The following is a 113,485-nucleotide window of genomic DNA, read 5'->3' as shown; positions in this document are numbered from 1 at the left end:
GAACACTGGGCAATGCAGGTAGCGCACACCCATGGCGTTGAGCCGCTGCGCGCGTTCTGCGGTCTGCCGGGGCAGGGTGGTGCTGTGGTCCAGCACGATGGCGTCCGCCGCCAGCCCGGCGCGTGCCTGCGCCAGCACGTCTTCCACCACCGCGTCGTCCTTCAACACCAGGTGCACGCGCTGTGCGCCTTGCACCGCCTCGGCCGGCGTGGCGGCGGCCCGGATGCCGAACTGTGCCAGCGCCTGTGCCTTGTCGGGCGAGCGGTTCCAGGCGGTCACGCTGTCGCCGCGCTTGGCGGCGGCCTCGGCCAGCGCGGCGCCCAGCAGGCCGGTACCCAGGTATGCAATGTTTGCCATGTTGCGTATTCCTTGAAAAGTTGGGAAGAGGAGGGGGCTGAATCGGCGCTCATTCAACCACAGGCGCGCGGCCTTTGCAGGCGGGTTGCGCCCAAGGCCCCAGGACGCATCTCGTTACCAGCTTCACAAGCGGGCAGTGAGCAGGGGCGCGGCGGGGCGCGTTGTACAGGCGTGCGGCGGTCGTCGCTGCACATTGACAAGCTCACACATCAAGGAGTCCGCCATGTTGAACATCAAGCATATCGCCCGCCAGACGCTGGCCGTTTTGGGTGTGGTGGGGGTGCTGGCTTTTGCCGCCGGCAATGCCTCGGCCGCGCGGCAGCCGGTCACCGGTGGCCCCGCCGTGACGGCGCCAGCCCATGCGCAGCATGTGCGCCAGCACCGCCACGCGCACCGCGCAGCCGTGCGCCATGCCCGCCATGGACGGCACCACCATCGCCACCACCACGCGCACCGGGCACATCGCGCCGTCACGCGCTGAAGGCCCAGGGCGCACGCGTAAAGTTTTGTTTCAACGTGGGTGCCGTGGTTGTGCGGCGCCAGGGGCCGGCCTATCATTTTGAAAGTGCCAGAGCTCCTGCTGCGGCACCTCAGGTCTTTCACTCTAACCGGGCACACCATGAAACCCACCACCCGCCTGACGCGCCGCCAGACCTTGCTGCTGGCAGCCGGTGCTGCCGCGTCCGCGCCGGCCTTCAGCCTGGCCGCCAGCCCGGCCAGCCCGACCAGCAGCCAGGCGCAGGCGCTGCATGTGTTGAACCGCCTGGGCTACGGCCCGGTGGCGGGCGATGTGGAACGGGTGGTGCAGATGGGCGTGGACCGCTACATCGCCCAGCAACTGCAGCCCGAGAGCCTGGCGCAGCCCGAAGCGCTGACGCGCCAATTGGCTGCCCTGCAGGTCAGCAAGACCTCGCAGCGCGACCTGGTGGTGGGCTACCGCGAGATCGTGCGCGACGCGGCCCGCGACCAGAGCGAAGAAGCCAAGGCCCGGCGCCGCCAGATGGTGCAGGGCATCAACCTGGAGAGCGGCCAGGCCCGCCTGTGGCAGGCCACGCAGAGCCCGCGCCAGCTGAACGAGGTGATGGTGGACTTCTGGTTCAACCATTTCAACGTCTTCAGCGGCAAAGGTCTGGACCGCGTGCTGGTGGAAAGCTACGAACGCCAGGCCATACGCCCGCACGCCATGGGGCGCTTTCGCGACCTGCTGGTGGCCACTGCACACCACCCGGCCATGCTGTTCTACCTGGACAACTGGCTATCGACCGCGCCCGGCTTCGTGCCGCGCCCAGGTGCGGACGGTGCCGCCGGCCGTGCCACCGGTCTGAACGAGAACTATGCCCGTGAGCTGATGGAGCTGCACACCCTGGGTGTGGATGGCGGCTATACCCAGGCCGATGTGACCCAGCTGGCGCGCATGCTGACCGGCTGGACGCTGAATCCGCGCGCCCGCGGCGGCAGCGATTCGTTGTTTTACTTCGACGCCCGCCGCCACGACACGGGCGACAAGCAGTGGCTGGGCCACAAGGTGGCGCCGGCCGGCCAGGCCGAGGGTGAGTGGGCGTTGGAGGTGCTGGCGGCGCACCCGTCCACGGCCAGGCATGTCAGCTACAAGCTGGCGCAGTATTTCGTCAGCGACCAGCCGCCGCCGGCGCTGGTGGCCAAGCTGGCGCGCCGCTACCAGGACAGTGGCGGTGACGTCCGCGCGGTGCTGGCCACGCTGTTTGACAGCGCCGAATTCCGCGACCCTGCCGTGCACAGTGCCAAGTTCAAGACGCCCTACCACTACCTGGTGTCGGCGGTGCGCGCCTGCGGCGTGCCCGTGACCAATGTGCGTCCTTTGCTGGGCACGGTGGCGCAACTGGGCATGCCGCTGTATGGCTGCCAGACGCCCGACGGTTACAAAAACACCGAGGAAGCCTGGTTGAACCCCGACGCCATCACCCGGCGCATCAACTTCGCCACCGCCTTGGGCACCGGCAAGCTGGCGCTGAATGAGCCGGCGTCCACCGAGGGGGCCGGTGCGCCCATGAACGCCCAAACCCTGCTGGCCACGCTGGGCAGCAGCATCTCGCCCCGAACGCGTGAGGCCGTGCTGCAGTCCGATGAACGGTTGCAGGTGGCGCTGCTGCTGGGCAGCCCGGATTTCATGCGCCGCTGAAAGCAACCCAACCCCAGTTGACCCAAGGAGAGCCGCCATGTTGCGCAGAGACATCTTGAAGACCCTGTCGCTGGCCACCGGTGCCAGCCTGTTGCTGCCACTGGGCAGCAGTGGCTGGGCGGCCGTGGGCGCGCAGCCTGCCAGCGCCACGCCGCCGCGCCGTTTGGTGGTGGTTTTCTTGCGTGGTGCGGTGGACGGCCTGAGTGTGGTGGTGCCCTACGGCGACGCCGCCTACTACCAGGCGCGCGGCAGCATCGCGCTGGCCCGCCCCGGGTTGGAGGGCGGTGTGCTGGATCTGGACGGCCATTTCGGTCTGCACCCGGCGCTTGCCGCCCTGCTGCCGCTGTGGCAGGCCGGCAAACTGGGTTTCGTGCAGGCTTCGGGTTCGCCCGATGTCACCCGTTCGCACTTCGACGCCCAGGACTACATGGAGTCGGCCACGCCCGGGCGCAAGAGCACGCCCGATGGCTGGCTGAACCGCACGCTGGGCGCCTTGCCCGAGCTGGCCCGCGCCACGCCGGCGCGCGCCGTCAGCATAGGCGCGGTGTTGCCGCGCATCTATGCCGGCCGCAACCCGGTGGCCAACATCGCCTCCGGCGCCGCCGCCACCCGACCCACCGTGCTGGACCGCCCGGCGGTGAAGACCGCTTTCGACAAGCTGTATGCCGACGATGACAAGACCGCGCGCGCCTACCACGCCTCGCAGCAGGCGCACCAGGACGTGATGACGGCGCTGGACAGCGGCAATGCCGACAACGGCATGAGCCGCGAGATGATGGCCGCCAACAATGGCGCGCCGCTGCCCAACGGCTTTCCCGACGACGCCGCGCGCCTGGCCAGGTTGATGCGCAACGACGCCCGCGTGCAGATGGCCTTCCTGGCGCTGGGGGGTTGGGACACGCACGCCAACCAGGGGGCGGCCCGCGGCCAGTTGGCCAACCGTCTGGCGCCGCTGGGCCAGGGACTGGCCACGCTGGCCGACGGCCTGGGCCCGGTGTTCAAGGACACCGTGGTGGTGGTGATGTCCGAGTTCGGCCGCACGGTGCGGCAAAACGGCAACGGCGGCACCGACCACGGGCATGGCAATGTGATGTGGGTGCTGGGCGGGCAAGTGGCCGGCGGCAAGGTGCATGGCGCCTGGCCCGGGCTGGACAGCTCCGCGCTGTACGAAGGTCGCGACTTGGCCATCACCACGGACTTCCGGCAGGTGCTGGCGGGGGTCCTCGAACGTCACATGATGCTGACCGATACGCAGCTTTCTGATGTTCTGCCGCAGTTCAGCGGTTCTGCGTCTGCTGGGCTGTTCCGGTTCTGACTGCCCTTCGCGCTGCCGACGCCGCTGGTGCGCGTGGCTACGCGGATGTCCCCCGGCCCTTCGGGCCTCCTCCTTGATTCCGCTCCGCCACACGCCCCAGCGACATCGGGGCCGCTGGTGCGCGTGGCGCCGGTTAAGCCGGCGTACTGGCTGGCACTACCGTCAGCAGTGTCTCACCTGTAGCCACCAGCGTTTCCTTGCCAGCGGCAATGGCAAACAGTTCGCATGCCGTGAACACCTGCGTCTTGCCGGACTTCACCACGCGGGCGCGGGCGATGAAACTGTCACCGACCGCAGGCCGCAGGCAGTTCACTGAGAAGTGCGCTGCCAGCACCCGGCCCACCATGGTGACGGCGGCGAAGCCGCAGGCAGTGTCAATCATCGTGGCCACCAGGCCGGCGTGCAGGAAGCCCGAGTACTGACCCAGTTCCGGGCGCCAGGGCAGGCTGAGCTGAACTGTGCCGGGCTCGGCCTTGTCCACCTGCAGGCCGCACCAGCGGTTGAAGGCGCCAGTATCGTTGATGCCGCGCACGAAGGCCAGCGGGTCGTTGGCGGGGGTGGTGCTCATGCGGCCTCCAGTTGCGGCGCAGCGGTTTGCAGCGCGCGCAGGTTCGCCAGCGTCTTCAGGCAGGCGATGGCCACCTCGCGGCCCTTCTTGACGAAGTGCTCGCTGAAGAAGCGCTGGTGTTCCTCGTGCTCGTGGAAGTTGTGCGGCGTCAACACCGCTGACAGCACCGGCACGCCGTTGTCGAGCTGCACGCGCATCAGGCCGTCGATGACGGCAGCGGCCACGAACTCGTGGCGGTACATGCCGCCGTTGACCACCAGCGCGCAGCAGATGATGGCGTCGTGTTTGCCTGCGGCGGCGAGCTTTTGTGCCAGCAGCGGCAGTTCGAAGGCCCCGGGTACTTCGAACTGCTCGACGCGGATGGGTGGCGAACTTCGCTTGCGCTTGAGTTCGGCCAGCGCGGCGTCGCGCGCCTGGCGCACGATGTCCTCGTGCCAGGTGGAGGAGATGATGGCAATGCGGTTGTAGGTAGTCTGATTCATAGCATGTCCTTGAAAAGGAGGGTTACCAAGAATCAGGGCGCGCGAACGCGTACGCCAGCCAGGGTGCAGGCAGCAGTCCGGTCGCGGTGAGGCGCACAGGCAGCTGCCAGCCCACGGGCTAGCGTGACCAGATCGCGATCTCTTTCATCCGGACTGTGACCGTCGGCCCTGGCATCTCACCAGGTCTGCTGACCCTCGGCAGTCGCCGCTCTCAAAAAGAGAGCATGGATTGCCAAGGCGCTCGCGGGCTCCCGCAGCTTGCGCCACGGATACCGCCGGTGGGGAATTTCGCCCCGCCCTGAGAACGCGCCAGCTCTTTCGAACTGGCCCACAAATTCTATGCAGGGCAGGGTATCGCCGCTGTCACGCCGGCTACATGCGCATGCAAAAGGCCCGCACGAGGCGGGCCTTTTGTTCGCTGCATGGTGGCGTCACATGCCCGCGTAGTTCGGCCCGCCGCCGCCTTCAGGCGTGACCCAGACAATGTTTTGCGTCGGGTCCTTGATGTCGCAGGTCTTGCAGTGCACGCAGTTCTGCGCGTTGATCTGCAGGCGATCGCTGTTGTCTTCGTTCTTGACGAATTCGTACACACCGGCGGGGCAGTAGCGCGCCTCCGGGCCGGCGAACTTGGACAGGTTGACGTTGACCGGGATCGTGTTGTCCTTCAGCGTCAGGTGCGCGGGCTGGTTTTCCTCGTGGTTGGTGTTGCTGATGAACACGCTGCTCAGGCGGTCGAAGGTCAGCTTGCCGTCCGGCTTGGGGTAGACGATGGGCTGGCACTCGGCGGCCGGCTTCAGGTACACGTGGTCGGGCTTCTCGCGGTGGATGGTCCACGGCATCTTGCCCTTCAACAGGAACTGCTCGATGCCGGTCATGAAGGTGGCCACGGTGAAGCCCTTCTTGAACCACTGCTTGAAGTTGCGCGCCTTGTTCAGCTCGGTGAAGAGCCAGCTCTTCTCGAAGGCCTCGGGGTAGGCGCTCAACTCGTCGTGCTGGCGCCCGGCGGTGATGGCGGCAAACGTGGCCTCGGCCGCCAGCATGCCGGTCTTGATGGCGGCGTGGCTGCCCTTGATGCGGCTGGCGTTCAGGTAGCCGGCATCGCAGCCCACCAGTGCGCCACCGGGGAACACCGTCTTGGGCAGCGACAGCAGGCCGCCAGCGGTGATGGCACGCGCGCCATAAGAGATGCGCTTGGCCGGCTTGGCACCGTCCTTGCCCTCAAAGTACCAGCGGATGTTGGGGTGCGTCTTGAAGCGCTGGAATTCCTCGAACGGGCTCAGGTAGGGGTTGCTGTAGTCCAGCCCCACCACGAAGCCGATGACCACCTTGTTATCCGCCATGTGGTACATGAAGGCGCCGCCGTAAGTGGCGTTGTCCAGCGGCCAGCCGGCGCTGTGCAGCGCCAGGCCCGGGGTGTGGCGGGCCGGGTCGATTTCCCACAGCTCCTTGATGCCTATGCCGTAGCTTTGTGGGTCTTTGCCGGCATCGAGCTTGAACTTGGCGATCAACTGCTTGCCCAGGTGGCCACGCGCGCCCTCGGCGAAGACGGTGTACTTGCCGTGCAGCTCCATGCCGAGTTGGAAGTGGTCGGTGGGCTCACCGTCCTTGCCCACACCCATGTTGCCGGTGGCCACGCCCTTGACCGAGCCGTCGGCGTTGTACAGCACCTCGGCGGCGGCAAAGCCGGGGAAGATTTCCACGCCCAGGTTTTCCGCCTGCTGCGCCAGCCAGCGCGTGAAGTCGCCCAGGCTGATGATGTAGTTGCCGTGGTTGTCAAAGCATTGCGGCAGCAGGAAATTGGGCGTGCGCACCGCGCTGGTCTCGCCCAGGAACAGGAAGATGTCGTCCGTCACCGGCTGGTTCAGGGGCGCACCCAGTGCCTTCCAGTTGGGGAACAGTTCGTTGAGTGCCGTCGGGTCCATGATGGCGCCGGACAGGATGTGCGCGCCGGGCTCGGAGCCTTTTTCCAGCACCACCACCGAGACTTCCTTGCCTTGCTCGGCTGCAAGCTGCTTCAGGCGGATCGCCGTGGACAGGCCACCCGGCCCACCGCCGACGACCACCACGTCGTATTCCATGGATTCGCGGGGACCGAACTGGGCCAGAATTTCCTCGTGGGTCATGTTGTTCTCGCTGGATAATGCCTTGAGGATTTTATGCCGTGAAATGCTGCGGGCTGTCGCATGCGTTCCGGGTTTTGTGGAGACTCTCTAAATGGCATACAGCATTGATTTGTCCGGCCGCGTGGCCTTCATCACCGGCGCCTCCAGCGGCCTGGGCGCGCAATTCGCGCTGACGCTGTCGCGCGCGGGTGCTGCCGTGGTGCTGGCCAGCCGCCGGGTGGAAAAGCTCAAAGAGCTGCGCGCCCGCATCGAAGGCGAGGGCGGCGACGCCCATGTGGCTGAGCTGGACGTGACCGATCTGGGTTCCATCCAGTCGGCGGTGGCGCACGCCGAGACCGAGGTGGGCTCGATCGACATCCTGATCAACAACTCCGGCGTCAGCACCACCCAGCGCCTGCAGGACGTGACAGAGGAAGACTACAACTTCATCTTCGACACCAACACCAAGGGCGCCTTCTTCGTCGCCCAAGAGGTGGGCAAGCGCATGCTTGCGCGCGCGCAAGGGTCGGCGCCCGGCACCTTCCTGGGCGGGCGCATCATCAACATCGCCTCCATGGCCGGATTGAAGGTGCTACCGCAGATCGGCGTCTACTGCATGAGCAAGGCCGCCGTGGTGCAGATGACCAAGGCCATGGCGATGGAGTGGGGCCGCTTTGGCATCAACGTCAATGCCATCTGCCCCGGCTACATCGACACCGAGATCAACCACCACCACTGGAAGACCGAGCAGGGGCAGAAACTGATCAGCATGCTGCCGCGCCGCCGCGTCGGCAGCCCGAAGGACCTGGACGCGGTGCTGGTGATGCTGTGCGCCAACGAGAGCCATTTCGTCAATGGGGCGGTGATCGCCGCCGACGACGGATTCGGGGTCTGATCGGCCCATGAAGATTGCGATCCCTGAGCGGAAGAAACTCGTCTTCGAGCTCCGCATGCCCATACGCTGGGGCGACATGGACGCCATGGGCCATGTCAACAACACCAGCTATTTCCGCTACCTGGAGACCACCCGCATCGACTGGCTGTACGCCATCGACTGCGTGCCCGGCCCGCAGGGTGTGGGACCGGTCATCGCCAACGCTTTTTGCAACTTCTACAGGCAGTTGGAGTACCCGGGTGACATCCTGGTGAAGATGTATGCCAGCGATCCGGCGCGCACCACCTTCGAGACCTGGGGCACGATAGAGCGGTTGGATCAGCCCGGTGTGATCTACGCCGCCGGCGGCGCCACCACCATCTGGGTGGATTTCCCGTCGCAGAAGGCGGTGGATTTGCCGGCTTGGGTGCGCGAACTGGTCAGTGCTTGATCACCACCAGCACCGTCACGACCACCGCACTGAGCAGCATCACCAGGTACAGCAGGCGGTGCACGTCGTCCGGTGGCTTGGGCACCGACCAGGCTTCGATGAATGGGCGGCCGAAGTAGATGCGCACGCGTTCCAGCCGGCGCCGGCCGGCGACGATGGAGAACTGCAGCCTTTTCACCGCCACCAGCCCGCTGATGCACACCGCCCACGACAGCACCAGCGGCAACCAGCCCTGCCAGCTGTTGGTCGGGTCCATGCTGGGCTGGTACGAGATGTACAGCAGCGCCGCGTAGATGGCCAGCGCGTACGAGGTGGTGGACCATTGCTGGTGGGTGAACATCGCGATGTCGGAGATGCTGGTCTGGTACAGCATGCGCAGCTCATCGCGGTCAGCGGGGGTCAGTTCTGGGGGGAGTGTCGAGTCCGTGGCCATGGTGTGGAGCGAAGCGTTGAGCGATCCCTGGAGTATTAGGCTTTTTTAGGCTTCGGCACCCGACCCAGCAGATAAAACTCGGGGTTGGGCTGCATGTTGGAGAAGCTGGCCATGCGGTTGGACAAGCCGAAAAAGGCGGTGATGGCGGCGATGTCCCAGATGTCCTCGTCGCTGAATCCGTGCGCGTGCAGCGGCGCGAAGTCGTCGTCACCGATTTCATCCGAGCGCAGGCAGACCTTCATGGCGAAATCCAGCATGGCGCGCTGGCGCGGCGGGATGTCGGCTTTGCGGTAGTTCACCGCCACCTGGTCGGCCACCAGCGGCTTTTTCTCATGGATGCGCAGAATGGCGCCGTGCGCCACCACGCAATACAGGCATTTGTTGGCCGCGCTGGTGGTGGTGACGATCATCTCGCGCTCGCCCTTGGTCAGGCCCGAGTCCTCCTTCAGCATCAGCGCATCGTGGTAAGCGAAGAAGGCACGCCACTCAGCCGGCCGGCGCGCCAACGCCAGGAACACATTGGGCACGAAGCCGGACTTCTCCTGCACCTCCAGGATGCGCAGGCGAATGTCCTCTGGAACTTCGTCCAAGGTGGGGGCAGGGTAGCGCTCGGCCATGTTCAGTCGGCGCGGACGGCCTCGACCTGGATCTTCAGCTTCACCTGGTCACCGATGCCGGGCAGGCCGTACTTCATGCCGTAATCGCTGCGCAGCAGCGTGGTCTCGAAGTCGCCACCGCACACCTCCTTCTTGCTGGCAGGGTGCTCGCGGCAGCCGAACAGGTTGGCCTTCAGCGTCACCGGGCGGGTCTGGCCGAGCAGCGTCAGGGTGCCGGAAACGGATGCCACCTTGGCGCCGTCATAGGTGAACTTGTCGCCGACGAACTTGATGGTGGGGAATTCGGCCGCGTTGAAGAAGTCCTTGCTCTTCAGATGGGTGTCCAGCGGCGCCACGCCGGTGTCTATGGAGGTGGCGTCCACCGTGATCTCCACGCTGCCAGTTTTGGCCGCGCGGTCCCAGGTGATCTTGCCTTCCTTCTTGTTCCAGCGGCCGTGGCTGCTGCTGGTGCCCAGGTGGCCGACCTCGAAGTAGATCTGGGTATGGGAGGGGTCCAGGTTCATGGACACGCTTTGGGCCTGGGCCGTCATGCCCACGGCGGCCAGCGCCGCGCACAGCAGGAGTTGCTTCATTGTGGATTCAGATCTTGGGGGTTGAAGGTTTGGAGACTACCGGGCGCAATGTACCACTCCTGTGTGGCCCCTGCACATCCGGCGCCCGGATGGCTGCCGTTCAGCCCGCCATCAGCTTGTGCACCAGGTCGCCGGTGTTGGAGGCCTTGTACTTGTGCATCAGCCGGGCCCGGTACACCTCCACCGTGCGGTGGCTGATGGCCAGCGCCTTGCCGATCTCCTTCGAGGTCAGCCCTTCCATCAGGTAGGCCGCCACCTCGCGTTCGCGCGCCGTCAGCTCGGCCTTCACCGGCCGGCGCGAGGACAGGTCTTCGAAGGTCCAGATGCCCGCCGCATGGGGTGACTGCGGGTCGAACGACTTGCCGGTCACATGGCACCAGAAGGTTTCGCCGCTGGCGCGCTTCATGATGCGGTTGTCGGCGTAGCTGCCGTCGCGGTTCATGATGGGGGTGATGCGCGCGCCGGTGCGCTCGTACTCGGCCACGCTGGGGTACAGCACCAAAAATGAGGCGCCCACCAGCACTTCCTTGGAGGTGCCGAACATCTCGCACAAATACTGATTGCAGGCCACAATATTGCGGTTGCGCGACACCACCAGGCCCACCGGGGCGAGGTCGAAGACGGCGTGGTAATCCAGTTCCATGGGGTTGACTTAGGGTTAGGCTTTACGGAGAACTACGTAATAGGATACGTAGTATCGTACGACACCTGGTTTTCAAGGAGTTCAGCATGAACAAGGTGTATCCCAATGCCACCGCGGCGCTGGCCGGCGTGGCGAAGGACGGCCAGTTGCTGGCGGTCGGCGGTTTTGGCTTGTGCGGCATCCCCGAGGCCTTGATTGACGCGCTGCGTGACAGCGGCGCCAAGGGCCTGACGGTGATCTCCAACAATGCCGGGGTCGACGGTTTTGGTCTGGGCAAGCTGCTGGAGACGCGGCAGATCCAGAAAATGATCTCCAGCTACGTGGGCGAGAACAAGGAGTTCGAGCGCCAATACCTGGCCGGCGAGCTGGAACTTGAATTCACCCCCCAGGGCACGCTGGCTGAGAAGCTGCGCGCCGGTGGTGCTGGCATCCCGGCCTTCTTTACCAAGACCGGCGTCGGCACCATCGTGGCCGATGGCAAGGAGTTGCGCGATTTCGACGGCGAAACCTATGTGATGGAGCGCGCGCTGGTGCCCGACGTGTCGCTGGTCAAGGCCGCCGTGGCCGACAAGTCCGGCAACCTGCGTTTCAACCTGACGGCGCGCAATTTCAACCCGGCCGCCGCCATGGCCGGCAAGGTCTGCATCGCCGAGGTGGAGCAGATCGTCGAGGTTGGCGAACTGGCGCCTGACGACATCCACCTGCCGGGCATCTACGTGCACCGGATCGTGCTCAATGCAACGCCGGAAAAGCGCATTGAGAAGAGAACCATCACTGAAAAGACGGGGGCTTGACCATGGCCTGGACACAAGACCAGATGGCGGCGCGCGCCGCCCAGGAGCTGGAAGACGGTTTCTACGTCAACCTCGGCATCGGCATTCCCACGCTGGTGGCCAACCACGTGCCATCGACCAAGGAAGTGTGGCTGCAGTCGGAAAACGGCATGCTGGGCATTGGCCCGTTCCCCACCGAGGACGAGGTGGACGCCGATCTGATCAATGCTGGCAAGCAGACCGTCACCACCATTCCCGGCTCGTCCATTTTCGGCAGCCACGACAGCTTTGCGATGATTCGCGGCGGCAAGATCAACCTCAGCATCCTGGGCGCCATGCAGGTCAGCGAAAAGGGCGACCTGGCCAACTGGATGATCCCCGGCAAGATGGTCAAGGGCATGGGCGGCGCCATGGACCTGGTGGCCGGCGTCAAGCGCGTCATCGTGCTGATGGAGCATGTGGCCAAGAAGAAGGATGGCACGGTGGACCTGAAGGTGTTGCCTACCTGCACGCTGCCGTTGACCGGCGTGGGCGTGGTGGACCGCATCATCACCGACCTGGGCGTGATGGACGTGACACCAGCCGGCCTGAAGCTGGTTGAATTGGCCGATGGCGTCAGCCGGGAGGACATCCAGTCCAAGACCGGCGTGACGCTGATCTGACCCTTGACCGCATGACCGGTCCTGGCCCATGGGTTTTTCCGCATAGGCCAGGGTCCGGTTTGCCTACACCATCCATACCATGAGCAGCGACACCATTCTCGAGACACGCGAGCTGACCAAGGAGTTCAAGGGCTTCGTCGCGGTGGACCGCGTCAACCTGAAGGTGCGCCGCGGTTCTATCCACGCCCTGATCGGCCCCAACGGCGCCGGCAAGACCACCTGCTTCAACCTGCTGACCAAGTTTCTCAGTCCCACCAGCGGCAGCATCCTGTTCAATGGCGAGGACATCACGGCCGAGGCGCCGGCCCATATCGCGCGCCGGGGCATCATCCGCTCGTTCCAGATTTCGGCGGTGTTCCCGCACCTCTCCGTGCTGGAAAACGTGCGCGTGGCGCTGCAGCGCAAGCTGGGTACCTCGTTCCACTTCTGGCGGCCGGAGAAAAGCCTGAACATCCTCAACGATCGGGCCATGGAGCTGCTGCACGCGGTGGACCTGGAGCCCTATGCCGGCACGCCGACGGTGGAGCTGAGCTACGGCCGCAAGCGCGCGCTGGAGATTGCCACCACGCTGGCGATGGAGCCCGAGTTGATGCTGCTGGACGAGCCCACGCAGGGCATGGGCCTGGAGGACGTGGACCGCATACGCCAGCTGATCAAGAAGGTGGCTGCCAACCGCACCGTGCTGATGGTGGAGCACAACATGAGCGTGGTCTCCAGCATTGCCGACTTCATCACCGTGCTGGCGCGCGGCGCCACGCTGGCCGAGGGGCCGTACGAGCAGGTGTCGAAGAACCCGGCGGTGATCGAGGCCTACATGGGCACGGCCGAAACTGAACTGGTGGGGGCGCACTGACATGGCACAGGCATTTCTCGAAGTGCGCGACCTGCATGGCTGGTATGGCGAATCGCATGTCCTGCACGGCGTGAACTTCAGCGTGCAGGAGGGCGAGGTGGTGACGCTGCTGGGGCGCAATGGTGCCGGGCGCACCAGCACCATGCGCGCCATCATGGGCTTGATCGGCAGCCGCAAGGGCTCCATCAAGATCCACGGCAGCGAAACCATCAACCTGGCCACGCACAGGATCGCGCGGCTCGGTGTGGGCTATTGCCCGGAGGAGCGCGGCATTTTCTCCAGCCTGTCGGCGCAGGAAAACCTGATGCTGCCGCCGGTGCTGAAGGATGGCGGCATGGGTGTGGACGAAATCTACGGCATGTTCCCCAACCTGAAGGAACGCGCCAACAGCCAGGGCACGCGCCTGTCCGGCGGCGAGCAGCAGATGCTGGCGGTGGCGCGCATCCTGCGCACCGGCGCGCGCCTGCTGCTGCTGGACGAAATCTCGGAAGGCCTGGCGCCGGTGATCGTGCAGAAGCTGGCCGAGATGGTCAAGCTGCTGCGTGCCAAGGGCTACACGATTGTGATGGTGGAGCAGAATTTCCGCTTTGCCGCGCCGCTGGCCGACCGCTTTTTCGTCATGGAGCACGGGGAGATCCTGCAGGAGTTCACGCAGGCCGAACTGCCCGGGCGTCAGGCCAAGTTGCATGAGTATTTGGGCGTGTAAGTGAGTTGAGCGCGCCCCGCTTTTTTTCTGTGTTTGACAGCAACCTGAAGGAGACAACGATGAAATTGAAGAAACTCGCCAGCGCCTGCGCCCTGGCATTCACCGGCGCCATGTTGGCCCACGCCCCGGCCCAGGCCCAGGTGTCCGGCGACGTGATCCGTATCGGCATCATCACCGACATGTCGGGCGTGTACTCCGACATCGACGGTCCTGCCGGCGCCGAAGCCATCAAGATGGCCATCGCCGACATGGGCGGCGCCATTAACGGCAAGAAGATCGAGCTGGTGGTGGCCGACCACCAGAACAAACCCGATGTGGCCGCCGCCAAGGCGCGCGAGTGGTTCGACACCCAGGGCTTGGACATGCTGGTGGGCGGCACCAACTCCGGCACCGGCCTGGCCATGGCCAAGGTCGCCGCCGAGAAGAAGAAGCTGTTCATCTCGGTGGGTGCCGCCACCGCCGCGCTGACCAACGACCAGTGCAACCCCTACACCATCCACTGGGCCTATGACACCGTGGCACTCGCCAAGGGCACCGGCAACGCCGTGGTCAAGGCCGGCGGCAAGAGCTGGTATTTCCTCACCGCTGACTATGCCTTTGGTGCCCAGCTGCAAAACGACACCTCCAACATCGTCAAGGCCGCTGGTGGCACGGTGGTCGGCTCGGTCAAGCACCCGCTGGCAGCCAGCGATTTCTCGTCTTTCCTGTTGCAGGCGCAGTCCAGCAAGGCGCAGATCCTGGGCCTGGCCAATGCCGGTGGCGACACCATCAACTCCATCAAGGCGGCCAACGAGTTCGGCATCACCAAGACCATGAAGCTGGCTGGGCTGCTGATGTTCATCAACGACATCCACTCGCTGGGTCTGAAGGCCACCGAGGGCATGTACCTGACCGACAGCTGGTACTGGAACAAGGACGCCGAGGCACGCGCCTGGAGCCGCAAGTTCTTCGAGAAGATCAAGCGCATGCCGTCCTCGCTGCAGGCCGCCGACTACTCTGCTGCCCTGCAGTACCTGAACGCCGTCAAGGCGGCCGGTACGGACGACGCCGACAAGGTGATGGCCCAGCTCAAGAAGATGAAGTTCAACGACGTCTTCGTCAAGGGCGGCTGGCTGCGCGCCGATGGCAGCATGATCCATGACATGTACCTGATGCAGGTGAAGTCACCGGCCCAGTCCAACGAGCCGTGGGATTACTACACCGTGGCCCACACCTTCAAGGGCGAAGAGGCCTGGACCACCAAGGCCGAAACCAAGTGCGCGCTGTGGAAGTAAGCCAGCGTTGAACAGACCACGTGCCCCGGTGGGCGACTGCCGGGGCACGCGGACGTAAGCAGGAACCCCCATGACTGAAATCTTCGGCATACCGATACAGGCCTTCCTGGGCCAGCTGTTGCTGGGCCTGGTGAACGGCTCTTTCTATGCCATCCTCAGCCTGGGCCTGGCTGTGATCTTCGGCCTGCTGGGCATCGTCAATTTCGCCCACGGCGCGTTGTACATGGTCGGCGCCTACGTGGCCTGGATCGCGCTGGACCAGTTCGGCATCAACTACTGGGTCGCGCTGGTGCTGGCGCCGCTGGTGGTGGGGCTGCTTGGCGTGCTCATAGAGCGCGCCTTCCTGCGCCACTTGTACAAGCTGGACCCGTTGTACGGCCTGTTGCTGACCTTCGGCCTGGCGCAGATCGCCGAAGGGCTGTTCCGCTGGAAATTTGATGTCTCGGGCCAGTCCTACGCGGTGCCCGAGCTGCTGCAGGGCGCCACCAACCTGGGCTTCATGGTGCTGCCCAACTACCGCGCCTGGGTGGTGGTGGCTTCGCTGACGATCTGCCTGGCCACCTGGTTCACGATCGAGAAAACCACGCTGGGCGCCAAGCTGCGCGCCGGCACCGAGAACCCGCGCCTGGTGCAGGCCTTCGGCATCAATGTGCCCATGATGGTCACGCTGACCTATGCTGGCGGCGCCGCGTTGGCGGCCATCGCCGGCGTGCTGGCCGCGCCGGTGATCCAGGTGACGCCGCTGATGGGCTCCAACCTGATCATCGTGGTGTTTGCCGTGGTGGTGATTGGCGGCATGGGCTCCATCCTGGGCTCCATCCTCACCGGTGTGCTGCTGGGCCTGGTGGAGGGGCTGACCAAGGTGTTCTACCCCGAGGCGTCCAACATCGTGGTGTTCGTCATCATGGTGATCGTGCTGATGGTGCGCCCGGCCGGCCTGTTCGGCAAGGAGAAATGATTTGACCACCCCGTCTTCCGTACCTTCCACGCAGCGTGCCGGGCACATCGCCTGGGCGGTGGTCCTGCTGCTGCTGCTGCTGGCGCCCTTTGTGGGCATGTACCCGGTGTTCCTGATGAACGCCTTGTGCTTTGCCATCTTCGCCTGTGCCTTCAACCTGTTGCTGGGGTATACCGGGCTGCTGTCCTTCGGCCACGCCGCGTTCATGGGCTCGGCCGCCTATGCCACCGGTTGGCTGGTGCGCAGCGCGGGCTGGCCGCCCGAGCTGGGCGTGTTGGCCGGCACCGTGGTGGCGGCTGTGATGGGGCTGCTGGTGGGCCTGGTGGCGATACGTCGCGAGGGCATCTACTTCGCCATGGTGACGTTGGCAATGGCGCAGATGATCTACTTCATCTGCCTGCAGGCCCCCTTCACCGGCGGTGAGGATGGCATGCAAGGCGTGCCGCGCGGCAAGCTGTTCGGCGTGCTGCCCATGGACAACGACCTGGTGATGTACTTCATCGTGTTGGCAGTGTTCGTGGCGGTGTTCCTGGGCATCATGCGCATCGTGCACTCGCCGTATGGCCAGGTGCTCAAGGCCATCCGCGAGAACGAGCCGCGCGCCATTTCGCTGGGCTACGACGTGAACCGCTACAAGCTGCTGGCCTTCGTGCTGTCCACGGCCATCGCCGGCCTGGCCGGCTCACTGAAGGCCATGGTGCTGGGTTTTGCCACGCTGTCGGACGTGCACTGGTCGCTGTCTGGCGAGGTCATCCTGATGACGCTGCTGGGCGGCCTGGGCACCTTCGCCGGCCCGGTGGTCGGTGCCTTCACCATCATCGGCCTGCAGAACTTCCTGGCTGACCGCGTGGGCTCCTGGGTCACCGTCATCATCGGCGCCATTTTCGTCGTCTGCGTGCTGGTGTTTCGCCGCGGCTTTATCGGCGAGTTGCTGGCCTGGCGGCAAAAGCGCCATACTGGCTGAGTAGGCTATTGCCCGTGCAGCCGGCCCAGCTGGCTGCACGGTTCTACACTGCGGCCCATGCAAGCTGCTGACGTGTTGGATGGGTTGTGGCGCCTGGGTGGTATGCCGCCCATTGCCTTGTCGGAAATCACATTGACCGGGGTTGACCCGGTGCTGCCTTCCTCCTTTGCTGTCGGCACCGCCGCACAGACCAGCATTGCCGCCGCTGCGCTGGCAGCCTGCGAACTGGGCCACGCGCGCGGCCAGTCGCGCCAACAGGTGGCGGTGGACATGCGCGAGGCCTCGCTGGAATGCTCCGCCTGGTTTAGCCTGGACGGCCAGGTGCCCGATGTGTGGGACAAGTTCTCCGGCCTGTACGCCTGTGCCGACGGCTGGGTGCGCGTGCACGCCAATTTTGCCCACCACCGTGACGGTGCGCTCAAGCTGATGGGGCTGGACCCGGCCACCGCCACGCGCGAGCAGGCGCAAGAGGTGATGAAATCCTGGCGCGCCCAGGACTTCGAGCAGGCCGCCGCCGAGCGCGGCCTGGTGGTGGCCGCACTGCGCAGTTTCGCCGAGTGGGACGCCCACCCGCAGTCCCAGGCGGTGGCGGCCCAGCCGCTGCTGTGCTTCGAGCGCCTGGGTGATGCACCGCCCATGTCGCTGCCGGCATTGGCGGCCGACCAACGCCCGTTGAGCGGTCTGCGCGTGCTGGATTTGACCCGCATCCTGGCCGGCCCGGTGGCCGGCCGCACGCTGGCCGCCTACGGGGCGGACGTGATGCTGGTCAATGGCCCGCACCTGCCCAACATCGCCTCCATCGCCGACACCAGCCGGGGCAAGCTGTCAGCGTTGGTGGATTTGCGCGAACCTGCCCAGCAGGCGCAGTTTGACCGCCTGGTGGCCGGTGCCCAAGTGTTGGTGCAGGGCTACCGCCCCGGTGGGCTGGCGGCGCTGGGCTACGGGCCGCAGGCGCTGGCTGAAAAACACCCCGGCATCGTGGTGGTGTCGCTGTCGGCCTATGGCTCGCAGGGGCCGTGGGCTGGCCGGCGGGGCTTTGACTCGCTGGTGCAGACTGCCACAGGCTTCAACCACGCGGAAGCCGAGGCTGCAAGCGCCCCCTTGCCCAAGGCCATGCCCATGCAGATCCTGGACTACGCCACCGGCTTCCTGATGGCCTACGCCGCCAGCGCCGCCTTGTTGCGCCAGCAGCGCGAGGGCGGCAGCTGGTTGGTGGAACTGTCGCTGGCGCGCACCGCGCACTGGCTGCGCGGCCTGGGCCGGGTGCCGGGAGGCCTGGCCGCCAAGGCGCCGTCGCACGACGACTGCCTGGAAAGCGCCGACAGCGGTTACGGCAAGCTGGTGGCGCTGCGCCACAGCGCCCGGCTGGCGCGCACACCGGCCGGTCATGTGCGCCCGTCCATGCCGCCGGGCAGCCACCCGCCGGTGTGGCCGGCCTGACCCACTTGGCTGCAGCTTGACACGGCGTTTACCGAAGCTACACGGTTGGCGCGTAAGGTGTGGCCCATGAAGAAGACCACTTTTATCCAATGCCTGATCGTTGTGACGCTGACCGTGCTGGGCACGCAAGCCTGCTGGGCCCAGATGGGCGGTGGCGGCATGGGGGGAGGGGGCATGGGCGGCGGCGGCATGGGTGGTGGCCGGCGCGGCCACGACAGCAACCCCCGTGACGCCAAGCCCAAGGACGCCGCGCCCGCCGAAACACGGCTGGAGCAGGTCAATGACCGGCTGGCCGAGCTGAAAAATCGCCTGGGCCTGGCGCCTGAGCAGCAGCCGCAGTTCGACCGGCTGGAAACCAAGGTGATGGCCTATTTCCTGGACTTTTCGCGCCCGCAACCCGCCGTCAGCGCGCAGCAGACCGCCGTGCAGTTTGTGCAACAGCGCCTCACCGTGGTGCAGAACCGCTACACGCTGATGGAAGACATCGTCGACGCCGTGCAGACGCTGTACAAGGGCTTGACGCCAGCGCAACAGAAAATTGCTGACCAGCTGTTGCCGGGCACGATACCGCAGGGCGACCTGCGCCCGCTGGACGGCCCGCGCCCCGGCGACGGCGGCGACGCCGGCCGCAAACGCCAGCCCTGAGCGGGGCGATCGGCGCCGGAATTTGGCGCAAAGGCAACGCCGCCTGATCTTCATCGGTTTTGAGTAGTGCCTGCGCGCGCGAATGGGTTAAAAACCGGCTGCTCTGCGGGTAAGATACCGCGGATAACAAGGAGCGCCCCATGTCCCGGTCATTGAAGTTGCTGATATCCGCCTACGCGCTTGTCTTCGTGCTGACCGGCGTGATGCTGCTGCTGATCAACAACGCCGACGACAGCTCGCCGCTGTGGCTGACCCTGCTGGCGCGCAACCATGGCCTGGTGTTTGTCTGGCACCTGTGCTGCTGGATGGTCACCGGCATGCTGGCCAACTACTACTGGGACCTGGTCAACCAGGGCAAATCGGCATCCAGCATGCAGATGGAGCGCGTGGCGCTGCCGCTGCTGGTCTCGCCCATCGTGTTCTACCCCACCTACATGCTGTGGCTCTCAAGCAGCTCGCAGAGCTACGTGCTGTTCGAGGTCATCGCGTTCCAGAACGGTTTCTTCTGGCAGGCGCTGTTTGCCAAGGCCCGGCCCATGGAAACCTCGCATGGCATCCCCTGGACGGTGAAGAGCGCCAATGGCTCCTTGCTGGCCAGCACCAACCCCAACCCGGCCACCAGCGTGGAGTCGTCCGGCAAGTAAACGGCCAGCCGGCGCTGCGCTACACTACGCGTCGCACCAAGCGGGTGTAGTTCAATGGTAGAACGGCAGCTTCCCAAGCTTCATACGAGGGTTCGATTCCCTTCACCCGCTCCATTTCTTGCGCCTCTGGTCTTGAGCCTGTTGGCGCTTTGCGGCAGCAGCGCGCTGGCCGCAGACCCCGCACCCGCCACGGATCCGGCGCCTGCCCAGGCGCATGAACTGTTCGGCGCTGGCTTCCTCGATTTCAAACGCAACAGCGGCAAGGTCGTGGGCGTGTACGTGTTCAACGAGCGGCCGGCGAAGCTGGTGGACAGCATCCCGGGTGGCGCTGTCACCCACGTGCTGTATGCCTTCCTGCACATTTGCGGGCCGGGCACGCTGCCGAAGAACGCGGCCAATTGCGCCGGCAAGCAGGACTTCCAACTGGCCACCGGGCCGCTGGATGCCGAGTTCAACGACGCCTTTGCCCGCCTGAAGCAGCGTGCGCCGCACGTCAAGGTGCTCGCCTCGGTGGGCGGCTGGGGTGGCTCCGACCCGTTCTTCCACCTGGCCAACGACGCGGCGCGGCGCGCGGTGTTCGCCGCCTCGGCGGCGGAGTTCCTGCGTGCCTACCCGGCGTTCGATGGCATCGACATCGACTGGGAACACCCTACCAGCAACGGCTCGGCCAACGGCGTGGCGCTGGGCGCGCCGCAGGACGGCCAGGGCTATGCCGACCTGATGACGGCGCTGCGCCAGGCGCTGGACGCCCAGGGCACGGCAGGCTCGCGCAGCTACCTGCTGACCTCGGCCATCAACACCACGCGCGGCCTGGTGGACAAGATCAACTACCGCGACGCCGCCAAGTTACTGGACCTGGTGTTCCTGATGAGCTACGACTTCTACGGCCCCTGGTCCACCACCATAGGCCACCACAGCACGCTGAACAGCAGCAGCCCGGAGGCGGATGACAGTCTGGCTGGTGCCGTGCGCAACCTGACGGCGGCCGGCGTGCCAGTGGCGAAGTTGGTCGGCGGTGTGGCCATGTACGGGCGCGGCTTCACCGGCGTGGCGGCACCTACGATGGGGCAGGGCGTCACCGGCGCGGCCAAGCAGGGCAGCTTCCCCGAGCCCGAGGGCGCCGCGCTGTACCGAGACATCGCCGCCAAGGACCTGGATGCCAAGGGCCGGGGCAAGGGCGGTTACCGGGTGATGTACGACCAGCGCACGGCCGGCTGGTTTTTGTACGACGCCAAGACCCAGCGTTACATCGGCTACGACGACCCGCGCGCCGTCATCGCCAAAGGCCAGTACGCGCGCCAGCAAGGGCTGGCCGGCCTGTTCGCCTGGGAGCTGTCGCAGGACAACGGCGACCTGCTGAACGCCATGAACGCGGGCCTGGGCAACCAGGCTCTTGGAACGGGCAAGGCGGCGAAGGCGCGCTGAGCTTCTACGCTGAGTTTGTTTGCGGGATCAGGCCGCCACGGCACTCCGCTTTCGGCATTTTAGATGTCAGCACGCCACGACCCCGATGTCGCTGGGGCGCGTGACGCAGCGAAATCAAGGGGGAGGCCCGCAGGGCCGGAGGACATTCGCGGAGTCACGCGCACCAGCGGCGTCGGCAGCAAGCGAACGAGGCAACGCGGCACTGTTACTTCTGGATATCGCCCAGACACAGGTACTTGATCTCGATGTAGTCGTCCATGCCGTGGTGCGAGCCCTCGCGCCCCAGGCCGGACTGCTTGACGCCGCCGAAGGGCACGTGCTCGGTGGCGAGTATCCCCACGTTGATGCCCACCATGCCGTACTCCAGCGCCTCTGCCACGCGGTAGATGCGGCCGACGTCTCGGCTGTAGAAGTAGCTGGCCAGGCCAAACTCGGTGTTGTTGGCGGCGTCAATCGCCTCCTGCTCGGTCTTAAAGCGGAACACCGGTGCGAAGGGGCCGAAGGTTTCCTCCTTGGCGCACAGCATGTCGCCGGTGGCATCGGCCACCAGCGTGGGCTCGAAGAACTGGCCGTCCAGCTTGTGGCCACCGGTCAGCAGCCTGCCCCCCTTGGCCAGCGCGTCGGCCACATGGCGGCTGACCTTGTCCACCGCCGCCGGCTCGATCAGCGGGCCCTGCGTCACGCCGTCCTCAAAGCCGTTGCCGACCTTCAGCGTCTTCACCTTGGCGGCGAACTTGGCGACGAAGGCGTCGTAAATGCCGTCCTGCACATAAAAGCGGTTGGCGCAGACGCAGGTCTGGCCGGCGTTGCGGTACTTGCTGGCGATGGCGCCTTCCACGGCCGAATCCACATCGGCGTCGTCGAACACGATGAAGGGTGCGTTGCCGCCCAGCTCCAGGGACAGCTTCTTCACTGTCGGTGCGCTTTGTGCCATCAGGATGCGGCCAACCTCGGTGGAGCCGGTGAAGCTCAGGTGGCGCACCACGTCGCTGGCACAGATCACCTTGCCGACCGCAATCGAATTGGCGCTGTCGGCGGTCAGCAGGTTCAGCACGCCTGGCGGGATGCCGGCACGCAAGGCCAGCTCGGCAGCGGCCAGCGCAGTCAGCGGCGTCAGCTCGGCCGGTTTGATCACCACCGTGCAGCCGGCCGCCAGGGCAGGGGCCACCTTGCGGGTGATCATGGCCAGTGGGAAGTTCCACGGCGTGATGGCCGCGCACACACCGATGGGTTGCTTCAGCACCATCAGGCGGCGGTTGTTGTCGAACTGCGGTAGCGTCTCGCCGTTGACGCGCTTGGCTTCTTCGGCAAACCATTCGACGAAGCTGGCGCCATAGGCCACCTCGCCCTTGGCCTCGGCAAAAGGCTTGCCCTGCTCGGCGGTCATGATGCGGCCCAGATCCTCCTGGTTGACCATCAGCAGGTCGTACCACTTGCGCATGAGGTTGCTGCGCTCCTTGGCGGTCTTGCCGCGCCACAGCGGCCAGGCGGCATTGGCGGCGGCAATGGCCTCATTGGCCTCTTGTGGGCCCAGGTTGGCCACATCGGCCAGTTTCAGACCGTTGGACGGATCGTTGACGTCAAAACGGCTGTTGCCCTTGACCCACTGGCCGTTGATCAGGCCGTCGGTCTTCAGCAGGCTGGGGTCCTTCAGCAGGGCGAGGGGGGAGGTCTTCATGTCCATGGGGCGGGCCTTGTTGCAGCAGTGATCGGGGGAAAGGCGATCTTAGCGTGGCATGGCGAGGCCAGTGTCACGCCGGGCGCAGGCCCTGGCGGCGGCATGGATGTGGGGCTGGCGGGCGTACTGTCGCGCCGTGAGGGCATGGCTTGATCAGCCAAAGCTGGCGGGGTGGCCCTCTTATAATCAAAAGTTCAGCCAAATCAAGCAGTTACCGCCTTAAAAGCGTCTTTCGCCCCAACATGACCACGCCCAACATCTCCGTTGCCGACATCCGCAAGACCTTTCTGGACTTTTTTGCCGCGAAAGGCCACACCGTGGTGCCCAGCAGCTCGCTGGTGCCGGCGAACGACCCGACGCTGATGTTCGCCAACTCGGGCATGGTGCAGTTCAAGGACGTGTTCCTGGGCACCGACAAGCGCTCCTACGTGCGCGCCACCTCGGTGCAGGCCTGCCTGCGCGCTGGCGGCAAGCACAACGACCTGGAGAACGTGGGCTACACCGCGCGCCACCACACCTTCTTTGAGATGCTGGGCAACTGGAGCTTTGGCGACTACTTCAAGCGCGAGTCGCTGAGCTGGGCCTGGGAGCTGCTGACGCAGGTCTACAAGCTGCCGGCGGACAAGCTGTGGGCGACGGTGTACCAGGAGGACGACGAGGCCTACGACATCTGGACCAAGGTGATCGGGCTTCCCCCGGAACGTGTTGTCCGCATCGGCGACAACAAGGGCGCCCGCTACGCTTCCGACAATTTCTGGATGATGGCCGACACCGGCCCCTGCGGCCCCTGCTCGGAAATCTTCTTTGACCACGGCCCGGACGTGGCCGGCGGCCCGCCTGGCTCGCCGGACGCCGATGGCGACCGCTACATCGAAATCTGGAACAACGTGTTCATGCAGTTCGACATGCAGCCCGACGGCTCGGTCAAGCCCTTGCCGGCGCCCTGCGTGGACACCGGCATGGGCCTGGAGCGCCTAGCCGCCGTGCTGCAGCACGTGCACAGCAACTACGAGATTGACCTGTTCGACACGCTGGTCAAGGCGGCTTCGCGCGAAACCGGCGAGAAGGATCTGGCGAACAAGAGCCTGCGCGTGATTGCCGATCACATCCGCGCCACCTCCTTCCTGGTCAGCGATGGCGTGATCCCCGGCAACGAAGGGCGCGGCTACGTGCAGCGCCGCATCATCCGCCGCGCCATACGCCACGGCTACAAGCTGGGCAAGAAGACGCCGTTCTTCCATAAGCTGGTGAAGGACCTGGTGGGCCTGATGGGCACCGCCTACCCCAACCTGGCCGCGAATGAGCAGCGCATCACCGACGTGCTGAAGGCTGAGGAAGAACGCTTCTTCGAAACGCTGGAAATGGGCATGGAGATTCTGGACGCCGCGCTGGCCGGTGGCGTGAAGGTGCTGCCGGGTGATGTGGCCTTCAAGCTGCACGACACCTATGGCTTCCCGTTGGACCTGTCGGCCGACGTGTGCCGCGAGCGCGGCTTGAGCGTGGACGAGGCCGGCTTCAACGTCGCCATGGACAAGCAAAAGGCGCAAGCCCGCGCGGCAGGCAAGTTCAAGATGGACCGCGCGCTGGAATACACCGGCGCCGGCAATGCCTTCGTCGGCTACGACAGCCTGCGCCAGGACGCCAAGGTGTTGGCGCTGTACGCCGAAGGCGTGGCGGTGAACGAGCTGAAGGCCGGCCAGTCCGGCGTGGTGGTGTTGGACAGCACACCGTTTTACGCCGAGAGCGGTGGCCAGGTGGGCGACCAGGGCGTCATCCGCACGTCCGCCGCGCAGTTTGATGTGGAAGACACGCTGAAGATCAAGGCCGATGTGTTCGGCCACCACGGCGTGGTGAAGAACGGCGCGCTGAAGCTGGGCGACGCCGTGCAGGCGCAGGTGGACACCGGTGTGCGCGCCGCCACCATGCGCAACCACAGCGTGACCCATTTGATGCACAAGGCCTTGCGCGAAGTGCTGGGGGGCCACGTACAGCAAAAGGGCAGCCTGGTGAATGCCGATGCCACGCGCTTCGACTTTGCGCACAACGCGCCGGTGACGGAAAGCCAGATCGCCGAGATCGAAAAGCGTGTCAACGCCGAAATCTTGGCCAACGCGCCCACGCAGGCGCGCGTGATGGATATCGACAGCGCGCAGAAGACCGGCGCGGTGATGCTGTTTGGCGAGAAGTACGGCGACACCGTGCGCGTGCTGGACATCGGCTCCAGCCGCGAGCTGTGCGGCGGCACGCACGTGGGCCATACGGGCGACATCGGCCTGTTCAAGATCACCTCCGAAGGCGGCGTGGCTGCCGGCGTGCGCCGCATCGAGGCGGTGACGGGCAACAACGCGCTGAGCTACCTGCAGAGCCTGGAGAACACTGTGGCGCAAGTCGCTGGTGCGCTGAAGACGTCGCCGGCCGACATCAACAACCGTATCCACCACGTGCTGGAGCAGGTGCGGGCGCTGGAGAAGGAAGTGGCCGCGCTGAAGGGCAAGCTGGCCTCCAGCCAGGGCGACGAGCTGGTGACGCAAGCGATCGACATCAAGGGCGTGAAGCTGCTGGCCGCCAAGCTGGACGGCGCCGACGCCAAGACGCTGCGCGAGACCATGGACAAGCTGAAGGACAAGCTGAAAACCGCCGTGATCGTGCTGGCCGTGGTCGATGGCGACAAGGTGCAGTTGGCGGCAGGTGTGACCTCCGACACCACGGGCAAGGTCAAGGCCGGTGAACTGGTCAACTTCCTGGCCCAGCAAGTGGGCGGCAAGGGCGGCGGCAAGCCGGACATGGCGATGGCGGGTGGCACCCAGCCGGGCAATGTGGCCGGTGCCTTGGCCAGCGTACAGGGCTGGGTCGCCGAGCGCCTTTGACGATCCGCTCGGGCTGAGCCAGCCGAAAGCCTCCGCGAATCAGTCGCGGGGGCTTTTTCTTTCTGGCTGCCGATGCCCCAGCGACATCGGACTCGTTGGCGTGCGCAACGCTGGCACGCCTATGCCGAAAAGCTATCGAGGGGCAAGAGCGAGCGCGACGTCTCGAAGCGCCGTGGCTCTCTGGTGACCGGATCGGTGAACGCTATTGATCGTGCCAACAATTGCAGCGGTCGCGTCGTATCCTCGGTGCCTAACTGCTCGCGGCTCTGTTGCACCTCAGGGTAGTACAGATCATTGACGATGGGCAGGCCCAGTGCGGCCATGTGCACGCGCAACTGGTGCGTCTTGCCGGTGATCGGCGTCAAGCGGTAGCGGCCCATGCCGTGGGCGGCCCGCAGCAGCGCCACCTGGGTCTCGCTGTTGGGTGGACCATCGGTTTCGCGTTGGCGGAAGAAATGCTCCTCGTCTTCCACGATGCGGCTGCGCCGCGTCAGCGGGAAAGCCAGGTTGGCTTGTAATGGCGCGATGGTCTCGTAGGTTTTGTCCACGGCGCGTTCGCGCAGCAGTGCCTGGTACGTATTGCGCTCCTCCGGCCGCTTGCCAAACAGCACCACGCCGGCGGTTTCGCGGTCCAGGCGGTGCAGGGGGGTCAGGGTGTCGCAGCCCAGTTCTTTCTTCAGCCGTACCAGCAGCGTCTGATGCAGAAAGCGGCCAGATGGCGTGACGGGTAAAAAGTGCGGCTTGTCCACGGCCAGCAGGTGCTCGTCCTCAAACAGGATGCTGTGCGTGAACGGGATTTCCGGCTCGTCCTGCAGCGTGCGGTAGTAAAACAGCTTGCTGTGTGGCCGGTAGGCTTGTCCGGGTGTGATGGGCTGCCCTTGCTCGTCTACGACGTGCTGGCGGGCCATGCGTGCCAGCCAATCCGCTTCGGTGATGCCGGGGAAGTGTTGCACCAGGAAGGCCAGCATGTGGGGCCAGTGGCCCGGCGGCAGGGCGACGGTGCTGGGGCCCACGCCGTCCAGCGTGGGCAGCGCCAACACTGGGGCGTCGCCCGGGCGAGTCACACGCGGCGGAACACCACGTCCCACACGCCGTGCCCCAGTTTCAGGCCGCGGTTTTCGAATTTGGTCAGCGGCCGGTAGTCGGGCTTGGGGGCGTAGCCGGCCAGTGGGTCGTCGGCTGGGGGCGTCACGGTGTTTTTCAGCGCCGGCTCCTGGCTCAACACGTCCAGTATCTGCTCGGCGTAGGGTTCCCAGTCGGTGGCGCAGTGGATGTAGCCGCCGGGTTTCACCCGCGCCACCAGCTTGGCCACCAGCGGCGGCTGGATCAGGCGGCGCTTGTTGTGGCGGGTCTTGTGCCAGGGGTCCGGGAAGAAGATGTGCACACCGTCCAGGCTGGCCGGGGCCAGCATGTGGTCCAGCACCTCCACGGCGTCGTGGGCGACGATGCGGATGTTGCTCAGCTCCTGCTCGCCAATGCGCTTGAGCAGCGCGCCGACGCCGGGTTCATGCACTTCGCAGCAGAGGAAATTGCTCTCGGGCAGCACACTGGCGATGTGCGCGGTGGCCTCGCCCATGCCGAAGCCGATTTCCAGGATGGTGGGCGCCTCGCGGCCAAACAGGGCGGGCAGGTCCAGCAGTTCGGTGCGGTAGGGCACCAGGAAACGCGGGCCCAGGTCGTCCAGCGCCTTGGCCTGGCCAATGGTGGTGCGGCCGGCGCGGCGCACGAAACTCTTGACGGTGCGCAGGAACGGGACCGGGGGGGTAGGGGGGGCATCCGCCTTGTGTTGTTCGGGGGAGGCGCTCACGGGCGGGGTCAGCATGGTGTCGATCACTGGCGTAATTTTAGCTGTACGGGATGACGGTTTGGCGAAAGCCCCTGCACGCTGCTACACCCAGCGCTGCGCCCACTGGTGCACGCTGCGCGCCAGCCAGTCGGCCAGGGTGGTGGTGGCGGTGTCGGCAGGCAAATCCAGCACGCTGGCGGCCTGGCGCAGAGCGGCCAGCGGGTCGGCAGTGTCCAGTGCGCGGGCGCCATTTTGCTTGGACAGTTTCTCGCCGTTGTCGCCCAGCACCAGCGGCAGGTGCAGGTAGCGTGGCGTGGGCAGGCCCAACGCCTGTTGCAGCAGGATTTGCCGTGCCGTGTTGTCGGCCAGGTCTTCGCCACGCACCACGTCGGTCACGCCTTGCAGCGCGTCGTCCACCACCACGGCCAGCTGGTAGGCATACAGGCCATCGGCGCGTTTCAGCACGAAGTCGCCGACCTGGGTAGTGACATCTTGCTGTTGCGGGCCCAGACGCCGGTCTTGCCAATGGGTGGCGCCTGCATCTGGCAGGTGGTACCGCCAGGCACGCGCCGTGCGGCCTTGCAGGCCTTTGCGGCAGGTGCCGGGGTAGACCAGCTCGGTGTTGCGCCCGCGTGGGCGGCCCAGTGTGGCCAGCGCTTCCTCAATGTCCTTGCGCGAGCAGGCGCAACCATAGGCCTGCCGGCGCTTCAGCAATTGCGCCAGGGCTTGCTCATACAGGGCGCTGCGTTGTGATTGCCACACCACCGGTGCGTCGCTGTGCAGGCCACAGTCAGCCAATTGGCGCAGGATCACCTCGGCCGCGCCGGGTACGCAGCGCGGTGTGTCCACGTCTTCCATGCGCACCAGCCACCGGCCGCCGTGGGCGCGGGCATCCAGCCAGCTGGCCAATGCTGCCACCAGCGAGCCCGCGTGCAGCGGGCCGGTAGGGGAAGGAGCGAAACGGCCGACGTAGGCCATGCGGACAACCCGCTCAGAGCATCGCCAGCGCCAGTTCCAGGCCGGAGACAAAGGCGTTTTCCACCCGGTGCCCCAGGCACCAGTCGCCGCACAGGCCCAGGCCACTGCCGGCGTGCCACAGGTGGCTCTGGCCCAGCGGCTTGGTGGTTTGCGCATAGCGCCAGCGGTGCGTCACGGCCTGCGCCGGCTCTGCGCGTATGCCGGTGATCTCTGAGAAGGCCTTGTGCAGCTTGGCCTGCACGCGCAGCGGGCTGTCGTCCAGGTGCTCGGCCGACCAGGCGGCGCTGGCCTGCACGGTCCAGCGCTCGACCGGATCGCGCCCGGGCTTGGATGCCTCGCGCGCCAGCCAGGCGATGCGGTGGTGGTTGCTGCGCGCCGCGTTCCATTGCGGCCCCAGTGAGGACAGGCCCGGCTGCATGGCCTGCGGAAAAGCCAGCATCAGCGTCCAGCAAGGGGCCACCTCCACACCGGCCGCCGCCTTGGCCAGCGCGGCGGGCGCCCCTGGGGTGGCCCGCAGCAGTTCCGCCGCCTGGGCCGGTGGCAACGCCAGCACCACGGCGTCCAAGCCGGAGAACACGCGTTGTGTCTGCAACGGGCCGGCGGTGCGCAATTGCCAGTGCCGCGCGTCCAGCGCGTCGGGCTCCAGCGCGGTGACGCTGGTTTCCAGTTCCACCTCGTGGGCGATGGCCAGCGGCAGCGCCCAGCGGCTGACCAGCGCGCTCATGCCCGGCGTGGGCACCCAGTGCGGTTCGCGCGCCGGCAGGCCGGCGGCGGCCACCCGGCCTGCCGCGTCCAGCACGCGCACGGTGTTGGCGCTCCAGGGCTTGCACAGGCCGGGCGCGGTGGCCAGGGCCTGGGCAAAGCGCGGGTCGCGCACGGTGAAGTACTGGGCACCGTGGTCGAAACCACCGAAATTGCTGTTGCGCGTGGCCATGCGGCCGCCCACGCCTTCGCTTTTCTCAAAGACCGTGACCCGATGGCCGGCCTGCATCAACGTGCGCGCGCAGGCAATGCCCGCCATGCCCGCACCCACCACCGCGATGTGTCTGGCTTCAGTGCTCAAATGCGTCTCCAGGCTTGTCTGTCTGTCATGTGCACACTGTACACGGGTCTGCGGGCGGCTCACTGCGGGCTGCGATGTTCTTCCAGCAAGGCCCTGCGCGTGGCCGGGCTTTCCAACTGCTTGAGCCACCATTGCAAGGCGCGCCCTGGCTTGTTGGTGGTGCCGGCACGCCAGGCGTAGCTGATTTTCACCTGCCGCACCGGGCGATCGGTGCGCTTGACCACCAGGTGGCCGTTCTCCACATAGGGTTGCACCATGGCCTCGGGCAGGAAGCCGCCGCCCAGTCCGCGCAGCTGCGCATCCAGCTTGGCGTGCATGGTGGCCACGGTGAACACGTTCTGGCCGCTCAGCAGGCCCACCGTCATGGCGGTGCCGCGTTGCGTGGAGTCGGCCACCGCCACCGCGCGGTGGCTGACGATCTGCTCGTCGCTCAGCGGCTCGGGGGCGCCGGCCAATGGGTGGTGCGGCGCCACCACGTAGACAAAGGTCATGTGGCCCAGTGGCTTGCCTTGCACGCCAGCGCTGCTGGCGGTGTCCAGCGCCACGCCCAGCGCCAGGTCGGCCTGGCCCGAGGTCAGCGCCTCCAGCGTGCCCGACAGTGCCTCGACGCGCAGGCGTATGCGGGTGGGCGGGTCCTGGCTGAAGAAGCTGTCGCACAGCTCCATCACCGTGTTGAGGGAGATCACGGTGTCGATGGCCAGGGTCAGCTGCGACTCCCAGCCGGTGGCCACACGTTTGACACGGTTGGCCACGGCGTCAATCTCGCGCAGCAGCCGCCCACCTTCGCGCAACAGCTCGGCGCCGGCCTCGGTCAGGCGCGCCTGGCGCGAGCTGCGGTCGTACAGCAGGACGTCCAGCGCGTCCTCGATCTGGCGCACCCGGTAGGTCAGCGCGCTGGGCACCAGGTTGAGCTGGCGGGCGGCGGCGGCAAAGCTGCCGGCCTCGGCGATGACTTGCAGCATCTGCAAGGCGTCAGGCGTTAAGACATCTCTGGTTGTTTGCATATACGACCTGGTTATATTCAAATTAATTGAATGATGCCATCAAAGCCGCAGCATCGCAAATGGGCTGCCGACGCCTAAAGTTCATCCCATCGCAGACACGTTGTCTGCCAACGATGGAAAGGAGTTCAACATGCTGACACTGCGCAAATCCGGGGAGCGTGGCTACGCCGACCACGGCTGGCTGAAGTCGTTTCACAGCTTTTCCTTCGCCGGTTACTTTGACCCGAAGCACATGGGTTGGGGCAACCTGCGGGTCATCAACGAGGACCGCATCACCCCCGGCTCGGGCTTTGGCACCCATGGCCACCGCGACATGGAGATCATCAGCTACGTGCTGTCCGGCAACCTGGCGCACAAGGACACGCTGGGCAACGTCAAGGGCATCCCGCCCGGCGACGTGCAGCGCATGAGCGCCGGCACTGGCGTGCAGCACAGCGAGTTCAACCACGCGCCCCAGGACGTGACGCACTTCCTGCAGATCTGGATCGAGCCTTCTGAGAATGGCATCGCCCCCGGCTACGAGCAAAAAAGCTTTGCCGACGCTGAAAAGCGCGGTGCACTGCGCCTGGTGGCCTCGCCCGATGGCGCCAAGGGCTCCGTCACCGTGCATGCCGACGCCAGGCTGTACGCAGGCCTGTTTGATGGCGCCGAGGCGGCGCAGATCGCGCTGGACCCGGCACGCAAAGGCTATGTGCACCTGGTGCGCGGCGAACTGGACGTTAACGGCCAAAAGCTGGTTGGCGGTGACGCCGCACTGCTGCAAGCCGAGTCCCAGCTGACGCTGGCCAACGGCAAGGATGCCGAGGTGCTGGTGTTCGATCTGACCGCCTGAGGCCAGGCAAGGTTTTTTCTCGTTTTTTCAATTCAACTAGGAGTTTCACCATGTTTGCAAATCTGTCCAATCCGCTGACCCTGGTCGGCCGCCTGCTGCTGTCGCTGCTGTTCCTGCCCGCGGGCTTCAGCAAGCTGACCGGCTTTGCCGGCACCGCCGGCTACATCGCCTCCAAGGGCCTGCCCATGCCCGAGGTGGGCGCGGTCATCGCCATCGTGGTCGAGCTGCTGGGCTCGGCCGCGCTGATCCTGGGCTTTGGCACCCGCATTGCCGCTGTCGTGCTGGCGGTGTTCACACTGGGTGCCAGCGTGTTCTTCCACAACTACTGGGCCATGCCGGCTGACCAGGCCTTCGTCAACCAGCTGATGTTCTTCAAGAACATCGCCGTCATCGGTGGCCTGCTGGTGCTGGCCGCCCACGGTGCCGGCGCCTTCAGCGTCGATGCCAAGCGCGGCAAGGCCTGATCAACCGCAGCCCGACGCTGCCTGAAGTGAATCGGCCCGCCCGGCGGGCCTTTTCCTGTATTTGGAACTTTCGTTCTCTCCCTCTTTAGTTAGTTACCCTCTCGTTAGACCGCACTCAAGGATGCATGACATGACCAAGAAGATCGCCGTTGTTTTCCATTCCGGCTACGGCCACACACTGCGCGTGGCGCAATCGGTGGCCGAAGGCGCCAACGCCGAACTGGTGGCCATTGACGCCGAAGGCAATTTGCCGGCTGGCGGCTGGGAAACGCTGGCTGCGGCCGACGCCATCATCATGGGCTCGCCCACCTACATGGGCGGCCCGAGCTGGCAGTTCAAGAAATTTGCCGATGCCTCCAGCAAGCCCTGGTACAGCCGCAGCTGGAAGGACAAGCTGTTTGCCGGCTTCACCAACAGCGCCACCATCAATGGCGACAAACTGTCCACGCTGCAATACCTGGTCACGCTGGCCATGCAGCACGGCGCCGTCTGGGTCGGCACCGGAATGCTGCCCAGCAACAGCAAGGCAGCCCAGCGCAACGACTTGAATTACCTGGGCTCCTCGATAGGCGTGATGGCGCAGTCGCCCTCCGACGCTTCGCCGGCCGAGATGCTGCCGGGCGACCTGGAGACCGCGCGCCAATTCGGACAGCGCGTGCGCGAGACGGCGGAGCGCCTGGGCGCGCGCTGAGCCTGGTGCCTCGGTGAACAGGCTGATTTCGCCAAATTGGTGTTGATCGGCCCTTGGCGCTAGACTGGCGCCTTCTCAATCTCCCCACAGGAGGCAGCCATGATGAGTGTGGAACTGACGCGCGACCCAGCCCAGCCAATGGCGCAGCTGTTGCGCATACGCCATCACGAAATGTTGGTGGACGGCAGCGTGGGCGAGGGCGGCGGCGACGCCGGCCCCAGCCCGCATGACCTGTATGACGCCGCGTTGGGCGCCTGCAAGGCACTGACCGCGATGTGGTACGCGCACAAGAAGGGCTGGAAACTGGCCGACGTGCGCACCGAGGTGATGCGCGACGACTCCGCCGAGCGCGCCGGCACCTACAAGCTGGCCACCAACCTGTGGGTCACCGGCCACATCACCGACGAGCAGATCAAGGAAATGGAAGTCGCCATCAGCAAGTGCCCGGTGCACAAGCTGATGACGGTGGTGACCACCGAGATCAGCACGTCCGTGCAACGACACGTATGAACCCAGCATGAGCATAGACCTGGAACTGACGGGGCACGACAAAGATCTTGGCGGCGGCTTCATCGTGCGCCGTCTGCTGCCCTCAGCCAAGCGCCAGGGCGTGGGGCCGTTCATCTTCTTCGACCATTTCGGCCCCGTCACCGTGCACCCGCAGACCGATGGGCACGACGTGCGGCCGCACCCGCACATCGGCCTGGCCACCGTCACCTACCTGTTCGAGGGCGCCATCATGCACCGCGACAGCCTGGGTTCGGTGCAGCGCATCGAGGCTGGTGCCATCAACTGGATGACGGCCGGCAGCGGCATCGTGCATTCCGAGCGCCAGCCCGAAGACCTGAAGGGCAAGACCTACGTCAACCACGGCATCCAGCTGTGGGTGGCGCTGCCACTGGCGCTCGAGGAGACCGAGCCGCGCTTCGAGCACACGCCTTCCAGCCAGATCCCCAGCTTCCAGGTGCAGGATGCGCAGGTGCGCGTGCTGATCGGCCAGGCCTTTGACCACAGTTCGCCGGTGGGGGCGCATGCCAACACCACCTACCTGGATGTGGCCCTGCCCGCCGGTGGTGCCATGGACCTGCCGCCGCTGGCGCAGGAACTGGGGGTGTACGTGGTGTCGGGCGAGGTGCAGGTGGACGGCCAGCCCGTGGCCGCGCAGACGCTGGCGGTGTTGACGTCCGGCCAGGCGGTGCGCTTGCAGGCCGGCGCCCAACCCGCACAACTCATGGTGCTGGGGGGCGACCCGATGGACGGCCACCGCTTCATTTCGTGGAACTTCGTCTCCAGCAGCAAGGAGCGCATCCTGCAGGCCGGCGCCGACTGGGAGGCCCAGCGCATGGGCCAGGTGCCGGGCGAGACCGAGTTCATCCCGTTGCCGCCGCCGCGCCAGTAGATGTGCGCAGGGGTTCCCGCCGTGCGCACGCTGCACATTGAGACGCCGCTGCTGCCATCGCCCGCGTTGGCCGAGCATCTGGGGCAGCCGGGCCAAAACGTCTGGCTGAAGATGGAAGCCTTGCAACCGTCCGGCTCCTTCAAGCTGCGCGGCATGGGCCTGGCCTGCCAGACTTATGTGCAACGCGGCGCGCGGCGTTTCATCTGTTCTTCCGGTGGCAACGCCGGGCTGGCGGTGGCGCATGCCGGGCGCCTGCTGGCCACGCCGGTGCTGGTGGTGGTGCCCGAGACCACCAGCGAGCGCGCCAAGGCGCTGATACGCCAGCAGGGCGCCGACGTGCGTGTGCACGGCGCCTCCTGGCAGGAGGCCAATGCGCTGGCATTGGAACTGCGCGGCGAACACGACGCCTTCCTGCACCCATTTGACGACCCGCTGCTGTGGGCCGGCCATGCCAGCATGGTGGCCGAGGTGGCACAGGCCGGGGTGAAGCCCGATGCGGTGGTGCTGTCGGTCGGCGGTGGCGGCCTGCTGTGCGGCGTGGTGCAGGGGCTGCGCCAGCAGGGCTGGGGCGATGTGCCGGTGCTGGCGGTGGAGACCCAGGGTGCGGATTCACTGGCCCAGGCGTTGGCGGCGGGAGCGCGCATCACGCTGCCGGCGATCACCAGCATTGCCAGTTCGCTTGGCGCGCGCCAGGTGTGCGAGCAGGCATTCTTGCTGGCGCAAGGCCAACACCCTGTGCGCAGCGTGGTAGTCAGCGACAAGGCCGCAGTCAACGCGTGCCTGAATCTTCTGGACCAGCACCGTGTGCTGGTGGAGCCGGCCTGTGGCGCCTCACTGGCGGCGTTGCAACAGGTGCCGCAGCTGTTCGCGGGTTACCGCAACATCCTGGTCATTGTGTGTGGTGGCGCCACGGCCACGCTGGCGCAGTTGCAGGCCTGGGCTGCGCAGTTGTAGGCGCAGGCCTTGTTTCAGCGCTGCCAGGACGGCAGGGCTATGACTTCAGCGCCGCCAGGTCGGCGCTGAGCGCCTCACGCTCGTCGAACACGAAGCAGTTGCCCCGGTAGTGCGCGCCGCCGGTCTCCTCGAAATACTTCAGGATGCCGCCTTCCAGCTGGTACACATGGTCCAGCCCGGCTTCGCGCATGTAGATGGCGGCCTTCTCGCAGCGTATGCCGCCGGTGCAGAAGCTCACCACCGTCTTGCCCGCCAGCTCCGCCTGGTGCGCCAGCAAGGCCTGCGGGAAGTCGCTGAATTTGTGGATGCGCCAGTCTATGGCGCCCTCGAACGTGCCGTGGTCCACCTCGAAGGCATTGCGCGTGTCCAGCGTCACCACCGGGCGGCCCGCGTCGTCCACACCAGTGTCCAGCCAGCGCTTGACGGTGTGTGCGTCGACCGCCGGCGCGCGGCCGGCGGCGGGCTGAATGGTCGGGTGGTTCATGCGGATGATCTCGGGCTTGACCTTGACCAGCAGCTTCTTGAACGGCTGGCTGGCCGACCAGCTCTCCTTCGGCGCCAGATCGGCCAGGCGTGGGTCCTGGCGCAGGTGGGTCACGAATTCGCGCACCGCTTCAGTGCGGCCGGCCACGAACAGGTTGATGCCCTCATGGGCCAGCAGCACGGTGCCTTTCAGCCCCAGGGCGCGGGCTTTGGGCAGCAGGTCCTCGCGCAGCGCGGCGCAATCAGGCAGCGGCACAAACTTGTAGCACGAGATGTTCAAAACCGGTTTTTCATCCATCACGGGTAGATTTTAGAGGTGCCCGGCAAGCAGGACTTGTCGCCAGTCGCTAAGATGGTTTCACCCCACCCGGCCGCTTTGGATATCCCACGCGCATGAAGCTGTTTGCTTTGGATGACGAACTGGCTGCCTTGCAGCTGGCCGCGCCTTCGCTGACGGGCGTGCCGCGCCTGCAGGCGCTGACGGCGCTGGCCTGGCACATGCGCCAGCGCGACTGCGCTCGCGCGCTGCTGCTGGCCGACGAGGCGCAAGCCTTGCTGGACACGCATGCCAGCGGGCAAGACCCGGAAACCCACCGCTGCCAGGCCCGCCTGCAATTGCTGCGCGCCGAGATCAAAAGCCTGTTTGCCGAGCTGGATGCGGCGCATTCCATGGCGCAGGCTGCCGTGGATGCGTTCGAGCACCTTGGGGACCTGGCTGGCGCGGGCGATGGCCACTGGCTGTTGGCCTCCATCCTGCATGAGCGTGGCAACCGCCAGCAGGTCGACCTGAGTCTGCAGCAGGCGGTGAGCAACTATGCGGCAGCCGGCGACAATCTGCGCCACGATGCCGCGGTGGCGCGTGCGCTGTTCGTCACCGGCTTTCGCGACATCGTCGCAGCCCGTGACGGCTTGAGCCGGCATTTCGGCGGCGGTGGCGAGTCCCTGGACCCTTCGGTTCGGGTGTGGGTGGCCAGCACCCAGGCCATTGTGCGCGCGCACACGGCCGATCCCGGGGCCGGCATCACCGCCTTCCTGCAGGTCTGGCAGGCTGGGCAGGAAAGTGGCCAGCTGCGCCAGGCCATCGTTGCCGGCGTCAATGCGGCCGACAATTTCGCCATCCTGGGCGACCTGGACACCGCGCTGGAGTGGGATGAGCGCGCCATGACGCTGGCCCGCGCCACCGGCTGGCCCGGCACGGTGGGCAGCACCCTGATACAGACTGGCAACGTGTTGCGCCTGCTGGGCCGCCATGACGAGGCCCACGCCATGCTGCACGAGGCGGTGGTGTTGATGAAGCCGCTGGCGGCGTCGCGCAACTACGCCATCTGCCTGGGTTACCTGGGCCAATTGGCGCTGGACATGGACAACCCGGAGGAAGCACTGGACCTGTTTCGCCAGTACCAGGAGATCGGCAGCCACTTCGGTGAAGCCATCCTGAGCATGGTGGCCATGCGCGGCCAGGCAGCGGCCCTGTCGCGCCTGGGCCAGGCGCAGCAGGCCAGCATACGGGTGACGGCGTCGCTGGCCCTGGCACGCCAGCACGGCAAGGCCGACGAGCAACTGGCCGCCTTGCGGGCCTGTGCCGACCTGGTGCGCCAGCACGGCCTGCCGCTGCCCGAAGGCATGGACGCGCCACACGCGGTGCTGCACTACCTGGAGCAGGCGTTGGCGGTGGCGGCCAGCATCTCCGGCTACAGCGTGTCGGCCGAGGTGCTGGACGAGGTGGCGGCGGCACACGCCGGCTGCGGCGACTACCGCAACGCCTATCGATATGCCCAGTCGGCCCGGGCGGCGCAGATCAACAGCCGGCTGCTGGAAGCGCGCAACCGTGCCGTCGCCATGCGCGTACGTCATGAAACCGAGCGCTCGCGCGCCGAGGCCGACCACCACCGTGAACTGGCCAAGATCGCCAGGGAGCGCACCGTCTCGCTGTTGCAAACCAGCGCCACCCTGGAAACCCTGGGCCAGATGGGGCGCGATATCACCGCCAGCCTGAACGCCGAGCAGGTGTACACGGCGCTGTACCACCACGCCAACCGGCTGATCGACGCCACCGCCTTCGAGGCCTACTTGCTGGAGCCCGACGGCCGGGCGCTGCGCGGCGTGTTCAGCATGGAAGGCGGCGTGGCCCTGCCCACGGACACCATCGCCATGGACGAACCGCTGTCGTACAACGTGCGCTGCGCCCGCACGCGCGAAGACATCGTCATCGACCTGCCGACTGGCAGCGAGACCCCCAACCGTGTGCCCGGCACGCTGGCCACGCTGAGCATGCTGTTCTCGCCGCTGCTGATCGGCGAGCGCCTGCTGGGCGTGATGTCCATCCAGTCGGAGCGGCCCAACGCCTATGGCGAGCGCGAACGGTCCATTTTCCGCACGCTGTGCGCGTATGCCGCCATCGCCTTGGACAATGCCGCGGCCTATGCGCTGGCCGAACAGGCCCGCCGGGAAGCCGACCAGGCGCTGCAGGCGCTGCGCGACGCCCAGGCGCGGCTGCTTCAGTCGGAAAAACTGGCCGCCTTGGGCAAGCTGGTGGCCGGCGTGGCGCACGAGCTGAACACGCCGCTGGGCAATGGCTTGATGGCCATCACGTCGCTGCGCAGCGCCTTGCAGGAGGTGCAGCAGGCCACCGCCAACGGTGGCCTCAAACGCCAGGTGTTCGACAACTTTCTCACCGCCGTCAGCATGGGCAGCGAGTTGGCGCTGCGCAGCCTGACGCGCAGCGCCGACCTGGTGGCCAGCTTCAGGCAGTTGTCCGAGCACACCGGCAGCCTGCGCCGCCGCTTCCATCTGGGCGAAGTGGCCGACCTGCTGCGCGATGCCACCGGCCCGCTGCTGGAAGGCAAGCCCTACCGGCTGGCGTTGGCCTTGCCCGCAGATGTGGTGCTGGACAGCTACCCGGAAGTGCTGACCACTGCCCTGCGCCGGGTGGTGGAAAACGCCGTGGTGCACGGCTTTCATGGCCGCGCGCAGGGCACCGTGCACGTCACTGCCACGCTGGCGGACCCTGGCTGGTTGACGGTGTGCGTGGCCGACGATGGTGTGGGCATCCCGCCAGAGCATCTGCCGCGCGTGTTCGACCCCTATTTCACCACCCGCTTTGGCCAGGGCGGCTCTGGCCTGGGCTTGCACCTGGTGCACAACGCCGTCACGCAGTTGCTCGGCGGCGACGTGACGGCCAGCAGCCCGCCGGGCGAAGGCACGCAGGTGACGCTGCGCATGCCACTGGTGGCGCCTGGCGTGGGGGAGCCGATGCCGGCAGACCCGGGCTAGGGAGGTTCCCTAAACCTACAATGGCTGCATGTTCATCCATTTGCGCCTGCACACCGAGTTTTCCGTCGTTGACGGCACCAACCGCATTGACGAGGCCGTCAAGGCCGCCGCGCAGGACGGCCAGCCCGCGCTGGCCATCACCGACCTGAACAACCTGTACGGCGCCATCAAGTTCTACAAAGAGGCACGCGGCAAGGGTGTCAAGCCGATCATCGGGGTGGAAATCTTCCTCGAAGGCCTGGGCAGCGATGCCGGGGCACTGTCGCGCATGCTGCTGCTGGTGCAGGGCAAGCAGGGCTACCTGAACCTGTCGGAGCTGCTGGCGCGCGCCTGGACGCAAAACGTGGTGAAGAACCAGGCCGTGTGCAAGCTGGCCTGGCTGCAGGAGTTGAACGAGGGCCTGATCGCCCTGTCAGGCGCCCAGGCTGGGCCGATAGGCCAGGCCCTGGTGCAGGGTGACACCAGCCGGGCCGGTGAAGTGGCGCTGCAACTGGCGGCCGTCTTCCCGCACCGCTTCTACATCGAACTGCAACGCGCCGGCCGCGCCGATGACGAGGCCCATGTGGTGGCCGCCGTGCAATTGGCCGCGCGCCTGCACCTGCCGGTGGTGGCCACGCACCCGGTGCAGTTTGCCACCGTTGACGACTACGAGGCGCATGAGGCCCGCGTGTGCATCTCCGAAGGCGAGATCCTGGGCAACCCCAAGCGCGTACGCAAGTTCACCCGCGAGCAGTATTTCAAGAGCGCCGCGCAGATGCAGGCGCTGTTTGCCGACCTGCCTTCGGCTGTTGCCAACAGCGCCGAGATCGCCAAGCGCTGCAACCTCACCCTGGTGCTGGGCAAGCCGCAGTTGCCGGACTTCCCCACGCCCGAGGTCGATGGGCGCAAGCTGTCGCCGGAGGAGTATTTCCGCTACGCCTCGCACGAGGGCCTGAAGGAACGGCTGGTCCACCGCTACCCCAATGAGGCCGAGCGTGAAAAACAGCGGCCGGAGTACGAGCAGCGGCTGGAGTTCGAGCTGGCCACCATCCTGAAGATGGGTTTTCCCGGCTACTTCCTGATCGTTGGCGACTTCATCAACTGGGCCAAGAACAACGGCTGCCCGGTGGGGCCGGGCCGGGGCTCGGGTGCCGGTTCGCTGGTGGCCTATGCGCTGAAGATCACCGATCTGGACCCCTTGCAGTACAACCTGCTGTTCGAGCGCTTCCTGAACCCCGAGCGGGTGTCCATGCCCGACTTCGACATCGACTTCTGCCAGGGCAACCGCGACCGCGTGATCGACTACGTGAAGCAGAAGTACGGCAAGAACGCCGTCAGCCAGATCGCCACCTTCGGCACCATGGCCGCGCGCGCCGCGATACGCGACGTCGGCCGCGTGCTGGACATGAGCTACACCTTTTGCGACGGCATCAGCAAGCTGATCCCGAACAAGCCGGGCACCCACATCACGATTGCCGACGCGTTGGAGCAGGAACCCCTGCTGGCCGAGCGCCTGGAGAAGGAAGACGAAGTCAAGACGCTGCTGGCGCTGGCGCAAAAGCTCGAAGGCATGACGCGCAACGTCGGCATGCACGCCGGTGGCGTGCTGATCGCGCCGGGCAAGCTGACCGATTTCTGCCCGCTGTACCAGCAGCCCGGCAGTGATTCGGCCGTCAGCCAGTACGACAAGGACGATGTCGAGGCGATCGGCCTGGTGAAGTTTGACTTCTTGGGTCTGGCCACGCTGACCATCCTGGAAATCGCCAAGGACATGATCGTTGCCCGCCATGCGGGTCAGAAGGACTTTGCCTTCGAAAACCTGCCGCTGGACGACGCCCGCGTTTACCGGCTGTTCTCCGAGGGCAAGACCGAGGCGGTGTTCCAGTTTGAAAGCCGCGGCATGCAGCAGATGCTGAAGGACGCCAAGCCCACGCGGCTGGAGGACCTGTTTGCGCTGAACGCCATGTTCCGCCCCGGCCCGATGGAGAACATCCCGGACTTCTGCGCCCGCAAGAACGGCCGCTCCGAGGTGCTGTACCCGCACGCGCTGCTGGAGCCGGTGCTGGCCGAGACCTACGGCATCATGGTCTACCAGGAGCAGGTGATGCAGGCCGCCCAGGTGCTGGGCGGCTACTCGCTGGGCGGCGCCGACATGCTGCGCCGCGCCATGGGCAAGAAGAAGGCCGAGGAGATGGCCGAGCACCGTGCCATCTTCCGCGCCGGCGCGGCCAAGAACAACATCAGCGAGGACAAGGCCGACGAGGTGTTCGACCTGATGGAGAAGTTCGCCGGCTACGGCTTCAACAAGTCGCACGCCGCCGCCTACTCGCTGCTGGCCTACCATACCGCCTGGCTGAAGGTGCACTACACCTCGGAGTTCTTCTGCGCCAACATGACGGTGGAAATGGACGACACCGACAAGCTGAAGGTGCTGTTCGAGGACGCCCAGAAGATGGGCATGCGCTTTGAGCCGCCGGACGTGAACCGCGGCGTCTACCGCTTCGAGCCGATCTCCGACAAGGTGATCCGCTACGGCCTGGGGGCCGTCAAGGGCACCGGCCAGCAGGCGATCGACGCCATCGTGGCTGCGCGCGAAGGCCGTGGCGACGGCCCCAGCGGCAGCGAGACCGGCCCCTTCACCAGCCTGTTCAACTTCTGCAAGCGGGTGGACCGCAGCCGCCTGAACAAGCGCACGGTGGAGGCGCTGGTCAAGGCCGGCGCCTTCGACTCCATCCAGATGAACCGCGCCTCGTTGATGGCCTCGGTGGAGCTGGCGTTTGATTTCGCCAACGCCGCCCAGGCCAATGCCAACCAGGTGGGCCTGTTCGACATGGGCGGCGGCGACGACGACCACGGCTCCAGCAGCCAGGAACCCGAGCTGGTGCAGGCCATGCCCTGGGGCGTGAAGGAGCGCCTCACCTTGGAGAAGACCGCCGTCGGCTTCTACCTGTCCGGCCACCTGTTCGACGAGGTGGCGCTGGAGGTGCGCCGCTTCGTCAAGCGCCAGATCGACGAGCTGATCGACACCCGCGAGCCGCAACTGCTGGCCGGCATCATCAGCGACCTGCGCGTCATCAACGGGCAGCGCGGCAAGCTGGCCATCTTCAAACTGGACGACAAGTCAGACGCCATAGAGACCACCGCCGACGAGGCCTTGATCAACGCCAACCGCAACCTGCTGAAGGACGACGAGTTCGTGGTGGTGATGGGCAAGATGCAGCCGGACCGCTTCTCGGGCGGCTTCCGCTTTGTCGTCAACCAAGTGTGGGACCTGGCCACCGCGCGCTGCCGCTTCGGCAAGTTCCTGCGGGTGGCGGTGAACGGCCGCAAGCCCGACGTGGCGCGGCTGGTCAAGCAGTTTCCGGCCAAGCGCGAGATGACGGAGCAGGGCGAGCTGGTGCGCGGGCTCAACGTGCGCCTGTCGCTGTTTTGCGAGGGCGGCGAGGGCAACGCACTGGCCGAGTTGCAGCTGGGTGAGGAGGCCAAGTTCTTCCCCAGCGACGCCGCGCTGGCCGGCTGGATGGCGCAGGCCGACCAGGGCAAGGCGCAGATCATTTACGAGTGAGCGCCCCGGCGCCTTGCAGGAAAGAAAGAGGGACAGACAGCGATGTGCCGCAGCATCAAGACCTTGTTCAATTTCGAGCCGCCGGCCACCGAGCAGGAAATCCGCGCCGCTTCCTTGCAGTTCGTGCGAAAGCTCAGCGGCTTTTCCGTGCCGTCCAAGGCCAACGAGGCCGCGTTTGAACAGGCGGTGGACGAGGTGAGCCGCGTGGCACAAGCACTGCTGGCCTCGCTGACCACCCACGCCCAGCCACGCGACCGCGAAGTGGAGGCGCAGCGCGCCAAGGAGCGCTCGGCGGCGCGCTTTGGAACCGCGCCGTGACAAAGCGCGCCCAGATGTTGATTCGCGAAGCCCTGGAAGCCGACATCCCGCAACTGGTGGAACTGCGTCTGCAGATGTTCGCCGAGGTCGGCCCCAGCCTGGGTGCCATGCCCGACCCGCGCGACCGGGAGGTCACTGAAGTTTTCTTCCGCGACGCGCTGCGCAGCGGCGGCGCCAGGACCTGGGTGGCCGAAGTGGATGGCCGCATCGTCGCCACCGGCACCCTGGTGGAGTTCCGTCGCCCGCCTTACCCCGGCAACCTCTCGGGGCTGGAGGCCTATGTGCTGAACATGTTCACGCTGTCGGACTACCGGCGAAGGGGTATCTCGGCACAGGTGCTGGAGCCGCTGATGGCCCATGCCCGTGCCAAAGGGTATGGCAAGGTCTGGCTACACGCCACGGACGATGGCCGCCGCTTGTACGAGCGCTTCGGCTTCGCCTCGAATCCGCGTGAGATGGAGTGGCATCCGCCAACCAACTGAGCCTTTTGCGCTCATGGCCCTGCGTAGTTCCTGTAAGGCCAGTGCCGCCAATCCCGGCAGCTGTGTGGCCTGCAATAAAAAGGACGTCATGCAGTTCTCCCACCTCACCGCTCCCGCGCTGTCGCGCGCCTTGGCGTTGGCCGCGCTGTTCACGCTGGGCGTCGCCGGCTGCCCTGCCGCGCTGGCCGCGCCCAACCTGGGCACCGATAACCTGAGCGCCATCAAGGGCAGCAAACGGGTCGCCATCGACCGCTTTGGTGTCGAGTTCTACACGCAGCTGTATGGCGAAGGGCGCTCCGGCAGGAACACGGCACGCATGACGGCCGTGCTGGAAGGCCTCAGCCCGGAAACGCGCCAGGCCATCACGCAACAGGCCTATGCTGACACCGTGGCTGCCTTGCAGAAGGCCGGCTTCGAAGTGGTGGAGCCGGCGCAGCTGGCGGCGCAGCCCCTGTTCCAGGCGCTGGACGCCAAGTACGGCAAGCCCTCGCCCTGGATGGTGGAGGACGAAAAGCTGATGGAGGGCGGCAAGCAGATCAGCCACATCGTGGCGCCACAAGGCATGAAGGCCTACTTCCAGTCCGGCATCGCGCGTGGCGACTTCCAGCAGCGCACCGAGGTGCAGAACCATGCCATAGGCAGCCAGCAGGGCGAGTTGGCCAAGGCCATGGGCGTGGCGCTGCTGGACGTGCATGTGCTGGCCAGCTTTGGCACCGTATCGGCCACCAAGAACGGTGCGCTGCGCATTTTTGCCGGCACCAGCGCGAAGGCTGGCATAGAGCCCATGCCAGTGCTTTTCCCGGAAGAAACGCAGATACAGATCGTCACCAGCGAGGGCGCGCGCACCTATAGCGCCAGCAAGCGCAGGGGGCACACCGGCGCCGTGTACCTGAAGGAGCCGTTGCTGGCCGCCACCAACATCTTCGAGATGCGCGACACCATGCCGGAAGCAGAAAAAGACAGGCAGACTGGCATGAACATGCTGTCCGGCTTGCTGAACGGCAACAGCGAGCGCGCTGGCACTGCCGCTGTGAAGGCAACAAGCGAGGAGGCCTACCGCAACACCTACCAGGCGCTGATCCGCGAGGCCATTGACGCCATGGTGGACGAACTGGCCAAGGCGCGCTGACGGCCTGGGCAGGGCTCACATCGTGGGCCCAATGCGGCCTGGCCATCAAGGACAATGGGCGGCATACCTTTTCACCGCCCGACCTTTGCCGCCATGCCCATGACCACAGCCACCGCCACCGACGCGCCTACCAAGCCGCACACCATCACCACGCTTGAGCAGTTGCAAACCCTGTTCGGCGCCGTGGGCGAGGCCTCGTTGAAAAAGGAAGTGCCCTACATCCACCCCACCTACCGCGCACTGATCGAGGCCTCGCCCTTCGCCATGCTGGCCACGGTAGGCCCGGACGGGCTGGACGCCTCGCCGCGCGGCGACCCACCCGGCTTCGTGGTGGTGGAAGACGACAAGACGCTGCTGCTGCCCGAGCGCCGTGGCAACAACCGCATCGACAGCCTGCGCAACATCCTGGCCGACCCGCACGTGGCGCTGCTGTTCCTGGTGCCGGGTGTGGGTGAAACGCTGCGCATCAACGGCCGCGCCAGCATCAGCACCGACCCCGCGCTGTTGCAGCGTCTGGCCATGGAAGGCAAGCCGCCGCAGTGTGTGCTGCGCATCGCGGTGGACACCGTGTTCTTCCAGTGCGCGCGGGCCTTGCAGCGTTCCAAGCTGTGGCAGCCGGTGGGGGAGGGCAGACCTGCTGGCGTGCCCACGCCAGGGGCCATGCTGGCCGCGTTGACCGATGCAGCCATTGATGGCGAGCAGTACGACCGCGAATTGCCGGCCCGGCAACGCTCCACCTTGTATTGACGGCTGCTACCGCTGGCTGCCGACGTCACTGGTGCGCGTGGCTACGCGGATGTCCCCCGGCCCTTCGGGCCTCCTCCTTGATTCCGCTCCGCCACACGCCCCAGCGACATCGGGTCAATTGGCCGGCGCGAAGCCGGAAGGTCTGAGCACCGGCACGCCAATCACGTTCGCAGGATCAGGTCGTCATGGCATTCAGCGCAGCGGCATCAAGGAGGAGGGCCGAAGGCCCGGGGGACAGCCGCGGAGCTGAGTGCCGTGGCGGCCTGATCCTGCAACCCAACTTAGACAGCCGCGTTCAGGCCGTTCTTGAAGTGCTGTTGCATGCGCGCCATGGCGGCGGCAGCATCGCGCTGGGTGATGGCCTGCATCAGCGCCCGGTGTTCCTGCAGCGATTCCTGGATGCGCCCAGACTTCAGCAGCGAGTTGTGGCGGTTCAGCTTCATCACCTTGCGCAGGTCGGCCACCATCTGGTCGCGCCAGCGGTTGTTGGCGATGTGCAGCAAGGCCATGTGGAAGCGCTCGTTGGCGGCAAAAAAACGGTCGCGGTCTTCGTGGCCGGGGCGGGCGTGGCTTTCCAGCTCTTCGTGCAGGGCTTGCAAGTCGGCCAACTGCTGTGCTGTCGCTTGCGCCGCCACCACGCCGGCGGCGTCGCTTTCCAGCAGGCTCAACAGGTGGTAGACGTCTGACAGGTCCTGCTCGGACACCTCGGTCACATAGGCGCCGCGGCGCACCTTCATGGTCACCAGGCCCTCGGCGGCCAGCACCTTCAGGGCTTCGCGCAGCGGTGTGCGGCTGATGCCCCAGTCCTGCGCGATCTTCATCTCGTCTATCCAACTGCCCGGCACCAGGTCGCGGCTGAAGATGCGCTGGCGCAGTTGCTCCGCCACCTCTTCGTAAAGGGCGCGCGGGGACAGGGAGACAACGGCGTTCATGGCGTGGATTGTACGGTCAAACCTCATTTTGCATCAATAATTATAAATAATGTAGAATCCTAACCATCCCCGCCCGGTTCGACAAACGCACCGGGAACGGCAAGAATGCCCTCCAGCCAGTGAGCTTCCAGCACCTCTTATGAGCGACTCGCAGAAACCCCCAGCCACCGGCTGGCCAGACTTCAACCTTGGCTCGCCGGAAGCCTGGCAGCGTGCCGCCGCCAAGTCCGCGCCCGGTGGCGACGTGCAGGCGCTGAACTGGCTGACGCCCGATGGCATCCGCGTCAAGGCGCTGTACACCGCCGACGACACCAAAGACCTGCCCTACACCCATACGCTGCCCGGTTTCGAGCCCTACCTGCGCGGCCCCCAGGCCACCATGTACGCGGTGCGGCCGTGGACGATCCGGCAGTACGCGGGTTTTTCGACGGCGGAAGAGTCCAACGCCTTCTACCGCAAGGCGCTGGCCGCCGGTGGGCAAGGCGTGTCGGTGGCGTTCGACCTGGCCACGCACCGGGGCTACGACTCCGACCACCCGCGCGTCACCGGCGATGTCGGCAAGGCCGGCGTGGCGATCGACAGCGTGGAGGACATGAAGATCCTGTTCGACCAGATCCCGCTGGACAAGGTCTCGGTCTCCATGACCATGAACGGCGCCGTGCTGCCGGTGCTGGCCGGCTACGTGGTGGCGGCGGAAGAGCAGGGCGTCAGCCAGGAAAGCTTAAGCGGAACCATTCAGAACGACATTCTGAAGGAGTTCATGGTCCGCAACACCTACATCTACCCGCCGGCGCCCAGCATGCGCATCATCGGCGACATCATCGAGTACACGGCGCAGCACATGCCCAAGTTCAACTCGATCTCCATCTCCGGTTACCACATGCAGGAAGCGGGGGCCAACCAGGCGCTGGAGCTGGCCTTCACGCTGGCCGACGGCAAGGAGTATGTGAAGACCGCCATTGCCAAGGGCATGGACGTGGACGATTTTGCCGGCCGCCTGAGTTTCTTCTGGGCCATCGGCATGAACTTCTACCTGGAAGTGGCCAAGATGCGTGCCGCCCGCCTGCTGTGGTGCCGCATCATGAAGGGCTTTGACGCCAAGGCGCCCAAGAGCTTGATGCTGCGCACGCACTGCCAGACCTCTGGCTGGTCGCTGACCGAGCAGGACCCGTACAACAACGTGGTGCGCACCACCATCGAGGCGATGGCGGCGGTGTTCGGCGGCACGCAAAGCCTGCACACCAATTCGTTCGACGAGGCGATTGCGCTGCCCACCGAGTTCAGCGCCCGCATCGCGCGCAACACGCAGCTCATCATCCAGGAAGAGACGCACATCACCAACGTCATCGACCCCTGGGCCGGCAGCTACATGATGGAAAAGCTGACCCAGGACATGGCCGACGCCGCCTGGGCCATCATCGAAGAAGTCGAAGCCATGGGCGGCATGACCAAGGCCGTGGACAGCGGCTGGGCCAAGCTGAAGATCGAGGCCGCCGCTGCCGAGAAGCAGGCGCGCATCGACTCGGGCAAGGACGTCATCGTTGGCGTCAACAAGTACAAGCTGAAGACCGAGGACGCCATCGAGGCGCGCGACATCGACAACGTGGCGGTGCGCGACGGCCAGATCGCACGGCTGAACAGCATCAGGGCCAAGCGCGATACCGCCAAGGTGCAGGCGGCATTGGCTGCTTTGACCGCCGCCGCAGAGAGTGGCGAGGGCAACCTGCTGGACCTGTCCATCCAGGCCGTGCGCCTGCGGGCCACGGTGGGCGAGATCAGCGACGCGTTGGAAGCATCATTCGGGCGCCACCGCGCCGACACACAAAAGGTGACCGGCGTGTACGCAGCAGCTTACGACTCGGCCGAGGGCTGGGAACAACTGAAGACCGAGATCAACGACTTCGCCGCCGCCCAGGGCCGCCGGCCCCGCGTGATGATCTCCAAGCTGGGCCAGGACGGCCACGACCGGGGTGCCAAGGTGGTGGCCACCGCCTTTGCCGACCTGGGGTTCGACGTGGACATGGGGCCGCTGTTCCAGACGCCCGAGGAATGCGCGCGTCAGGCGATCGAGAACGACGTGCATGCGGTGGGCGTCAGCACGCTGGCCGCCGGCCACAAGACCCTTGTGCCCGCCATCATTGCCGAGCTGAAGAAGCAGGGCGCGGACGACATCATCGTGTTCGTCGGCGGCGTGATTCCGCGCCAGGACTACGAGATGTTGTACGAGGCAGGCGTGAAAGGCATCTACGGCCCAGGCACCCCCATACCCGCCAGCGCCAAGGATGTGCTGGAACAAATCAAGAAGGCGATTGCCTGATGTCCCCTGAGTGGGTGAGCCAGGTGTTGGCGGGTAATGCCGCCACCCAGCGCCGCGCCATCGCCAAGGCCATCACGCTGCTGGAGTCCACGCGCGATGACCACCGCACGGAGGCGGATGCGCTGCTGACCGCGCTGCTGCCGCACACCGGCAAGTCGTTTCGCTTGGGCATCAGCGGTGTGCCCGGCGTGGGCAAGAGCACCTTCATCGAGGCACTGGGCCTGCACCTGATCGCGCAGGGCCACCGCGTGGCGGTGCTGACCATCGACCCGTCCAGCACCGTCTCCGGCGGCTCCATCCTGGGTGACAAGACGCGCATGGAAAAGCTGTCGGTCCATCCACAGGCCTACATCCGCCCCAGCCCGAGCAGCGGCACGCTGGGCGGCGTGGCCGAGAAGACGCGCGAGGCCATGCTGGTGTGCGAGGCGGCGGGGTATGACGTGGTCATCGTCGAGACCGTGGGCGTGGGCCAGAGCGAGATCGCCGTGGCCGGCATGACAGACATGTTCGTGCTGATGCAGTTGCCCAACGCCGGCGACGACCTGCAGGCCATCAAGAAGGGCGTGATGGAGCTGGCCGACCTGGTGGTCATCAACAAGGCCGACCTGGACCCGGATGCCGCCACGCGGGCGCGGGCACAGATCACCAGCGCGCTGCGCTTGTTCGGCCTGCACGGCCACCCCGACCACGCGCACCACAATGCAGCCATCTGGCGCCCCCAGGTGCAGCAGCTCAGCGCCCTGCACGGCCAGGGTGTGGATGCTTTCTGGGCTGCCGTGCAACAGTACCGACAGGTGCAAACCGCCAATGGCAAGCTGGCCGCACGCCGCCAGCAACAGGCGCTGGGCTGGATGTGGGAACGTGTGGACGCCGGGCTGAAGCAAGCCTTCCAGCACCACCCGCAGGTGCAGCTGCTGCTGCCGCAAATGAAGGCCCAGGTGCTGGCCGGTACGCTGGCGGCATCCACCGCCGCGCGGCAGCTGCTGGCGGCACAGGCCGGCGGGCCGTAGAAAATTCGACTCTGACCCCAATAAGGTAATTTAGGACACCTCATGCACGACATCCTGGAACAACTGGAAGCCAAGCGCGCGCTGGCGCACCTGGGCGGTGGGCAAAAGCGCATCGACGCGCAGCACAAGAAGGGCAAGCTGACCGCGCGCGAGCGGCTGGAGCTGCTGCTGGACGAGGGCACGTTCGAAGAGTGGGACATGTTCGTCGAGCACCGCTGCGTGGACTTTGGCATGGAGGCCAACAAGATCCCCGGTGACGGCGTGGTCACCGGCTACGGCATGATCAACGGCCGGCTGGTGTTCGTCTTCAGCCAGGACTTCACCGTGTTCGGCGGTGCGCTGAGCGAGGCGCATGCCGAGAAGATCTGCAAGGTGATGGACCAGGCGATGAAGGTGGGCGCGCCGGTGATCGGCCTGAACGACTCGGGCGGCGCCCGCATCCAGGAAGGCGTGGCCTCGCTGGGCGGCTATGCGGATGTGTTCCAGCGCAATGTGATGGCCAGCGGCGTGGTGCCGCAGATCAGCATGATCATGGGCCCCTGCGCTGGTGGCGCGGTGTATTCGCCGGCCATGACCGACTTCATCTTCATGGTCAAGGACAGCAGCTACATGTTCGTCACCGGCCCCGAGGTGGTGAAGACGGTCACGCACGAAGAGGTGACGGCCGAGGAGCTGGGCGGTGCGGTGACCCACACCAGCAGGAGCGGCGTGGCCGACCTGGCGTTTGACAGCGACGTGGAAGCGCTGCTGATGCTGCGCCGCCTGTACAACTACCTGCCGTTGAACAACCGCGAGAAAGCCCCGGTGCGCAAGAGCGGCGACCCGGCCGAGCGCATGGACATGTCGCTGGACACGCTGGTGCCCGACAACCCCAACAAGCCCTACGACATGAAGGAGCTGATCACCAAGACGGTGGACGACGGCGACTTCTTCGAGCTGCAACCCGAGTACGCCAAGAACATCATCATCGGCTTCGCCCGCATGGAAGGCCAGTCGGTGGGCATCGTGGCCAACCAGCCGCTGGTGCTGGCGGGCTGCCTGGACATCAAGAGCTCCATCAAGGCGGCGCGCTTCGTGCGCTTTTGCGATGCCTTCAACATCCCGGTGGTGACGTTTGTGGACGTGCCCGGCTTCATGCCCGGCACCTCGCAAGAGTACGGCGGCATCATCAAGCACGGCGCCAAGCTGCTGTATGCCTATGCCGAGTGCACCGTGCCCAAGATCACCGTCATCACCCGCAAAGCCTATGGCGGCGCCTATGACGTGATGTCGTCCAAGCACCTGCGTGGCGACGTCAACTTCGCCTGGCCGAACGCCGAGATCGCGGTGATGGGCGCCAAGGGCGCGGTGGAAATCATCTTCCGTGAAGACAAGGGCGACCCGGCCAAGCTGGCCGCCAAGGAGGCCGAATACAAGGCCCGCTTTGCCAACCCCTTCGTGGCCGGCGCGCGTGGCTTCATCGACGACGTGATCCTGCCGCACGAAACCCGCAAGCGCATCTGCCGCAGCCTGGTGATGCTGCGCGACAAGAAGCTGGACAACCCGTGGCGCAAGCACGGCAACATCCCACTGTGACAGGGAAGGGCTGAGCTATATGGCCAAAGCTGAAACCGCCATTCAAGCAAAGAAGCTGACCGACATCCCGAACATCGGTGTGTCGATGGCGGAAGATTTGCGCGGTTTGGGCATTCACACGCCAGCCGATGTGAAGAAGATGGACCCGATGCAGGCCTACAACATGCTGCGCACCCCCATGGGCGAGCGGCATGACCCCTGCGTGCTGGACACCTTCCTGGCCGCGAAGAAATTCATGAACGGTGGGCCTAAGCAGCCGTGGTGGGACTTTACCGAGCAGCGCAAGAAGATGCTCAAGAAAGAAGCTGGAAAATGACTATGTTCACCAAGATACTGATCGCCAACCGTGGCGAGATCGCCTGCCGGGTTATCAAGACCGCGCAGAAGATGGGCATCAAGACCGTCGCCGTGTATTCGGATGCCGACCGCGACGCCCGCCACGTGGAGCTGGCCGACGAGGCGGTGCACATAGGCGCCGCTCCCAGCCGGGAGAGCTATCTGCAGGCCGACCGCATCATTGCCGCCTGCAAACAGACCGGCGCGCAGGCGGTGCACCCGGGCTACGGCTTCCTGAGCGAAAACGCGGGCTTTGCCAAGCGGGTGGAGGAAGAGGGCATCGTCTTCATCGGCCCCAAGCACTATTCGATTGCCGCCATGGGCGACAAGATCGAATCCAAGAAGCTGGCGGGCAAGGCGGGCGTCAACTGCATCCCCGGCGTCAATGACGCCATTGAGACCGCCGAGAAGGCGGTGGAGATCGCCAAGGGCATTGGCTACCCGGTGATGATCAAGGCCAGCGCCGGCGGCGGCGGCAAGGGCCTGCGTGTCGCCTACAACGACAAGGAAGCCTTCGAGGGCTTCACCAGCTGCCGCAACGAGGCGCGCAACAGCTTTGGCGACGACCGCGTGTTCATCGAGAAATTTGTCGAGGAACCGCGCCACATCGAAATCCAGCTGCTGGGCGATGCGCATGGCAACGTGATCTATTTGAACGAACGCGAATGCTCCATCCAGCGCCGCCACCAGAAGGTGATCGAAGAGGCGCCCAGCCCCTTCATCAGCGACGCCACCCGCAAGGCCATGGGCGAACAGGCCGTGGCGCTTGCCAAGGCCGTCAAGTACGAGAGCGCCGGCACGGTGGAGTTCGTGGTCGGCAAGGACCAGAGCTTCTACTTCCTGGAGATGAACACCCGCCTGCAGGTGGAGCACCCGGTGACCGAATGCATCACCGGGCTGGACCTGGTGGAGCTGATGATCCGCGTCGCCGCCGGCGAGAAGCTGCCGCTGACGCAAGCCGAGGTGAAACGCAACGGCTGGGCCATCGAGTGCCGCATCAACGCCGAAGACCCGTTCCGCAACTTCCTGCCCAGCACTGGCCGGCTGGTGCGCTTCCAGCCGCCGCGCGAGACGCTGTTTGCCGCCAGCGACAACGGCGGCCACGGCGTGCGGGTGGACACCGGCGTGATGGATGGCGGTGAAATCCCCATGTATTACGACTCCATGATCGCCAAGCTCATCGTCCACGGCGGCGACCGGGCTGAGGCCATCGCCAAGATGCGCGAGGCGCTGAACGCTTTCGTGATTCGCGGCATCTCCAGCAACATCCCGTTCCAGGCCGCGCTGCTGGCGCACCCCAAGTTCGTCACTGGCGACTTCAACACCGGCTTCATCGCCGAGCACTACAGCAAGGGCTTCTCGGCCGCCGATGTGCCGCATGCCGACCCGGACTTCCTCATCGCGCTGGCCGCCTTCGTCAACCGCCGGTATCTCGCGCGGCAGACCGCCATCAGCGGCCAGATGGAGGGGCATGAGTTTGAGGTGGGCGAGAAGTTCGTCGTCGTCTCGCTGGGGGGCGAGGGTCAGCACACCCAAACGCCCGTCAACGTGACGGACTTTGAAGGTGTCACCGGTTCCAGCTCGGTGAGTGTGGGCGACAAGACCTACCGCCTGTGCAGCAACTTCCGCCTCGGTGGCATACGCGTGGCCGGCACTTGCAACGACCAGCAGTTTGTCGCCCAGATCGAACGCGGCACGCCCAAGAACCCGTTGGCGCTGCGTGTCATCCACAACGGCACGCAGATCGACACGCTGGTGCTGTCGCCGCGCGCCGCCGAACTGCACGCGCTGATGCCCTACAAGGCGCCGCCCGACATGAGCCGCTATGTGCTGTCGCCCATGCCGGGGTTGCTGGTGGAAGTGGCCGTGCAGCCTGGCCAGAAGGTGCAGGCCGGCGAGCGTGTGGCCGTCATCGAGGCCATGAAGATGGAAAACGTGCTGTTTGCCGCCGCCGATGGCGTGGTCGGCAAGGTGCTGGCCAGCAAGGGCGAAAGCCTGACGGTGGACCAACCGATCGTGGAGTTTTCGTGATGACCGGCAGCAGCAACCCACAACGCCCGTTCAAGGTGCTGGGCATCCAGCAAATCGCTATCGGCGGCCCGGACAAGCAGCGCCTGAAAACCCTGTGGGTGGACATGCTGGGCCTGGAAGTCACCGGCACCTACAAGAGCGAACGCGAGAACGTTGATGAAGACATCTGCGCCGTGGGCGCCGGCCCCTTCAAGGTCGAGGTGGACCTGATGCAGCCGCTGGACCCGGACAAGAAACCCGCCGTCCACACCACACCGCTGAACCACGTGGGCCTGTGGATAGACGACCTGCCCAAGGCGGTGGCATGGCTCACCGCCCAGGGTGTGCGCTTTGCCCCCGGCGGCATACGCCCTGGTGCAGCGGGGTTTGACATCTGCTTCCTGCACCCGAAGGCGAATGACGAGTTTCCGATTGCGGGTGAGGGGGTATTGATTGAGCTCGTGCAGGCGCCGCCGGAAGTGGTTTCTGCGTTTGCCAAGTTGGCAGGCACAGCCATCTAAGACAGGAGACATCTTGCGCACACGAATTACCCCCGTCATCGCCGCTTTGTTCATTGGCCAAGGGGTTTGGGCCCAGACAGCCGCACCACCTTCCCCGCCTGCGGAGCCGGCAACGAAGATCGAAGCTTTCTCCGCCAAGACGGGCATCGTTATCATCAAAGGCTATTCGACAGTCAGCCGGATCTATGGCCAGGGCGAAGTAAAGGTTGACGCTCGGGAGGTGCGTGACGCAAGCAACCCGGGTTTGGCGGTTTACGGCCTTGAGATTGAGGTGAAGGAGTCGGGCCGGCTGGAGCGGGTGAGCCGGTCGTTCATTGACCTGGATGAAGTGGACTCACTGGTGCGTGGGCTGGACTACATTTCCAAGGTGACGAGCGCGGTCACGCCGCTGAAGAATTTTGAAGCCCAGTACCGGACCAAGGACGATCTTGCCGTAACTGTCTACACAGGCCCGGCCGGCCAACTGTCACTTGCAGTCGAAAGTGGCCGGGTGGTCAGGGTTTCAGCGTTCTTCGATCTCGTGAACCTGGAAAGGCTGAAGAACCACATTGTCGAGGCCAAGCGCATTCTGGAATCTGCGCGCGCCTCCAAGTAACACCATTGCGGCAAGGCCTGCTACAGGCCTAGAGCCGAAGTTGAATCAGCACCAGCAAGGCGATGATGACCGCAATGACAATGGCATTGAACACGACATCCAGCGTCAGGGCCTGGGCTATCTTTTGCCAGTGCGGTCTGTCGAAGTGAATGATGTGCATGACGTACTCCAAAAAGTGGGTTCTGTCCGCAAAATCAAGCTGACCAGGCAAGGCTGCGAACGCCTTGCCGCTTGGAACTATAGGTCGCCAAAATGAAGTTTCAATGCGGTGACCGCCATGCGCCCGGATCCGCCACTTGGGGCGTCCAATTGCCCACGTTAACAACACGCTAGGGATTAACCCGAGAGCATGGGTATTTGCTCAGGCGTAGACTGTTTTGGCCCTTGAGTCGTTGCTGCGCTGCAGCAAGAGGGCAAGGAGACAGATTTGCAGCCTACCGACATCAAGAATCCGGCCTATTTCCACAAGGTCGTCGATTGCCAATGGGCTTGTCCCGCCCACACCCCCGTTCCTGAATACATACGCCTGATCGGCCAGGGTCGCTACAGCGATGCCTACATGGTCAACTGGGTGTCCAACGTGTTCCCCGGTATCCTGGGGCGAACGTGTGACAGGCCCTGCGAGCCGGCTTGCCGGCGCGGCCGCGTGGACGAGGCGAACGACGCCACGCCCGAGCCGGTGGCCATCTGCCGCTTGAAGCGTGTCGCGGCGGACCACAAGGACGATGTGTCCGGCCGCATGCCCAAGCTGTCGCCGAAGAACGGCAAGCGCGTGGCCTGCATAGGCGCCGGCCCGGCCTCGCTGACGGTGGCGCGCGACCTGGCGCCGCTGGGCTATGACGTCACCGTGTTCGACGGCGAGGCCAAGGCGGGCGGCTTCATCCGCACGCAGATACCGCGCTTTCGGCTGCCCGAGAGCGTCATTGACGAAGAGACCGGCTACATCCTGGACCTGGGCGTCAACTTCGTCAGTGGCCAGCGCATCGATTCGATGAAGGGCTTGCTCGCACAAGGCTACGACGCCGTCTTCGTCGGTTGCGGCGCCCCGCGCGGGCGCGACCTGGAGCTGTCAGGCCGCACGGAGGCGAAGGCCAACATCCACATCGGCATCGACTGGCTGGCCTCGGTCTCGTTCGGCCACATCACCAGCATTGGCCGGCGCGTCATCGTGCTGGGTGGTGGCAACACCGCCATGGACTGCTGCCGCTCGTCGCGCCGGCTTGGCGGCGCCGAGGTGAAGGTCATCGTGCGCAGCGGCTTTGACGAGATGAAGGCCTCGCCCTGGGAGAAGGAAGACGCCCAGCATGAGGGCATCCCCATCCTGAACTTCCACGTGCCCAAGACCTTCGAGCATACGAACGGCAAGCTCACCGGCATGACGTTCGAGATCGTCCGCGCCGAATACGACGACAAGGGCCGGCGCAACCTGGTGCCCACCGGCGAGCCCGATGTGCTGGTGCCCTGCGACGACGTGCTGATCGCCGTCGGCCAGGAGAACGCCTTCCCCTGGATCGAGAAAGACGCCGGCATCGAGTTCGACAAATGGGGCCTGCCGGTGTTGGACAAGGACACCTTCCAGGCCAGCGTGAAGAACGTGTTCTTCGGTGGCGACTCCGCCTTTGGGCCCAAGAACATCATCACCGCCGTGGCCCATGGGCACGAGGCGGCGGTGTCCATAGACCGGCTGCTGAATGGCGAAGACGTGAAGCGCCGCCCGGCGCCCATGACCAACCTGATGTCGGCCAAGATGGGCATTCACGAGTGGAGCTACGACAACGACGTCTCGAACGACCTGCGCTTCAAGGTGCCATGGGCCAAGGCCGAGACGGCGCTGGCCAGCATCAAGGTGGAGGTGGAGCTGGGCTTTGACGCCGCCACCGCCTTCAAGGAAGCCAGCCGCTGCCTGAACTGCGACGTGCAGACCGTGTTTGCCGACCAGGCCTGCATTGAATGCGACGCCTGTGTGGACATCTGCCCGATGGACTGCATCAGCTTCATCCCCAACGCGGAAGAGGCCGAGCTGCGCACCCACCTGAAGGCGCCGGCCACCAACACCACGCAAGACCTGTATGTGTCCGGCCTGCTGAAGACCGGCCGCGTGATGGCCAAGGACGAAGACGTGTGCCTGCACTGCGGCCTGTGCGCCGAGCGCTGCCCCACCGGCGCCTGGGACATGCAGAAATTCCTGCTCACCACCACGCAGGCCGGTGGCAGCTGCCGTGACAGCTCGCCGCTGGTGGCGGGCACGGCTGCGGCAGGCAAGCCGGCCAAGACGGGGGTGGCAGCATGAACGACAACGTCAAGAAAACCATCTCTGCGGTCAACGACTTCGTCATCAAGTTCGCCAACGTCAACGGCTCGGGCTCGGCCTCCGCCAACGAGCTGTTCGCCAAGGCGATATTGCGCATGGGCGTGCCGGTGAGCCCGCGCAACATCTTCCCCAGCAACATCCAGGGCCTGCCCACCTGGTACGAGGTGCGCGTCAGCGAGGCCGGCCACCTGGGCCGGCGCGGCGGCATCGACATGATGGTGGCCATGAACCCGCAGACCTGGGACGCCGACGTGGCCGAGCTGGAGCCCGGTGGCTACCTGTTCTACGACAGCACGCGGCCCATCCCGCCCGAGAAGTTCCGCCCCGACATCAACGTGCTGGGCATGCCGCTGACCGAGATCTGCAACGCGGTCTACACCGATTCGCGCCAGCGCCAGCTGTTCAAGAACATCATCTATGTCGGCGCGTTGTCCGTGCTGCTGGAGGTGGAGGCGGGCGTCATCGAGACGCTGTTTGCCGAGCAGTACAAGGGCAAGGAGAAGCTGCTCGATTCCAACGTGCGCGCGCTGCACCTGGGGCGCGACTTCGTCAAAGAGAACTTGAAGGCCCCGCTGGGCATACGCGTGCAGCGGCGCGACAACGTGGGCCAGCGCATCTTTGTCGATGGCAACAGCGCTGCGGCACTGGGCTGCGTGTATGGCGGCGCCACTGTGGCGGCGTGGTACCCCATCACCCCCAGCAGCTCGGTGGCCGAGGCGTTTGACAAGTACTGCCGCAAGTACCGGGTGGACGCCGACACCGGCACGCACAAGTTCGCCATCGTGCAGGCCGAGGACGAGATCGCCTCCATCGGCATGGTGGTGGGGGCAGGGTGGAACGGCGCACGCGCCTTCACCGCCACCAGCGGCCCCGGCGTCAGCCTGATGACCGAGTTCATCGGCCTGGCCTATTTTGCCGAGATACCGGTCACCATCATCAACGTGCAGCGCGGTGGCCCCTCCACCGGCATGCCCACGCGCACGCAGCAGGCCGACATCATCTCGTGTGCCTATGCCTCGCATGGCGACACCAAGCACGTGCTGCTGTTCCCGGAAGACCCGCGCGAGTGCTTTGACCACGCCGCCGCCGCGCTGGACCTGGCCGACCGCCTGCAGACCCCCGTGTTCCTGATGACCGACCTGGACATCGGCATGAACCAGCGCCTGTGCGAGCCCTTTGTGTGGGACCCGGCGCGCGACTACGACCGTGGCAAGGTCATGACGGCCGCCGAGCTGGACGCCGGCCGCGACTTCGGCCGCTACAAGGACGTGGACGGCGACGGCATCCCCTGGCGCACGCTGCCCGGCACCCACGCCACCAAAGGCAGCTACTTCACCCGCGGCACCACGCGCGACCCGTATGCGCGCTACTCCGAGAAGGGCCCGGACTACATCTACAACGTCGAGCGGCTGCTCAAAAAATTCAAGACCGCCGCCACGCTGGTGCCGCAGCCGGTGCGAAAACCCGCCGCGCAGAAGACGCCGCTGGGCGTCATCTACTTCGGCTCCACCAGCCCGGCCATGCACGAGGCGCTGGAGGTGCTGGAGCAGCAAGGCATCCACCTGGACGCGCTGCGCCTGCGCGCCTTCCCTTTCCCCGACAGCGTGGCCGAGTTCATCGCCGCGCATGAGCAGGTGTATGTGGTGGAGCAAAACCGCGACGCCCAGATGCACCAGCTGCTGGTGAACGAGCTGGACATCAACCCGGCCCGCCTGGTGCGCGTGCTGCACTTCGACGGCACCCCCATCACCGGGCGCTTCATCACCGCCGCCATCAGCAAACACGCCAAGATCCCCAGCACGGCCAAGGGCAACACCAAGGAGGCCGCATGACCTACATCGCCAAGCCCAAGCTGCACCACCCCACGCTGGCGCGCAACGAGGTGGGTTACACCCGGCGCGACTACGAGGGCAAGATCTCCACGCTGTGCGCCGGCTGCGGGCACGATTCCATCTCCGCCGCCATCATCCAGGCCTGCTGGGACTTGAACATCGAGCCGCACCGCGTGGCCAAGCTCTCCGGCATAGGCTGCAGCTCCAAGACGCCGGACTACTTTTTGGGCGCCTCGCACGGCTTCAACACCGTGCACGGCCGCATGCCCTCGGTGCTGACCGGCGCCGCGCTGGCCAACCGCGAGCTGCTTTACCTGGGCGTGTCGGGCGACGGCGATTCGGCCTCCATCGGCCTGGGTCAGTTCGCCCACGCCATGCGCCGTGGCGTCAACATGGTCTACATCGTCGAGAACAACGGCGTCTACGGCCTCACCAAGGGCCAGTTTTCCGCCACCGCGGACAGGGGCTCCAAGAGCAAGAAGGGCGTGCTCAACAGCGACAGCGCCATCGACCTGGTGGGCATGGCGCTGCAGCTGGGTGCCACCTACGTGGCACGCAGCTTCTCGGGCGACAAGGCGCAGCTCGTTCCGCTGATCAAGGGCGCCATAGGGCACGGCGGCGCCGCGTTCATCGACGTCATCAGCCCCTGCGTGGCCTTCAACAACCACGCCGGCAGCACCAAGAGCTATGACTACGTGCGCGAGCACAACGAGGCGGTCAGCCGCATCGACTTCATCACCGGCCGCGACGAGATCACCGCCGACTACCCCGAGGGCGAGGTGGTCGACGTGGCCCAGCACGACGGCACCACCCTGCGCCTGCGCAAGCTCGCGAAAGACTACGACCCCACCAACCGCCTGGCCGCCATGAACCATGTGATGACGCACCAGGCCAAGGGCGAGGTGGTCACCGGCCTGCTGTTTGTCGACCCCGACGCCAGCGACCTGCACCTGGCGCTGAACACCAGCGCCACGCCGCTCAACGCGCTGGGCCGCGACGTGCTGTGCCCCGGCGGCACCGCGCTGGACAAGCTCAACGCCTCGCTGCGCTAGGGGGGTGGCGGCGGATATGCGGGTGAGGCGGGGCGTGGGTGCAGGCATATCCGGGTATTTACTGACGCTCGGAATTGATCCATGTCAGTCCGCGGTCAGCTTACGCGCCGGTTTCACCCTTAACATCGGGCTATGAACCCATTGCTCTCGCCTGGCATGCTGCTGATGCGCAGCCTGTCCCTGCCTGCCAAGCTGGTTGTGCTGGCGCTGGCGGCCGGCGTGCCCATGGGGCTGCTGGCCTTTGTCACTGGCAGCGTGGCCATGTGGGTGGCCGGCATTGGCCTGGCGGTCTTCCTGTACCTGATGCTGTCGTTCTACAGCAGCTTCGTGGCCGACCTGCACAAGGTCATGCACGTGATGCAGGCCACCGCGGCCGGCAACCTGCGCCAAGACATCAAGGCCCAGGGCAGTGATGAGCTGGCGCAGATGGCCGCGCTGATGGCGCAAATGGTCAACCGCCTCTCAAGCATGGTGGCAGCGGTGCGCAGCAATGCCGCGCTGGTGGCCCACGCCGGCGGCAGCCTGGCCAGCGGCAACCGCTCCTTGAGCGACCGCACCGAGCAGCAGGCCGCCAACCTGGAAGAAACCTCGGCCAGCGTGGCCGACCTGTCTTCCACCGTGCAGCAAAACGCCAACACCGCGCAGCAGAGCGACCGCCAGGCCAGCGCCGTGCGCGGCACCGCCGAAACCGGCGCCCAGGCCATGGCCCAGGCCATCACCTCGGTGGAGGCCATCCAGGCCAGCACCCAGCGCATGGACGAGATCGTGGGCGTCATCGACGGCCTGGCCTTCCAGACCAACATCCTGGCGTTGAACGCCGCCGTAGAGGCTGCGCGTGCGGGTGAATCCGGCCGCGGCTTTGCCGTCGTGGCCGCCGAGGTGCGCTCGCTGGCCCAGCGCTCGGCCGCATCCGCCAAGGAGATACGCCAGCTCATCAGCACCTCCAGCAGCCAGGTGGCCACCGGCGTGGCGCAAATCCGCACCGCAGGCGCCAACATCACGCAGATCGTCGACGGCATACGCGGCGTGGCCGCCACCATGTCGGAAATCTCCACGTCGAATGCCGAGCAGAGCAATGCGCTGAACGAAATCGCCACCGCCGTGCGCCAGCTCGACACGCTGACGCAGCAAAACGCCAGCATGGTGGAGCGCGCGGTCGAGCAGTCCAACCTGCTGGAAGGCCGCGCCACCACGCTGGCGCAGGCGGTGTCCGAGTTCCAGCTGCAGCAGGGCACGGCCGAAGAGGCCATGAACCTGGTGCGCCACGCCATGGAGCACCGGCGCCGCGCCGGCTCGCTGGACGCCTTCCTGCGCGACATCACCGAGCCCAGCCAGGGCTTCCACGACCGCGACATGTATGTCTTCGTGCTCGACGACGCCGGCCGCTACGTCGCCTTCGGCGGCAACAAGGCCAAGGTGGGCACCCGCGTGCAGGACATCGCCGGCATCGACGGCGAAGGGCTGCTGCGCTCCATCATCAACCAGGCCAGCCACGAGCCCGGCTGGGTGGAATACGACATCACCAACCCCACCAGCGGCAAGGTGCAGACCAAGATGTCCTACGTGCAGATGGTGGACAACGTGTACGCGGGCTGCGGGGTGTACAAGGCGCTGGCGGCGAAGTAGGGCGGGGGCTGGTTTGCGCGCCATTGTGTGGATTGGTTGCTGGGCCGCGTGCGCCACTGTGGCAGCTGCGGACATCAAGCCCTACACCTGCAACCGCGGATCGTTTCCGACTGATCAGAAAGCGCTGCAAGTCGTCAAGTTCAATGGCGCCAGAGATGAAAAACTCTACTTTCATGTGGACGAGAAGAACTGCCCTGAGGATGAGGCCAAATGCCGTACCAAGGCTTACGTGGTTTCGGGCGACGAACTGTTGATTGACAAAAAAGCCGGCCCCTGGGCTTGCGCTTGGTTTCAAGATCGCAAGCGTCCAACTGTAGGGTGGGTGAAAGTGGCTGGCTTGGCGAATCAGCCAGACGCCAAAGATAGCCCACAACGATGGGTGGGGCGGTGGCAATACTTTGATGACATCATCACCATCGCTAGCAAGGATGCCAGGCTCAGCGTGGAAGGTCAGGCCATCTGGTACGGAGTGAAGACACCCGATGGCTACCGCTCGCAGCACTATGGAGAGTTGTCCGGCAGTATTCAACCTGTTGCTGGCCGGGCCCGTTATGAAAACTCAAGCTGCGCTGCTGATCTGTCGCGCGTAGGGAAGTACCTGGTGGTGGAAGACAACGGCAATTGCGGCGGCTTGAACGTGCGCTTCAACGGCATCTACACTCGGCGCTGAAGCGTTCTGGCGTGGTCGCGTCAAGTCCGGCAGAGTGACTGTCTTTCGGCGGTAGAGTAGCGGTCTGCCCTTGAAGGGCCACAACGACACGCTACCAAAAAGAAGGATGTCCCCATGCGCCAACCCGAGCGCCGCGCCTTGCGCCACTTTTCCCTTGCCCCGCTGCTGCTGGCCGGCGCCCTGGCCAGCGGTGCCGCTATGGCGCAAACCGCGCCGACAGCATCCGCCGCGGCCGCCAGCGCCCCTGCTGCAAGCACGCCCGCCGCCGCTGGCACCGTCTCCGTCACCTCGCTGGCCAAGCTCAACGCCGTGCTGTGGATGCAGCAGACCATTGAGTACCGCGCCGTGACCCAAAGCGTGTACCAGGCCGCCACCGGCGCGCTGCGGCAGGCCGTGGGCCAGCGCACCTGGGCCACGCTGGAGCGCGGCCCGGCCAAGAAGCGCCGCGCCGCCGTGGTGCTGGACCTGGACGAGACCGCACTGGACAACAGCCCCTACAACGCCTGGACGGTGCGCGAAGACCGGCCCTACACCGAGCCCGACTGGCAGGCCTGGATGGCGCAAGAGGCCGAGCAGCCCATCCCCGGCGTGCTGGCCTTCACGCTGGCGGTCAAAAAGGCCGGCGCCGACGTGTTCTACATCACCAACCGCGAATGCCACGCCCTGGGGGCCGACCCGTGCCCCGCCAAGACCCACACCATGGCCCGCATGGCCAAGCTGGGCTTTCCGCGTGCAAATGACCCCACGGCTTTTCTGTTCAAGAACGAGCAGCCCGACTGGGCCAGCAGCGACAAGTCGCCCCGCCGCCTGCGCGTGCTGCAAACCCACCGCATCGTGATGCAGCTGGGTGACGACCTGCGCGACTTCCTGCCCCTGGCCAGCGTGGACCGCCTGCGCGCCAAGCAAGCCGACCCGGCAGCCGAGAAGGCCATGCAAGACTTCTTCGGCAAGCGCTGGTTCATGCTGCCCAACCCGTCCTACGGCTCGTGGGAAAAGGGCGTGCCCACCCAGGTGGCCGACAAGCTCAAGGCGCTGCAGGTGCCGGCGCCATGGAGCGCGCCGGGCAGTGGGCCCGTCAGCGCACCCGCCGCCAAATAGTGGCCCAGCGCGCACTGACATGGCTCAGGCGCCAGGGTGCCTGGGCGGCGCTGGCCGTCGCCATGGCCAGCCACGCGGCACCGGCCGAGCCCGAGCTCAGCATCGAGATGTCGCTGCTGCCCGATGGCGCGCTGCAAGTGCGCTACACGCCGCCGCCCGACGTGCGCGAGCTGACCTTCTGGAACCCCATCCCCGGCGCCCACGACGCCTGGCGCGCCGCCATGATGGCCCCTGCCGACGCGTGCACAGAGCTCACCCGCCGTACCCTGCGCATCCACGACAGCCCCGCGTGCAGCGCCGCCACCGTGCGCGTGACGCCGAAGCTGCTGGCGCTGGACGCCAGCTACCAGCCCGCCGAGGCGTTGGGGAATGTGGATGAGCGCGGTGGGCAGGGCGGGCTGCTGGCCTACACCGGCCACTACACCGCGCTGCTGCCCGGCCACGCGCTGCGCTGGCGCTGGGTGGTGCCGCCCGGCGGTTACCTGGTGCAGGCCGGCGCCACCCACGCGCAGGCCCAGGTGGCGGTGGTGGAGCAGCTGGTCAGCCCCGCCACCGTGGACCGCTCCCGCGTGCCCAGCTACGTCAGCGTGCGCGCGCTGGGCGCGCACCAGTACGTGTGGTGGGGCCGCTGGGCGCCCGAGCAACTGCCCGAAGGCGCAGGCTCCCTGGTGCTGGACCCGCGGCTGGACGCCGTGCGCGCCCAGCGCATACGCACCGCGCTGCAGGGCGACATGGCCGCGCTGAAAGCCGCCTACGGCCGGGGCCCGGCAGGCCCGGTGGGCGTGCTGGTGCCACTGGAAGAGAGCCAGCGCTTTCACGGCGACACCACCGAGGGCCGCATGATGCGCCTGCAGCTGCCCGCCATGGCCGGCCCCACCGCCATGACCGGCACGCGGCTGGAGCGCTTCGTCGCCCACGAGGTGGCGCACTGGTGGAACGCCGGCGTGTTTTACTCCGACGCCCTTCGCCCCTGGCTGCACGAAGGCCACGCCGAATGGGTGGCCCTGCTGTTGCAGCATCGGGCCGGCCGGGAGGACGACCAGGCCGTGCGCGCCAGCGTGGAAGCTGCCATCAACACCTGCCTGCAACTGCGCGGCGATCTGCCCGCCGCCCAACTGCCGCTGGGCTTTTCCGACGTGGACGACCCCTACGCCTGCGGCCTGGCGCTGATGGTGCTGGCCCAGGCGCTGCACCACACGCGGGCCACCGCAGCACCCACCCCCGGCAGCGCGCTCAACGAGCTGGCCAGCCTGCACCTGGATAACCCGGCGCTGGGCGTGGTGGGCTTTGCGCGCTGGGCCGACGGCCCGCCGTCCGCCACAGGCCCCGACCCCATGCGCCAGCTGCTGACCGACCTGAACCTGGGCTTTGCCAGCGGTTACCGGGCCCTGGCCAAGCGCACCGGCCTGGTCAGCGCCGAGCCCGTGCCCGCCACGCAGCGCTTGAGGCTGGCGCCCGATGCGCTGGCCCGCCTGGGCGTGGTGGAGCCGGCTCCGCCCAGGCCCTAGTGCGCAGTGCGCGCTGCACGCGCCCTGTTCCCACAGCCGGTGTAGTCGCCGTCCTATAGGGCGGTGTGCCCCCGCACCCTAAATTCCGGGGGTATGGGCACCACCACCACCGCACCCCCCCGCGCCAGTAGCACGCCCGCCCTGGTCTACAGCAGCGACGCCGAGCCCGGCATCGTGCGCCGGCGCCGGGGCAAGCACTTTTCTTACCTGGGGCAAGACGGCCGCCCGCTGCGCGAAGCCGCCGAGCTGCAGCGCATACGCAAGCTGGCCATCCCCCCGGCCTACCAGCAGGTGTGGATCTGCCCGCAGCCCAACGGCCACCTGCAGGCCACCGGGCTGGACGCCCGCGGGCGCAAGCAATACCGCTACCACCCGCAGTGGCGCAGCGCCCGCGATGCCGAGAAATACGAGCACCTGCTGGCCTTTGCCCGCGCGCTGCCGCGCCTGCGCCGCCGCGTGGCCAAGGCCCTGGCCCAGCCCGGCCTGGGCCGCGAGCAACTGCTGGCCGCCGTGGTGCACCTGCTGGACACCACCATGGCCCGCATCGGCAACGACGCCTACGCCCGCGACAACGGCTCCTATGGCCTGACCACGCTGCGCAAGCGCCATTTGAGCGTGCAGGGCAGCCGCCTGCGCCTGCGCTTCCAGGGCAAGAGCGGCGTGCCCCAGCAGCTGGAGGTGAGCGACGCCCGCCTGGCCCGCATCGTGCGCCGCTGCCAGGACTTGCCCGGCCAGACCCTGTTTTGCTATGAAGACGACGCCGCCCAGGTGCGCGGCATAGGCTCGGCCGACGTCAACGACTTTCTGCGTGAGCTGGCCGGCGACCAGATCACCGCCAAAGACTTTCGCACCTGGCACGCCAGCGTGCTGGGGCTGGAGGCCTGCGCCAAGGCGCTGCGCAAACCGCAGCAGCCCTTCAGCCTGAAGTTGATGCTGACCGAGGTGTCCGGCGCCCTGGGCAACACGCCGGCCGTGTGCCGCAAGTCGTATGTGCACCCCGAGGTGCTGGCCTTTGCCGCCACCGTGCGTGCAGACCCCGAAGGCGCGGCTGAGCGGCTGCGCCAGGCCGGCCAGCGCGTGCCCGCCGGCTGCTCTGGCCTGCGGCAGGCTGAGCAGCGGCTAATGGGGTTTTTGCAGATGCCGCAGGTGGGCTAGAGGGGGCTAGACAGGGCTGGACGGGGCTAGACTAGCCCCACCATGCCCCTGCCAAGCCCCGCCACGCTGCCGCTGATGGACGCCACCAAGCTGCTGCGCCAGCAGCAGGGCATTGGCGCGGCCACCGTCACCACCCACCACCTGCTGAGCTGGGCCGCGCAAGGCCTGCTGGGACTGCATGTGCCCGTGGGCGACAAGCTGCTGAAGCTGCCCATCACCGAGGCCCAGGCCGTGCGCCTGGCCCGGGGCGAGTGGGTGCCGTTGGATGTGGGCCAGTTGGAAGGCGGCAATCCCCGCAGCCGCCCCAAGCCGCTGCTGGTGCAACAGAGCGAGCTGGTGGTGCACACCGCCGAGCTGCAAGCCCTGGCTGCGCAGCACCTGTGCGCGAGCGGCGCCGCAGAGCCAGCCACCGCCGAGCCCAAACCCGAGCCCGAGGCCTTCGACCCGGCCGACCTGCCCGAAGAGCTGGACATTGCCCGCATTGCCTTCACCGCAGTGAGGAACGGCTATGGCGCGGCCAATGCCACGTTCAAGAACCGGTTGCTGGCATATTTGGGCGAGCACCACCCGAAGCTGAGTGATGAGGCGCGGCAGCGGATTGGGACGGTGGCCAACCCGGACAAGGCGGCGGGGCGGCGCAAGGGGGCGTAAGCGCCAGGTCCTATGTTTTAATAATGTGCAGAGTATTCAAAAAGGGGGATGCAATGGCGATCAGCACGAGAGGGGCGGGGCTTCGCTCCGCGATATTCCTGGTTTGCGGCTTGTTGCTTGGCCAGCTTGCACTGGCGGCCGAGCCGGTGAAATTTCCAAATACCCGGGTGAGCGAGGACAAGATTGAAGGTGCCACCTTCTACACAGACGCCAGTTCCACCAAGTTCAACAACGTCAATGCGATCTTTGCCTATGTCGCAGCCGCACCGGGCATGACGCCCACTTTGCGACTGAAGGTTCAGTACGAGGGCGACAAGTGGCTGTTCATGCAAAAGGTCATCATCGCTGCTGACGACAAGAAGTTCGAAGTCACGGGCAGCTGGAAGCGTGACAACAAAGCGCGCGTCTGGGAATGGCTGGATGAGCCCATGACCGGGCCAAAGGTGGCGATGCTGAAAACCGTATCGACCGCCAAGGAAGTGACGGTTCGGTATGTGGGCAAGCAGTATCACGTTGACCGTAAGGTCCCTGCCACTGAACTCAAGGCGTTGGGCAACATGCTGACGGTTTACGCCAAGCTCGGCGGGAAATGACTCACGTCAAGCTATCCGTGCTTTGACCATCAGCAAGGCCATCCTTGGCGTCCTGTTCGCGTTTGCAGTGGCTGGAGGCCGCCGCCCTGGATGAACTGACCGCCGCTGCCGAGTTGAAGGAGATTTGCAAGCATGCCATGGAAGAACCCCGACACCGGCAGCGACGAAATCCGCTTGCTGCAAGAGGCGTTGGAGACAGCCAGCGGCCTGCATGCCTATGGCGTGCTGTTCAAGACCGACATGGCCAAGATCCGCATCCTGTGCGAGCCCCCGTCGCGCTACACGCCCGAGCGCTTACCCGAAGATGAGTGATGAGGCGCGGCAGCGGATAGCGACGGTGGCGAATCCGGATAAGGCGGCGGGACGGAGGAAGGGCGTGTGAGTATGCGGCGGCTCGGGTAGCTACTGGCGGAGGCCAAAGTATCAGCATTAATGTCCGCCAAAATGCAACGACGTCGCATCGCCAATTTGATGTAAGACTTGGCCAGCCTGTACCTTTAAGATTCGCCGTGTTCCATACCTAAAGTAAACCGGGAGACATCGATGAGTGAACTCAAGCAAGTTGAAATATCAAATTTCCGGAGTATTTCTCGCCTCACCCTGCAATGCAGCCAGCTTGACGACGGTAGTCGAACATACGGATTGATTGGTTTGAACGAAGCGGGAAAATCGAGCATCCTGAAAGCAATAGCTCTTGGTGGATCCGACAGCAAAGTAACTGCGAAAGATTTTCACGATAAGAAAGAGCCGATCTGCATCGAATATACCTACTCAGTTGAGCCGGCTGAGATGGATGCAATCGGGACATTTTTGTTATCGGAATATGAGGAAATTCAAGGCCCTATTAGAAAAGATTTAATTACCTTCGGCTGCCGTTTCACTCCAAGTTCATTTAACAAGAGTTGGTATATCGGAACACACCATGATGCTCAAAAGCCACTCACAGAATACGTTGTTGGAAAATTGCCAGCCGGGAGCGTGCATGTTCCCATTTTTTGGGCAGCACGAGACAATTACTTGATTTCTCAGGCGATAGACTTGGCCGCGTTCTCATCTGATCCTGCCGGAACTTCGGTGCCATTGAGAAATTGCTTTCGACTAGCAGGTATCGATGACATTGCACAGCGTATAGCGGAAATGGGAGAGGACTCTACGGAAATCGACCAACTTCAAAGGGAATTGGGAGGGACGGTCACGAAGCATATTCAGACCGTCTGGCCAGATCACCCCGTTGAGATCACATTCTTAGTAAACGAAAAGAAAATCAATTTCCATGTCAGAGACACTGGGCTAGGAAAGGCAAGAACAATCGATCAACGAAGCGACGGCTTTAAACAGTTCATTTCATTTTTGTTGACTGTTTCGGCACAAAACAGAAATCAAGAATTTTCCAGATCTATTCTTCTGTTGGATGAACCTGAAACCCATTTGCATCCGTTGGCGCAAGAATACTTGTTGACCGAGCTGGTGAAGATAACGAGCAATGAGCGGGACAACATCGCATTCTTTGCCACACATTCCAACCACATGATTGACAAGCGCGATTTGAGCAGAAATCTAAGAGTTACGAAGAATCACATCGCTTCCGAAGTCACTCGGTTTGACAAAAAAGTATCCACCTACGCAAGCGTCAGCTATGAGGTTTTTTCTGTTTTAAGTCGTGACTTTCATACCGAGCTATACAGTCAATTGCACGATGACTTCCAAGAGGAAGATTTGACCGATGAGAAGAGAGGTAGCTTGAGAAACTTTGATGAGGTTGTCTTTCATCAAAGGATGAAGCTGGATAAAGACAAGCCATGGAAAGGCACTCGGAATCAAATTACCCTCCCAACCTATGTTCGAAACTGCATCCATCATCCAGACAATGGTGACAAGTTCAGCGAAGCAGAATTGAAGGAGTCGATAGAGAAAATGAAGAAGGAGATCAAGTAGAACTTGATTTGCGTCTTTGTGGAACCTCGATGCTCCGCAATTGCAATGTCTAAAAGCTGGTAGATATGAGAATTTAGTTCCCCCACCCATTCCACCTATTCAAAAACCCCCTCAAAAAAAACAATCAATGCATCCCAACCCACAGGAGCATTGCATTGGAAACCAGGGAACAACAGCAGCAGCAACAGCAAGGGCAGGCCAGCCCCAACAGCAACCCCTTCAGCCGTAAAAACCGGCTGGCGCAGACCTATGCCGAGGTAGATGCGGCGATAACCTTGCGCGGGCCGTTCAAGTGGCCGATGGAGGCGGAACAGGAAGACGGGGCGCCGGCTGAGGCGCCCTCAGCCGCCGATCTGGCCGAGCAGGAGGCTTGGGAGTCGTTTGGGCGGGATGAGGAGGCGCTTTTGGCGAGCGCACCCTTCGACGGGGCTCAGGGCGAACGGTTGGCAGGCGGACGGTTGGAGGGTGAACGGCTTGCGCCCGAACCGCCCGAACCCGACGACGGCAACAACATCGGCGACATCATCTTCGTCAACGGCGAAGACTTCACCCCCGAGCCGGTGCGTTGGTTGTGGCATGGCTGGCTGGCTTTGGGCAAGCTGCACATCCTGGCCGGGGCGCCGGGGCAGGGCAAGACCACCATTGCGCTGGCGCTGGCCGCCACCGTCACCCGCGCGGGCACCTGGCCGGACGGTACGCATTGCGACACGGATGGTGAGAGCCAGCCCGGCAACATCCTGGTGTGGAGCGGCGAAGACGACCCGAAAGACACGCTGCTGCCGCGCCTGATGGCGGCAGGCGCCGTGCGCAAGCGCTGCTTCTTCGTGCATGGCCGGCGCGGGCCGGGCGGGCAGGTGCAGCCGTTTGACCCGGCGCACGACATGGCCGCGCTGGAGCGCGCGGCGCGGCGCATAGGCGGTGTGCGCCTGCTGGTGGTGGACCCGGTGGTGTCCGCCGTGGCGGGTGACAGCCACAAGAACACCGAGGTGCGCCGCGCGCTGCAGCCGCTGGTGGATCTGGCCAGCCGGCTGGACGCGGTGGTGCTGGGCATCAGCCACTTCAGCAAGGGCGGCGCGGGGGGCGACCCGGTGGCGCGGGTGACGGGGTCGATTGCCTTCGGTGCCATGGCGCGCATCGTGCTGCTGGCGGGCAAAGTGGCGGGCACCGCGCAAGACGCCTCAGGCAACAGCGTGCCCCGGCGCGTGCTGGTGCGGGGCAAGAACAACATTGGCCGCGACGGCGACGGCTTCGAATACAGCATCGACGAGCTGATGGTGATGCCGGGCGTGGAGACCAGCTGCATCGTGTGGGGCCAGCCGGTGCACGGCACGGCCAGGGAGCTGCTGGCGGAGCCGGAGGGCGCGGGCGGGGAAGGCGGCGGCAGTAGCAGCAGCCTGGAGCAGGCCTGCCAGTTCCTGCGCCGTGTACTGGCAGACGGATTCACGCCGGCCAACAGGGTTCGCGAGCAGGCCACCGAAGCAGGCGTGCCCTGGGCCGCCGTGCGCCGCGCGGCTGAGGACCTGATGGTCTACAAGACCAAGAGCGGCCCCGCCGGCACCTGGTTTTGGAAGTTGGCCAGCCGCACGCCACGGGCTGATGACCAAGATGCCGAAGGTGCTGTAGGCTGACGGCATCAGCTTCTTCAGCACCTTGGTGGATTCCCCTGCCCCTGCCCTCATGCAAGAATCCCGCACCACAACGAGGAGGTCACCTTGGTTAGAGCTGTATCTGCTTTGCTGGACGGTGAAGCCGTCACTGTGGCGAGGGCGGTGACTCTGCGCGATGGCTGGCGCCAGCGTAATCAGCCCTTGCAAGATTTCCTTTGCACCGAGTGTGGGGGGCTTGTTGACCCTCATCGGCAAGGCCCCGGATCACCGGCCCATTTCGAACATCGTGATAGAACGGCCTCTTGTACCCTAAGCGCGCCGAAGGGAGGAGGTGGCAGGGCTGCGAACACGACGCCAGCATCAGAGCCTGGTCTGGTGAGCACTGATCAGTTGAACCGTTTGCTGGCCGGCGGTGACAGCTATATCCGCACCAAAGATGGAATAGTTAAGGGGCTGGCCCTGCGCTTGGACTTAAACCCGCAAGCGCCCGGCGTCATCTTAGTGGGCAAAGGACCGCGAATAGAAGCCAATGCGCGCTTGTTCTTGGACTGCGCCGCGAGTGTGCCGGTCTACATCAAGCGGGCCACAGGTTGGTGGAAGTTTGTCGGTTGCTACAGGGCAATTGGATACAAGACTGACCCGGTGACCATCATGCGTTGGCATGGAGACAGGCCTGTCGATGACATCGCCGGCGTTCTGTTTCTGGAGCAGACGGACGAGGTCGTTGTAGAGGTGCGGTCTGGTGGGTTTGGCGACCCAGAAACCAGACGCCGTGTTGAGAGAGCTGCGGTTGGCCATGTCACCAACCATTTCAGGGCCATGGGTTACAGGGTGGAAAGCCATGAAGCATTGAACTTAGGGTATGACCTGCTAGTGGAAGGTCCGACAGAAGTGCTTTTAGTAGAAGTCAAGGGAACCAGCGGACCTGTCGAGCGGTTCTTTCTGAGTCGCAATGAGAATCGCTGTGCAGCCAAGGTGAACTGGCGCTTGGCCATGGTGACCAGCGCGCTCTCTACACCAAAGATGCGGTTGATGCCGCTTGACGAACTCAAACAAAGGTTTCAGTTTGATGAGTTGGCGTGGGAATGCACATTGGCCAAAACCTAATCCCTTTGAAATCCCTCAACTGGGGGATGGACAGATTCGCAAGGGTTGAGTGTCTACCAAGGTGCTGAAGGTGCCGGCGCAGTCACCTTGAAGCACCTTCGGTATCTTGGCGCCCTGCAACCTTGCCTTGCGCCATATCAACAAAATCGCCGCCCAAAGCGCCCCCAGTCAGCCAACTGCAAGCTCCCGGCGCATCATTGGGGGTAAGACCATACGAGGAGACCGGGCATGACCGCCTATGCGGATTTTTATCGCCGTTCGCTGGACCAGCGCGACGAGTTCTGGGCCGAGCAGGCCCGGCTGATTGACTGGCAGACGCCGCCGCAGCAGATTTGCGACTACAGCAACCCGCCGTTTGCCCGCTGGTTCGTGGGCGGCACCACCAACCTGTGCCACAACGCGGTGGACCGGCACCTGGCGGCGCGGGCCGAGCAGGCGGCGCTGATCGCCGTCTCCACCGAGACCGACCAGGAGCGCGTCTACACCTATGCTGAGCTGCATGCCGAGGTGCAGCGCACCGCCGCCATGCTGCAGACCCTGGGCGTGGGGCAGGGCGACCGCGTGCTGGTCTACATGCCCATGGTGGCCGAGGCGGTGTTTACCATGCTGGCCTGCGCGCGCATAGGCGCCATCCACTGCGTGGTGTTTGGCGGCTTTGCGTCCAGTTCGCTGGCCTCGCGCATTGACGACGCCGCGCCCAAGGTCATCGTCAGCGCGGATGCCGGCTCGCGCAGCGGCAAGATCATCCCCTACAAGCCGCTGCTGGACCAGGCCATTGCCCTGGCCACGCACAAGCCCGAGGCGGTGCTGCTGCTGGACCGGCAGCTGGCGCTGCTGGACCTGGTGCCCGGCCGCGACCACCTGTGGGCCGACCTGCGCCTGCAGCACCTGGACGTGCAGGTGCCCTGCGTGTGGCTGGACGCCACCCACGTCAGCTACACGCTGTACACATCCGGCACCACTGGCAAGCCCAAGGGCGTGCAGCGCGACACCGGTGGTTATGCGGTGGCGCTGGCCGCCAGCATGCAGCACATCTTCCAGGGCCGGCCGGGTGAAACCTATTTTTGCGCCAGCGACATCGGCTGGGTGGTGGGGCACAGCTACATCGTCTATGGCCCGCTGATCGCCGGCATGGCCACCATCGTGTACGAGGGCCTGCCGACCCGGCCCGACGCCAGCATCTGGTGGCGGCTGGTGGAAAAGTACAAGGTCACACGCATGTTCACCGCCCCCACGGCGGTGCGGGTGCTGAAGAAACAAGACCCTGAGCTGATGCGCAAGCACGATGTTTCCAGCCTCAAGGCCTTGTACCTGGCCGGCGAGCCGCTGGACGCGCCCACGGCGCAGTGGATCAGCGGCGCGCTGGGCGTGCCCATCATCGACAACTACTGGCAGACCGAAACCGGCTGGCCCATCTTGACCATTGCCAACGGCGTGGAGAAAAAGCCCAGCAAGTTTGGCAGCCCGGGCGTGGCCATGTATGGCTACAACGTCAAGCTGCTGAGCGAGATCACCGGTGAGGAGCTGACCGGCGCCAACGAAAAGGGGGTGGTGGTCATCGAAGGCCCGCTGCCGCCGGGCTGCATGCAAACCGTGTGGCGGGACGATGCGCGCTTCGTCAACACTTATTGGAAGACGGTGCCCGACAAGCTGGTCTACAGCACCTTTGACTGGGGCATACGCGACGAGGAGGGCTATTTCTTCATCCTGGGCCGCACCGATGACGTCATCAACGTCGCCGGCCACCGCCTGGGCACGCGCGAGATTGAAGAAAGCATCTCCGGCCACCCCGGCGTGGCCGAGGTGGCGGTGGTGGGCGTGGCCGACGCACTGAAGGGCCAGGTGGCCATGGCCTTCGTGGTGCCGAAAGACGCCACCATCCTGAACGACGACGCCGCAGCCCTGCGCCTGGAAGGCGAGGTGATGAAGACGGTGGACGCCAGCCTGGGCGCGCTGGCGCGGCCGGCCCGCGTGCGGTTTGTCAGCCTGCTGCCCAAAACCCGCAGCGGCAAGCTGCTGCGCCGCGCCATCCAGGCGGTGTGCGAAGGGCGCGACCCGGGCGACCTGACCACCATGGACGACCCCGCTGCGCTGCAGCAAATCCGTGACAGGGTGGTTTCCTGAGCTTTTGACGGTCGTCAGCAAAGGGTGGCACAATCCTGCCTGTAACTTAGGCCCCTTCCCACGCCACAGTCGCATCCGCCAAACGGTCAAGCCGTGCCGCGGAAGGTTAACCAACCCGCTTTAACCAGCTTATGTTTCCTGAAGGGAAACGGAGGTCAGCGTCAAATGAGTGATACATCGCCCAACGGGGCATCTTCGGCCGCGTCCGTCTACCAGGCCTACCAAGGCAACACCTACCTGTTTGGCGGCAACGCCCCGTACGTCGAAGAGATGTACGAGAACTACCTGGCCAACCCCGGCAGCGTGCCCGACACCTGGCGCGAGTATTTCGATGCGTTGCAGCACGTGCCCGCCTCTGACGGCAGCAGCGCCAAGGACGTGGCCCACATGCCGGTGATCAACGCCTTTGCCGAGCGCGCCAAGCAGGGCGGCACCAAGGTGGTGATGGCCACCGGGGCTGATTCCGAAATGGGCCGCAAGCGCACCGCAGTGCAGCAGCTGATTGCCGCGTACCGCAACGTCGGCGCCCGCTGGGCCGACCTGGACCCGCTGAAGCGCACCGAGCGCGAAAAGATCCCCGAGCTGGAGCCCGGCTTCTACGGCTTTGCCGACGCCGACCAGGAAACGGTGTTCAACACCAGCAACACCTTCTTCGGCCGCGAATCCATGAGCCTGCGCGAGCTGATGAACGCGCTGCGCCAGACCTACTGCGGCAGCATTGGCGCCGAGTACATGTATGCCACCGACCAGAACCAGAAGCGCTGGTGGCAGCAAAAGCTGGAGACCGTGCGCTCCACGCCCACCTATTCCGCCGACAAGAAAAAGCACATCCTGGACCGCCTGACGGCGGCCGAGGGCCTGGAGCGCTTCCTGCACACCAAGTACGTGGGGCAGAAGCGCTTTTCGCTGGAGGGCGGCGAGAGCTTCATCGCCTCCATGGACGAGCTGATCCAGCTGGCCGGCGCCAAGGGCGTGCAGGAAATCGTCATCGGCATGGCGCACCGTGGCCGGCTGAACGTGCTGGTCAATTCGCTGGGCAAGATGCCGGCCGACCTGTTCGCCGAGTTTGACCACACCGCGCCGGAAGAGCTGACCAGCGGCGATGTCAAGTACCACCAGGGCTTCAGCTCGGACGTCACCTCGCCCGGCGGCCCGGTGCACCTGACGCTGGCCTTCAACCCCTCGCACCTGGAAATCGTCAACCCGGTGGTGGAAGGCTCGGTGCGCGCCCGCATGGACCGCCGCAGCGACCCGCTGGGCAAGCAGGTGCTGCCGGTGCTGGTGCACGGCGACGCCGCCTTTGCCGGCCAGGGCGTGGTGATGGAAACGCTGGCGCTGGCCGAAACGCGGGGCTATTCCACCGGCGGCACGGTGCACATCGTCATCAACAACCAGATCGGCTTCACCACCAGCGACCCGCGCGACAGCCGCTCCACGCTGTATTGCAGTGACATCGTCAAGATGATCGAGGCGCCGGTGCTGCACGTCAACGGCGACGACCCCGAGGCGGTGGTCTGGGCCACCCAGCTGGCGCTGGAGTTCCGCATGGAGTTCCGCAAGGACGTGGTGGTGGACATCATCTGCTTCCGCAAGCTGGGCCACAACGAGCAGGACACCCCCTCGCTGACGCAGCCGCTGATGTACAAGAAGATCGCCCAGCACCCCGGCACGCGCAAGCTGTATGCCGACAAGCTGGCCGCGCAAGGCCTGGGCGCCACGCTGGGCGACGACATGGTCAAGGCCTACCGCGCCGCCATGGACGCCGGCCGCCACACGGTGGACCCGGTGCTGACCAACTTCAAGAGCAAGTACGCGGTGGACTGGTCGCCCTACCTGGGCAAGAAGTGGACCGATGCCGGCGACACCGCCATCCCCATGGCCGAGTGGAAGCGCCTGGCCGAGCGCATCACCACGCTGCCGGCCAACATCACGCCGCACCAGCTGGTGAAGAAGGTGCTGGACGACCGCGCCGCCATGGGCCGGGGCGACATCCCAGTGGACTGGGGCATGGGCGAGCACATGGCGTTTGCGTCGCTGGTGGCCAGCGGCTACCCGGTGCGCCTGAGCGGTGAAGACTGCGGCCGTGGCACCTTCACCCACCGCCATGCGGTGGTGCATGACCAGAACCGCGAAAAGTACGACGAGGGCACCTACACGCCGCTGCAAAACGTGGCCGAGGGCCAGGCGCCGTTCGTGGTGATCGACTCCATCCTGTCCGAGGAAGCGGTGCTGGCCTTTGAATACGGCTACGCCTCGAACGACCCCAACACGCTGGTGATCTGGGAAGCCCAGTTTGGCGACTTCGTCAACGGCGCCCAGGTGGTGATCGACCAGTTCATCGCCTCGGGCGAGGTGAAGTGGGGCCGTGTGAACGGCATCACGCTGATGCTGCCGCATGGCTACGAAGGCCAGGGCCCCGAGCACAGCTCGGCACGGCTGGAGCGCTTCATGCAGCTGAGCGCCGACACCAACATGCAGGTGGTGCAGCCCACCACGGCCAGCCAGATCTTCCACGTGCTGCGCCGCCAGCAGGTGCGCAACCTGCGCAAGCCGCTGATCATCATGACGCCCAAGTCGCTGCTGCGCAACAAGGACGCCACCTCGCCGCTGTCCGAGTTCACCAAGGGCGGTTTCCAGACCGTGATCCCCGAGCAGCGCGACATCAAGGCCGACAAGGTCAAGCGCGTCATTGCCTGCTCCGGCAAGGTGTATTACGACCTGGCCAAGAAGCGCGAGGAAAAGGGCCACGACGACGTCGCCATCCTGCGCGTGGAGCAGCTCTACCCGTTCCCGCACAAGGCCTTTGCCACCGAGCTCAAGCGCTACCCCAACGCCACCGAGGTGGTGTGGTGCCAGGACGAGCCGCAGAACCAGGGCGCCTGGTTCTTCGTGCAGCACTACATCCACGAAAACATGATGGAAGGGCAGAAGCTGGGTTACTCCGGCCGCGCCGCATCGGCGTCGCCCGCCGTGGGGTATTCGCACCTGCACCAGGAGCAGCAAAAGGCGCTGGTGGAAGGCGCCTTCGGCAAGATCAAGGGCTTCGTGCTGACCAAGTAAGCGCGAGCGCAATCAAAAGAACACAGAAAGAAATTTATGGCTATCGTAGAAGTCAAAGTCCCGCAGTTGTCCGAGTCCGTGGCCGAGGCCACCATGCTGCAGTGGAAGAAGAAGGCCGGTGAGGCCGTTGCGATCGACGAAATCCTGATCGAGATCGAAACCGATAAGGTGGTGCTGGAAGTGCCGGCGCCCGCCGCCGGCGTGCTGGCCGAGATCGTGGTGGCCGATGGCGGCACCGTGGTGGCCGACCAGCTGATCGCCCGCATCGACACCGAAGGCAAGGGCGCTGCCGCAGCGCCTGCCGCCGCTGCTGCCGCCCCCGCACCGGCGCCTGCCGCCGCTGCACCGGCTACCGCCGCCGCCGCCACCGGTGGCAGCATGGCCGGCGTGGCCATGCCCGCTGCCGCCAAGCTGATGGCCGACAACAACCTGGCCGCCGGCTCGGTGGCCGGCAGCGGTCGTGACGGCCGCGTGACCAAGGGCGACGTGCTGGGGGCCGTGGCCTCTGGCGGCGCCAAGCCGGCTGCAGCGCCGGTGGCCATCCCCACCGGCGTGCCCACCAGCACGCTGCCGCAGGTGGCCGCACCGTCGCCGTTTGGCCTGGGCAACCGTCCCGAGCAGCGCGTGCCCATGAGTCGCCTGCGCGCCCGCGTGGCCGAGCGGCTGCTGCAATCGCAATCCAGCAACGCCATCCTGACCACCTTCAACGAGGTCAACATGGCCCCGGTGATGGAGATGCGCAAGCGCTTCCAGGAGAAGTTCGAGAAGGAGCACGGCGTCAAGATCGGCTTCATGAGCTTCTTCGTCAAGGCCGCAGTGCATGCGCTGAAGAAATACCCGGTGCTGAACGCCTCGGTGGACGGCAACGACATCGTCTACCACGGCTATTTCGACATCGGCATCGCGGTGGGCTCGCCGCGCGGTCTGGTGGTGCCCATTCTGCGCAATGCCGACCAGATGAGCTTTGCCGACATCGAGAAGAAGATCGCCGAGTACGGCGCCAAGGCGCGCGACGGCAAGCTGGGCATTGAGGAAATGACCGGCGGCACCTTCTCCATCTCCAACGGCGGCGTGTTCGGCTCCATGCTGTCCACCCCCATCATCAACCCGCCGCAGTCGGCCATCCTGGGCGTGCACGCCACCAAGGACCGCGCGGTGGTGGAAAACGGCCAGGTGGTGGTGCGACCCATCAACTACCTGGCGATGAGCTACGACCACCGCATCATCGACGGCCGCGAAGCCGTGCTGGGGCTGGTGGCGATGAAGGAAGCGCTGGAAGATCCCGCGCGGTTGCTGTTCGACATCTAATCCTCTCGCGGGGCGGCGCGCGGCAACATGGCTGCGCGCCACCTCCAACCAAGCAGAAATCATGGCAAAACAATTTGATGTGATCGTCATCGGTGGCGGTCCCGGCGGCTACATTGCCGCCATCCGCGCCGCCCAGCTGGGCTTCAGCACCGCCTGCATCGACGAGTGGAAGAACGCCAAGGGCGGCCCGGCACTGGGCGGCACCTGCACCAACGTGGGCTGCATCCCGTCCAAGGCGCTGCTGCAGTCCAGCGAGCACTACGAGCATGCCGGCAAGCACTTTGCCGACCACGGCATCAACGTCACCGGCCTGGGGCTGGATGTGACCAAGATGCTGGCGCGCAAGGACACGGTGGTGAAGCAGAACAACGACGGCATCCAGTTCCTGTTCAAGAAGAACAAGGTGACGTCCTTCCACGGCCGCGGCTCGTTCGTCAAGGCGGCCGACGGCGGCTACGAGATCAAGGTGGCCGGCACCGCTGAGGAAACCATCACCGGCAAGCACATCATCGTGGCCACCGGCTCCAACGCCCGTGCGCTGCCGGGTGCGCCGTTTGACGAGCAGAACATCCTGTCCAACGACGGTGCCTTGAGCATTGGCGCGGTGCCGAAGAAGCTGGGCCTGATCGGCTCTGGCGTCATCGGCCTGGAGATGGGCTCGGTGTGGCGCCGCCTGGGTGCCGAGGTGACGGTGCTCGAAGCGCTGCCCACCTTCCTGGGCGCGGTGGACGAGCAGATCGCCAAGGAAGCCAAGAAGGCCTTTGACAAGCAGGGCCTGAAGGTGGAGCTGGGCGTCAAGGTGGGCGACATCAAGTCCGGCAAGAAGGGCGTCAGCGTGGCCTGGACCAATGCCAAGGGCGAGGCGCAGACGCTGGAGGTGGACAAGCTGATCGTCTCCATCGGCCGCGTGCCCAACACCATTGGCCTGGCGCCCGAGGCGGTGGGCCTGAAGCTGGACGACCGTGGCGCCATTGTGGTGGACGACGAGTGCAAGACCAACCTGCCCAATGTGTGGGCGATTGGCGACGTGGTGCGCGGCCCGATGCTGGCGCACAAGGCCGAGGAAGAGGGCGTGGCGGTGGCCGAGCGCATTGCCGGCCAGCATGGGCACGTCAACTTCAATACGATTCCGTGGGTGATCTACACCAGCCCGGAGATCGCCTGGGTCGGCCAGACCGAGCAGCAGCTCAAAGCATCCGGCCGTGCCTACAAGGCGGGTACCTTCCCCTTCCTGGCCAACGGCCGGGCGCGGGCGCTGGGCGACACCACCGGCATGGTGAAGATGCTGGCCGATGCCACCACGGACGAGATTTTGGGTGTGCACATCGTCGGCCCCATGGCCAGCGAGCTGATTTCCGAATGCGTGGTGGCGATGGAGTTCCGCGCCAGCAGCGAGGACATCGCCCGCATCTGCCATGCCCACCCGAGCCTGAGCGAAGCCACCAAGGAAGCGGCGTTGGCCGTTGACAAGCGCACGCTGAACTTCTGAGGTCGGCGCTTTGTCGTCTGTCCGTGAAATCTACGAAGCGGAGCTGAAGACGCGGGGTTTCCACAGCGACCCCGCGCAGCTGCGCGCGGTGGAGGCGCTGGACCGCTGCGCCGCCGAATGGACGGCCTACAAGGAGAAGCGCTCCAACTCGCTGAAGAAGCTGATCAACCGGCCCGACATCCCGCGCGGTGTCTACATGCACGGCGGCGTGGGCCGGGGCAAGAGCTTTTTGATGGATTGTTTCTTCAGCGCCGTGCCGCTGCGCCGCAAGACGCGGCTGCACTTCCACGAGTTCATGCGCGAGGTGCACCGCGAGCTGGCCGATCTGCAGGGCACGGTGAACCCGCTGGACGAGCTGGGCCGGCGCATCGCGCTGCGCTACAAACTGATCTGCTTTGACGAGTTCCACGTCGCCGACATCACCGACGCGATGATCCTGCACCGCCTGCTGGCGGCGCTGTTCGCCAACGGCGTGGGCTTTGTCACCACCTCCAACTTCAAGCCCGACGACCTCTACCCCGGCGGCCTGCACCGCGACCGCATCCTGCCGGCCATTGCGCTGCTGAACCAGCACCTGGAGGTGCTGTCGGTGGACAACGGCGTGGACTACCGCCGCCGCACGCTGGAGCAGCTGCGCCTGTACCACACGCCGCTGGGCGCGCAGGCCGACGCCGAGATGACCGAGGCCTTTAACCGCCTGGCCGAAAAGCAGGACGAGGACCCGGTGCTGCACATCGAGGCGCGCGAGATCCGCGCCCGCCGCAAGGCCGGGGGCGTGGTGTGGTTCGATTTCAAGACGCTGTGCGGCGGCCCGCGCTCGCAGAACGACTACCTGGAGATCGCCACGCAGTTCCACACCGTGCTGCTCAGCGACGTGCCCTACATGCCGGTGCGCATGGCGTCGGAGGCGCGCCGCTTCACCTGGCTGATCGACGTGCTGTATGACCGGCGCGTCAAGCTCATCCTGTCCGCCGCCGTGGCGCCTGAAGCGTTGTATACCGAAGGGCCGCTGGCGCACGAATTCCCGCGCACCATTTCAAGGCTCAACGAGATGCAATCCAGTGAATTCCTGGGCCTGGAGCGCCGCGTGGTGGACACGCGGCTGACCTGATGACCACCACCCTGTACCGTGCCCTGTTGACCGTTGTCGCTGCCAGCCTGGTGCTGGCCGCCGTGCCTGGCCTGGTGCGGGCTGCCACGCCCGACGAGGCGGCCGAGCGCGCGGCCATTGAGCGCGCGCGCCGCGACATTGACGCCCGCACCATGGAGCGCGAAAAGGCCTGTTACCAGTTGTTCGCCGTGGCCGACTGCCTGACGGACGTGCGCGCCAAGGCGCGGGTGGAACTGGAGGGCCTGCGCAAGCGCGAAATCAGCCTGAACGACGCCGAGCGCCGTCGCAATGCGCAACTGCAGTGGCAGCGCGCGCAGGAAAAGGCCGGTGAGCAGGCCGCCCGGGATGCCCGCGTGCAGGCCCAGCCGCCGCGCCAGCCCAAGGAGGCCGCGCCGCCCAGGGCGCCGCCCACCAGCGCCACCTTGCGCCGCGCCCCGGCCTCGGCACCCCGGCCAGCGCCGCCTGCGGCCGAAAACCTGCGCCGCTTCGACCAGAAGCAGACCGAGGCCCAGAAACACAAGGCGGACGTGCTCAAACGCCTGTCAGAGCAGCCCGCCAGCGGACGCGCCAAGCCCTTGCCCGACGCGCCCTGAAGGGCTGACCTTATTCGGTAAGGGGTTCGAGTTTGACGATGACGAGCGACAGGTTGTCGCCGGTGCCCCGGCCGCGTGAGCGCGCCTTCTCGATCAGGAACTCGGTGGCTTCGCGGGCCGACAGCGTGGCCAGCACCGAGCCCAGCTCCACCTGCGTGAAGTAGTGCCACACGCCGTCGCTGCAGGCCATCAGCACGTCGCCGGCGCGCAGCTTGGGGATGAAGTGGATGTCCAGCGTCGGGTCGGCCTCGGTGCCCAAGCAGCCCATCAGGATGTTGGACTGCGGGTGCACGTTGGCCTCTTCCTCGGTGATCTCGCCGCGCGCCACCAGCGCCTGCACGTAGGAGTGGTCGAACGTGCGCTTGACGAACTTGTTGCCGTGGAAGTGGTAGATGCGCGAGTCGCCCGAATGCACCCAGTGGCAGTCGCCGCCGGGGTTGATCATGAAGGCGGCCACCGTGCTGTGCGGCTCCTGCTCGGCGGAGATGGCGGTCAGCTTGATGACGATGTGGGCTTCCTGCACCAGCTGGGTCAGCATGGCGCCGGCGTCGTCCGATTCGGGGGAATAGCGCTCGAAGAGCTGCTTGGCCGTCAGCATCACCTGGTCGGAGGCCTTGCGCCCGCCGCTGCGGCCCCCCATGCCATCGGCCACCACGGCCAGGATGCAGCCGTTGACCCGGTGGTGGTTCAACAGGGCCACCTGGTCTTGCTGGTATTCGCGGTCACCCTTGTGGATGCCGGTGGAGGCGGTCAGTCGGTAGCCTTTGGCCATGCGTGTCAGAAGAGAAAAATTCAGTCCGCAGGGATCGCGGTGTTCGGCGTCCATTATGGAGGCAATCCTGTGCCAAATCGCCTTTTGCACTGGCGAACTTGTATCCACCTTGAGGGCTCACTAGAATCAGTGGATCACCTGAACTCGCACTACCGGCCACCGATTTGGATTCCAATTTGCATTCCCCCGACAGGCGGTTGATCGAGTTGCGCATGGAGCATGCGGACCTGGACGCGCTGATCGACCGCATGGGCAACGAACAACCCCTGGACGAACTGATGATGCGCCGGCTTAAAAAGCGGCGCCTGGGCCTGCGCGATGAAATAGCCCGGCTGCAGCGCGAGCTGGACCCCAACGAGCCCGCATGAGTCTGCACGCCCTGGTGGAGCAGGCCTTTGCGCCTGGTGGCTTGCTGTCGCAAACGGTGGACGAGTTCACCCCACGCGCCGGCCAGACCGAGATGGCGCTGGCCATCGCCCGCAAGATGGAAACCGGCGGCGCCCTGGTGGTGGAAGCCGGCACCGGCGTGGGCAAGACCTTTTCTTACCTGGTGCCGGCGCTGCTCAGCGGCGAGCGGGTGCTGCTGTCCACCGCCACCAAGGCGCTGCAAGACCAGCTGTATGGGCGCGACCTGCCGCGCCTGAAGGAGGCCCTGGGCCTGCCGGTGCAGACCGCCTTGCTGAAGGGCCGCGCCAACTACCTGTGCCTGCACCGCATGGAGCAGGCGCGCCATGACGCCAGCCTGGATGCCGACCGCCTGGCCCAGCGCACGCTGGCCAAGGTGGAGCAGTGGTCGCAGACCACCCGCAGCGGCGACCTGGCCGAGCTGCCGGGCCTGGACGAGCGCTCGCCGCTGATCCCGCTGGTCACCTCCACCCGCGACAACTGCCTGGGCGGCGAGTGCCCGAAATTCCGCGCCTGCCATGTGAACCTGGCACGGCGCGATGCCATGGGCGCCGACGTGGTGGTGGTCAACCACCACCTGTTCTTTGCCGACATGGCGGTGCGCGAGTCCGGCATGGCCGAGCTGCTGCCCAGCGTGCGCACGGTGATCTTTGACGAGGCGCACCAGATCAACGAGACCGGCGTGCAGTTCCTGGGCCGGCAGCTGTCCAGCGGGCAGCTGCTGGAGTTCGGCCGCGATCTGCTGGCCTGCGGCCTGCAACTGGCGCGCGGCCTGGCGGACTGGCAACAGGTGGCCGCCAACGTGGAGCACGCCGCACGCGACCTGCGCCTGGTGGTGGGCCGGGTGCCGGGCGGCAAGCTGCGCTGGGACGGCCCGGCCCCCGAGCAGGTGGCCGAGCAGGAATGGGCCGACGCACTGGCTGGCGTGGCCCAGGCCTGTGAACAGGCCCAGGAAGCGCTGGGCCAGGTGGAAGACAGCGCGCCGGACTTCCAGCGCCTGCGCGAGCGCGCCGGCACGCTGGCCGGCCACGTGGCGTTCTTCAGCGCCCCCTGCGCCAACGGCTCGGTGCGCTGGCTGGACGTGGGCCACCAGGCGCGGCTGGTGGAGTCACCACTGGACATTGCCGATGCGGTGCGCGACAAGCTGCTGCGCGCTGGTGATGCGCAGCAGCAGGAGCCGGGTGGCAAGTCCTGGATATTCACCTCGGCCACGCTGGGCGATGACGCCGCGCTGACCTGGTTCACCGAGCCCTGCGGCCTGCAAGAGGCCGAGGTGCTGCGGGTCAGCAGCCCGTTCGACTACCCCCACCAGGCCGCGGTCTACGTGCCGCGCAACCTGCCCAAGCCCAACGAGCCGGGGCACAGCGAGGCGGTGGCGCGCCTGGTGCAGCGCATCACCCCCACGCTGGGCGGGCGCACGCTGGTGCTGACCACCACGCTGCGGGCCTTGCGCAGCATCAGCGAGGCCTTGCAGGCGCATTTCAGCGCATCGGGCGTGCTGGAGGTGCTGGTGCAGGGCGAGAAACCCAAGCGCGAGCTGATGGAGCGCTTTCGCCAGGGCAGCGAAGGCGGGCGAGCAGGGTGCATCCTGGTGGCCTCGGCCTCGTTCTGGGAGGGCTTTGACGTGCCGGGCGATGCGCTGCAACTGGTGGTGGTGGACAAGCTGCCGTTCCCCCCGCCCAACGACCCGCTGGTGCAGGCCCGCTCACGCCGGTTGGAAGAGCAGGGCCGCAGCGCCTTCAGCGACTACTACCTGGCCGAGGCGGCCGTGGCCCTGAAGCAGGGCGCCGGGCGGTTGATACGCCGCGAGTCCGACCAGGGCGTGCTGATCGTCTGCGACACGCGGCTGGTGCAGATGGGCTATGGCCGGCGCCTGCTGGCGGCGCTGCCACCGATGCGGCGGCTGGCCAGTGAAGAAGAACTGATGCAGGCGCTGGAGGCGCTGAGGGCGGATCACCCGTTGATGGGGTGAAGCCGGGCTCAAATTCCCGGGCCGCCCGTCGTTGACGGCCCGACTGGCTGTCTATCGGACCGGCCGGGCAACCCTGGCGGGCGATGGGCTGAGACCTGATTTGGCCGCCACCAGCGTCGAAAAAATTGACACTCAAGAACCCCTTTCCAACGGCCCAGCCGTTAAGTTCTTGATTTCAAATGTGAATGTTTTTTTGCATGAAACTTGCTTGTTTTTTAAGCGAAAAAGGGAGACCAACTTTCCAGGAGAGTCTCTATGAAAACCACATTCGCATCGATTCCGCGCGCATTGGTGGCCGTTTTGACGGTGCTCGGTTTGTCAGGCATGGCACAGGCAGCGCCCGTGGTGCTGACATTGCCGGGCGGCTTGGTGGACGGCTTGCCGCCGCAACAATTTGACCAGGCTCTGGTTTACTCAGCTTCGTTGTTGACGCAGCAGCAGGCAGCCGGCAAGTTGCCGGGCAATACCAGCAACTTCAGTTTCGCCAGCGGCTCCGGCACCCTGGGCGTGATCGTGTATACGAGCAACAGCGTGGCCAACCCGGCAGGCTACCAAGCGCCCATGGATGCCCTGAACTCGGGCGATTTCGACGGTACCTGGGGCATGGGCATGACCGGCACCGTGGGCCTGATCCGGCAGTACCTGACGTTGGGCGGCACCAGCTACCAGCCGCTGTTTGTGTTCGACCACAACGAGAACGCCCAAAACCCCGACCTGCTCATCTCCGGCCGGGTGGCGGTCTACCGCGGCGCCTCACAGATTGCCTCGTTCTCGCTCGACACCAATGCCAATGGCAGCTACGACATTGACGCGCGGGTGACATCCTGCGGCAGCCCCTATATCGGCCCGGCCGCGCCTACGCCTTACGACAATTGCAACATCCCCGCGCCCACCACCAGCGGCACCACCTACCACTGGGATACCAACGGCAGCGGCAAACCGGATTACTTCGCGGTGATACCCACCTTCGACCTGTATGACGGCCTGTTCCTGGACACTGACTCCTTTGTGGTGCAAATGTCCATTCGCGGCAACGAGCATGGGTTTGAAGAACTGGCCATTGCCGGCTACAAGTTTGCCTCTACCAATGACGTGCCGGAACCCGGCAGTCTGGCGCTGTTGGGCTTGAGCCTGGCCCTGCTGGCCACGGCCATGGCCAAGCGCCGCAGCGCCAAACATCTGGGCTGATACGCGCCAGCGCGCGGTAAGCTGAACGGCGCCGTCACCACGGCGCCGGTCGTCAGGCATTGTGCCGGTAGCAAGCACGCTGTGTGAGCGCGCCCCAATCACTGGAGCGCCATTGGGCGACAGCCAACTCAACTGCACCCCTGGGGACAGGGGCCACGCGAAGTGGGTAACCCCGGGCGCTCTACTTCACCACAGCGCCCAGATCTGCCACCACTTCTTGGTCGCCACGCGGGCGCCGTATTTCAGGAAGTCGCTGTTGGGGTAGTTGGCTTCCAGCACGCGCTTGGTGTCGTCGCGCAACTGTGTCAGGTTCAGCGCCTCGTAGGACTTCATCATCACGAACAGCGCTTCTTCCAGTGCCGGCGCTTCGCGGTAGTCGGAAATCGCCACCTGGGCGCGGTTGACGGCGGCCAGGTAGGCGCCGCGGCTGTAGTAGTAGCGCGCCACGTGCACTTCGTTCTGCGCCAGCGTGTTGACGATGTAGATCATGCGGCGCGACGCATCGGGCGTGTAGCGCGATTGCGGGAAGCGCGTGGTCAGCTCGCGGAAGGCTTCGTAAGACTCCTTGGCCGCCTTCTGGTCGCGCTCGGCCAGGTCCTGGTCGGTGATGAAGCTGAACAGGCCCAGGTCGTCGTTGAAGTTGACGATGCCTTTCAGGTACAGCGCGTAGTCATACGCCGGGCTGGCCGGGTGCAGCTTCATGAAGCGGTCCAGCGTGGCCACGGCCTGCACCGGCTCGGCGGTCTTGTATTGGGCGTAGGCCTTGTCCAGCTCGGCCTGCTGCGCCAGCGGCGTGCCGGCGGCACGGCCTTCCAGCTTTTCCAGCAGCGGGATGGCGCGGTCCCAGCCGCCAGCCTTCATTTCCTCCTGGGCATCGGCGTAGATGCGCTGCGGGGTCTGGCCAGCGGTCTTGTCTTCGGGGGTGGACGAGCACCCGGCGATCAACAACAGGCAGACCACCGATAATTTGGCACGAAGCATCACTGGCATCTTTCTTGAATCATTCCCAAACGATTATATCGACCGCCCCCGGCATGCTGGAGGCCGAAGACGGCGCGGACGATGCGGCCGAAACCAGCGCCGAGACGGAGCTGCGCGAGCTGCAGGTACCCGCCAGCCTGCACGGCCGCCGGTTGGACCACGTGCTGGTGGAACTGGTTCCCGAGTTCTCGCGCAGCTACCTGCAGCAGTTGGTGGAGCAAGGGGGGCTGACCGTCAACGGCCAGTTGCTGAAGAAACCGGCCGCCAAGCTGCGCGCCGGCGACCACGCCGTGCTGGAGCTGCGCCCCACGCCGCAAAGCCAGGCCTTCAAGCCCGAGCCCATGGCGCTGGACGTGGTGCACCAGGACGAGCACCTGCTGGTCATCCACAAGCCGGCCGGCCTGGTGGTGCACCCGGCGCCGGGCAATTGGCATGGCACTTTACTCAACGGCCTGCTGGCGCTGGACGCCCAGGCCGCACTGCTGCCGCGCGCCGGCATCGTGCACCGGCTGGACAAGGACACCAGCGGCCTGATGGTGGTGGCGCGCACCCGCGCCACCATGGATGCGCTGGTGCGCATGATCGCCGCGCGCGAGGTCAGCCGCCAATACCTGGCGCTGGCCCACAAGCCCTGGAGCGGCCCCCGGGAGCGCGACGTGGACGGCCCCGTGGGCCGGGACCCGCGCAACCGCCTGCGCATGGCCGTGGTGGACCTGGCGCGCACCCCCGGCAAGGCGGCGCGCACCACCATCACGCTGCTGGAAAACGCCGACCAGGGCTGTTGGGTGCGCTGCGCGCTGCACACCGGGCGCACGCACCAGATCCGCGTGCACATGGCCTCGCTGGGCCATCCGCTGGTGGCTGACGAGCTGTACGGCGGCGCCCCTGCGGCCGGCATGGCGCGCCAGGCGCTGCACGCCTGGCGGCTGGCCTTCCGCCATCCGGCCACGGGGCAGGATCTGGTGTTTGAGGCGCCGCTGCCTGCCGACATGGCCGCCGCCCTGGCCCAGTGGGGCCTGAGCTACAATCTGCGACAAGGGCCTTGATGGCCCCGGCCTCTGGCAGCGATGCCCCCGGTCCGCACGGTGAACCTTCCGCTGTTTCGCCCGCTGCGCCCCGAGCATGAATCCATTTGATTTCGCACTGGTGAAAGTGCCCTTTTTCCCTGTAAGCGCATGACCATGAATACGGCGGATGCCAAGCGCATACTCGAAGCCGCCCTGATCTGTTCTCAACAGCCGCTGCAAGTGCGCGACATGCGCACGCTGTTTGCCGACGCGCTGGGCGCCGACACGTTGAAAACCCTGCTGCAGGACCTGCAGAACGAGTGGTCGCCCAAGGGCGTGGAGCTGGTCAGCATCGCCACTGGCTGGCGCTTCCAGAGCCGCCCGGACATGCGTGAATACCTGGACCGCCTGCACCCCGAAAAGCCGCCGCGCTACACCCGCGCCACGCTGGAGACGCTGGCCATCATCGCCTACCGCCAGCCGGTGACGCGCGGCGACATGGAAGACATTCGCGGCGTCACCATCAATTCGCTGCTGCTCAAGCAGCTGGAAGACCGCGGCTGGGTCGAGGTGATCGGCCACCGAGAAGCGGCGGGCCGCCCGGCCCTGTATGCCACCACCAAGCAGTTCCTGGACGACCTGGGCCTGCAGTCGCTGGACCAGCTGCCCACCATGGACGGCCCGACACCCATGACCGCGGCCCTGGACCCCTTGAACGACCTTGTGGACGCCGCGCAGGACGGCCTGGCGGAGCCGCAAGCCGCGCAGGACGGCCAGGCGGAGCTGGCCATGGACGCCGCGCCGCTTGAAGAGACCGGGCCGGTGGCCACGGAACCCGAGCCAGAGCCCTACGCCGAGCCCCAACCCCCCGAGCCCCAGCCAGACGCTGCGCCGGCTGAAGCGCAAACCCCATCTCCCCTCCATAACGACAACGGGACTACACCATGACGGTCGACCATCCGCAAGGCCCGCAGCCCTCGGCCACGGCATCTGAGCAGCCTGAGGCCTTGCCGCCCGTCACGTCCGAGGCGCCCCCGCAGCCCGTGGCGGCGGCAGACGCGCCAGTCGTCGCGGCCCCGCCCGCGGCTGAGCCCGCTGTTGAGCCCGAGGCGCCAGCGCCGGCGCGCACCCGTGCGCAGGCCGACGAAGGCGACGATGGGGATGACGACCACGACGAGGACGATGACGACGATTACGGCTCAGGCCCACGCGCCGCCGCCCCGGCCCGGGGACCTGCGCCCCCCAAGGTGTTCGAAAACCGCTTCGCCGATGTGGTGACCGGCCAGTTCGACGCCGACGAGGAACAGACCGACCTGCCACCCCCCAAGCGCGTGCTGCTGCCGCAGGCCGAAAGCCCCAAGCTGCACAAGGTGCTGGCCCAGGCCGGCATGGGCTCGCGGCTGGAGATGGAACAGCTCATCATGGAAGGGCGCATCACCGTCAACAACGAGCCGGCGCACATCGGCCAGCGCATCCAGTTTGGCGATCACGTGAAGGTCAACGGCAAGCCGATCCGCATACGCATAGACGCGCCGCCGCCCCGGGTTATCGCCTACCACAAGCCGGTGGGCGAGGTGGTCACCCATGACGACCCGCAAAACCGCCCGACGGTGTTTCGCAAGCTGCCCAAGCTTTTCCAGGGCAAATGGCAGTCGGTGGGCCGGCTGGATTTGAACACCGAAGGCCTGCTGCTGTTCACCAGCTCGGGCGAGCTGGCCAACAAGCTGATGCACCCGCGTTTCGGCCTGGAGCGCGAGTACGCGGTGCGGGTGCTGGGCGCGCTGTCGGCCGAAGAGAAGAAAAGGCTGCTCGAAGGCGTGCGGCTGGACGACGGCATGGGCCAGTTCGGCAACATCGAGGAAGGCGGCGGCGAGGGGGCCAACTGCTGGTACCGCGTCACCATCTCCGAAGGCCGCCACCGCGAGGTGCGCCGGCTGATGGAAGCCGTGGGCCATGCGGTCAGCCGGCTGATCCGCATCCGCTACGGCGCCATGGTGCTGCCGCGTGGTTTGAAGCGCGGCGCCTGGGTGGAGCTGGATGACGGCGAAATCCGTTCCCTGACGAATCTCGCCGAACCGCGTGACGGCCGCCCGCGTGAAGAGCGCGCCGGTGGCCGCCCCGAAGGCGAAGGCGCCGAGCGCGGCGGCGACGGCCAGCCGAGGCGCAACCGCTCGCGCGGTCCGCGCGGGCGCGGCGGCAATGGCCAGCCCCAGCGTGGCAACGGCCAGCCGCCGCAGGGCGGGCAGCAGCCGCGCGGCCCTGGTCAGGGACAAGGCCAGGGCCAGGGCCAGGGCCGCTCCAAGAACAACCGCAACGAGCAGCGCGGCAACCGGGGGCAGGGCGGTGGTGGCGGAGGGGGTGGGGATTCCCAGCCCGATCCGATGAAGACCGCGTTCGGCTACATCGGTGCCGACAGCTTCACCAAGCAGCGCCAGGGTCCGGGCCAGGGTGGCCCACGCCGGGGTGGTGGGGGCGGCGGCGGTGGCGGTGGTGGAGGCGGGGGTGGTTTTGGCGGCGGGCAGCGCCGTGGCGGTGGCGGCCGCGGGCGCTGAGCCATTTGGCATCCACCTTGGCAACGGTGTCATGGCGACAGGTTAAAATACAAGGCTTTGCCTCAAGCGGCGAATTGTTCCCATAACCCCAATTTCAGGAAAACCAACATGTCGATTGAAAGAACCCTCTCCATCATCAAGCCGGATGCGGTCGCCAAGAACGTGATTGGCCAGATCTACGCCCGCTTCGAGGCTGCCGGCCTGAAGGTGGTGGCTGCCAAGATGGCGCACCTGTCGCGTGGCGAGGCCGAGGCCTTCTATGCCGTGCACAAGGCACGCCCGTTCTTCAAGGACCTGGTGGACTTCATGATTTCCGGCCCGGTGATGATCCAGGCACTGGAAGGCGAGAACGCGATCCAGAAGAACCGCGACCTGATGGGCGCCACCGACCCCAAGAAGGCCGCCGCCGGCACCATCCGCGCCGACTTTGCCGACAGCATTGACGCCAATGCCGTGCACGGTTCGGACGCCCCCGAAACCGCGGCCGTGGAAGTGGCTTTCTTCTTCCCCGGCATGAACGTCTATTCGCGTTAAACCCGCCATGGCGCTGGCCAATCTGCTCGACTACGACCTCGAGGGGTTGGCCGCGCTGTGCGAGCGGCTGGGTGAAAAACGCTTTCGCGCCACCCAGCTGTTCCGCTGGATACATCAAAAGGGCGCCAGCAGCTTCGGCGAGATGAGCGATCTCGCCAAGTCCCTGCGCGGCAAGCTCGAGACCACGGCCTGCATCCAGGGCCTGACCGTTATCACCCAGCAACTGTCGAGCGACGGCACCATCAAGTGGCTGTTCGACGTCGGCAATGGCGACGCGGTGGAGGCGGTGTTCATCCCCGAAGACGACCGCGGCACGCTGTGCGTGTCCTCCCAGGCCGGCTGCGCGGTGGGCTGCCGTTTCTGCTCCACCGGCCACCAGGGCTTCAGCCGCAACCTCACCACGGGTGAAATCGTCGCCCAACTGTGGTTTGCCGAACACTTCCTGCGCAAGCACCTGAAGACCTCGGAGCGCGTCATCTCCAACGTGGTGATGATGGGCATGGGCGAGCCGCTGCAAAACTACAGCGCCCTGGTGCCTGCGCTGCGCGTGATGCTGGACGACCACGGCTACGGCCTGTCGCGCCGCCGCGTCACCGTCTCCACCTCGGGCGTGGTGCCCATGATGGACCGGCTGGCGCAGGATTGCCCGGTGGCCTTGGCGGTGTCGCTGCACGCCCCCAACGACCCGCTGCGCGACAACCTGGTGCCGCTGAACAAGAAATACCCGATCGCCGAGTTGCTGGACGCCTGCAACCGCTACCTGGCGCATGCACCGCGCGACTTCATCACGTTTGAGTACTGCATGCTGGACGGCGTCAACGACCAGCCCGAGCATGCGCGCCAGCTGGTGGAGCTGGTCAAGCGCCACCAGACCGGTGGCGTGTGGTGCAAGTTCAACCTGATTCCCTTCAACCCGTTCAAGGAATCCGGCCTGCTGCGCTCGCCGCAGGCGCGCGTGGAGGCCTTTGCCCGCATCCTGAGCGAAGCCGGCATTGTGACCACCGTGCGCAAGACCCGTGGCGACGACATCGACGCCGCCTGCGGCCAGCTGGCCGGTGACGTGCAGGACCGCACCAGTGTGGGCGAACGCATGGCGAAACAGCGTACAGTCATGCTCAAGCCGGTGTCGCATATCGCGCCGCCGAATTGATCGCGAGGGAAGACCGAATGTTTCACGCCACCGCCCAGCACCGCCTGCTTGCCCTGTGTTTCTCCGCCGTTGCGTTGGCGGGCCTGGCCGGCTGCGCCTCCAAGGCCGGCCCGGCAGCGCCTGGCAGCAGCAGCACTGGCAGTGGCGACATCGTCACCGCCTCCGACGAGCCCGAAGCGCGCAAGCGCGCCCGCATCCGGCTGGAGCTGGCGGTGGGCTATTTCGAGCAGGGCCAGACCACAGTGGCGCTGGACGAGCTGAAGCAGGCCATCACGGCGGACCCCAATTTTGCCCAGGCCTACAACCTGCGCGGCCTGATCTACATGCGCCTGAACGACCCCCGGCTGGCTGAAGACAGCTTCCGCCGCGCGGTCGCGCTGGACCCGCAGGACGCCAACATCGTGCACAACCTGGGTTGGATGCTGTGCCAGCAGGGGCGTTACCCCGAGGCGGCACAGACCTTCGGCCAGGCCCTGGCCAACCCGCAGTACGGCGACAAGGCCAAGACCTGGATGACCCAGGGCATCTGCCAGGTGCGCGCCGGTCAGCGCAGCGAGGCCGAGGCCAGCTTCACCAAGGCCTACGAGCTGGACGCCGGCAACCCGGTCACCGGCTTCAACCTGGCCAACCTGCTGTACCAGCGCGGCGACTTCGTGCGCGCCCAGTTTTACGTGCGCCGCCTGAACAACAGCGAACTGGCCAATGCCGAATCGCTGTGGCTGGGCGCCAAGATCGAGCGCCGCCTGCAGAACAATGACGGCGTGCAGCAACTGGCTGAGCAACTGAAGAAGAGGTACCCCAAGTCGCGCGAAGCCGGCTTGGCGGAGCGGAGTGCATTCAATGACTGACGATTCCGGCGCGTTGGACGCCGCTGCGGCACCCAGCGTGCCACCCGCGGTGCCTCCCGCACCGCCCACACCACCCCCAGCGCCGGTGACCGCCGGCGGCCTGCTGCGCGGGGCCCGTGAGGCCGCCGGGCTGCACATTGCCGCGCTGGCAGTGGCCATGAAAGTGCCGGTGGCCAAGCTGGAAGCGCTGGAGGCCGACCGCTTCGACCTGCTGCCCGACGCGGTGTTCGCCCGTGCGCTGGCCGCTGGCGTGTGCCGCACGCTGAAGATCGACCCGCGCCCGGTGCTGGAAAAACTGCCGCAGTCCAACAAGCCCCAATTGAAGGACAACGAGCGTGGCATCGACGCGCCGTTCCGCTCACCCTCTGACGGCCCCGGCCCCGGCCTGCTCGACAAATTGTCCTGGCCGGTGATGGCGGTGGGCGCGCTGGTGCTGGGCATGGTGGGCATCTACCTGTATCCGCATGCCCGTACCGAGCCCGTCAGCAGCAGCGCGGCCGACCCGGTGTTGCCGGAAAAGCCCGGCCAGATGCTGGTGGTGCAGTCGCCCGACGCGCCGCCGGCCGGCACGGTGGTGGAAACACCTGCGCAGCAGCCCCTGGCGCCCGCGCCGACGATTGCCGCTCCGCAGCCGGTTGCCAAGCCGTTGGCGGCACCTGCACCGGCGCCTGTGCAGCAGGCACCCCAGGTCATCCCGCCGGCCCGTGCCGCATCGGTTGCTGTCACGGCAGCTCCGGCGCCTGCCAGTGCGGCACAGCCGCGTACCTCGCAGGCACTGTCTGCCACCAAGCCGGCCTCGGTGCCGGCAGCGCCGGTGAAAGCGGCTTCCACGCAGGTGGCCGCGATCAAGCCGGCTTCCGCGCCGGTAGCGTCGACCAAGCCGGCTTCCGCGCCGGCTCAGGCCGCTGCGCCCACCGCTGCGTCTGCCGCTTCGCAGCCGGTGGCCTTTGCCGCCTCGTCCGGCACCCTGGTGCTGAAGGCCAAGGCAGCGTCCTGGGTGTCGGTGATTGATGCGCGTGGCGTTTCGGTGCTGAACAAGGTACTGGCCTCCGGCGAGGTGGCGGCGGTGTCCGGCGCCACGCCGCTGAAAGTGACTGTGGGCAAGGCCGATGGCACCGAGGTGCTGGTGCGTGGCAAGGCGTTCGATCTGGCGCCCGTGGCGCGCGAGAACGTGGCCCGATTTGAGGTGAAGTAAGTTGCAGACCGCTGTTCCCATTGACGCCCCGATTGACGCTGCCGCGCCCAAGGCGCGCCACAGCCTGCAGGCCCAGGTGACCTGGGGCAGCAGGGTGGTCACCGTGGGCGGTGACGCGCCGGTGCGCATCCAGTCCATGACCAACACCGACACGGTGGACGCCATAGGCACCGCCATCCAGGTCAAGGAGCTGGCCGTGGCCGGCTCCGAGCTGGTGCGCATCACCGTCAACACGCCCGAGGCCGCGCAGGCCGTGCCCTACATCCGCGAGCAGCTGGACCGCATGGGCATCGACGTGCCGCTGATTGGCGACTTCCACTACAACGGCCACCGCCTGCTGACCGATTACCCCGACTGCGCGCAGGCGCTGTCCAAGTACCGCATCAACCCCGGCAACGTCGGCAAGGGTGACAAGCACGACAAGCAGTTCGGCCAGATGATCGAGGCCGCCCTGCGCTGGAACAAGCCGGTGCGCATAGGCGTGAACTGGGGCAGCCTGGACCAGGAACTGCTGGCCGAGCTGATGGACGCCAACAGCCGCCGCACGGAGCCCTGGGGCGCCAAGCCGGTGATGTACGAGGCGTTGATCACCTCTGCGCTCGAATCCGCCAGGCTGGCGCAGCAGATGGGCATGGCCGCCAACCAGATCATGCTGTCGTGCAAGGTCAGCGGCGTACAGGACCTGATTTCCGTCTACCGCGAGCTGTCCAGGCGTTGCAACTACCCGCTGCACCTGGGCCTGACCGAGGCTGGCATGGGCACCAAGGGAACGGTGGCCTCCGCCACGGCGCTTTCCATCCTGTTGCAGGAGGGCATTGGCGACACCATCCGCGTGTCGCTGACGCCGCAGCCCGGAGAGTCGCGCACGCAGGAGGTGGTGATCGCCTCCGAGATCATCCAGTCGCTGGGCCTGCGCAGTTTCGTGCCCAGCGTCACCGCCTGTCCGGGATGCGGGCGCACCACCAGCACCACCTTCCAGGAGCTGGCCAAGCAGATCGACGACTTCCTGCGCGCCCAGATGCCGGTGTGGCGCAAGAAGTACCCCGGCGTGGAAAACATGAAGCTGGCGGTAATGGGCTGCATCGTCAATGGCCCGGGCGAGAGCAAGCACGCCGACATCGGCATCAGCCTGCCCGGCACCGGCGAGGCCCCGGCCGCGCCGGTGTTCATCGACGGCGAAAAGCGCCTGACGCTGCGCGGCGACAACATTGCCAACGAGTTCCACGCCATCGTGGAAGACTACATAGAAAAGCGGTTTGGCCAGCAAGCGGCCGAGCAACCCGCCTGACAGGATTTATGGCTGAGAAAACAGGTTCAGCGCGGTCTGAACGATTGACTGCGGTCAAGGGCATGAACGACATCCTGCCGCCGGATTCGGCGCGCTGGGAGTGGTTCGAGCAGCACATCCGCGACACCATGGCGACTTTCGCCTACCGCACCATACGCACGCCCATCGTCGAGTACACACCGCTGTTCGTCAAAGGCACCGGCGAGACCACCGACATTGTCGAGAAGGAGATGTACTCCTTCGAGGACCGGCTGAACGGCGAGCTGCTGACACTGCGCCCCGAGAACACCCCCGGCGTGGTGCGCGCCGCCATCGAGCACAACCTCACCTACGACGGCCCCAAGCGGCTGTATTACATGGGCCCGATGTTCCGCCACGAGCGCCCGCAGCGTGGCCGCTATCGCCAGTTCCACCAGCTGGGTGTGGAGGCACTGGGCTTTGCCGGCCCCGAGGCCGATGCCGAGCAGATGCTGGTGGCGCACACGCTGCTCAAGCGCGTGGGCGTGCGCAGCGTGCGGGTGGAGTTGAACAGCCTGGGCTTGTCCGCAGAGCGTCAGGCGCACCGCGCCGCGCTGATTGCCCACTTTGAAAAACACGCCGAGTTGCTGGACGGCGACGCCCAGCGCCGCCTGCATGCCAACCCGCTGCGCATCCTGGACACCAAGAACCCCGCCATGCAGCAGATGGTGCAGGAGGCGCCGCAGTTGCTGAGGTATCTGGGCGAGGCCTCGCTGAAGCATTTCGACGCCGTCAAGGGCTTTCTCACCGCCTGTGGCGTGGCCTGGAGCGTCAACCCGCGCCTGGTGCGCGGGCTGGACTACTACAGCCACACGGTGTTCGAGTTCATCACCGACGAGCTGGGTGCCCAGGGCACGCTGTGCGGCGGTGGCCGCTACGACGGCCTGTTCGAGCTGCTGGGCGCCAAGCCCACGCCGGCCGTGGGCTGGGGCATGGGCATGGAGCGCGTGCTGGAGCTGCTGAAGACCCAAGGCGAGGCCGAGACGCAGCAGATGCCCGACGCCTATGCCATCGTGCCCGACGCCACCGCCTACACCCAGGCGCTGCCGGTGCTGCAGGCGCTGCGCGCGGCCGGTGTCACGGTACAGATGCACGGCGCCACGGCCGACGGCCAGGGCAGCATGAAGTCCCAGTTCAAACGCGCCGACGGCAGCGGTGCCGCCCATGCGCTGATTTTTGGCGCCGATGAGCTGGCGCGCGGCGAGGTCACGGTCAAGGCGCTGCGCGATGGCAGTGGCGCCCAGCGCAGCCATTCGCTGGCGGATGTGGCCTCCTGGGCGCACACCCTACAATCGCGGACTTAACGAATTTTCTGCAATGGCAAACCATCTCGATCTCGAAGAACAAGAACAGCTGGACCAGCTCAAGCATTTCTGGGCCCAGTGGGGGAACCTGATCACCGGCGTGCTGGTGGTCATCCTGGCCGCCTTTGCCGGCTGGAACTTCTACCAGAAGTGGCAGCGCGACCAGGCCGCCCAGGCCTCGGCCATGTTTGACAGCGTGCTGGACGCCACCCGCGCCAAGGACACCGCCAAGCTGGACCGGGCGTTGGCCGACATGAAGGACAAGTTCGGCGGCACCACCTTTGCCCAGCAGGCCGCGCTGCTGGCCGCCAAGACCTACTACGAGGCCGGCAAGGTCGACCCCGCCAAGGCGGCGCTGCAATGGGTGGCCGAGAAGTCCTCGGACGAGGGCTACCAGGCACTGGCCAAGCTGCGCCTGGCTGGCCTGCTGGCCGAAGCCAAGTCGTATGACGAGGCACTGGCCCTGCTGGCCGGCAGCTTCCCGGCGGGCTTCGAGGGCCTGGTGGCCGACCGCAAGGGCGATGTGCTGTCGCTGCAAGGCAAGAAAGACGCCGCGCGCGACGAATACCTGAAGGCCTACAAGGCCATGGGCGAGCGCAACGAATACCGCGCGCTGGTCGAGTTCAAGCTCAATAGCCTGGGCGTGAACCCCAAAGACGCCGTGAAGACCACCCCCGCTGCCGCGGCCACTGACAAGACCCCCGCCGCTGCGCCTGCCGCAGCGGCCAGCACGGAGAGCAAAAAGTGAGTTTCCCAAGCATGCATCGTCGGACGCTGGGCGCCATGTTGATGTCGGCGCTGGCGGCGCTGACCCTGGCCGCCTGCAGTGGCTCCAAGGCACCTCCGCCGGTTGAGCTGGGTGCCAACCCCGGCCTGTTGGCCGTGCGCCAGGCCTGGTCGACCAAGATCGGCCCGGTCAATTTCCCGCTGGACGTCAAGCTGGTGGGTAACAACGCGGCGGTGGCCAGTTCCGACGGCACCGTGCTGATGCTGGACACGCGCACCGGCGGCGAGGTGTGGCGCACCCAGGTCAAGGCCACGCTGTCGGCCGGTGTCGGCACCGATGGCCGTTACGCCGCCGTGGTCACCACCAGCAATGACCTGGTGACGCTGGATGGCGGGCGCGAGATCTGGCGCCAGAAACTGGCCGCCTACACCTTCACCGCGCCGCTGGTGGCCGGTGCCCGCGTGTTCGTGCTGAGCGCCGACCGCACCGTCATCGCCTTCGACGCTGCTTCCGGCCGCAGGCTGTGGAGCCAACCGCGCGCCGGCGAGCCGCTGGTGCTGAGCCAGGCCGGCGTGCTGGTGGTGGGCAGTGGCGACACGCTGATCAGCGGCGTCTCCGGCCGCCTGGTGGGCATGAATCCGGCCAACGGCGTCTCCAAATGGGAGCCGGTGGTGGGCTTTTCGCGCGGCACCAACGACGTCGAGCGCCTGGTGGACCTGGTGGTGCGCGTGGGCCGCGACGGCGACATCATGTGCGCCCGCTCGTTCCAGACCGCCGTGGGCTGCGTCAACACCTCGCGCGGGCAACTGATGTGGACCAAGCCGGCCATCGGCGCTGAAGGGCTGACGATGGACGAGCGCCTGGTCTATGGCACCGAGTCCGACGGCAAGGTGATCGCCTGGAAGCGCCTGGACGGCGACCGTGCCTGGGTCTCAGAGCGCTTCCTGCGCCATGGGTTGACCGCGCCGGTGGTGGTGGGCAAGGCCCTGGCCTTTGGCGAAAACAACGGCACCTTGCACTTCATCGCCAAGGAAGACGGCGCCGTGCTGAACCGCGTCAACACCGACGGCTCGGCCATCGTGGGCGGGCCCGTGCTGGCGGGCAACACCTTGGTCGTGGTGACCAAAAACGGCGGCATCTACGGCTTCAAGCCGGAGTAAGCCGAGCACACAAGGCCTGCCATGAAGCCCGTCCTGGCCCTGGTTGGCCGCCCCAATGTGGGCAAATCCACGCTGTTCAACCGGCTGACCAAGTCGCGCGACGCCATCGTGGCCGATTTCGCCGGCCTGACGCGCGACCGCCACTACGGCAACGGCAAGCAGGGCAAGCACGAGTACATCGTCATCGACACCGGCGGCTTCGAGCCGGATGCCACCAGCGGCATCTACAAGGAGATGGCGCGCCAGACCCAGCAGGCCGTGGCTGAGGCTGACGTGGTGATCTTCGTCGTCGATGCGCGCGAGGGCCTGTCGGCCCAGGACCACGACATCGCCAAATACCTGCGCCGGCTAGGCAAACCCTGCGTGCTGGTGGCCAACAAGGCCGAAGGCATGAAAGAGGGCGTGCAGCTGGTCGAGTTTTTCGAGCTCGGCCTGGGCGAGGTTTACCCCATTTCGGCCGCGCACGGCCAGGGCATACGCGACCTGGTGGAGCTGGCGCTGGCGCCGCTGAACCTGCCCGATGAGGACGAAGAGGCTGCTGCTGAAGAGGGCGTCATCAAGCTGGCTGTGGCCGGCCGCCCCAATGTGGGCAAATCCACGCTGATCAACACCTGGCTGGGTGAGGAGCGGCTGGTGGCGTTTGACCTGCCAGGCACCACGCGCGACGCCATCTCGGTGCCGTTCGAGCGCGACGGCCAGAAGTTCGAGCTGATCGACACCGCCGGTCTGCGCCGCAAGGGCAAGGTGTTCGAGGCGATCGAGAAGTTTTCGGTGGTCAAGACGCTACAGGCCATCGAGTCGGCCAACGTGGTGCTGTTGCTGCTGGATGCCACCCAGGGCGTGACCGACCAGGACGCCCACATCGCCGGCTACATCCTGGAAAGCGGCCGTGCCGTGGTGCTGGCCATCAACAAATGGGACGCGGTGGACGCCTACCAGCGCGAGCTGGTGCAGCGCTCCATCGAGACGCGGCTGGCCTTCCTGAAGTTCGCCGCGCTGCACCTGATCTCGGCCAAGAAGCGCCAAGGGCTGGGGCCGGTGTGGACCTCCATCACGCAAGCCTACCAGGCCGCCAACCGCAAGATGCCCACGCCGGTGCTGACACGCCTGCTGCTGGAGGCGGTGCAGTACCAGACGCCCAAGAAGTCCGGCATGTACCGGCCCAAGCTGCGTTATGCGCACCAGGGCGGCATGAACCCGCCCATCATCATTATCCACGGCAACTCGCTGGAGCACGTTACCGACGCTTACAAGCGCTTCCTGGAGGGGCGCTTCCGCAAGGAATTCAACCTCACGGGCACGCCGCTGCGCATTCAGATGAAGAGCTCGACCAATCCCTACGCCGACCGGGACAACTGACACTGTACGCTGGCGCACTGATGCGCCTTTTTGCTGTTCAGCGATGCGCCACTTGGGTGATAGTTCCCGCGCAGTGCCCACTTTATTAGAGCGTGAATTGCAACTCTTCCGGCGAAATTTCGTTTTGCTGTGGTAAGTTCGGAACCTTCAATAACAACATTTCTTGAACACGGAGAATATCGTGAGCAACAAAGGTCAACTTTTGCAAGACCCCTTCCTCAACGCCCTGCGCCGCGAGCATGTGCCGGTCTCCATCTACCTGGTCAACGGCATCAAGCTGCAAGGCCAGATCGAGTCGTTCGATCAATACGTCGTTCTGCTGCGCAACACGGTGACCCAGATGGTGTACAAGCACGCCATCTCCACCATCGTGCCGGGCCGCGCCGTCAACTTCGCGACGGCCGAGGGCGATTCCGCTGCCGCTTGATGCGGGCTGGCCGGGTAGCTGGCCGTCGCCGCGGCACTTCAGCCATCCTGCCAGACATCCCGAAATTTGAGCGCTTTGCCTGACCGCCCCGCGACCCCCACCATCCTGGTCGGGGTCGATCTGGGCTTGCCCCATTTCGACAGCGAGCTGGAAGAACTGGGCCTGCTGGCCGAGTCCGCCGGCCTGCAGCCGGTGGCGCGGCTGACCTGCAAGCGGCGCGCGCCAGATGCGGCGCTGTTCGTGGGCAGCGGCAAGGCCGAAGAGATCAAGCTGCTGGCGGCCCAGCACGGCGCGCAGGAAATCCTGTTCGACCAGTCACTCAGCCCGGCGCAACAGCGCAACCTGGAGCGCCTGCTGGAACTGCCGGTGAACGACCGCACGCTGCTGATCCTGCAAATCTTTGCCCAGCGCGCCCGCAGCCACGAAGGCAAGCTGCAGGTGGAGCTGGCCAAACTGCAATACCTGAGCACGCGCCTGGTGCGCCGCTGGTCGCACCTGGAGCGCCAAAGCGGCGGCATCGGCATGCGCGGTGGCCCGGGTGAAACGCAGATCGAGCTGGACCGCCGCATGATCGGCGACGCCATCAAGCGCACCAAGGAGCGGCTGGTCAAGGTCAAGCGCCAGCGCCAGACGCAGCGGCGCCACCGCGAGCGGCGCGACGCCTTCAACATCTCGCTGGTGGGCTACACCAATGCCGGCAAGTCCACGCTGTTCAACGCGCTGGTCAAGGCGCGTGCCTACGCCGCCGACCAGCTGTTTGCCACGCTGGACACCACCACCCGCAACCTGTACCTGGGCGAGGCCGCCCGCTCGGTGTCGCTGTCCGACACCGTGGGTTTCATCCGCGACCTGCCGCACGGCCTGGTGGCGGCTTTCCAGGCCACCTTGCAGGAGGCGGTGGACGCCGACCTGCTGATGCATGTGGTGGACGCCGCCAACCCCCACTGGCCCGAGCAGATTGCCGAGGTGCAGCGCGTGCTGGCCGAGATCGGCGCGCAGGACGTGCCGCAGTTATTGGTGTTCAACAAGCTCGACGCCCTTGAAAACGAGCGCCGGCCCCTGCACCTGCAAGACAGTTTCGACCTCGATGGCCAGCAAACCCCCAGAATCTGGGTCAGCGCCGGCACCGGCGAGGGGTTGCCGGCGCTGCGCCAGCACCTGGCCCAGGTGGTGGGTGCGGCGGCGCAGGAGGCTTTAGAGGGGGCTGAATACGGCGACAATGCCGGATTTGGCAGCGGACTTGGCACAATAGCTTGAGTTTACAAACGAGACGCATGATGCATTTCTTCAAACGAACCCCGCGCCTGGCTGGCCTGGCTGGGCGTTTGCGTGGCATGTTCAACCTGAACGACCCGCGCTGGGGCCGCAATGATGGCGTACAGGGCGCAAATGGCGCACAGGGCCCGCAGCCCACGCGCCCTGCGCACCAGGAAGGCGAGCCGCCGCGCGGCCAGGGCCCGAACCAGGGCCCGCCGGATCTGGACGAAATGTGGCGCGATTTCAACCGCAAGCTCAGTGGCCTGTTTGGTGGCAAGCGCGGCGCCCGGCCCAATGGCCCCAATGGCCCCAATGGCTCCGGCGGCGACGGCAACAAGCCCGACATGCGCAATGCCGGCATCGGCGTGTCGCTGATCCTGCTGGTGGTGTTCGTGATCTGGATGGGCACCGGCTTCTTCATCGTGCAGGAAGGCCAGCAGGCCGTCATCACGCAATTCGGCCGCTACAAGGGCACTGTGGGTGCCGGTTTCAACTGGCGCCTGCCTTACCCGGTGCAGCGCCATGAGCTGGTGTACGTGACGCAGATACGTTCGGTGGACGTGGGCCGCGACATCATCAGCAAGGCCACCGGCCTGCGCGAGTCGGCCATGCTGACCGAGGACGAGAACATCGTCGACATCAAATTCGCCGTCCAATACCGCCTGAACGACGCCCGCGCCTTCCTGTTCGAGAGCAAGAGCCCGGCCGAGGCCGTGGTGCAGGCCGCCGAGACGGCGGTGCGCGAGGTGGTGGGCAAGATGCGCATGGATTCCGCGCTGTCCGACGAGCGCGACCAGATCGGTCCGCGCGTGCGCGTGCTGATGCAGCGGATTCTGGACCAGTACAAGGTCGGCATCGAGGTCGTGGGCATCAACCTGCAGCAAGGCGGCGTGCGCCCGCCCGAGCAGGTGCAGGCCGCATTCGACGATGTGCTGAAGGCCGGCCAGGAGCGCGAAAAGGTCAAGAACGAGGCCCAGGCCTACGCCAACGACGTGATTCCGCGCGCTGTCGGTACCGCCTCGCGCTACAAGGAAGAATCCGAAGCCTACAAGTCCCGTATCGTCGCGCAGGCCCAGGGCGATGCCCAGCGCTTCCGCTCGGTGCTGGCCGAGTACCAGAAGGCCCCCCAGGTGACGCGCGACCGCATGTACCTGGACACCATGGCCCAGATCTACACCAACGTCACCAAGGTGGTGGTGGATTCCCGGCAGGGCTCCAACCTGCTGTACCTGCCGCTGGACAAGGTCATGCAGCTGGCCGCCGCCAACGACAGCTCGGTGCTGCCGTCCGGTACCGTCAACGTGACGCCGTCGCCGCAGAGCCCGGCCCTGGCGCCACCCATTTCCCCCGATTCACGCACGCGCGACGGGTCCCGCACCCGTGACCGCGAAGCACGCTAGGAGCCCGCTGCCATGAACCGGATTGGATTCATCATTACCTCCGTGCTCGTGCTGCTGATGCTGGCGAGTTCCACCTTGTTTGTGGTCGACCAGCGCCAGTTCGGCGTGGTCTATGCCCTGGGGCAGATCAAGGACGTCATCACCGAACCCGGCCTGAACTTCAAGCTGCCGCCGCCGTTCCAGAACGTGACCTACATCGACAAGCGTCTGCTGACGCTGGACAGCAACGACTCCGAACCCATGCTGACGGCTGAAAAGCAGCGCGTGGTGATCGACTGGTACGTGCGCTGGCGCGTCTCGGAGCCCACCCAGTACATCCGCAACGTGGGGCAGGACGAGGCCGCTGGCGCCAGCCAATTGGCGCGCGTGGTGCGCAATGCCTTCCAGGAAGAGATCAACAAGCGCACGGTGCGCGAGTTGCTGTCCACCAAGCGCGAAACCCTGATGGCCGACGTCAAGAAGGAAGTGCTGGCCCAAGTGCGCGGCGCCAAGCCCTGGGGCGTGGACGTGGTAGACGTGCGCATCACCCGAGCCGACTACGTGGATGCCATCACCGAATCGGTCTACGGCCGCATGAAGGCCGAGCGCAACCGCGTGGCCAACGAGCTGCGCTCCACCGGCGGTGCCGAGGGCGAAAAGATCCGCGCCGATGCCGACCGCCAGCGCGAAATCACCATCGCCAACGCCTACCGCGACGCGCAAAAGACCAAGGGCGAGGGCGACGCCGAAGCCGCCCGCATCTATGCCGACGCCTTCGGCCGCGACCCGCAGTTTGCGCAGTTCTACCGCAGCCTGGAGGCCTACAAGGTCAGCCTGGCGAGGAAGAGCGATGTGCTGGTGCTGGACCCGTCCAGCAACGAATTCTTCAAGACCTTCCGCGGCGGTGGCGCCGCCGCACCGGCCGGCAAGAAGTAAGCAGGCAGCGGCCATGAACAGCGACGCGCTGTGGCTGGCCCTGGGCCTGTGGCTGGTGCTGGAAGGGCTGTTCCCCTTCCTGTCACCCTCGGGCTGGCGCAAGGCCTTCCTGCAACTGCTGCAGATGCAGGACGGCCAGATCCGTTTCTTTGGCCTGTGCAGCGTGCTGCTGGGCCTGGCGCTGATCCTGCTGCTGACCTGACGGATCCGCATCCAGCCCGTGCCGGCCCCGGCATTGCCTGATAATGACCGCATAAATGGTGGGTTTTCGCGCTCATGAACGGGGGCGCGGGGACCGATAACACCTGGATCGATCCTTAAAAAATGCTGTCACACAGGTACGCCCATGTCGAATTACGACGCCCTGGCGAGTTTCATCGTGCTTTGCGTGCCGCTGGTTGCGGTGGTGCAGGTGCTCAATTGGTGGTTGTGTCCGTTGGAGGGGGAGGGGGCGGATGCTGCCACGGACAAGCACACCCATCACGCCAAGACACCTTGAGTTGATACGTTTTCTTGAAGCACGTACTCTTCATCTGCAGCCAGAATCGCCTGCGAAGTCCAACGGCTGAGCAGGTTTTCTCCACGCGCCAGGACATCGCGTGCAGCTCCGCCGGTCTGAACCATGACGCCGAGAACCCGGTCACACCCGAACTGGTGAGTTGGGCGGACATCATTTTCGTCATGGAGCGCGCACACCGGAGCAAGTTGGCCTCGAAGTTCAGGCCTTACATGGGCAAGGCGCGCGTCATCTGCCTGGACATTCCCGATAACTATGCGTACATGGCACCGGAGCTTGTGAAGCTCCTTGAAGCCAAGGTGGGCCGTCACCTGCCGCACCAATGAGGCAGCGTGGCCAGGGGAACAGGCTAACCACCCGGTAAAATACCGTTTTTAACAGCCTCCCCAAACTTCCATGTCCGCCTGGGTCCTGCCGGATCACATAGCCGATGTATTGCCTTCCGAGGCGAGGCACATCGAAGAATTGCGCAGAGACCTGCTGGACATGGCCCGGTGCTATGGCTTCGAGCTGGTGATGCCCCCTATGCTGGAACACCTGGAGTCGCTGCTGACCGGCACCGGCAAGGCGCTGGATCTGCAGACTTTCAAGCTGGTGGACCAGCTCTCCGGCCGCATGATGGGCCTGCGGGCCGACAGCACGCCGCAGGTGGCCCGCATCGATGCCCATTTGCTGAACCGCCAGGGGGTCACCCGCCTGTGCTACTGCGGCCCGGTGCTGCACACCCGGCCCGACGGCCCCTATGCCACCCGTGAACCGCTGCAGTTTGGCGCCGAGATCTACGGCCATGCCGGGCTGGAGGCCGACCTGGAGGCGCTGCAACTGGCGCTGGACTGCGTCAAGGTGGCGCAGGTGCAGGGCGCCAGCGTGGACATGGCGGACGCCCGCATCGTCAAGGCGCTGCTGCATGGCGTGCCAGCCGATGCCGAAGCGCTGTCGCAGGTGCATGCCGCGCTGGCCGCCAAGGATGCCGCCGGTCTGGCCAGCCTGACCAAAGACTTCCCCCAGGCCTCACGCCAGGGCCTGCTGGCGCTCGTGGGCCTGTATGGCGATGGTGCCGTGCTGGCCGAGGCCGGCAAAGCGCTGGCCGCCTTTCCCGAGGTGGCGCCGGCGCTGGCCAACCTGCATTGGCTGGCCAGCCAGTTGCCCGGCACCCGCGTCAGCTTTGACCTGGCCGATTCGCGCGGTTATGCCTATTACACCGGCGTGCGCTACGCCATCTACGCCCCCGGCGCACACGACGCGCTGGCGCGCGGCGGCCGCTATGACGAGGTCGGCGCGGTGTTTGGCCGCAAGCGTCCGGCGGCAGGTTTCAGCCTGGACATCAAGGCGCTGGTGCCGGTGGTGGCGCCGCGCGCGCTGCGCGCCGCCATCAGGGCCCCATGGAGTGAGTCACCCGAGCTGCGCGGGGCAATAGCCGCGCTGCGCGAGCGCGGCGAAACCGTGGTCTGCGTGCTGCCCGGCCATGAGAGCGAGGTGGACGAGTTCCACTGCGACCGCGAGCTGCTGCAGGCCCAGGGCCGCTGGGTGGTGCAGGCGCTCTGAAGCGCGGCACCCCTGGCCAACCGTTTTTTCACTTTTCATCCGATTCTTCACATGAACACAACCAAAGGCCGCAATGTGGTCGTCGTCGGCACCCAGTGGGGCGACGAGGGCAAGGGCAAGCTGGTGGACTGGCTGACTGAATACTCTCAAGGCGTGGTGCGTTTCCAGGGTGGCCACAATGCCGGCCACACGCTGGTCATCAATGGCGTCAAGACCGCGCTGCACCTGATCCCCAGCGGCATCATGCGCCCGGGCGTCAAGTGCTACATCGGCAATGGCGTGGTGCTGTCGGCGGGCAAGCTGTTCGAAGAGATCGAGGGGCTGGAAAAGGTCGGCGTGGAGGTGCGCTCGCGCCTGCGCATCAGCGAGGCCTGCCCGCTGATCCTGCCGTTCCACGCCGTGCTGGACCTGGCCCGCGAGGCCGCGCGCGAAAAGGGTGGCACCGAGAAGATCGGCACCACCGGCCGTGGCATTGGCCCGGCGTATGAGGACAAGATCGCCCGCCGCGCGCTGCGCGTGCAGGACCTGAAGCACCCCGAGCGCTTCGCCGCCAAGCTCAAGGAGTTGCTGGACCTGCACAACCACGTGCTGACCACCTACCTGGGCTCGGCCGCCTTCGTGTTTGGCGATGCGCTCAAGCCCTACCTGAAGGATGGCCAGGTGCAGTTCGAGCCGGTGTACGCCGAAGCCATGAAGCACGCTGAACTGCTCAAGCCCATGATGGCCGACGTGTCGCGCGAGCTCAACGACGCCCACCGCGACGGCGTCAACCTGCTGTTCGAAGGTGCCCAGGGCACACTGCTGGACGTGGACCACGGCACCTACCCCTATGTGACCTCCAGCAACTGCGTGGCCGGCAACGCCGCCGCCGGTGCCGGCGTGGGGCCGGGCATGCTGCACTACATCCTTGGCATCACCAAGGCCTATTGCACGCGCGTGGGCGGCGGCCCGTTCCCCACCGAGCTGGACTGGGAAACCCCCGGCACGCCCGGCTACCACATGAGCACCGTGGGGGCCGAAAAGGGCGTCACCACCGGCCGCTCGCGCCGTTGCGGCTGGTTTGACGCCGCGCTGCTGAAGCGTTCGGCCCAGGTCAACGGCCTGTCGGGCCTGTGCATCACCAAGCTGGACGTGCTGGACGGTATCAAGGAGCTGCTGCTGTGCACCGGCTACGAGCTGGACGGCCAGGTCACCGACATCCTGCCCATGGGTGCCGACGACATCGCCCGCTGCAAGCCGATCTACGAGGTGATGGAAGGCTGGACCCAGAGCACCGTGGGCGTGACCAAGTACGACGAGCTGCCGATTGCCGCGCGCCTGTATCTGCAGCGCATCGAGCAGGTGACCGGGGTGCCGATTGATATCATTTCCACCAGCCCGGACCGCGACCACACCATCATGATGCGTCACCCGTATTTGGCCCAGTAAGCCGGCTCCCCACCCCTTCCACCCATCGCAAGAAAAACCAGGAGTTCCACCCCATGCTGACCGAAGACGGCAAACACCTGTATGTGAGCTACGACGAGTACCACAACCTGATCGAGAAGCTGGCCATCAAGGTCCACCAGTCGGGCTGGCAGTTCGACACCATCCTGTGCCTGGCGCGCGGCGGCATGCGCCCGGGCGACATCCTGTCGCGCGTGTTCGACAAGCCGCTGGCCATCATGTCCACCAGCTCCTACCGGGCCGATGCCGGCACCATCCAGGGCCACCTGGACATCGCCCGCTACATCACCACGCCCAAGGGCGAAATCGCCGGCAAGGTGCTGTTGGTGGACGACCTGGCCGATTCCGGCCACACGCTGAACGCCGTCATCCACATGCTGCGCAACAACTACTCACCCATCACCGAGCTGCGCAGCGCGGTGATCTGGACCAAGGCGCTGTCCACCTTCACGCCGGACTACCAGGTGGAGTTCCTGCCCACCAACCCGTGGATCCACCAGCCGTTCGAGAGTTACGATGCCATGCGTCCCGAACAACTGATCCAAAAGTGGAGTGTCTGAGCACCGATGCGCGACATCTCCACCGAACTGCTGCACCACCCCTACACGCCGCCCGGCGGCTTTGAGGCCCCACAGCCTGGCGTGTTCAAGGCCTCCACGGTGTTCTTCAACACCGTGGCCGAGATGCGCAGCCGCGAGTGGAAGGACAAGAGCGGCTACACCTACGGCCTGCACGGCACGCCCACCACCTTCCTGCTGGAAGAGCGCCTGTGCACGCTGGAAGGCGGTGCCCAGTGCCTGCTGGTGCCCAGCGGCCTGGCGGCCATCGCCCTGGTCAACCTGTCGTTGTTGAAAGCCGGTGACGAGGTGCTGTTGCCGGACAACGTCTACAACAACAACAAGATCCTGGCGCTGGGCGAGTTGCGCGACTGGGGCATCAGCCACCAGGTCTACGACCCCATGGACGTGCAAGACCTCGCAAGCAAGATCACGCCCAAGACCCGGCTGGTGTGGCTGGAAGCCGCTGGCTCGGTGACGCTGGAGTTCCCCGACCTGGTAGCGCAGACGCGGCTGTGCCGCGAATGCGGCGTCACCAGCGTGCTGGACAACACCTGGGGTGCCGGCCTGGCCTTCAACGCCTTCGACCTGACCCCGGGCCAGGGCGACCTGGGTGTGGACCTGACCATTCATGCACTGACCAAATACCCCAGCGGTGGTGGCGACGTGATGATGGGCAGCATCGTCACCCGCGACCCCAAGCTGCACATGCAGCTGAAGCTCACCCACATGCGGCTGGGCCTGGCGGTGGGTGCGAACGACGCCGAAGGCGTGTTGCGCGGCCTGCCCAGCATCAGCCTGCGCTACCGGGCGCACGACCAGGCGGCGCGCGAGCTGGCCGTTTGGGCGCAGGCGCAGCCGCAGTTCGTCCAGGTGCTACACCCGGCTTTGCCAGACTCCCCAGGGCATGCGCATTGGCAGGCGCTGACCGGCGGCGGCCCGGGCACGGCGGCGGCGCTGTTCACGGTGGTGATAGCCGCCAAATACACGCAGGCCCAGGTGGATGCGTTTTGCGACGGGCTGAAACTGTTCCGGCTGGGTTACAGCTGGGCCGGCCCCATCAGCCTGGTGGTGCCGTATGAACTGATGGCCATGCGCCAGCGCTGGCCGGCCGGGTTGAAACAGGGCACCGTGGTGCGCTTTTTCGTTGGCCTGGAGTCGGTGGCCGACCTGCAGGCCGACCTGGCCCAGGCGTTGCGCGCGGCGCTGGCCTGAGCGCTGGCGGCGTTCGCCGTTTTTTCGCTAGCCGGCGGGGGCCGGGTGGTGTTAAAGTGATCGCAACCTGAAGAAAGAAGACATTGGCAACACCCAACTACGGTTACGAAAAACGCCAGAAAGAACTGGCGAAAAAGCGCAAGAAGGAAGACAAGCTCAAGGCCAAGGCCGATCGCAAGTCGGGCGTGCCCGAGCAGGGCGACGGCGATGAAGCCGGGGCTGAGCCCGGTGCGCCGGCCGACGGCAACGCCACGCCGCCTGCCCAGCCCTGAGCCGCTGCCTTAACTGCGCATGGCGCCCTGGCTGAGCAATTCAGCCGCCAGGCGGGCGTATTCCTGTGGCGAACGGCTCGCGGCCATGAGCGGCTGCATCTCCCCCGACTGGTTGAAATTGCGGCGCTGCGACTGCTGGTAGGCCGGATCGTAGTGCTGTTGCAACAGCTCGTGCACCATGTCGGTCCACTGGCCAGCGCGTGCCAGTGCCTGCCAGTGCTCCACCAGCTTCTTGCCGCGCAACGCCGTCAGCGCCTGCAGGCGTTCGCACAGCACTTCGGGCTGGTCGAGGAAGTAGGCGTAGTCCTCCAGCAGCAGGGCCACGCGCTCGTCCAGCGGCATCTCCAGGTTCAGGCAGGGGCTGGTGCGCATGGCGTCCATCAGCTCCAGCGGAGCGGCCACGTTGCCGATCTTGCGGCTCTCGCTCTCCACAAACACCGGCCGCGCCGGGTCCAGGTTGCGCAGGGTCTGCCACAGGCGCGATTCGAATTGCTTTTGCGACGGCTGGGGTTGCCCCGGCACCGCCCCCAGCACCGAGCTGCGGTGGTTGGCCAGCCCCTCCAGGTCCAGCACCTGGGCGCCGGCAGCGGCCAGCGCATGCAGCAGCCGCGTCTTGCCTGAACCGGTGGCGCCGCTGATCACCCTGTAACTCAGCCGCCCCTGCGCCAGCGCCGGCAACTCGCGCAGCACCGCGCTGCGGTAGGCCTTGTAGCCGCCTTGCAGCAGCGTGACGCGAAAGCCGATCTGGTCCAGGATGGCGGCCAGCGCGCCGCTGCGCTGGCCGCCGCGCCAGCAATAGGCCAGTGGCTTCCAGCTCTTGGGTTTGTCCAGCACCTCGCGCTCGATGTGGGCGGCGATGTTGCGCGCCGCCATGGCCGCACCGCGCTTGCGAGCCTCGAAGGCGTCAATCTGCTTGTAAGTGGTGCCGACGATGCGGCGCTCCTCGTTGCTCAGCGTCGGCCAGTTGACGGCACCGGGCAGGCGGTCTTCAGCGTGCTCGTCCTCGCTGCGGGCGTCGAGGATGGCGTCGAACTGGTCGAGCTGCTGCAACGCCTGTTCGGCGGTGATAACGACCAGGCTCATGTGAGCAGCTTCTTCAGCTCCACCCAGACGTTGTCCAGCAACTGCGGATGGGCTGCGGCCGTGGGGTGGATGCGGTCGGCCTGGAACAGCTTTAGCGTATCCGCCTGGTCGGCCACACCTTTCAGAAAGAAGGGCACCAAGCCGGCCTTGCGCGCCTTGGCCACGCTTTGGTAGGCGGCGGCGAAGCGCTGGTTGTAGTCGGCGCCGTAATTGGGCGGCACCTGCTGGCCCACCAGCAGCACCTTGGCGCCGGCCGCCTGCGCGGCTTGCGTCATCTGCGCCAGGTTGGCTTCGGTGTCCTTCAGCGGCAGGCCACGCAGCGCATCATTGGCGCCCAGCTCGATCAACACCACAGCCGGTTTGTGCTGGGCCAGCAGCCGGGGCAGGCGCGACACGCCGCCCGCGGTGGTGTCGCCGCTGATGCTGGCGTTGAGTACCGTGTAGGCTGGCTTCTGGGCCTGCAGCCGTTGCGCCAGCAGTGCCACCCAGCCGGTGCCGCGCTGCAGGCCGTATTCGGCGCTGAGCGAATCACCCACCACCAGGATGGTCTTGGTGGCCGCCGAAGGGGTAGGGGGGGAGCCCAACGCAGCTTTTTCCGTCGCCAATGCCCCCAGGAATGGCCCCGTGGTCAGGAACAGGGCCGTAGCCGCGATAAAGTGTCGTCGTAGCAAAACAAGAAACCTCATGTCTGAATCAGCAACCATCATCTCCGTGGAGCACGTGTTCAAGTCCGTCACCGACTCCACCGGCACGCTCGACATTTTGCGCGATATTGATTTTTCACTGCGCGAACGCCAAACCGCCGCCATTGTGGGCGCCTCGGGCTCGGGCAAGAGCACGCTGCTGTCCATCATCGCCGGTTTGGACACCCCCACACGTGGCACGGTGAAGCTGGCCGGCCAGGACCTGTTTGCGCTGGACGAGGACGCCCGCGCCGGCGTGCGCGCCAGCAAGCTGGGCTTCGTGTTCCAGAGCTTCCAGCTGCTGGGCAACCTGACGGCGCTGGAAAACGTGATGCTGCCCTTGGAGCTGGCCGCGCGCAAGGACTCGCGCAAGGCCGCCAGCGACATGCTGGCCCGTGTGGGCCTGTCCGCGCGGCTGAGTTCCTACCCCAAGGTGCTCAGCGGCGGCGAACAGCAGCGCGTGGCGCTGGCCCGGGCCTTCGTGGTGCAGCCGGCGGTGCTGCTGGCCGACGAGCCCACCGGCAGCCTGGACTTTGCCACCGGCGAGAAGGTGATGGAGCTGATGTTCGCGCTCAACCGCGAGCTGGGGACCACGCTGGTGCTGGTCACGCACGACCGGGGCATTGCGGAGCGTTGCGAGCACCGCATCACCATCGAGGCGGGTCAGGTGCTGGCCTGATTGCGACTGGGGGGTCAGTGCCGATTCAGCGCACCATTGACCGTTACGGCGTAATCTTCCACCGGCAGCATCTCGAAGGTGCACATGACCGGCCATGCATCTGGGTTGGACTTGGTAGCCTGCGTCTCGGTCAATTTTTCACGGGTGACGTAGGTGTCTTTGCCCAGTGCTCTGGATGGCATGTTCCAGTTGTAGTGAGGTTCAAGTGTCATGCCACATCGTGCGCCCACTCGTGCAGGCGGTATGGGCTCAATTGTGTCCAAGTGTGATCTGGCGGGTGTTCACCGTGCAGATCAGTCGCTTCGCCGCAGTTGCCGGTCCTCGGTCAGGATCCCCGCCAACCGGCTGGCCCGCATGCGTTGGCGCAGACTGCGTCGATAATTGGCACATGTCTTCCCCCAAAGTCCTGTTCGGCTTCCATGCCGTGGGCGTGCGGCTGAAAACCGCGCCCCAGTCCATCATCGAGATCTATTACGAGCCGACGCGGCGCGACGCCCGCATGCGCCAATTCATCGACAAGGTGAAGGAGGCCGGTGTGCGGCTGATCGAGGCCGATGGCCTGCGCCTGGCCAAGCTGGCCGGCAGCCATGGCCACCAGGGCGTGGCCGCACGCGTGCAACCCCAGGAGCAGGTGCATTCGCTGGACGAACTGCTGGAGCAGCTGGAGGCCGCCAACGAAGGCCTGCCAGCGGCTGAGCGTGTGCAGCCGCTGCTGCTGGTGCTGGACGGTGTGACCGACCCGCACAACCTGGGCGCCTGCCTGCGCGTGGCCGATGGCGCCGGCGCGCATGCGGTGATCGCCCCCAAGGACCATGCCGCCGGCATCAACGCCACCGTGGCCAAGGTGGCCAGCGGCGCGGCCGAGACAGTGCCTTACTTCATGGTGACCAACCTGGCGCGCACGCTCAACGAGCTGAAGGAGCGCAACATCTGGATCATCGGCACCAGCGATTCGGTCGATGCCAAGACGCTGTACCAGGTGGATCTGAAAGGCCCGGTGGCGCTGGTGCTGGGCGCCGAGGGTGCTGGCATGCGCCAACTGACAGCCAAGACCTGCGATGAGCTGGTCAGCATTCCGATGCGTGGTGCGGTGGAGAGCCTGAACGTGTCAGTCGCTTCAGGCGTTTGCTTGTACGAGGCTTTGCGGCAACGCGCCCTGCCTTGACAGTCAAGTTGCGCGGGGGATCAAGCCAATATTGACGGGGCTGGAGGGCGTGGCCACAATGGGACACGATGGCCGATGCAGGGCTTTCAAGGGGGTCTCATGGCTGAGAGCGACAAGCTGTTCGCGGGGTCGATTCCGAAGTCTTACGACACCTTGATGGTGCCCCTGATTTTCGAGGCTTATGCGGCCGACACGGCACACCTGGTTGCCGGCTACTCGCCCGGCTCGGTGCTTGAAACGGCGGCCGGCAGCGGCGCGGTCACGCGGGCGCTGGCGCCGCAGCTCGCGCCCGACGCGCGCTATGTGGTGACCGACCTCAACCAACCCATGCTCGACTATGCCGCCAGCCGGCAGGGAGCCGACAGCCGCATCACCTGGCGGCAGGCGGACGCATTGGCCCTGCCGTTTGAAGACGCCTCGTTCGACGTCGTCTGCTGCCAGTTTGGCGCCATGTTCTTTCCCAACCGGGTGGCCGGCTATGCCGAGGCGCGCCGCGTGCTGAAGGCCGGTGGACGCTTTGTCTTCAGCGTCTGGGACCGTATTGAGGAGAATGCTTTTGCCGATGAGGTCACCAACGCCGTCGCCGCCTTGTTTGCGCACGACCCGCCGCGCTTCCTGGCCCGCACGCCGCACGGCTACCACGATGTTGCGTTGATCCGCGAGGATCTGAGCCGTGCAGGGTTTGCCGATATCCAGATCGACACGCGCGAGAAGGTCAGTCGCGCGTCCTCGGCACGCGCTGTCGCCACCGCCTATTGCCAGGGCACGCCGTTGCGTAACGAAATCGAGGCACGCGACGCCGGTTCGCTTGCGCTGGCCACGGAGCGGGCGGCCGAGGCGATCGCCAGCCGCCATGGCGATGGCCCGGTGGCCGGCAAGATTCAGGCGCATGTGATCGTGGCGGGAGGATGAGCAAGGCCGGGCTGCCTTAGAGCGCCTGCGCCTTGTGTTTGTCCAGCCGCGCCTTCAAAAAGCCGCCGGTGCCGTAGCGGGTGATGCGGCTGTAATACCGCTGGGTCAGGCGCTGCACCATGGCCGAGTACTCGTCCAGCAGGCTGGGCAGGATGTGAAAGCTGTCGTAGTTGGCGACCACCGCCACGCGCTGCTCAGGGCGGGTTACCAGCGGCGCC

109 protein-coding genes, 1 tRNA gene and 1 riboswitch (2 of these 111 only partly in view) are annotated in these 113,485 nt (G+C 65.8%); of the genes, 87 read left to right on the top strand and 23 right to left on the bottom strand.

Going from position 1 to position 113,485, the window contains the following annotated elements:
- Nucleotides 1-357 carry the beginning of an NAD(P)-dependent oxidoreductase gene (locus AC1DX2_RS03785; RefSeq protein ID WP_477194949.1) on the bottom strand. Its footprint begins 492 nt before the window's first position, so only the first 357 of its 849 coding nucleotides appear in the window; it begins with the start codon at nt 355-357; its stop codon lies off the left edge, out of view.
- 223 nt (nt 358-580) lie between these two features.
- On the opposite strand from AC1DX2_RS03785, the gene AC1DX2_RS03780 reads away from it, so the two are divergent.
- From AC1DX2_RS03780 to AC1DX2_RS03770, 3 genes are all read left to right on the top strand, one after another.
- Nucleotides 581-838 (top strand): hypothetical protein, encoded by a 258-nt coding sequence (locus tag AC1DX2_RS03780; protein ID WP_477194948.1) that lies wholly within the window; start codon nt 581-583, stop codon nt 836-838.
- Between the two features lie 138 nt (nt 839-976).
- Nucleotides 977-2,515 (top strand): DUF1800 domain-containing protein, encoded by a 1,539-nt coding sequence (locus AC1DX2_RS03775; RefSeq protein ID WP_477194947.1) that lies wholly within the window; start codon nt 977-979, stop codon nt 2,513-2,515.
- 37 nt (nt 2,516-2,552) lie between these two features.
- Nucleotides 2,553-3,830 carry a DUF1501 domain-containing protein gene (locus AC1DX2_RS03770; RefSeq protein ID WP_477194946.1) on the top strand — a complete coding sequence of 426 codons (1,278 nt, stop codon included), beginning with the start codon at nt 2,553-2,555 and terminating at the stop codon, nt 3,828-3,830.
- A gap of 133 nt (nt 3,831-3,963) precedes the next feature.
- On the opposite strand, the gene AC1DX2_RS03765 is transcribed toward AC1DX2_RS03770, so the two are convergent.
- From AC1DX2_RS03765 to AC1DX2_RS03755, 3 genes are all read right to left on the bottom strand, one after another.
- The gene (locus tag AC1DX2_RS03765; RefSeq protein WP_477194945.1) at nt 3,964-4,398 is read right to left on the bottom strand and encodes a PaaI family thioesterase; all 435 of its coding nucleotides are present in this window, start codon (nt 4,396-4,398) and stop codon (nt 3,964-3,966) included.
- On the bottom strand, nt 4,395-4,880 hold the full coding sequence (locus AC1DX2_RS03760) for a 6,7-dimethyl-8-ribityllumazine synthase (RefSeq protein ID WP_477194944.1): 486 nt from the start codon (nt 4,878-4,880) through the stop codon (nt 4,395-4,397). The genes AC1DX2_RS03765 and AC1DX2_RS03760 overlap by 4 nt, the downstream gene beginning before the upstream one ends.
- 132 nt (nt 4,881-5,012) lie before the next feature.
- Nucleotides 5,013-5,190: riboswitch (FMN riboswitch) on the bottom strand.
- 121 nt (nt 5,191-5,311) lie between these two features.
- Complete coding sequence (locus AC1DX2_RS03755; RefSeq protein ID WP_477194943.1) at nt 5,312-7,003, bottom strand: electron transfer flavoprotein-ubiquinone oxidoreductase; 1,692 nt, start codon at nt 7,001-7,003, stop codon at nt 5,312-5,314.
- 91 nt (nt 7,004-7,094) lie between these two features.
- On the opposite strand from AC1DX2_RS03755, the gene AC1DX2_RS03750 reads away from it, so the two are divergent.
- Nucleotides 7,095-7,877, top strand: a complete 783-nt coding sequence (locus tag AC1DX2_RS03750; RefSeq protein WP_477194942.1) for an SDR family oxidoreductase — start codon at nt 7,095-7,097, stop codon at nt 7,875-7,877.
- Between the two features lie 7 nt (nt 7,878-7,884).
- Complete coding sequence (locus AC1DX2_RS03745) at nt 7,885-8,307, top strand: acyl-CoA thioesterase (protein WP_477194941.1); 423 nt, start codon at nt 7,885-7,887, stop codon at nt 8,305-8,307.
- On the opposite strand, the gene AC1DX2_RS03740 is transcribed toward AC1DX2_RS03745, so the two are convergent.
- The 4 genes from AC1DX2_RS03740 to AC1DX2_RS03725 all read right to left on the bottom strand — a co-directional run bounded on the left by AC1DX2_RS03740 (nt 8,297) and on the right by AC1DX2_RS03725 (nt 10,572).
- Complete coding sequence (locus AC1DX2_RS03740; RefSeq protein ID WP_477194940.1) at nt 8,297-8,740, bottom strand: hypothetical protein; 444 nt, start codon at nt 8,738-8,740, stop codon at nt 8,297-8,299. The genes AC1DX2_RS03745 and AC1DX2_RS03740 overlap by 11 nt on opposite strands.
- 35 nt (nt 8,741-8,775) lie before the next feature.
- Nucleotides 8,776-9,357, bottom strand: coding sequence for a peroxidase-related enzyme (locus tag AC1DX2_RS03735; RefSeq protein ID WP_477194939.1), 582 nt, complete (start codon nt 9,355-9,357; stop codon nt 8,776-8,778).
- A 2-nt stretch (nt 9,358-9,359) separates the two neighbouring features.
- The gene (locus AC1DX2_RS03730) at nt 9,360-9,929 is read right to left on the bottom strand and encodes a YceI family protein (RefSeq protein ID WP_477194938.1); all 570 of its coding nucleotides are present in this window, start codon (nt 9,927-9,929) and stop codon (nt 9,360-9,362) included.
- 100 nt (nt 9,930-10,029) lie between these two features.
- On the bottom strand, nt 10,030-10,572 hold the full coding sequence (locus AC1DX2_RS03725) for a LuxR C-terminal-related transcriptional regulator (protein ID WP_477194937.1): 543 nt from the start codon (nt 10,570-10,572) through the stop codon (nt 10,030-10,032).
- Nucleotides 10,573-10,658: 86 nt separating this feature from the next.
- On the opposite strand from AC1DX2_RS03725, the gene AC1DX2_RS03720 reads away from it, so the two are divergent.
- The 12 genes from AC1DX2_RS03720 (at nt 10,659) to AC1DX2_RS03665 (ending at nt 20,916) form a co-directional block, all read left to right on the top strand.
- Nucleotides 10,659-11,366 (top strand): CoA transferase subunit A, encoded by a 708-nt coding sequence (locus tag AC1DX2_RS03720; protein ID WP_477194936.1) that lies wholly within the window; start codon nt 10,659-10,661, stop codon nt 11,364-11,366.
- A gap of 2 nt (nt 11,367-11,368) precedes the next feature.
- Nucleotides 11,369-12,007, top strand: a complete 639-nt coding sequence (locus AC1DX2_RS03715) for a 3-oxoacid CoA-transferase subunit B (RefSeq protein WP_477194935.1) — start codon at nt 11,369-11,371, stop codon at nt 12,005-12,007.
- A gap of 79 nt (nt 12,008-12,086) precedes the next feature.
- Nucleotides 12,087-12,860: an ABC transporter ATP-binding protein gene (locus AC1DX2_RS03710; RefSeq protein ID WP_477194934.1), complete on the top strand. Its 774-nt coding sequence runs from the start codon at nt 12,087-12,089 to the stop codon at nt 12,858-12,860.
- A gap of 1 nt (nt 12,861) precedes the next feature.
- Nucleotides 12,862-13,566 (top strand): ABC transporter ATP-binding protein, encoded by a 705-nt coding sequence (locus AC1DX2_RS03705; protein ID WP_477194933.1) that lies wholly within the window; start codon nt 12,862-12,864, stop codon nt 13,564-13,566.
- 59 nt (nt 13,567-13,625) lie between these two features.
- Nucleotides 13,626-14,840, top strand: a complete 1,215-nt coding sequence (locus tag AC1DX2_RS03700; RefSeq protein WP_477194932.1) for an ABC transporter substrate-binding protein — start codon at nt 13,626-13,628, stop codon at nt 14,838-14,840.
- 70 nt (nt 14,841-14,910) lie between these two features.
- Complete coding sequence (locus tag AC1DX2_RS03695; RefSeq protein ID WP_477194931.1) at nt 14,911-15,798, top strand: branched-chain amino acid ABC transporter permease; 888 nt, start codon at nt 14,911-14,913, stop codon at nt 15,796-15,798.
- Between the two features lies 1 nt (nt 15,799).
- The gene (locus AC1DX2_RS03690; protein WP_477194930.1) at nt 15,800-16,762 is read left to right on the top strand and encodes a branched-chain amino acid ABC transporter permease; all 963 of its coding nucleotides are present in this window, start codon (nt 15,800-15,802) and stop codon (nt 16,760-16,762) included.
- Between the two features lie 57 nt (nt 16,763-16,819).
- A complete protein-coding gene (locus AC1DX2_RS03685) occupies nt 16,820-18,202 on the top strand; it encodes a CoA transferase (RefSeq protein WP_477194929.1) in 1,383 nt (460 codons plus the stop codon).
- Between the two features lie 66 nt (nt 18,203-18,268).
- Complete coding sequence (locus tag AC1DX2_RS03680; protein WP_477194928.1) at nt 18,269-18,847, top strand: Spy/CpxP family protein refolding chaperone; 579 nt, start codon at nt 18,269-18,271, stop codon at nt 18,845-18,847.
- A 140-nt stretch (nt 18,848-18,987) separates the two neighbouring features.
- The gene (locus tag AC1DX2_RS03675) at nt 18,988-19,491 is read left to right on the top strand and encodes a hypothetical protein (RefSeq protein WP_477194927.1); all 504 of its coding nucleotides are present in this window, start codon (nt 18,988-18,990) and stop codon (nt 19,489-19,491) included.
- A 40-nt stretch (nt 19,492-19,531) separates the two neighbouring features.
- Nucleotides 19,532-19,605: transfer RNA gene (locus AC1DX2_RS03670), tRNA-Gly, on the top strand.
- A gap of 18 nt (nt 19,606-19,623) precedes the next feature.
- Complete coding sequence (locus AC1DX2_RS03665) at nt 19,624-20,916, top strand: glycoside hydrolase family 18 protein (protein ID WP_477194926.1); 1,293 nt, start codon at nt 19,624-19,626, stop codon at nt 20,914-20,916.
- A 205-nt stretch (nt 20,917-21,121) separates the two neighbouring features.
- On the opposite strand, the gene AC1DX2_RS03660 is transcribed toward AC1DX2_RS03665, so the two are convergent.
- On the bottom strand, nt 21,122-22,600 hold the full coding sequence (locus AC1DX2_RS03660; RefSeq protein WP_477194925.1) for an NAD-dependent succinate-semialdehyde dehydrogenase: 1,479 nt from the start codon (nt 22,598-22,600) through the stop codon (nt 21,122-21,124).
- A 236-nt stretch (nt 22,601-22,836) separates the two neighbouring features.
- On the opposite strand from AC1DX2_RS03660, the gene alaS reads away from it, so the two are divergent.
- Nucleotides 22,837-25,461 carry an alanine--tRNA ligase gene (gene alaS / locus AC1DX2_RS03655; protein ID WP_477194924.1) on the top strand — a complete coding sequence of 875 codons (2,625 nt, stop codon included), beginning with the start codon at nt 22,837-22,839 and terminating at the stop codon, nt 25,459-25,461.
- Nucleotides 25,462-25,580: 119 nt separating this feature from the next.
- Here the strand turns inward: alaS and AC1DX2_RS03650 are convergent, their stop codons facing one another.
- From AC1DX2_RS03650 to AC1DX2_RS03630, 5 genes are all read right to left on the bottom strand, one after another.
- A complete protein-coding gene (locus AC1DX2_RS03650) occupies nt 25,581-26,525 on the bottom strand; it encodes a pseudouridine synthase (protein ID WP_477194923.1) in 945 nt (314 codons plus the stop codon).
- Nucleotides 26,522-27,283: a tRNA (guanosine(46)-N7)-methyltransferase TrmB gene (gene trmB, locus AC1DX2_RS03645; protein ID WP_477194922.1), complete on the bottom strand. Its 762-nt coding sequence runs from the start codon at nt 27,281-27,283 to the stop codon at nt 26,522-26,524. Before trmB ends, AC1DX2_RS03650 begins: the two co-directional genes overlap by 4 nt.
- A gap of 66 nt (nt 27,284-27,349) precedes the next feature.
- The gene (gene gluQRS / locus AC1DX2_RS03640) at nt 27,350-28,225 is read right to left on the bottom strand and encodes a tRNA glutamyl-Q(34) synthetase GluQRS (RefSeq protein WP_477194921.1); all 876 of its coding nucleotides are present in this window, start codon (nt 28,223-28,225) and stop codon (nt 27,350-27,352) included.
- A 13-nt stretch (nt 28,226-28,238) separates the two neighbouring features.
- The gene (locus AC1DX2_RS03635; protein ID WP_477195755.1) at nt 28,239-29,246 is read right to left on the bottom strand and encodes an NAD(P)/FAD-dependent oxidoreductase; all 1,008 of its coding nucleotides are present in this window, start codon (nt 29,244-29,246) and stop codon (nt 28,239-28,241) included.
- A 101-nt stretch (nt 29,247-29,347) separates the two neighbouring features.
- A complete protein-coding gene (locus AC1DX2_RS03630; protein ID WP_477194920.1) occupies nt 29,348-30,292 on the bottom strand; it encodes a LysR substrate-binding domain-containing protein in 945 nt (314 codons plus the stop codon).
- A gap of 130 nt (nt 30,293-30,422) precedes the next feature.
- On the opposite strand from AC1DX2_RS03630, the gene AC1DX2_RS03625 reads away from it, so the two are divergent.
- From AC1DX2_RS03625 to AC1DX2_RS03600, 6 genes are all read left to right on the top strand, one after another.
- Nucleotides 30,423-31,124 (top strand): pirin family protein, encoded by a 702-nt coding sequence (locus AC1DX2_RS03625; RefSeq protein WP_477194919.1) that lies wholly within the window; start codon nt 30,423-30,425, stop codon nt 31,122-31,124.
- Nucleotides 31,125-31,174: 50 nt separating this feature from the next.
- The gene (locus tag AC1DX2_RS03620) at nt 31,175-31,588 is read left to right on the top strand and encodes a DoxX family protein (protein ID WP_477194918.1); all 414 of its coding nucleotides are present in this window, start codon (nt 31,175-31,177) and stop codon (nt 31,586-31,588) included.
- Nucleotides 31,589-31,718: 130 nt separating this feature from the next.
- Nucleotides 31,719-32,279: a flavodoxin family protein gene (locus tag AC1DX2_RS03615; protein ID WP_477194917.1), complete on the top strand. Its 561-nt coding sequence runs from the start codon at nt 31,719-31,721 to the stop codon at nt 32,277-32,279.
- 102 nt (nt 32,280-32,381) lie between these two features.
- Nucleotides 32,382-32,789 (top strand): OsmC family protein, encoded by a 408-nt coding sequence (locus AC1DX2_RS03610; RefSeq protein ID WP_477195754.1) that lies wholly within the window; start codon nt 32,382-32,384, stop codon nt 32,787-32,789.
- 7 nt (nt 32,790-32,796) lie between these two features.
- The gene (locus AC1DX2_RS03605; RefSeq protein WP_477194916.1) at nt 32,797-33,678 is read left to right on the top strand and encodes a pirin family protein; all 882 of its coding nucleotides are present in this window, start codon (nt 32,797-32,799) and stop codon (nt 33,676-33,678) included.
- Nucleotides 33,679-33,699: 21 nt separating this feature from the next.
- Nucleotides 33,700-34,632, top strand: coding sequence for a pyridoxal-phosphate dependent enzyme (locus tag AC1DX2_RS03600; RefSeq protein WP_477194915.1), 933 nt, complete (start codon nt 33,700-33,702; stop codon nt 34,630-34,632).
- Between the two features lie 37 nt (nt 34,633-34,669).
- Here AC1DX2_RS03600 and AC1DX2_RS03595 read toward each other — a convergent pair whose 3' ends face one another.
- Nucleotides 34,670-35,413, bottom strand: coding sequence for a sulfurtransferase (locus AC1DX2_RS03595; protein WP_477195753.1), 744 nt, complete (start codon nt 35,411-35,413; stop codon nt 34,670-34,672).
- Nucleotides 35,414-35,508: 95 nt separating this feature from the next.
- Here AC1DX2_RS03595 and AC1DX2_RS03590 point away from each other — a divergent pair, with 95 nt between their 5' ends.
- The 6 genes from AC1DX2_RS03590 to AC1DX2_RS03565 all read left to right on the top strand — a co-directional run bounded on the left by AC1DX2_RS03590 (nt 35,509) and on the right by AC1DX2_RS03565 (nt 44,608).
- Nucleotides 35,509-38,388: an ATP-binding protein gene (locus tag AC1DX2_RS03590; protein WP_477194914.1), complete on the top strand. Its 2,880-nt coding sequence runs from the start codon at nt 35,509-35,511 to the stop codon at nt 38,386-38,388.
- A 28-nt stretch (nt 38,389-38,416) separates the two neighbouring features.
- Nucleotides 38,417-41,932, top strand: coding sequence for a DNA polymerase III subunit alpha (gene dnaE, locus AC1DX2_RS03585; protein WP_477194913.1), 3,516 nt, complete (start codon nt 38,417-38,419; stop codon nt 41,930-41,932).
- 42 nt (nt 41,933-41,974) lie between these two features.
- Nucleotides 41,975-42,250 (top strand): DUF2277 domain-containing protein, encoded by a 276-nt coding sequence (locus tag AC1DX2_RS03580; RefSeq protein WP_477194912.1) that lies wholly within the window; start codon nt 41,975-41,977, stop codon nt 42,248-42,250.
- Nucleotides 42,247-42,732: a GNAT family N-acetyltransferase gene (locus AC1DX2_RS03575; RefSeq protein ID WP_477194911.1), complete on the top strand. Its 486-nt coding sequence runs from the start codon at nt 42,247-42,249 to the stop codon at nt 42,730-42,732. The genes AC1DX2_RS03580 and AC1DX2_RS03575 overlap by 4 nt, the downstream gene beginning before the upstream one ends.
- Before the next feature lie 88 nt (nt 42,733-42,820).
- On the top strand, nt 42,821-43,861 hold the full coding sequence (locus AC1DX2_RS03570) for a hypothetical protein (RefSeq protein WP_477194910.1): 1,041 nt from the start codon (nt 42,821-42,823) through the stop codon (nt 43,859-43,861).
- Nucleotides 43,862-43,960: 99 nt separating this feature from the next.
- A complete protein-coding gene (locus AC1DX2_RS03565) occupies nt 43,961-44,608 on the top strand; it encodes a pyridoxamine 5'-phosphate oxidase family protein (protein ID WP_477194909.1) in 648 nt (215 codons plus the stop codon).
- Nucleotides 44,609-44,889: 281 nt separating this feature from the next.
- On the opposite strand, the gene AC1DX2_RS03560 is transcribed toward AC1DX2_RS03565, so the two are convergent.
- On the bottom strand, nt 44,890-45,540 hold the full coding sequence (locus AC1DX2_RS03560) for a GntR family transcriptional regulator (protein ID WP_477194908.1): 651 nt from the start codon (nt 45,538-45,540) through the stop codon (nt 44,890-44,892).
- Between the two features lie 139 nt (nt 45,541-45,679).
- Between AC1DX2_RS03560 and scpA the strand changes: the two genes are divergently transcribed.
- From scpA to AC1DX2_RS03525, 7 genes are read left to right on the top strand one after another with little or no spacing between them, the layout of a single operon-like run.
- Entirely contained in the window at nt 45,680-47,857 is a 2,178-nt protein-coding gene (scpA, locus tag AC1DX2_RS03555) for a methylmalonyl-CoA mutase (protein WP_477194907.1), read from the top strand.
- Entirely contained in the window at nt 47,857-48,867 is a 1,011-nt protein-coding gene (gene meaB / locus AC1DX2_RS03550; RefSeq protein WP_477194906.1) for a methylmalonyl Co-A mutase-associated GTPase MeaB, read from the top strand. The genes scpA and meaB overlap by 1 nt, the downstream gene beginning before the upstream one ends.
- A gap of 42 nt (nt 48,868-48,909) precedes the next feature.
- A complete protein-coding gene (locus AC1DX2_RS03545; protein WP_477194905.1) occupies nt 48,910-50,442 on the top strand; it encodes an acyl-CoA carboxylase subunit beta in 1,533 nt (510 codons plus the stop codon).
- A gap of 19 nt (nt 50,443-50,461) precedes the next feature.
- A complete protein-coding gene (locus tag AC1DX2_RS03540; protein WP_477194904.1) occupies nt 50,462-50,758 on the top strand; it encodes a helix-hairpin-helix domain-containing protein in 297 nt (98 codons plus the stop codon).
- Between the two features lie 2 nt (nt 50,759-50,760).
- Nucleotides 50,761-52,809: an acetyl-CoA carboxylase biotin carboxylase subunit gene (gene accC / locus AC1DX2_RS03535; protein WP_477194903.1), complete on the top strand. Its 2,049-nt coding sequence runs from the start codon at nt 50,761-50,763 to the stop codon at nt 52,807-52,809.
- Nucleotides 52,809-53,309 carry a VOC family protein gene (locus tag AC1DX2_RS03530; protein WP_477194902.1) on the top strand — a complete coding sequence of 167 codons (501 nt, stop codon included), beginning with the start codon at nt 52,809-52,811 and terminating at the stop codon, nt 53,307-53,309. The genes accC and AC1DX2_RS03530 overlap by 1 nt, the downstream gene beginning before the upstream one ends.
- A gap of 13 nt (nt 53,310-53,322) precedes the next feature.
- Nucleotides 53,323-53,904, top strand: coding sequence for a hypothetical protein (locus tag AC1DX2_RS03525; protein WP_477194901.1), 582 nt, complete (start codon nt 53,323-53,325; stop codon nt 53,902-53,904).
- Between the two features lie 28 nt (nt 53,905-53,932).
- On the opposite strand, the gene AC1DX2_RS03520 is transcribed toward AC1DX2_RS03525, so the two are convergent.
- On the bottom strand, nt 53,933-54,064 hold the full coding sequence (locus AC1DX2_RS03520) for a hypothetical protein (RefSeq protein ID WP_477194900.1): 132 nt from the start codon (nt 54,062-54,064) through the stop codon (nt 53,933-53,935).
- Nucleotides 54,065-54,331: 267 nt separating this feature from the next.
- On the opposite strand from AC1DX2_RS03520, the gene AC1DX2_RS03515 reads away from it, so the two are divergent.
- From AC1DX2_RS03515 to AC1DX2_RS03420, 20 genes are all read left to right on the top strand, one after another.
- Nucleotides 54,332-56,194 carry an FAD-dependent oxidoreductase gene (locus AC1DX2_RS03515; protein WP_477194899.1) on the top strand — a complete coding sequence of 621 codons (1,863 nt, stop codon included), beginning with the start codon at nt 54,332-54,334 and terminating at the stop codon, nt 56,192-56,194.
- Complete coding sequence (locus AC1DX2_RS03510) at nt 56,191-58,047, top strand: 2-oxoacid:acceptor oxidoreductase subunit alpha (RefSeq protein WP_477194898.1); 1,857 nt, start codon at nt 56,191-56,193, stop codon at nt 58,045-58,047. Before AC1DX2_RS03515 ends, AC1DX2_RS03510 begins: the two co-directional genes overlap by 4 nt.
- Nucleotides 58,044-59,099 carry a 2-oxoacid:ferredoxin oxidoreductase subunit beta gene (locus AC1DX2_RS03505; RefSeq protein WP_477194897.1) on the top strand — a complete coding sequence of 352 codons (1,056 nt, stop codon included), beginning with the start codon at nt 58,044-58,046 and terminating at the stop codon, nt 59,097-59,099. Before AC1DX2_RS03510 ends, AC1DX2_RS03505 begins: the two co-directional genes overlap by 4 nt.
- Nucleotides 59,100-59,231: 132 nt before the next feature.
- Nucleotides 59,232-60,725 (top strand): methyl-accepting chemotaxis protein, encoded by a 1,494-nt coding sequence (locus AC1DX2_RS03500; RefSeq protein ID WP_477194896.1) that lies wholly within the window; start codon nt 59,232-59,234, stop codon nt 60,723-60,725.
- Between the two features lie 58 nt (nt 60,726-60,783).
- Nucleotides 60,784-61,395, top strand: a complete 612-nt coding sequence (locus AC1DX2_RS03495; protein ID WP_477194895.1) for a hypothetical protein — start codon at nt 60,784-60,786, stop codon at nt 61,393-61,395.
- A gap of 114 nt (nt 61,396-61,509) precedes the next feature.
- Nucleotides 61,510-62,493 carry a 5'-nucleotidase, lipoprotein e(P4) family gene (locus AC1DX2_RS03490; RefSeq protein ID WP_477194894.1) on the top strand — a complete coding sequence of 328 codons (984 nt, stop codon included), beginning with the start codon at nt 61,510-61,512 and terminating at the stop codon, nt 62,491-62,493.
- 62 nt (nt 62,494-62,555) lie between these two features.
- A complete protein-coding gene (locus AC1DX2_RS03485; RefSeq protein WP_477194893.1) occupies nt 62,556-64,001 on the top strand; it encodes a hypothetical protein in 1,446 nt (481 codons plus the stop codon).
- A 93-nt stretch (nt 64,002-64,094) separates the two neighbouring features.
- Complete coding sequence (locus tag AC1DX2_RS03480; RefSeq protein ID WP_477194892.1) at nt 64,095-65,156, top strand: DNA topoisomerase IB; 1,062 nt, start codon at nt 64,095-64,097, stop codon at nt 65,154-65,156.
- Nucleotides 65,157-65,198: 42 nt separating this feature from the next.
- Complete coding sequence (locus tag AC1DX2_RS03475; RefSeq protein WP_477194891.1) at nt 65,199-65,807, top strand: hypothetical protein; 609 nt, start codon at nt 65,199-65,201, stop codon at nt 65,805-65,807.
- Nucleotides 65,808-65,860: 53 nt separating this feature from the next.
- On the top strand, nt 65,861-66,400 hold the full coding sequence (locus tag AC1DX2_RS03470) for a hypothetical protein (protein WP_477194890.1): 540 nt from the start codon (nt 65,861-65,863) through the stop codon (nt 66,398-66,400).
- A gap of 132 nt (nt 66,401-66,532) precedes the next feature.
- On the top strand, nt 66,533-66,712 hold the full coding sequence (locus AC1DX2_RS03465) for a hypothetical protein (RefSeq protein WP_477194889.1): 180 nt from the start codon (nt 66,533-66,535) through the stop codon (nt 66,710-66,712).
- 231 nt (nt 66,713-66,943) lie between these two features.
- Nucleotides 66,944-68,335 carry an ATP-dependent nuclease gene (locus tag AC1DX2_RS03460; RefSeq protein WP_477194888.1) on the top strand — a complete coding sequence of 464 codons (1,392 nt, stop codon included), beginning with the start codon at nt 66,944-66,946 and terminating at the stop codon, nt 68,333-68,335.
- A gap of 155 nt (nt 68,336-68,490) precedes the next feature.
- Nucleotides 68,491-69,963 carry an AAA family ATPase gene (locus AC1DX2_RS03455; RefSeq protein WP_477194887.1) on the top strand — a complete coding sequence of 491 codons (1,473 nt, stop codon included), beginning with the start codon at nt 68,491-68,493 and terminating at the stop codon, nt 69,961-69,963.
- 354 nt (nt 69,964-70,317) lie between these two features.
- Entirely contained in the window at nt 70,318-71,049 is a 732-nt protein-coding gene (locus AC1DX2_RS03450) for a protein NO VEIN domain-containing protein (protein ID WP_477194886.1), read from the top strand.
- Nucleotides 71,050-71,277: 228 nt separating this feature from the next.
- Nucleotides 71,278-73,173: a propionate--CoA ligase gene (locus tag AC1DX2_RS03445; protein ID WP_477194885.1), complete on the top strand. Its 1,896-nt coding sequence runs from the start codon at nt 71,278-71,280 to the stop codon at nt 73,171-73,173.
- A gap of 165 nt (nt 73,174-73,338) precedes the next feature.
- Nucleotides 73,339-76,233 (top strand): 2-oxoglutarate dehydrogenase E1 component, encoded by a 2,895-nt coding sequence (locus tag AC1DX2_RS03440; RefSeq protein ID WP_477194884.1) that lies wholly within the window; start codon nt 73,339-73,341, stop codon nt 76,231-76,233.
- Nucleotides 76,234-76,269: 36 nt separating this feature from the next.
- Nucleotides 76,270-77,541 carry a 2-oxoglutarate dehydrogenase complex dihydrolipoyllysine-residue succinyltransferase gene (odhB, locus tag AC1DX2_RS03435; RefSeq protein ID WP_477194883.1) on the top strand — a complete coding sequence of 424 codons (1,272 nt, stop codon included), beginning with the start codon at nt 76,270-76,272 and terminating at the stop codon, nt 77,539-77,541.
- 61 nt (nt 77,542-77,602) lie between these two features.
- Nucleotides 77,603-79,030, top strand: coding sequence for a dihydrolipoyl dehydrogenase (gene lpdA, locus AC1DX2_RS03430; protein ID WP_477194882.1), 1,428 nt, complete (start codon nt 77,603-77,605; stop codon nt 79,028-79,030).
- Between the two features lie 10 nt (nt 79,031-79,040).
- Nucleotides 79,041-80,141 (top strand): cell division protein ZapE, encoded by a 1,101-nt coding sequence (zapE, locus tag AC1DX2_RS03425; RefSeq protein ID WP_477194881.1) that lies wholly within the window; start codon nt 79,041-79,043, stop codon nt 80,139-80,141.
- Entirely contained in the window at nt 80,141-80,734 is a 594-nt protein-coding gene (locus tag AC1DX2_RS03420; RefSeq protein ID WP_477194880.1) for a hypothetical protein, read from the top strand. The genes zapE and AC1DX2_RS03420 overlap by 1 nt, the downstream gene beginning before the upstream one ends.
- A 10-nt stretch (nt 80,735-80,744) precedes the next feature.
- On the opposite strand, the gene AC1DX2_RS03415 is transcribed toward AC1DX2_RS03420, so the two are convergent.
- Nucleotides 80,745-81,506: a PP2C family protein-serine/threonine phosphatase gene (locus AC1DX2_RS03415; protein WP_477194879.1), complete on the bottom strand. Its 762-nt coding sequence runs from the start codon at nt 81,504-81,506 to the stop codon at nt 80,745-80,747.
- Nucleotides 81,507-81,670: 164 nt separating this feature from the next.
- On the opposite strand from AC1DX2_RS03415, the gene AC1DX2_RS03410 reads away from it, so the two are divergent.
- From AC1DX2_RS03410 to AC1DX2_RS03400, 3 genes are all read left to right on the top strand, one after another.
- The gene (locus tag AC1DX2_RS03410; protein WP_477194878.1) at nt 81,671-81,874 is read left to right on the top strand and encodes a YdcH family protein; all 204 of its coding nucleotides are present in this window, start codon (nt 81,671-81,673) and stop codon (nt 81,872-81,874) included.
- Nucleotides 81,871-83,883, top strand: a complete 2,013-nt coding sequence (locus tag AC1DX2_RS03405; RefSeq protein WP_477194877.1) for an ATP-dependent DNA helicase — start codon at nt 81,871-81,873, stop codon at nt 83,881-83,883. Before AC1DX2_RS03410 ends, AC1DX2_RS03405 begins: the two co-directional genes overlap by 4 nt.
- 255 nt (nt 83,884-84,138) lie before the next feature.
- On the top strand, nt 84,139-85,071 hold the full coding sequence (locus tag AC1DX2_RS03400; protein ID WP_477194876.1) for a PEP-CTERM sorting domain-containing protein: 933 nt from the start codon (nt 84,139-84,141) through the stop codon (nt 85,069-85,071).
- Between the two features lie 186 nt (nt 85,072-85,257).
- On the opposite strand, the gene AC1DX2_RS03395 is transcribed toward AC1DX2_RS03400, so the two are convergent.
- Nucleotides 85,258-86,052 carry an outer membrane protein assembly factor BamD gene (locus AC1DX2_RS03395; protein ID WP_477194875.1) on the bottom strand — a complete coding sequence of 265 codons (795 nt, stop codon included), beginning with the start codon at nt 86,050-86,052 and terminating at the stop codon, nt 85,258-85,260.
- A gap of 53 nt (nt 86,053-86,105) precedes the next feature.
- On the opposite strand from AC1DX2_RS03395, the gene AC1DX2_RS03390 reads away from it, so the two are divergent.
- The 24 genes from AC1DX2_RS03390 (at nt 86,106) to AC1DX2_RS03275 (ending at nt 108,745) form a co-directional block, all read left to right on the top strand.
- A complete protein-coding gene (locus AC1DX2_RS03390; protein WP_477195752.1) occupies nt 86,106-87,098 on the top strand; it encodes an RluA family pseudouridine synthase in 993 nt (330 codons plus the stop codon).
- Nucleotides 87,099-87,233: 135 nt separating this feature from the next.
- A complete protein-coding gene (gene scpB / locus AC1DX2_RS03385) occupies nt 87,234-88,007 on the top strand; it encodes an SMC-Scp complex subunit ScpB (protein WP_477195751.1) in 774 nt (257 codons plus the stop codon).
- The gene (locus AC1DX2_RS03380) at nt 88,004-89,611 is read left to right on the top strand and encodes a pseudouridine synthase (protein ID WP_477194874.1); all 1,608 of its coding nucleotides are present in this window, start codon (nt 88,004-88,006) and stop codon (nt 89,609-89,611) included. Before scpB ends, AC1DX2_RS03380 begins: the two co-directional genes overlap by 4 nt.
- A 108-nt stretch (nt 89,612-89,719) precedes the next feature.
- A complete protein-coding gene (gene ndk, locus AC1DX2_RS03375) occupies nt 89,720-90,145 on the top strand; it encodes a nucleoside-diphosphate kinase (protein WP_477194873.1) in 426 nt (141 codons plus the stop codon).
- Between the two features lie 7 nt (nt 90,146-90,152).
- A complete protein-coding gene (gene rlmN / locus AC1DX2_RS03370; protein WP_477194872.1) occupies nt 90,153-91,295 on the top strand; it encodes a dual-specificity RNA methyltransferase RlmN in 1,143 nt (380 codons plus the stop codon).
- Between the two features lie 17 nt (nt 91,296-91,312).
- On the top strand, nt 91,313-92,143 hold the full coding sequence (gene pilW, locus AC1DX2_RS03365) for a type IV pilus biogenesis/stability protein PilW (RefSeq protein WP_477194871.1): 831 nt from the start codon (nt 91,313-91,315) through the stop codon (nt 92,141-92,143).
- Nucleotides 92,136-93,338 (top strand): helix-turn-helix domain-containing protein, encoded by a 1,203-nt coding sequence (locus AC1DX2_RS03360; protein ID WP_477194870.1) that lies wholly within the window; start codon nt 92,136-92,138, stop codon nt 93,336-93,338. The genes pilW and AC1DX2_RS03360 overlap by 8 nt, the downstream gene beginning before the upstream one ends.
- 1 nt (nt 93,339) lies before the next feature.
- Complete coding sequence (gene ispG, locus AC1DX2_RS03355; protein ID WP_477194869.1) at nt 93,340-94,626, top strand: flavodoxin-dependent (E)-4-hydroxy-3-methylbut-2-enyl-diphosphate synthase; 1,287 nt, start codon at nt 93,340-93,342, stop codon at nt 94,624-94,626.
- A gap of 8 nt (nt 94,627-94,634) precedes the next feature.
- A complete protein-coding gene (gene hisS, locus AC1DX2_RS03350; protein WP_477194868.1) occupies nt 94,635-95,948 on the top strand; it encodes a histidine--tRNA ligase in 1,314 nt (437 codons plus the stop codon).
- 13 nt (nt 95,949-95,961) lie between these two features.
- Entirely contained in the window at nt 95,962-96,696 is a 735-nt protein-coding gene (locus tag AC1DX2_RS03345) for a YfgM family protein (protein ID WP_477194867.1), read from the top strand.
- 11 nt (nt 96,697-96,707) lie between these two features.
- Nucleotides 96,708-97,835, top strand: a complete 1,128-nt coding sequence (gene bamB, locus AC1DX2_RS03340; protein ID WP_477194866.1) for an outer membrane protein assembly factor BamB — start codon at nt 96,708-96,710, stop codon at nt 97,833-97,835.
- Between the two features lie 21 nt (nt 97,836-97,856).
- Nucleotides 97,857-99,194, top strand: coding sequence for a ribosome biogenesis GTPase Der (gene der, locus AC1DX2_RS03335; protein ID WP_477194865.1), 1,338 nt, complete (start codon nt 97,857-97,859; stop codon nt 99,192-99,194).
- Nucleotides 99,195-99,375: 181 nt separating this feature from the next.
- Nucleotides 99,376-99,621 carry an RNA chaperone Hfq gene (gene hfq / locus AC1DX2_RS03330; protein WP_477194864.1) on the top strand — a complete coding sequence of 82 codons (246 nt, stop codon included), beginning with the start codon at nt 99,376-99,378 and terminating at the stop codon, nt 99,619-99,621.
- A 66-nt stretch (nt 99,622-99,687) separates the two neighbouring features.
- Nucleotides 99,688-100,878 (top strand): GTPase HflX, encoded by a 1,191-nt coding sequence (gene hflX, locus AC1DX2_RS03325; RefSeq protein ID WP_477194863.1) that lies wholly within the window; start codon nt 99,688-99,690, stop codon nt 100,876-100,878.
- 17 nt (nt 100,879-100,895) lie between these two features.
- The gene (hflK, locus tag AC1DX2_RS03320) at nt 100,896-102,278 is read left to right on the top strand and encodes an FtsH protease activity modulator HflK (RefSeq protein ID WP_477194862.1); all 1,383 of its coding nucleotides are present in this window, start codon (nt 100,896-100,898) and stop codon (nt 102,276-102,278) included.
- A gap of 12 nt (nt 102,279-102,290) precedes the next feature.
- Nucleotides 102,291-103,193, top strand: a complete 903-nt coding sequence (gene hflC, locus AC1DX2_RS03315) for a protease modulator HflC (protein WP_477194861.1) — start codon at nt 102,291-102,293, stop codon at nt 103,191-103,193.
- Nucleotides 103,194-103,206: 13 nt separating this feature from the next.
- Nucleotides 103,207-103,395 carry a DUF2065 domain-containing protein gene (locus tag AC1DX2_RS03310; RefSeq protein ID WP_477194860.1) on the top strand — a complete coding sequence of 63 codons (189 nt, stop codon included), beginning with the start codon at nt 103,207-103,209 and terminating at the stop codon, nt 103,393-103,395.
- 144 nt (nt 103,396-103,539) lie between these two features.
- Nucleotides 103,540-103,692 (top strand): hypothetical protein, encoded by a 153-nt coding sequence (locus AC1DX2_RS03305; RefSeq protein WP_477194859.1) that lies wholly within the window; start codon nt 103,540-103,542, stop codon nt 103,690-103,692.
- A gap of 14 nt (nt 103,693-103,706) precedes the next feature.
- Nucleotides 103,707-104,036 carry a low molecular weight protein tyrosine phosphatase family protein gene (locus AC1DX2_RS03300; RefSeq protein ID WP_477194858.1) on the top strand — a complete coding sequence of 110 codons (330 nt, stop codon included), beginning with the start codon at nt 103,707-103,709 and terminating at the stop codon, nt 104,034-104,036.
- Between the two features lie 70 nt (nt 104,037-104,106).
- Nucleotides 104,107-105,255, top strand: a complete 1,149-nt coding sequence (locus AC1DX2_RS03295; protein ID WP_477194857.1) for an ATP phosphoribosyltransferase regulatory subunit — start codon at nt 104,107-104,109, stop codon at nt 105,253-105,255.
- A gap of 51 nt (nt 105,256-105,306) precedes the next feature.
- A complete protein-coding gene (locus tag AC1DX2_RS03290; protein WP_477194856.1) occupies nt 105,307-106,683 on the top strand; it encodes an adenylosuccinate synthase in 1,377 nt (458 codons plus the stop codon).
- Nucleotides 106,684-106,736: 53 nt separating this feature from the next.
- Nucleotides 106,737-107,261, top strand: coding sequence for a phosphoribosyltransferase (locus AC1DX2_RS03285; RefSeq protein ID WP_477194855.1), 525 nt, complete (start codon nt 106,737-106,739; stop codon nt 107,259-107,261).
- Between the two features lie 6 nt (nt 107,262-107,267).
- A complete protein-coding gene (locus AC1DX2_RS03280; RefSeq protein WP_477194854.1) occupies nt 107,268-108,473 on the top strand; it encodes a PLP-dependent transferase in 1,206 nt (401 codons plus the stop codon).
- An 83-nt stretch (nt 108,474-108,556) separates the two neighbouring features.
- Nucleotides 108,557-108,745 carry a hypothetical protein gene (locus AC1DX2_RS03275; protein WP_477194853.1) on the top strand — a complete coding sequence of 63 codons (189 nt, stop codon included), beginning with the start codon at nt 108,557-108,559 and terminating at the stop codon, nt 108,743-108,745.
- A 9-nt stretch (nt 108,746-108,754) separates the two neighbouring features.
- On the opposite strand, the gene mnmH is transcribed toward AC1DX2_RS03275, so the two are convergent.
- Together mnmH and AC1DX2_RS03265 are read right to left on the bottom strand one after the other, a co-directional pair.
- Nucleotides 108,755-109,828 (bottom strand): tRNA 2-selenouridine(34) synthase MnmH, encoded by a 1,074-nt coding sequence (mnmH, locus tag AC1DX2_RS03270; RefSeq protein WP_477194852.1) that lies wholly within the window; start codon nt 109,826-109,828, stop codon nt 108,755-108,757.
- Nucleotides 109,825-110,514, bottom strand: a complete 690-nt coding sequence (locus AC1DX2_RS03265) for an arylesterase (RefSeq protein ID WP_477194851.1) — start codon at nt 110,512-110,514, stop codon at nt 109,825-109,827. The genes mnmH and AC1DX2_RS03265 overlap by 4 nt, the downstream gene beginning before the upstream one ends.
- On the opposite strand from AC1DX2_RS03265, the gene AC1DX2_RS03260 reads away from it, so the two are divergent.
- Complete coding sequence (locus tag AC1DX2_RS03260; RefSeq protein WP_477194850.1) at nt 110,513-111,190, top strand: ABC transporter ATP-binding protein; 678 nt, start codon at nt 110,513-110,515, stop codon at nt 111,188-111,190. The genes AC1DX2_RS03265 and AC1DX2_RS03260 overlap by 2 nt on opposite strands.
- A 14-nt stretch (nt 111,191-111,204) precedes the next feature.
- Here AC1DX2_RS03260 and AC1DX2_RS03255 read toward each other — a convergent pair whose 3' ends face one another.
- Nucleotides 111,205-111,372: a hypothetical protein gene (locus AC1DX2_RS03255; RefSeq protein ID WP_477194849.1), complete on the bottom strand. Its 168-nt coding sequence runs from the start codon at nt 111,370-111,372 to the stop codon at nt 111,205-111,207.
- Between the two features lie 206 nt (nt 111,373-111,578).
- Between AC1DX2_RS03255 and rlmB the strand changes: the two genes are divergently transcribed.
- Together rlmB and AC1DX2_RS03245 are read left to right on the top strand one after the other, a co-directional pair.
- Nucleotides 111,579-112,355: a 23S rRNA (guanosine(2251)-2'-O)-methyltransferase RlmB gene (gene rlmB / locus AC1DX2_RS03250; RefSeq protein WP_477194848.1), complete on the top strand. Its 777-nt coding sequence runs from the start codon at nt 111,579-111,581 to the stop codon at nt 112,353-112,355.
- A gap of 99 nt (nt 112,356-112,454) precedes the next feature.
- Nucleotides 112,455-113,267 (top strand): class I SAM-dependent methyltransferase, encoded by an 813-nt coding sequence (locus AC1DX2_RS03245; protein WP_477194847.1) that lies wholly within the window; start codon nt 112,455-112,457, stop codon nt 113,265-113,267.
- Between the two features lie 16 nt (nt 113,268-113,283).
- On the opposite strand, the gene AC1DX2_RS03240 is transcribed toward AC1DX2_RS03245, so the two are convergent.
- On the bottom strand, nt 113,284-113,485 hold the end of the coding sequence (locus tag AC1DX2_RS03240) for an acyl CoA:acetate/3-ketoacid CoA transferase (RefSeq protein WP_477194846.1). The gene runs 1,745 nt beyond the window's last position; the window shows 202 of its 1,947 coding nt (coding positions 1,746-1,947); its start codon lies off the right edge, out of view; the stop codon is at nt 113,284-113,286.

The sequence above is a fragment of the Hylemonella sp. P2_B10 genome (genome assembly GCF_056404875.1).
This window is presented reverse-complemented; position numbering and strand designations above follow the sequence as displayed.

Coding starts and splice junctions, on each gene's coding strand:
- AC1DX2_RS03780 (WP_477194948.1), top strand. CDS start 581: ATGTTGAACATCAAGCATATCGCCCGCCAGACGCTGGCCGTTTTGGGT.
- AC1DX2_RS03775 (WP_477194947.1), top strand. CDS start 977: ATGAAACCCACCACCCGCCTGACGCGCCGCCAGACCTTGCTGCTGGCA.
- AC1DX2_RS03770 (WP_477194946.1), top strand. CDS start 2,553: ATGTTGCGCAGAGACATCTTGAAGACCCTGTCGCTGGCCACCGGTGCC.
- AC1DX2_RS03765 (WP_477194945.1), bottom strand. CDS start 4,398: ATGAGCACCACCCCCGCCAACGACCCGCTGGCCTTCGTGCGCGGCATC.
- AC1DX2_RS03760 (WP_477194944.1), bottom strand. CDS start 4,880: ATGAATCAGACTACCTACAACCGCATTGCCATCATCTCCTCCACCTGG.
- AC1DX2_RS03755 (WP_477194943.1), bottom strand. CDS start 7,003: ATGACCCACGAGGAAATTCTGGCCCAGTTCGGTCCCCGCGAATCCATG.
- AC1DX2_RS03750 (WP_477194942.1), top strand. CDS start 7,095: ATGGCATACAGCATTGATTTGTCCGGCCGCGTGGCCTTCATCACCGGC.
- AC1DX2_RS03745 (WP_477194941.1), top strand. CDS start 7,885: ATGAAGATTGCGATCCCTGAGCGGAAGAAACTCGTCTTCGAGCTCCGC.
- AC1DX2_RS03740 (WP_477194940.1), bottom strand. CDS start 8,740: ATGGCCACGGACTCGACACTCCCCCCAGAACTGACCCCCGCTGACCGC.
- AC1DX2_RS03735 (WP_477194939.1), bottom strand. CDS start 9,357: ATGGCCGAGCGCTACCCTGCCCCCACCTTGGACGAAGTTCCAGAGGAC.
- AC1DX2_RS03730 (WP_477194938.1), bottom strand. CDS start 9,929: ATGAAGCAACTCCTGCTGTGCGCGGCGCTGGCCGCCGTGGGCATGACG.
- AC1DX2_RS03725 (WP_477194937.1), bottom strand. CDS start 10,572: ATGGAACTGGATTACCACGCCGTCTTCGACCTCGCCCCGGTGGGCCTG.
- AC1DX2_RS03720 (WP_477194936.1), top strand. CDS start 10,659: ATGAACAAGGTGTATCCCAATGCCACCGCGGCGCTGGCCGGCGTGGCG.
- AC1DX2_RS03715 (WP_477194935.1), top strand. CDS start 11,369: ATGGCCTGGACACAAGACCAGATGGCGGCGCGCGCCGCCCAGGAGCTG.
- AC1DX2_RS03710 (WP_477194934.1), top strand. CDS start 12,087: ATGAGCAGCGACACCATTCTCGAGACACGCGAGCTGACCAAGGAGTTC.
- AC1DX2_RS03705 (WP_477194933.1), top strand. CDS start 12,862: ATGGCACAGGCATTTCTCGAAGTGCGCGACCTGCATGGCTGGTATGGC.
- AC1DX2_RS03700 (WP_477194932.1), top strand. CDS start 13,626: ATGAAATTGAAGAAACTCGCCAGCGCCTGCGCCCTGGCATTCACCGGC.
- AC1DX2_RS03695 (WP_477194931.1), top strand. CDS start 14,911: ATGACTGAAATCTTCGGCATACCGATACAGGCCTTCCTGGGCCAGCTG.
- AC1DX2_RS03685 (WP_477194929.1), top strand. CDS start 16,820: ATGCAAGCTGCTGACGTGTTGGATGGGTTGTGGCGCCTGGGTGGTATG.
- AC1DX2_RS03680 (WP_477194928.1), top strand. CDS start 18,269: ATGAAGAAGACCACTTTTATCCAATGCCTGATCGTTGTGACGCTGACC.
- AC1DX2_RS03675 (WP_477194927.1), top strand. CDS start 18,988: ATGTCCCGGTCATTGAAGTTGCTGATATCCGCCTACGCGCTTGTCTTC.
- AC1DX2_RS03660 (WP_477194925.1), bottom strand. CDS start 22,600: ATGGACATGAAGACCTCCCCCCTCGCCCTGCTGAAGGACCCCAGCCTG.
- alaS (WP_477194924.1), top strand. CDS start 22,837: ATGACCACGCCCAACATCTCCGTTGCCGACATCCGCAAGACCTTTCTG.
- trmB (WP_477194922.1), bottom strand. CDS start 27,283: ATGCTGACCCCGCCCGTGAGCGCCTCCCCCGAACAACACAAGGCGGAT.
- gluQRS (WP_477194921.1), bottom strand. CDS start 28,225: ATGGCCTACGTCGGCCGTTTCGCTCCTTCCCCTACCGGCCCGCTGCAC.
- AC1DX2_RS03635 (WP_477195755.1), bottom strand. CDS start 29,246: ATGGCGGGCATTGCCTGCGCGCGCACGTTGATGCAGGCCGGCCATCGG.
- AC1DX2_RS03630 (WP_477194920.1), bottom strand. CDS start 30,292: ATGCAAACAACCAGAGATGTCTTAACGCCTGACGCCTTGCAGATGCTG.
- AC1DX2_RS03625 (WP_477194919.1), top strand. CDS start 30,423: ATGCTGACACTGCGCAAATCCGGGGAGCGTGGCTACGCCGACCACGGC.
- AC1DX2_RS03620 (WP_477194918.1), top strand. CDS start 31,175: ATGTTTGCAAATCTGTCCAATCCGCTGACCCTGGTCGGCCGCCTGCTG.
- AC1DX2_RS03615 (WP_477194917.1), top strand. CDS start 31,719: ATGACCAAGAAGATCGCCGTTGTTTTCCATTCCGGCTACGGCCACACA.
- AC1DX2_RS03610 (WP_477195754.1), top strand. CDS start 32,382: ATGAGTGTGGAACTGACGCGCGACCCAGCCCAGCCAATGGCGCAGCTG.
- AC1DX2_RS03605 (WP_477194916.1), top strand. CDS start 32,797: ATGAGCATAGACCTGGAACTGACGGGGCACGACAAAGATCTTGGCGGC.
- AC1DX2_RS03595 (WP_477195753.1), bottom strand. CDS start 35,413: ATGGATGAAAAACCGGTTTTGAACATCTCGTGCTACAAGTTTGTGCCG.
- AC1DX2_RS03590 (WP_477194914.1), top strand. CDS start 35,509: ATGAAGCTGTTTGCTTTGGATGACGAACTGGCTGCCTTGCAGCTGGCC.
- dnaE (WP_477194913.1), top strand. CDS start 38,417: ATGTTCATCCATTTGCGCCTGCACACCGAGTTTTCCGTCGTTGACGGC.
- AC1DX2_RS03580 (WP_477194912.1), top strand. CDS start 41,975: ATGTGCCGCAGCATCAAGACCTTGTTCAATTTCGAGCCGCCGGCCACC.
- AC1DX2_RS03570 (WP_477194910.1), top strand. CDS start 42,821: ATGCAGTTCTCCCACCTCACCGCTCCCGCGCTGTCGCGCGCCTTGGCG.
- AC1DX2_RS03565 (WP_477194909.1), top strand. CDS start 43,961: ATGACCACAGCCACCGCCACCGACGCGCCTACCAAGCCGCACACCATC.
- AC1DX2_RS03560 (WP_477194908.1), bottom strand. CDS start 45,540: ATGAACGCCGTTGTCTCCCTGTCCCCGCGCGCCCTTTACGAAGAGGTG.
- scpA (WP_477194907.1), top strand. CDS start 45,680: ATGAGCGACTCGCAGAAACCCCCAGCCACCGGCTGGCCAGACTTCAAC.
- meaB (WP_477194906.1), top strand. CDS start 47,857: ATGTCCCCTGAGTGGGTGAGCCAGGTGTTGGCGGGTAATGCCGCCACC.
- AC1DX2_RS03545 (WP_477194905.1), top strand. CDS start 48,910: ATGCACGACATCCTGGAACAACTGGAAGCCAAGCGCGCGCTGGCGCAC.
- AC1DX2_RS03540 (WP_477194904.1), top strand. CDS start 50,462: ATGGCCAAAGCTGAAACCGCCATTCAAGCAAAGAAGCTGACCGACATC.
- accC (WP_477194903.1), top strand. CDS start 50,761: ATGTTCACCAAGATACTGATCGCCAACCGTGGCGAGATCGCCTGCCGG.
- AC1DX2_RS03530 (WP_477194902.1), top strand. CDS start 52,809: ATGACCGGCAGCAGCAACCCACAACGCCCGTTCAAGGTGCTGGGCATC.
- AC1DX2_RS03520 (WP_477194900.1), bottom strand. CDS start 54,064: ATGCACATCATTCACTTCGACAGACCGCACTGGCAAAAGATAGCCCAG.
- AC1DX2_RS03510 (WP_477194898.1), top strand. CDS start 56,191: ATGAACGACAACGTCAAGAAAACCATCTCTGCGGTCAACGACTTCGTC.
- AC1DX2_RS03505 (WP_477194897.1), top strand. CDS start 58,044: ATGACCTACATCGCCAAGCCCAAGCTGCACCACCCCACGCTGGCGCGC.
- AC1DX2_RS03500 (WP_477194896.1), top strand. CDS start 59,232: ATGAACCCATTGCTCTCGCCTGGCATGCTGCTGATGCGCAGCCTGTCC.
- AC1DX2_RS03490 (WP_477194894.1), top strand. CDS start 61,510: ATGCGCCAACCCGAGCGCCGCGCCTTGCGCCACTTTTCCCTTGCCCCG.
- AC1DX2_RS03485 (WP_477194893.1), top strand. CDS start 62,556: ATGGCCAGCCACGCGGCACCGGCCGAGCCCGAGCTCAGCATCGAGATG.
- AC1DX2_RS03480 (WP_477194892.1), top strand. CDS start 64,095: ATGGGCACCACCACCACCGCACCCCCCCGCGCCAGTAGCACGCCCGCC.
- AC1DX2_RS03475 (WP_477194891.1), top strand. CDS start 65,199: ATGCCCCTGCCAAGCCCCGCCACGCTGCCGCTGATGGACGCCACCAAG.
- AC1DX2_RS03470 (WP_477194890.1), top strand. CDS start 65,861: ATGGCGATCAGCACGAGAGGGGCGGGGCTTCGCTCCGCGATATTCCTG.
- AC1DX2_RS03465 (WP_477194889.1), top strand. CDS start 66,533: ATGCCATGGAAGAACCCCGACACCGGCAGCGACGAAATCCGCTTGCTG.
- AC1DX2_RS03460 (WP_477194888.1), top strand. CDS start 66,944: ATGAGTGAACTCAAGCAAGTTGAAATATCAAATTTCCGGAGTATTTCT.
- AC1DX2_RS03445 (WP_477194885.1), top strand. CDS start 71,278: ATGACCGCCTATGCGGATTTTTATCGCCGTTCGCTGGACCAGCGCGAC.
- AC1DX2_RS03440 (WP_477194884.1), top strand. CDS start 73,339: ATGAGTGATACATCGCCCAACGGGGCATCTTCGGCCGCGTCCGTCTAC.
- odhB (WP_477194883.1), top strand. CDS start 76,270: ATGGCTATCGTAGAAGTCAAAGTCCCGCAGTTGTCCGAGTCCGTGGCC.
- lpdA (WP_477194882.1), top strand. CDS start 77,603: ATGGCAAAACAATTTGATGTGATCGTCATCGGTGGCGGTCCCGGCGGC.
- AC1DX2_RS03420 (WP_477194880.1), top strand. CDS start 80,141: ATGACCACCACCCTGTACCGTGCCCTGTTGACCGTTGTCGCTGCCAGC.
- AC1DX2_RS03415 (WP_477194879.1), bottom strand. CDS start 81,506: ATGGCCAAAGGCTACCGACTGACCGCCTCCACCGGCATCCACAAGGGT.
- AC1DX2_RS03405 (WP_477194877.1), top strand. CDS start 81,871: ATGAGTCTGCACGCCCTGGTGGAGCAGGCCTTTGCGCCTGGTGGCTTG.
- AC1DX2_RS03400 (WP_477194876.1), top strand. CDS start 84,139: ATGAAAACCACATTCGCATCGATTCCGCGCGCATTGGTGGCCGTTTTG.
- AC1DX2_RS03395 (WP_477194875.1), bottom strand. CDS start 86,052: ATGCTTCGTGCCAAATTATCGGTGGTCTGCCTGTTGTTGATCGCCGGG.
- AC1DX2_RS03390 (WP_477195752.1), top strand. CDS start 86,106: ATGCTGGAGGCCGAAGACGGCGCGGACGATGCGGCCGAAACCAGCGCC.
- scpB (WP_477195751.1), top strand. CDS start 87,234: ATGAATACGGCGGATGCCAAGCGCATACTCGAAGCCGCCCTGATCTGT.
- AC1DX2_RS03380 (WP_477194874.1), top strand. CDS start 88,004: ATGACGGTCGACCATCCGCAAGGCCCGCAGCCCTCGGCCACGGCATCT.
- ndk (WP_477194873.1), top strand. CDS start 89,720: ATGTCGATTGAAAGAACCCTCTCCATCATCAAGCCGGATGCGGTCGCC.
- rlmN (WP_477194872.1), top strand. CDS start 90,153: ATGGCGCTGGCCAATCTGCTCGACTACGACCTCGAGGGGTTGGCCGCG.
- pilW (WP_477194871.1), top strand. CDS start 91,313: ATGTTTCACGCCACCGCCCAGCACCGCCTGCTTGCCCTGTGTTTCTCC.
- AC1DX2_RS03360 (WP_477194870.1), top strand. CDS start 92,136: ATGACTGACGATTCCGGCGCGTTGGACGCCGCTGCGGCACCCAGCGTG.
- hisS (WP_477194868.1), top strand. CDS start 94,635: ATGGCTGAGAAAACAGGTTCAGCGCGGTCTGAACGATTGACTGCGGTC.
- AC1DX2_RS03345 (WP_477194867.1), top strand. CDS start 95,962: ATGGCAAACCATCTCGATCTCGAAGAACAAGAACAGCTGGACCAGCTC.
- bamB (WP_477194866.1), top strand. CDS start 96,708: ATGCATCGTCGGACGCTGGGCGCCATGTTGATGTCGGCGCTGGCGGCG.
- der (WP_477194865.1), top strand. CDS start 97,857: ATGAAGCCCGTCCTGGCCCTGGTTGGCCGCCCCAATGTGGGCAAATCC.
- hflK (WP_477194862.1), top strand. CDS start 100,896: ATGATGCATTTCTTCAAACGAACCCCGCGCCTGGCTGGCCTGGCTGGG.
- hflC (WP_477194861.1), top strand. CDS start 102,291: ATGAACCGGATTGGATTCATCATTACCTCCGTGCTCGTGCTGCTGATG.
- AC1DX2_RS03310 (WP_477194860.1), top strand. CDS start 103,207: ATGAACAGCGACGCGCTGTGGCTGGCCCTGGGCCTGTGGCTGGTGCTG.
- AC1DX2_RS03305 (WP_477194859.1), top strand. CDS start 103,540: ATGTCGAATTACGACGCCCTGGCGAGTTTCATCGTGCTTTGCGTGCCG.
- AC1DX2_RS03295 (WP_477194857.1), top strand. CDS start 104,107: ATGTCCGCCTGGGTCCTGCCGGATCACATAGCCGATGTATTGCCTTCC.
- AC1DX2_RS03290 (WP_477194856.1), top strand. CDS start 105,307: ATGAACACAACCAAAGGCCGCAATGTGGTCGTCGTCGGCACCCAGTGG.
- AC1DX2_RS03285 (WP_477194855.1), top strand. CDS start 106,737: ATGCTGACCGAAGACGGCAAACACCTGTATGTGAGCTACGACGAGTAC.
- AC1DX2_RS03280 (WP_477194854.1), top strand. CDS start 107,268: ATGCGCGACATCTCCACCGAACTGCTGCACCACCCCTACACGCCGCCC.
- mnmH (WP_477194852.1), bottom strand. CDS start 109,828: ATGAGCCTGGTCGTTATCACCGCCGAACAGGCGTTGCAGCAGCTCGAC.
- AC1DX2_RS03260 (WP_477194850.1), top strand. CDS start 110,513: ATGTCTGAATCAGCAACCATCATCTCCGTGGAGCACGTGTTCAAGTCC.
- AC1DX2_RS03265 (WP_477194851.1), bottom strand. CDS start 110,514: ATGAGGTTTCTTGTTTTGCTACGACGACACTTTATCGCGGCTACGGCC.
- AC1DX2_RS03255 (WP_477194849.1), bottom strand. CDS start 111,372: ATGCCATCCAGAGCACTGGGCAAAGACACCTACGTCACCCGTGAAAAA.
- rlmB (WP_477194848.1), top strand. CDS start 111,579: ATGTCTTCCCCCAAAGTCCTGTTCGGCTTCCATGCCGTGGGCGTGCGG.
- AC1DX2_RS03245 (WP_477194847.1), top strand. CDS start 112,455: ATGGCTGAGAGCGACAAGCTGTTCGCGGGGTCGATTCCGAAGTCTTAC.